Source organism: Streptococcus sp. bf_0095, assembly GCF_004166885.1.
In the GTDB taxonomy this organism is placed as follows: domain Bacteria; phylum Bacillota; class Bacilli; order Lactobacillales; family Streptococcaceae; genus Streptococcus.
This window is the reverse complement of record NZ_RCYU01000002.1, coordinates 288,358-403,700: the sequence shown is the minus strand read 5'-3', so window position 1 is coordinate 403,700 and position 115,343 is coordinate 288,358. Positions and strand designations below refer to the sequence as shown.

At 43.7% G+C, this 115,343-nt stretch carries 90 protein-coding genes and 2 tRNA genes (1 of these 92 running past the window's edge); 70 read left to right on the top strand and 22 right to left on the bottom strand.

Going from position 1 to position 115,343, the window contains the following annotated elements; translation table 11 throughout:
* Positions 1–131: 131 nt before the first annotated feature.
* The 35 genes from EAI95_RS06525 (at position 132) to rsmA (ending at position 55,937) form a co-directional block, all read left to right on the top strand.
* The gene (locus tag EAI95_RS06525; RefSeq protein ID WP_023027328.1) at positions 132–629 is read left to right on the top strand and encodes a carbonic anhydrase; all 498 of its coding nucleotides are present in this window, start codon (positions 132–134) and stop codon (positions 627–629) included.
* 169 nt (positions 630–798) lie between these two features.
* The gene (locus tag EAI95_RS06520) at positions 799–2,814 is read left to right on the top strand and encodes a DUF2079 domain-containing protein (RefSeq protein ID WP_238662895.1); all 2,016 of its coding nucleotides are present in this window, start codon (positions 799–801) and stop codon (positions 2,812–2,814) included.
* 394 nt (positions 2,815–3,208) lie between these two features.
* The gene (locus EAI95_RS06515; RefSeq protein WP_129822532.1) at positions 3,209–4,750 is read left to right on the top strand and encodes an LPXTG cell wall anchor domain-containing protein; all 1,542 of its coding nucleotides are present in this window, start codon (positions 3,209–3,211) and stop codon (positions 4,748–4,750) included.
* Positions 4,751–4,823: 73 nt separating this feature from the next.
* On the top strand, positions 4,824–5,783 hold the full coding sequence (locus EAI95_RS06510; protein WP_129822531.1) for a glycosyltransferase family 2 protein: 960 nt from the start codon (positions 4,824–4,826) through the stop codon (positions 5,781–5,783).
* Positions 5,784–5,803: 20 nt separating this feature from the next.
* Positions 5,804–8,728 carry a YfhO family protein gene (locus tag EAI95_RS06505; protein WP_129822530.1) on the top strand — a complete coding sequence of 975 codons (2,925 nt, stop codon included), beginning with the start codon at positions 5,804–5,806 and terminating at the stop codon, positions 8,726–8,728.
* Positions 8,729–9,168: 440 nt separating this feature from the next.
* The gene (locus EAI95_RS06495) at positions 9,169–18,846 is read left to right on the top strand and encodes an SspB-related isopeptide-forming adhesin (protein WP_129822529.1); all 9,678 of its coding nucleotides are present in this window, start codon (positions 9,169–9,171) and stop codon (positions 18,844–18,846) included.
* Positions 18,847–19,014: 168 nt separating this feature from the next.
* A complete protein-coding gene (locus EAI95_RS06490; protein ID WP_120701529.1) occupies positions 19,015–19,881 on the top strand; it encodes an ABC transporter permease in 867 nt (288 codons plus the stop codon).
* Entirely contained in the window at positions 19,878–20,636 is a 759-nt protein-coding gene (locus tag EAI95_RS06485) for an ABC transporter ATP-binding protein (RefSeq protein WP_129822528.1), read from the top strand. The genes EAI95_RS06490 and EAI95_RS06485 overlap by 4 nt, the downstream gene beginning before the upstream one ends.
* A gap of 567 nt (positions 20,637–21,203) precedes the next feature.
* Positions 21,204–21,692: a hypothetical protein gene (locus EAI95_RS06480; RefSeq protein ID WP_129822527.1), complete on the top strand. Its 489-nt coding sequence runs from the start codon at positions 21,204–21,206 to the stop codon at positions 21,690–21,692.
* A 217-nt stretch (positions 21,693–21,909) separates the two neighbouring features.
* Positions 21,910–23,571, top strand: a complete 1,662-nt coding sequence (locus EAI95_RS06475; RefSeq protein ID WP_117744767.1) for a ribonuclease J — start codon at positions 21,910–21,912, stop codon at positions 23,569–23,571.
* A 73-nt stretch (positions 23,572–23,644) separates the two neighbouring features.
* Positions 23,645–24,427, top strand: coding sequence for an alpha/beta hydrolase family protein (locus tag EAI95_RS06470; RefSeq protein ID WP_129822526.1), 783 nt, complete (start codon positions 23,645–23,647; stop codon positions 24,425–24,427).
* 98 nt (positions 24,428–24,525) lie between these two features.
* Positions 24,526–25,986, top strand: coding sequence for a glutamate--tRNA ligase (gene gltX / locus EAI95_RS06465; protein ID WP_129822525.1), 1,461 nt, complete (start codon positions 24,526–24,528; stop codon positions 25,984–25,986).
* Positions 25,987–26,172: 186 nt separating this feature from the next.
* Positions 26,173–30,030 (top strand): KxYKxGKxW signal peptide domain-containing protein, encoded by a 3,858-nt coding sequence (locus tag EAI95_RS10095; RefSeq protein ID WP_275112101.1) that lies wholly within the window; start codon positions 26,173–26,175, stop codon positions 30,028–30,030.
* Between the two features lie 240 nt (positions 30,031–30,270).
* Positions 30,271–36,270 carry an accessory Sec-dependent serine-rich glycoprotein adhesin gene (locus tag EAI95_RS06455; RefSeq protein WP_129822523.1) on the top strand — a complete coding sequence of 2,000 codons (6,000 nt, stop codon included), beginning with the start codon at positions 30,271–30,273 and terminating at the stop codon, positions 36,268–36,270.
* A gap of 290 nt (positions 36,271–36,560) precedes the next feature.
* On the top strand, positions 36,561–37,775 hold the full coding sequence (gene secY2 / locus EAI95_RS06450) for an accessory Sec system protein translocase subunit SecY2 (protein ID WP_129822522.1): 1,215 nt from the start codon (positions 36,561–36,563) through the stop codon (positions 37,773–37,775).
* 8 nt (positions 37,776–37,783) lie between these two features.
* The gene (gene asp1, locus EAI95_RS06445) at positions 37,784–39,361 is read left to right on the top strand and encodes an accessory Sec system protein Asp1 (RefSeq protein WP_129822521.1); all 1,578 of its coding nucleotides are present in this window, start codon (positions 37,784–37,786) and stop codon (positions 39,359–39,361) included.
* Position 39,362: 1 nt separating this feature from the next.
* Positions 39,363–40,907: an accessory Sec system protein Asp2 gene (asp2, locus tag EAI95_RS06440; RefSeq protein ID WP_129822520.1), complete on the top strand. Its 1,545-nt coding sequence runs from the start codon at positions 39,363–39,365 to the stop codon at positions 40,905–40,907.
* Entirely contained in the window at positions 40,904–41,359 is a 456-nt protein-coding gene (gene asp3 / locus EAI95_RS06435) for an accessory Sec system protein Asp3 (RefSeq protein ID WP_129822519.1), read from the top strand. Before asp2 ends, asp3 begins: the two co-directional genes overlap by 4 nt.
* Before the next feature lie 46 nt (positions 41,360–41,405).
* Complete coding sequence (secA2, locus tag EAI95_RS06430) at positions 41,406–43,781, top strand: accessory Sec system translocase SecA2 (protein WP_048715680.1); 2,376 nt, start codon at positions 41,406–41,408, stop codon at positions 43,779–43,781.
* Positions 43,782–43,791: 10 nt separating this feature from the next.
* Positions 43,792–45,306, top strand: a complete 1,515-nt coding sequence (gene gtfA / locus EAI95_RS06425; protein WP_129822518.1) for an accessory Sec system glycosyltransferase GtfA — start codon at positions 43,792–43,794, stop codon at positions 45,304–45,306.
* Complete coding sequence (gtfB, locus tag EAI95_RS06420; protein WP_129822517.1) at positions 45,290–46,645, top strand: accessory Sec system glycosylation chaperone GtfB; 1,356 nt, start codon at positions 45,290–45,292, stop codon at positions 46,643–46,645. The genes gtfA and gtfB overlap by 17 nt, the downstream gene beginning before the upstream one ends.
* Positions 46,638–46,826, top strand: a complete 189-nt coding sequence (asp4, locus tag EAI95_RS06415; RefSeq protein ID WP_129822516.1) for an accessory secretory system protein Asp4 — start codon at positions 46,638–46,640, stop codon at positions 46,824–46,826. The genes gtfB and asp4 overlap by 8 nt, the downstream gene beginning before the upstream one ends.
* A gap of 1 nt (position 46,827) precedes the next feature.
* A complete protein-coding gene (locus EAI95_RS06410; RefSeq protein WP_129269911.1) occupies positions 46,828–47,052 on the top strand; it encodes an accessory secretory protein Asp5 in 225 nt (74 codons plus the stop codon).
* 185 nt (positions 47,053–47,237) lie between these two features.
* A complete protein-coding gene (locus EAI95_RS06405; protein WP_023024535.1) occupies positions 47,238–47,786 on the top strand; it encodes a carboxymuconolactone decarboxylase family protein in 549 nt (182 codons plus the stop codon).
* Between the two features lie 142 nt (positions 47,787–47,928).
* A complete protein-coding gene (locus EAI95_RS06400) occupies positions 47,929–48,846 on the top strand; it encodes a TDT family transporter (protein WP_129822515.1) in 918 nt (305 codons plus the stop codon).
* Between the two features lie 110 nt (positions 48,847–48,956).
* A complete protein-coding gene (locus tag EAI95_RS06395; RefSeq protein WP_129822514.1) occupies positions 48,957–49,652 on the top strand; it encodes a type II CAAX endopeptidase family protein in 696 nt (231 codons plus the stop codon).
* 106 nt (positions 49,653–49,758) lie between these two features.
* Complete coding sequence (rnpA, locus tag EAI95_RS06390) at positions 49,759–50,100, top strand: ribonuclease P protein component (RefSeq protein ID WP_048690882.1); 342 nt, start codon at positions 49,759–49,761, stop codon at positions 50,098–50,100.
* 4 nt (positions 50,101–50,104) lie between these two features.
* Positions 50,105–50,920, top strand: a complete 816-nt coding sequence (locus EAI95_RS06385; protein WP_048715693.1) for a YidC/Oxa1 family membrane protein insertase — start codon at positions 50,105–50,107, stop codon at positions 50,918–50,920.
* Between the two features lie 15 nt (positions 50,921–50,935).
* Positions 50,936–51,880 (top strand): RNA-binding cell elongation regulator Jag/EloR, encoded by a 945-nt coding sequence (gene jag / locus EAI95_RS06380; RefSeq protein WP_129822513.1) that lies wholly within the window; start codon positions 50,936–50,938, stop codon positions 51,878–51,880.
* Between the two features lie 86 nt (positions 51,881–51,966).
* Positions 51,967–52,611 (top strand): hypothetical protein, encoded by a 645-nt coding sequence (locus EAI95_RS06375; protein WP_048715697.1) that lies wholly within the window; start codon positions 51,967–51,969, stop codon positions 52,609–52,611.
* A 146-nt stretch (positions 52,612–52,757) separates the two neighbouring features.
* Positions 52,758–52,892 carry a 50S ribosomal protein L34 gene (rpmH, locus tag EAI95_RS06370; RefSeq protein WP_003003086.1) on the top strand — a complete coding sequence of 45 codons (135 nt, stop codon included), beginning with the start codon at positions 52,758–52,760 and terminating at the stop codon, positions 52,890–52,892.
* 122 nt (positions 52,893–53,014) lie between these two features.
* Positions 53,015–53,785, top strand: a complete 771-nt coding sequence (locus EAI95_RS06365) for a TatD family hydrolase (protein ID WP_048715699.1) — start codon at positions 53,015–53,017, stop codon at positions 53,783–53,785.
* Positions 53,757–54,341 (top strand): ribonuclease M5, encoded by a 585-nt coding sequence (rnmV, locus tag EAI95_RS06360; protein WP_173018618.1) that lies wholly within the window; start codon positions 53,757–53,759, stop codon positions 54,339–54,341. The genes EAI95_RS06365 and rnmV overlap by 29 nt, the downstream gene beginning before the upstream one ends.
* Positions 54,342–54,361: 20 nt before the next feature.
* Positions 54,362–54,988, top strand: coding sequence for a DUF2185 domain-containing protein (locus EAI95_RS06355; protein WP_048715703.1), 627 nt, complete (start codon positions 54,362–54,364; stop codon positions 54,986–54,988).
* Positions 54,989–55,061: 73 nt separating this feature from the next.
* Positions 55,062–55,937, top strand: coding sequence for a 16S rRNA (adenine(1518)-N(6)/adenine(1519)-N(6))-dimethyltransferase RsmA (gene rsmA, locus EAI95_RS06350; RefSeq protein WP_048715706.1), 876 nt, complete (start codon positions 55,062–55,064; stop codon positions 55,935–55,937).
* 46 nt (positions 55,938–55,983) lie between these two features.
* Here rsmA and EAI95_RS06345 read toward each other — a convergent pair.
* The 3 genes from EAI95_RS06345 to EAI95_RS06335 all read right to left on the bottom strand — a co-directional run bounded on the left by EAI95_RS06345 (position 55,984) and on the right by EAI95_RS06335 (position 57,198).
* Positions 55,984–56,072, bottom strand: a tRNA-Ser gene (locus EAI95_RS06345).
* 4 nt (positions 56,073–56,076) lie between these two features.
* Positions 56,077–56,159, bottom strand: a tRNA-Leu gene (locus tag EAI95_RS06340).
* Between the two features lie 118 nt (positions 56,160–56,277).
* A complete protein-coding gene (locus EAI95_RS06335) occupies positions 56,278–57,198 on the bottom strand; it encodes a type II CAAX endopeptidase family protein (protein ID WP_129822511.1) in 921 nt (306 codons plus the stop codon).
* Between the two features lie 330 nt (positions 57,199–57,528).
* On the opposite strand from EAI95_RS06335, the gene rsgA reads away from it, so the two are divergent.
* The 12 genes from rsgA (at position 57,529) to EAI95_RS06270 (ending at position 73,279) form a co-directional block, all read left to right on the top strand.
* Entirely contained in the window at positions 57,529–58,407 is an 879-nt protein-coding gene (gene rsgA / locus EAI95_RS06330; RefSeq protein ID WP_048715710.1) for a ribosome small subunit-dependent GTPase A, read from the top strand.
* A gap of 15 nt (positions 58,408–58,422) precedes the next feature.
* Entirely contained in the window at positions 58,423–59,082 is a 660-nt protein-coding gene (rpe, locus tag EAI95_RS06325) for a ribulose-phosphate 3-epimerase (protein WP_023024510.1), read from the top strand.
* Positions 59,042–59,707: a thiamine diphosphokinase gene (locus EAI95_RS06320; RefSeq protein WP_048715712.1), complete on the top strand. Its 666-nt coding sequence runs from the start codon at positions 59,042–59,044 to the stop codon at positions 59,705–59,707. Before rpe ends, EAI95_RS06320 begins: the two co-directional genes overlap by 41 nt.
* 1 nt (position 59,708) lies before the next feature.
* Entirely contained in the window at positions 59,709–60,965 is a 1,257-nt protein-coding gene (rmuC, locus tag EAI95_RS06315) for a DNA recombination protein RmuC (protein WP_129822510.1), read from the top strand.
* Positions 60,952–61,902 carry a 3'-5' exoribonuclease YhaM family protein gene (locus EAI95_RS06310; RefSeq protein ID WP_129269931.1) on the top strand — a complete coding sequence of 317 codons (951 nt, stop codon included), beginning with the start codon at positions 60,952–60,954 and terminating at the stop codon, positions 61,900–61,902. The genes rmuC and EAI95_RS06310 overlap by 14 nt, the downstream gene beginning before the upstream one ends.
* Positions 61,903–62,032: 130 nt before the next feature.
* Complete coding sequence (gene purR, locus EAI95_RS06305; RefSeq protein WP_048715719.1) at positions 62,033–62,857, top strand: pur operon repressor; 825 nt, start codon at positions 62,033–62,035, stop codon at positions 62,855–62,857.
* 22 nt (positions 62,858–62,879) lie between these two features.
* Positions 62,880–63,416, top strand: a complete 537-nt coding sequence (locus tag EAI95_RS06300) for a hypothetical protein (protein ID WP_129822509.1) — start codon at positions 62,880–62,882, stop codon at positions 63,414–63,416.
* Between the two features lie 216 nt (positions 63,417–63,632).
* The gene (gene rpsL, locus EAI95_RS06290; protein WP_001142332.1) at positions 63,633–64,046 is read left to right on the top strand and encodes a 30S ribosomal protein S12; all 414 of its coding nucleotides are present in this window, start codon (positions 63,633–63,635) and stop codon (positions 64,044–64,046) included.
* Between the two features lie 19 nt (positions 64,047–64,065).
* A complete protein-coding gene (gene rpsG, locus EAI95_RS06285) occupies positions 64,066–64,536 on the top strand; it encodes a 30S ribosomal protein S7 (RefSeq protein WP_003003105.1) in 471 nt (156 codons plus the stop codon).
* A 373-nt stretch (positions 64,537–64,909) separates the two neighbouring features.
* Complete coding sequence (fusA, locus tag EAI95_RS06280) at positions 64,910–66,991, top strand: elongation factor G (protein ID WP_048715725.1); 2,082 nt, start codon at positions 64,910–64,912, stop codon at positions 66,989–66,991.
* Positions 66,992–67,246: 255 nt separating this feature from the next.
* Positions 67,247–68,257 carry a type I glyceraldehyde-3-phosphate dehydrogenase gene (gene gap, locus EAI95_RS06275; RefSeq protein ID WP_006595530.1) on the top strand — a complete coding sequence of 337 codons (1,011 nt, stop codon included), beginning with the start codon at positions 67,247–67,249 and terminating at the stop codon, positions 68,255–68,257.
* Positions 68,258–68,485: 228 nt separating this feature from the next.
* Positions 68,486–73,279, top strand: coding sequence for a bacterial Ig-like domain-containing protein (locus EAI95_RS06270; protein ID WP_129822508.1), 4,794 nt, complete (start codon positions 68,486–68,488; stop codon positions 73,277–73,279).
* 94 nt (positions 73,280–73,373) lie between these two features.
* On the opposite strand, the gene EAI95_RS06265 is transcribed toward EAI95_RS06270, so the two are convergent.
* Positions 73,374–74,081 (bottom strand): hypothetical protein, encoded by a 708-nt coding sequence (locus tag EAI95_RS06265; RefSeq protein ID WP_048715728.1) that lies wholly within the window; start codon positions 74,079–74,081, stop codon positions 73,374–73,376.
* A gap of 140 nt (positions 74,082–74,221) precedes the next feature.
* Here EAI95_RS06265 and EAI95_RS06260 point away from each other — a divergent pair, with 140 nt between their 5' ends.
* The 4 genes from EAI95_RS06260 (at position 74,222) to glnA (ending at position 77,924) form a co-directional block, all read left to right on the top strand.
* Positions 74,222–75,421, top strand: coding sequence for a phosphoglycerate kinase (locus EAI95_RS06260; RefSeq protein WP_048715731.1), 1,200 nt, complete (start codon positions 74,222–74,224; stop codon positions 75,419–75,421).
* Positions 75,422–75,567: 146 nt separating this feature from the next.
* Complete coding sequence (locus EAI95_RS06255) at positions 75,568–76,101, top strand: aromatic acid exporter family protein (RefSeq protein ID WP_048690848.1); 534 nt, start codon at positions 75,568–75,570, stop codon at positions 76,099–76,101.
* Positions 76,102–76,170: 69 nt separating this feature from the next.
* Complete coding sequence (locus tag EAI95_RS06250) at positions 76,171–76,536, top strand: MerR family transcriptional regulator (RefSeq protein ID WP_048715733.1); 366 nt, start codon at positions 76,171–76,173, stop codon at positions 76,534–76,536.
* Between the two features lie 41 nt (positions 76,537–76,577).
* The gene (gene glnA, locus EAI95_RS06245; protein WP_006595535.1) at positions 76,578–77,924 is read left to right on the top strand and encodes a type I glutamate--ammonia ligase; all 1,347 of its coding nucleotides are present in this window, start codon (positions 76,578–76,580) and stop codon (positions 77,922–77,924) included.
* Between the two features lie 96 nt (positions 77,925–78,020).
* Here the strand turns inward: glnA and EAI95_RS06240 are convergent, their stop codons facing one another.
* Together EAI95_RS06240 and EAI95_RS06235 are read right to left on the bottom strand one after the other, a co-directional pair.
* Complete coding sequence (locus EAI95_RS06240; protein WP_006595536.1) at positions 78,021–79,703, bottom strand: ribonuclease J; 1,683 nt, start codon at positions 79,701–79,703, stop codon at positions 78,021–78,023.
* Between the two features lie 3 nt (positions 79,704–79,706).
* Positions 79,707–79,937 (bottom strand): DNA-dependent RNA polymerase subunit epsilon, encoded by a 231-nt coding sequence (locus tag EAI95_RS06235; RefSeq protein WP_006595537.1) that lies wholly within the window; start codon positions 79,935–79,937, stop codon positions 79,707–79,709.
* Between the two features lie 283 nt (positions 79,938–80,220).
* Here EAI95_RS06235 and tsaB point away from each other — a divergent pair, with 283 nt between their 5' ends.
* The 6 genes from tsaB (at position 80,221) to EAI95_RS06205 (ending at position 84,242) form a co-directional block, all read left to right on the top strand.
* Positions 80,221–80,904 (top strand): tRNA (adenosine(37)-N6)-threonylcarbamoyltransferase complex dimerization subunit type 1 TsaB, encoded by a 684-nt coding sequence (gene tsaB, locus EAI95_RS06230; protein WP_129822507.1) that lies wholly within the window; start codon positions 80,221–80,223, stop codon positions 80,902–80,904.
* Positions 80,901–81,338 (top strand): ribosomal protein S18-alanine N-acetyltransferase, encoded by a 438-nt coding sequence (rimI, locus tag EAI95_RS06225; protein ID WP_129822506.1) that lies wholly within the window; start codon positions 80,901–80,903, stop codon positions 81,336–81,338. Before tsaB ends, rimI begins: the two co-directional genes overlap by 4 nt.
* The gene (gene tsaD, locus EAI95_RS06220) at positions 81,328–82,350 is read left to right on the top strand and encodes a tRNA (adenosine(37)-N6)-threonylcarbamoyltransferase complex transferase subunit TsaD (RefSeq protein ID WP_129269949.1); all 1,023 of its coding nucleotides are present in this window, start codon (positions 81,328–81,330) and stop codon (positions 82,348–82,350) included. The genes rimI and tsaD overlap by 11 nt, the downstream gene beginning before the upstream one ends.
* An 86-nt stretch (positions 82,351–82,436) precedes the next feature.
* Complete coding sequence (locus EAI95_RS06215; RefSeq protein WP_129822505.1) at positions 82,437–83,132, top strand: AzlC family ABC transporter permease; 696 nt, start codon at positions 82,437–82,439, stop codon at positions 83,130–83,132.
* Entirely contained in the window at positions 83,119–83,448 is a 330-nt protein-coding gene (locus tag EAI95_RS06210; RefSeq protein WP_048715743.1) for an AzlD domain-containing protein, read from the top strand. Before EAI95_RS06215 ends, EAI95_RS06210 begins: the two co-directional genes overlap by 14 nt.
* 125 nt (positions 83,449–83,573) lie before the next feature.
* A complete protein-coding gene (locus EAI95_RS06205; RefSeq protein WP_048715770.1) occupies positions 83,574–84,242 on the top strand; it encodes a hypothetical protein in 669 nt (222 codons plus the stop codon).
* Between the two features lie 40 nt (positions 84,243–84,282).
* Here the strand turns inward: EAI95_RS06205 and EAI95_RS06200 are convergent, their stop codons facing one another.
* The 3 genes from EAI95_RS06200 to EAI95_RS06190 form a co-directional block, all read right to left on the bottom strand.
* On the bottom strand, positions 84,283–85,620 hold the full coding sequence (locus EAI95_RS06200) for a sodium-dependent transporter (RefSeq protein WP_129822504.1): 1,338 nt from the start codon (positions 85,618–85,620) through the stop codon (positions 84,283–84,285).
* A 197-nt stretch (positions 85,621–85,817) separates the two neighbouring features.
* Positions 85,818–86,990, bottom strand: coding sequence for an NAD(P)/FAD-dependent oxidoreductase (locus tag EAI95_RS06195; protein WP_129822503.1), 1,173 nt, complete (start codon positions 86,988–86,990; stop codon positions 85,818–85,820).
* Positions 86,991–87,077: 87 nt separating this feature from the next.
* Positions 87,078–87,608 carry a hypothetical protein gene (locus EAI95_RS06190; protein WP_129822502.1) on the bottom strand — a complete coding sequence of 177 codons (531 nt, stop codon included), beginning with the start codon at positions 87,606–87,608 and terminating at the stop codon, positions 87,078–87,080.
* 287 nt (positions 87,609–87,895) lie between these two features.
* Here EAI95_RS06190 and EAI95_RS06185 point away from each other — a divergent pair, with 287 nt between their 5' ends.
* The gene (locus tag EAI95_RS06185) at positions 87,896–89,242 is read left to right on the top strand and encodes an Nramp family divalent metal transporter (protein WP_129822501.1); all 1,347 of its coding nucleotides are present in this window, start codon (positions 87,896–87,898) and stop codon (positions 89,240–89,242) included.
* 140 nt (positions 89,243–89,382) lie between these two features.
* Complete coding sequence (locus EAI95_RS06180) at positions 89,383–89,682, top strand: YbaB/EbfC family nucleoid-associated protein (RefSeq protein WP_048690824.1); 300 nt, start codon at positions 89,383–89,385, stop codon at positions 89,680–89,682.
* A gap of 38 nt (positions 89,683–89,720) precedes the next feature.
* Here the strand turns inward: EAI95_RS06180 and EAI95_RS06175 are convergent, their stop codons facing one another.
* From EAI95_RS06175 to EAI95_RS06165, 3 genes are all read right to left on the bottom strand, one after another.
* On the bottom strand, positions 89,721–90,314 hold the full coding sequence (locus tag EAI95_RS06175) for a 3'-5' exonuclease (RefSeq protein ID WP_129822500.1): 594 nt from the start codon (positions 90,312–90,314) through the stop codon (positions 89,721–89,723).
* Positions 90,315–90,402: 88 nt separating this feature from the next.
* Complete coding sequence (locus tag EAI95_RS06170; protein WP_048690819.1) at positions 90,403–90,918, bottom strand: DUF536 domain-containing protein; 516 nt, start codon at positions 90,916–90,918, stop codon at positions 90,403–90,405.
* 112 nt (positions 90,919–91,030) lie between these two features.
* Positions 91,031–93,310 carry a Xaa-Pro dipeptidyl-peptidase gene (locus EAI95_RS06165; protein WP_129822499.1) on the bottom strand — a complete coding sequence of 760 codons (2,280 nt, stop codon included), beginning with the start codon at positions 93,308–93,310 and terminating at the stop codon, positions 91,031–91,033.
* A gap of 98 nt (positions 93,311–93,408) precedes the next feature.
* Between EAI95_RS06165 and EAI95_RS06160 the strand changes: the two genes are divergently transcribed.
* The 7 genes from EAI95_RS06160 to fni all read left to right on the top strand — a co-directional run bounded on the left by EAI95_RS06160 (position 93,409) and on the right by fni (position 100,458).
* Positions 93,409–94,689, top strand: coding sequence for a DUF308 domain-containing protein (locus EAI95_RS06160; RefSeq protein ID WP_037599405.1), 1,281 nt, complete (start codon positions 93,409–93,411; stop codon positions 94,687–94,689).
* A 105-nt stretch (positions 94,690–94,794) separates the two neighbouring features.
* Entirely contained in the window at positions 94,795–95,529 is a 735-nt protein-coding gene (locus EAI95_RS06155) for a CppA N-terminal domain-containing protein (RefSeq protein WP_048715754.1), read from the top strand.
* A 35-nt stretch (positions 95,530–95,564) separates the two neighbouring features.
* On the top strand, positions 95,565–96,518 hold the full coding sequence (locus tag EAI95_RS06150) for a serine hydrolase domain-containing protein (protein WP_048715756.1): 954 nt from the start codon (positions 95,565–95,567) through the stop codon (positions 96,516–96,518).
* A gap of 120 nt (positions 96,519–96,638) precedes the next feature.
* Complete coding sequence (gene mvk, locus EAI95_RS06145) at positions 96,639–97,517, top strand: mevalonate kinase (protein ID WP_129822498.1); 879 nt, start codon at positions 96,639–96,641, stop codon at positions 97,515–97,517.
* The gene (gene mvaD, locus EAI95_RS06140; protein ID WP_123159582.1) at positions 97,499–98,449 is read left to right on the top strand and encodes a diphosphomevalonate decarboxylase; all 951 of its coding nucleotides are present in this window, start codon (positions 97,499–97,501) and stop codon (positions 98,447–98,449) included. The genes mvk and mvaD overlap by 19 nt, the downstream gene beginning before the upstream one ends.
* Complete coding sequence (locus EAI95_RS06135; RefSeq protein WP_023027282.1) at positions 98,439–99,464, top strand: phosphomevalonate kinase; 1,026 nt, start codon at positions 98,439–98,441, stop codon at positions 99,462–99,464. The genes mvaD and EAI95_RS06135 overlap by 11 nt, the downstream gene beginning before the upstream one ends.
* Entirely contained in the window at positions 99,442–100,458 is a 1,017-nt protein-coding gene (gene fni, locus EAI95_RS06130) for a type 2 isopentenyl-diphosphate Delta-isomerase (protein ID WP_125334966.1), read from the top strand. Before EAI95_RS06135 ends, fni begins: the two co-directional genes overlap by 23 nt.
* Positions 100,459–100,504: 46 nt before the next feature.
* On the opposite strand, the gene EAI95_RS06125 is transcribed toward fni, so the two are convergent.
* From EAI95_RS06125 to pflB, 6 genes are all read right to left on the bottom strand, one after another.
* Positions 100,505–101,773 carry a hydroxymethylglutaryl-CoA reductase, degradative gene (locus tag EAI95_RS06125; RefSeq protein ID WP_129822497.1) on the bottom strand — a complete coding sequence of 423 codons (1,269 nt, stop codon included), beginning with the start codon at positions 101,771–101,773 and terminating at the stop codon, positions 100,505–100,507.
* Entirely contained in the window at positions 101,766–102,944 is a 1,179-nt protein-coding gene (locus EAI95_RS06120; protein WP_129822496.1) for a hydroxymethylglutaryl-CoA synthase, read from the bottom strand. The genes EAI95_RS06125 and EAI95_RS06120 overlap by 8 nt, the downstream gene beginning before the upstream one ends.
* A 189-nt stretch (positions 102,945–103,133) precedes the next feature.
* Positions 103,134–103,364, bottom strand: coding sequence for a hypothetical protein (locus EAI95_RS06115; protein WP_118095561.1), 231 nt, complete (start codon positions 103,362–103,364; stop codon positions 103,134–103,136).
* A gap of 107 nt (positions 103,365–103,471) precedes the next feature.
* A complete protein-coding gene (locus tag EAI95_RS06110; protein ID WP_048688397.1) occupies positions 103,472–103,939 on the bottom strand; it encodes a threonine/serine exporter family protein in 468 nt (155 codons plus the stop codon).
* A gap of 4 nt (positions 103,940–103,943) precedes the next feature.
* Positions 103,944–104,702: a threonine/serine exporter family protein gene (locus EAI95_RS06105; protein WP_048688400.1), complete on the bottom strand. Its 759-nt coding sequence runs from the start codon at positions 104,700–104,702 to the stop codon at positions 103,944–103,946.
* A 140-nt stretch (positions 104,703–104,842) separates the two neighbouring features.
* Positions 104,843–107,158 (bottom strand): formate C-acetyltransferase, encoded by a 2,316-nt coding sequence (gene pflB, locus EAI95_RS06100; protein ID WP_048688403.1) that lies wholly within the window; start codon positions 107,156–107,158, stop codon positions 104,843–104,845.
* Positions 107,159–107,383: 225 nt separating this feature from the next.
* Between pflB and dinB the strand changes: the two genes are divergently transcribed.
* Positions 107,384–108,496, top strand: coding sequence for a DNA polymerase IV (gene dinB / locus EAI95_RS06095; RefSeq protein ID WP_129822495.1), 1,113 nt, complete (start codon positions 107,384–107,386; stop codon positions 108,494–108,496).
* Between the two features lie 28 nt (positions 108,497–108,524).
* On the opposite strand, the gene EAI95_RS06090 is transcribed toward dinB, so the two are convergent.
* The 4 genes from EAI95_RS06090 to EAI95_RS06075 all read right to left on the bottom strand — a co-directional run bounded on the left by EAI95_RS06090 (position 108,525) and on the right by EAI95_RS06075 (position 113,121).
* A complete protein-coding gene (locus EAI95_RS06090; protein ID WP_129822494.1) occupies positions 108,525–110,960 on the bottom strand; it encodes an ATP-dependent RecD-like DNA helicase in 2,436 nt (811 codons plus the stop codon).
* Positions 110,961–111,053: 93 nt separating this feature from the next.
* Entirely contained in the window at positions 111,054–111,692 is a 639-nt protein-coding gene (gene lepB / locus EAI95_RS06085) for a signal peptidase I (RefSeq protein WP_048715187.1), read from the bottom strand.
* Between the two features lie 3 nt (positions 111,693–111,695).
* Positions 111,696–112,586: a ribonuclease HIII gene (rnhC, locus tag EAI95_RS06080; protein WP_129822493.1), complete on the bottom strand. Its 891-nt coding sequence runs from the start codon at positions 112,584–112,586 to the stop codon at positions 111,696–111,698.
* A gap of 55 nt (positions 112,587–112,641) precedes the next feature.
* Complete coding sequence (locus EAI95_RS06075) at positions 112,642–113,121, bottom strand: glutathione peroxidase (protein WP_023024430.1); 480 nt, start codon at positions 113,119–113,121, stop codon at positions 112,642–112,644.
* Between the two features lie 154 nt (positions 113,122–113,275).
* Here EAI95_RS06075 and EAI95_RS06070 point away from each other — a divergent pair, with 154 nt between their 5' ends.
* From EAI95_RS06070 to EAI95_RS06060, 3 genes are all read left to right on the top strand, one after another.
* Entirely contained in the window at positions 113,276–113,566 is a 291-nt protein-coding gene (locus tag EAI95_RS06070; protein WP_023024429.1) for a hypothetical protein, read from the top strand.
* Positions 113,567–113,576: 10 nt separating this feature from the next.
* Positions 113,577–114,131: a CvpA family protein gene (locus EAI95_RS06065; RefSeq protein ID WP_023024428.1), complete on the top strand. Its 555-nt coding sequence runs from the start codon at positions 113,577–113,579 to the stop codon at positions 114,129–114,131.
* A gap of 95 nt (positions 114,132–114,226) precedes the next feature.
* Positions 114,227–115,343 carry the start of an endonuclease MutS2 gene (locus EAI95_RS06060; RefSeq protein WP_129822492.1) on the top strand. It continues 1,220 nt past the right edge of the window, so the window shows 1,117 of its 2,337 coding nt (coding positions 1–1,117); the start codon lies at positions 114,227–114,229; its stop codon lies beyond the right edge, outside the window.

Here is a 115,343-nt window from a genome sequence, read left to right as displayed (position 1 = left end):
TAGAAGTCGGTTTGCTTTTGCTCTCCTTTTTCATGTAGGCTGACAACTGACAATCTGGGAAAAAGATGGTAAGATAGAGTGTAAATAATTTGGTGTTCAAACTATTTTACCAACCAGAAAGGAAGTTCCTAATGTCCTATTTTGAGAATTTTTTAAAAGCCAATCAAGCCTATGTTGAATTGCACGGAGACCTCCATCTTCCGATCAAACCGAAAACGCAAGTGGCCATTGTGACCTGTATGGACTCTCGTCTTCACGTGGCACCAGCACTGGGGCTTGCTTTGGGAGATGCCCATATTTTGCGGAATGCAGGTGGGCGCGTGACAGAGGACATGATTCGTTCCTTGGTCATCTCACAGCAACAGATGGGGACTCGAGAAATCGTCGTCTTGCACCACACAGACTGTGGAGCGCAAACCTTTGAGAATGAAGGCTTCCGTCAGCATCTGAAGAAGGAACTGGGAGTTGATGTTGGAGACCAAGACTTCCTACCCTTTCAGGATATCTACGAGAGCGTCCGGGAGGATGTCGCTCTCTTAAAAGCATCGCCGCTGATTCCAGATGATGTCATTATCTCAGGAGCTGTCTATGATGTCGATACAGGATTGATCACTGAGGTGATAGATTAACGTAAATCGTTAGCTTTTCGGCTAACGGTTTTTGTTTGCAAAGACGAAACTGAAAATTGATAGGGGTTGAAAACATAAGGCATCAAATGGTTAGAGAGGTTACAAAAATATTAGTCCAAACTAGGTTTGAAGTATAAAATTATGATAAAATATCAGTTGGAGGGATTTTATGATGAAAAAAGTTTTTAGCGATTTGTTTGCGAAAACGGAATATGCTATCATGTGCGGTATCAGTGCCTATTTGACAATGTTATTGGTAGACTTGTTGAGTGTGGCCTCACAGGATCTGTTTTTGACACTCGCCCCCTTGTCCGTATTAAAAATGGGAATCTTTTTTATTGTGGGAGGTGCCTTAATTTGTTTACATGACAAGTTGATGAAGTCAGATATACGTAGTATCACCATCATTCTTTCTTGTGTGACTCTCCTCGTAGCTATTTATAAGAGTATGTCCTTCTTTTTATCGCTGGGCTTGATTCTTTTGGCTCTAATTTTGTTTATAGGGGGGATGTTTAACAAAGAAAAGTCATCCTATTTGTATGTATCGGTCATCTTGCTAGCCACACCGCGTTTACTAACCTTAGGAAGCTCGAATTTTCAAGATCAAGCACTTGGCTTTCATGCTATTGATCTTTCCAGCACCCGATTTCTTTCAATCATCTGGCCGGTTGCTATTGCCTCCATTATCTCAGTTGCGTTTATTATTCTTTATTTCAAATTTCCGATATATAACTACTTGGAGGGACATAAAAAAATCGTTCAAACAATCGTGTTTTCGCTTGTTCTGATCTACGTCCTTTATCTTTCTGTTGTAGTGGTTTACAAAGTGAAGACAAATGAGTTGTCATCGTTTGATATTGGGATCTTTTCTCAAATGTTTGAACGGATGAATCACGATTTGACTCCGATAACGACCTTAGAAAGAGATAGAGTACTCTCTCATTTTGCCGTCCATATTTCACCGATTTTTTATCTAATGTTGCCATTCTATAAGCTCTTCCCATATGTAGAGACCTTAGAAATTTTACAGTTGCTCGTAGTCTTTTCAGGGATTATCCCATTGAGATTAATCCTTCGTAAATTACAGTTTTCTAATCTGACGAATACTTTGGCCATCTTATGGTTTATGTTGTTGCCAGTGATGACAACGGCAGGGGGATTCCATCTGCATGAAAACTGCTTTTTAGTCCCATTAGTGTTTTGGGTATTTTATTTCATTATTTCGGAACAAAAATGGAAGATTCTACTAGCTACCATGTTACTATTGTTCGTGAAAGAAGATGCCTTTATCTATGTACTCAGTATGGGCTTATTCTTCCTTTTCCAGAAACGATTTGATCTATCTAAGCAGACAAAAAGATGGCTTCTTTTTACGGAGATTGTCTTGCCTATTGCCTATTTCGTTTTTGCCATGCATCTTCTGAGTGCCTATGGTGAGGGAGGAATGGTTTCACGGTTTGAGGCATTCTTGCTCAATGGGGAAAGCGGGATGTTAATGGTGATTAAAAATCTATTCTTCCATCCAGGATATGTCATTAGTACGTTACTGACTGCTAAAAAATTAGGGTATTTATTCTTGATGTTTGCTCCGGTATGTTTCTTAGGACTACTCCAACGGCGTTGGTCGACTTATTTTCTTGTGATTCCACTGATAGTGATTAACCTACTGCCTAATTGGCCCTATCAGTATGATATTGGTTTCCAATATAGCTATGGAAGTGGTGCTTTAGTTTTCATCATGACGCTTCTAGCATTAGAGGATCTTAAGGAAACTAACATCCTACAGGAAAAAATAGCGGTAGCTATCGTGATAGTAGGAATTATTTTTTCTGGTAGTCTTCTACACCACTTTACTAATAATTGGTCCTTTAATATCGGCTATTACCGTCAAAATAAAGACATGTTTGATGAAATCCAAAAGACTTTAGGAAGTTTGCCAAAGGATGCTTCAGTCTTAGCTGAGGGAGCCTATACACCATCACTTAGAGGTCATAAAAAACTCTATGATATTTTCTATCACAATGATAAGAAGGCGGATCCAACAATTGATTATATTGTGATCCCTCAATCTCAAAAGGATCAAAACGAAGAATACAATCAATTATTAGCGAGTTATGAAGCTTTAGGATACCGGGAGAGTCAGTATTCGTCCGCTCATGTTTATATTTTAGAGAAGGCGAAGTAAAAAAGGTGGCTACCTTGTCTATTTGATCAGAAGCAATAAACATATGCTGTGCGATATTTTTTCATAATGAACAATTATAGAGGCAGTAGTACATAGTAGCTACTGCCTTTTTATATAGGTTGCTTACTTTTATTCTCGGAGCGATGAAAGCAACATCTGAAAAAACTAGGAAAAGCTTGTGAAAATTTAATGAAAAAGATGAAGATCAAGATGGTTTTCGTTGTGAATTGAAAGGCTGTCGATGGGCTTTGTTTCGGTGTTTGAGAGGCTTTGACTCTCCTGTAAAATCGGATTGACAAAAAACTGAACAATTAGTGAAAAATAATTAAAAAATCTTGCATTTATAAACAGATATGTTACAATAATAATCAAATAATTTATAAAGGAGCATAATATGCAGACCACAAAAGCACGCGTGAAGCGAGTTTTAGCATTTATGAGTCTTTTAGTTTTATCCTTGACAGTTTTTACGACAGTCTTTGCGACTGAAGTAACCAGTTATACGATAAAAACTGAAATTAAGGTTGATAACCAACCGTTAACTGCCGACACGAAGATCACTACTGGTCAAACGATGGAGGCGACAAACGAGATTAGTTTCCCTGACTCACAGCAGATCAATGCTGGTGACACATTGGTTCTAGATCTTCCAAAAGAACTAGGCCTGGTGACCAAGCTAGAGTTTCCAATTGTACACGAAAATGGTGAAGTAATTGCCAATGCAGTGACCGATCCAAGTACGCAAAAGGTGACCATTACTTTTACAAACTATTTCTCTGAGAATTACAAAGATAAGGTAATGACCTTGAGGTACAATGTTCGTCCAAATGCAGCGAACTTGCCAAAGACGGGAACTTACTACTTTACATTTGGTAGCACTGACTTCACATTGAACTACAACAAGGACGATGGTGAAGCTGGTGACTATGAAATGAAGTATGGTTACCAAGATCCAGAAAATCCTAAGCGGATAAAATGGCGTATTGTCTTGAATGCGGTTCAAGACAAGTTGAACAACATGGTCATCAAGGATGACTTCAGCGACAGCGGACAAGTCTTGGTAGAAAGTTCCTTCCGTGCAGTTCGTTATGCGACTCAACCAGAGAAGATTCCGAATGAGGCGGCTCTTCTTAAATTGGATCCAATTGATAACTTTAGCAATAAAGCTGAATTTACACGAAATGCTGATGGTGGCATCACAGGATTCACGATTAATTTTGGGGATAACTGGAACTGGGCTATGTACATTGAGTACACAACAGAGTTGAAGTCAGAGCTTCCTGAAGGAAGCAAAGTAGCTAATGTCCTAGAATGGTCAGCTAGCAACTTTGAAAAGTCTCGCTCAGTCAACGCCTTGACACGTTTGGAAACTGCTTCAGGTAGCGGTAGTGGGGATCGAACAACCACTACAACGACAACTACCACAACAAGCACAACCACTACAACGACAACAACCGAGGAGCCTTCAACAACGTCAACTACGACAACTGAGGAGCCTTCAACTACGTCGACCACGACAACTGTGGCACCAACGACCACGTCAACCACGATGACTGAGGAGCCTTCAACAACGTCAACCACGACAACCGAGGAGCCTTCAACAACGTCGACCACAACGACAACAGAGGATTCAACAACCACCTCAACCACAACGACAACTGAGGGACCAACCACTACGTCAACCACGACAACTGAGGAACCAACCACTACGACAACTACGACTGGTGGAGGACGTCCAACAACCACTACAACAACAACTCCTGGTGGCCCAACCACTGGTGACACGACTGAGTCAACACCAGGCGGTGGTACTGGTGGAGGTCGTAAGAAACTTCTTCCAAGTACTGGTGAAGTCGTAGCAACTGGTCTTGTAATTTCAGGAGTCATTGTCCTCATCGGTGCGATCGTGTTAAAACGCAAAATTTCTAATAAATAAACAAAGAGTTTCCGTATGATGGAGAGAGCGAAAGCTCTCTCTTTTTTGGGAGAACGATAGATGGAGAAAAGGGATGAAATTATCAATACTCATTACACTACTCAATGAGGAATTAGTACTAGCTCAGACGCATGCAGCTATTTCGGCCCAGCTGGAAGACATGCTTGGGAAAGATCTTTCGGATTATGAAATCCTTTATATTGATGATGGAAGCAATGACAAGACTTTTGAGCTAATCGAAGGGATTGCCAAAGGCAATGATCGGGTCAAATATATTCGCTTTAGTCGAAACTTCGGCCGAGAGAGTGGTATCTTGGCTGGCTTTAAGTATGCGACGGGAGATGCTGTCATGGTCATGGATGGTGATTTGCAACATCCGCCCTATCTCATCCCGCTCTTTTTAGAGGCCTACAAGGAAGGCTACGATATCGTCAGTGGCCAGCGGACTCGTGACGGTGAGTCCTTTGTGGGGAGCACCTTTGCTCGTCTCTTTTACTTCCTATCTAACAAATCGATGGATGTCCATTTGACGGATGGGAAATCCGAGCTCAGACTTCTCAGTCGCAAGGCCATCAACGCCTTTGTCTCCATGCCGGAATATAACCGCTTTAATAAAGGTCTGTACGAATGGATTGGCTTCAAGGAGAAAGTCATCCCCTACAAAAATGAACTTCGCAAGGCTGGAAAGAGTAAGTTTGGCTTCAAGAAATCCATGAACTATGCCATTCAAGGGATTATTTCCTTTAATGACCGGCCTCTTCGCGTTTGTATCCAGTTTGGCTTTATCTGTCTGGGCTTGGCTATTCTGTACTTGGCTTTTGAGTTGATGAAGTATATCTTTGCTCCGGGGAATTATGTGAGTGGGTATTTCACCACCATTGCGGCCATCATCCTCTTTAGTGGAGTGCAGCTAATCTTTATCGGAATTCTTGGAGAATATATCGGGAAGATTTATTACGAAGTGAAACGTCGCCCTCATTTCATTATTGAAGACACCAATATTGAGAAGGCGAAAGAAGATAGTATCGGATAAGGAAGATAGGAGATAGAAGAATGTTTGTCTGGACCAAGCCTTGGCAAGAACTTTGGAAGAGAAAACCGAAGAGTTTGCTGTATGCTTTTAGTGCCATGCTCCCAATGGCCATCATGCTGGTCGTTTGGGCCTTTATGGGGACTTTTCCCTTTGGAGACAAAAGCTTGATGGCTGTTGACTTTGGTCAACAATACATCAGCTTCTTTGGCTTGTTAAAACATGCCGTGCTCTCCGGAGATTTATCTAGTTTGAGCTATTCCTTTACCAAGTCTCTGGGGGGAGATATGATAGGGGTGCTCGGCTACTATTTGATGAGTCCTTTTAATATCATCTATATTTTGACACCCCTCAAGTACTTTGGGTTTGCGGTTTTCTTGACCATTTGGCTTCGTTATGGGGCTATCGGGATGGCCTTTGCCTTCCTCTTGATCAAGCGGTATAAGGGCTTGGAGTCTAGGAAATGGCTGGTGCCCCTCTTTGCGACGGCTTATGCTCTGTCAGGGATGCTGGTGTCGTATCAGATGAATGTCATTTTCTACGATGCCATGATCATGCTTCCCATCGTCATCGTCTACCTAGAAGAACTATTGGATGGAGGCGCTCCCTATCGCTATGCCTTTGCCTTAGGCTTGACGGTCTTGCTCCAATTCTATATGGGCTATATGATCTCCATTTTCATCGCCTTGTATGCTTGCTATTATGTATCGCCAAGGCTGATGGTCGAAGGAGATTGGAAGAAGAAAATTAGAAACGTCAGTCTTCCCCTCTTGCAGGCAGTGATCTATTCGATTATCGGGATTGCGCTAGCTTCTGTCATCCTCTTGCCGGTCTTCTTCAACCTCATTGAAAGTAAGGGCCAGGTTGGAGGAGGGATGACCTTCTCGTTGGCCTTTCAAATTAACCCCTTAGATATTTTTGCTAAGCTAGTTGTGGGTGGCTTTGATAACACCTCAGGCTGGTCTGCGGGGCCAAACCTTCCCAATATCTATATCGGAGCTTTGGGCCTACTAGGCTTTGTATCCTATTTCTTGTCGAAAAAAGTCGTTAGAGTCAAGAAATGGGCTGCCGGTCTGGTCACCCTTGTATTCTTTATTTCCTTTGTCAATGAATTTGTCAGCAAGATTTGGCATATGGGGCAAAACCCAGCTGGTTTCTTTTTCCGCTTTTCTTGGCTATTCTCTTTCTTTATGCTTATTTTGGCCTACCAAGCGATGAAAGAAAAAATGGTGCTTTCTCGCCTGGCCAATCTAGTGATTGGTCTGGTGTTGGCGTTGGCAGTCGTCTACGTCTATTCGCAGAACTATAGCTTCATTGCCAAGCTTCAACCATCTGGTGTCTCCCGTTACATCACCCGCTTTACCGCCCTTCATTTGTTGGCGCTCCTGGTCGTTGCCTCCTATGGCTTTTATAGCTATTGGGACAAGTCCAAGAAGAGCCAGAAAGAAAAGCTCACTCGGATTGGCTGGACAGCTGGCTTCCTTGTCCTTGCCCTCATCCTTTTAAAAACAGGCTATTTGTTGTCCCAGGTTGGGATCACCGTTTTGATGTACTTGCTTGTCCTTCTGGTCTTGAACCAAAAATGGTCTCGCTTGTCCGTCGTGATCTTATCAGCCTTGACCTTCTTTGAGCTGGGCTACAATGCCTATCTCTCTCAGGTGACCTTAGGCTATGACAGTGTCCATAGGTTTGCAGATGCTGCTGTCTCGGTCAAGCGTGTGACGGACAAGGTCCAGGCTGATGCGGATGAGAAATTTTACAGGATTGCGACCGATTTTGCCTATTCTCGAACAGTCCCATCCTTGGTATCTTATCCGGGCTTGAGTACCTTCAGCTCGAGCTTAGAACGGTCGACCATGGACCACTTTGCCTATATGGGAGATCTAGGGGTCAATGCAGCCACAGAGTATACCAATGGGACGCCCCTGACGGATGCCTTGTACGGTGTTCGCTATTACATGCATGCCAAGGAGTTCGATCCAAAAGAGATGGAAGCACATCCAGAAAAGATGTATTTCTATCGCTTTACCAACCGCTTTGACATGGGGCGTTACTACACAGAGACAGTCTATGAAGACAATCGCTTTGTCGTCTATAAAAACCCTCATTCCTTCCCTTTGGCCTATGGGACCAATTCCCTCGTGAAGAACATTCAGTTTGGGGCCAACAATGCCTTTGCCAACCAGAACATTATCCTCAACTCTATGGAAGGCCATCAAAAGAATACAGGCGATTATGTAGAGTATTTCAAACCCTTGGCTTTTACTGGGATTGAAACGGAGAATTTAATAGAAGAAAAGGTCAACAAGGAGACAGGAGAGGCCATCTATCGACGGGCAGATTCTTCTAAAGAAGGCATTATCCGTTATAAGATCATTCCGCGTTCCAACAATACCTATTACTTCTTTGTGCCGGCGTCCTTGATTCCTAAGCAAGATTATTCTGTCCTGGTCAACAATAAATGGCTACCAAATAGTAAGACCTTTACCCAAAGGCAAATCTGGCAGTTGACAGACATGGCTGAAAATCAAGAGTCAGTCATTGAGTTCCGTTTTAGAACGGATACCATCGACATGAGTCAGGCGGGTGTCTATCGGGCAGAGCTGGATCAGATCCAAGAAGTACTTGAGAAGCGCAAGCAGCAAGGACTGAAGGTGACCAAGTTCAGTAATACTCATATCGAGGGCGATGTCACCATTACGGATGATAGTGATGTCATGATGACCTCCATCCCATACAGTGCCGGCTGGCAGGTGAAAGTGGATGGTCAATCCGTCCCAACCGAAAGAGCCTGGAACAGCTTCCTATCTTTCCCAATCACCAAAGGAAAACATCAGGTCGAGTTTGTCTTCAAAACCAGAGGTAGCTTGATCGGTGCCCTATTGTCTATTGTCGCAGTTGTGAGTCTCCTTATCATTAGAAAAAAATGGAAAGAGGAGCAGTCTTAAGTTTCCTCAGTGAGGAATAGATTTCTTAAAAGAGGCTAGGACAAAAGTCCTAGCCTCTCAATTGTCTTTGGATTGTCGAGCAAGACGCAGTGGTTGAGTGGGCTCTACTACGCTGATTTTATCAGCTTTTACAGCCCTACTCAACTGTGCGGAGGTGGGACGACGAAATCGAATTCTAACGAATTGCCGATTTCTGTCCCACTCTCTTTTTTCCATATTATTAAGAATAAAAAGTGTCAAAAAAACGAATGATAAAAAAATGGACTAAATGGGAAAAAAAGTAAAAAAATGTTAAAAAATAGAGGGAAACTTCATCTGAATATTCAGAAAGTTTTACGGTAAGTAACAACTTTGATATATTTAGTTGACGGTGATGAACAAGTTTGATAATATTTGTTATGTATCAAACAATAAAAATATGAAAAAGGAGATACAAATAAATGAAGGAAATGTTTAATAGACGTCAGCGCTTTTCTTTGCGAAAGTATAGCGTTGGCGTTTGTTCTGTATTACTAGGGACAGCGCTTTTTGCTGTTGGAGCTCCGACAGTAGCTGCGGCGGAAGTTGGTGCGTCTACTGACACAAGCAAGGAAGCAGTAGAGAGCGTTCAACCTGAGTCGACTCAAGCAACGCCAGATACTGTTACTACAGCTCCAGGTGGGACTTATGCTGATGGAGCAACAGCACCTAAAGTGGAGCTTCCAAACCCTGCTTTAGCAGCTGAGGCAAAAGCTGCGACTGAAACACCAGCCGCACCTGAAGCAAAACCAGCTGTAGAAGCAACTCCAAAAGCAGAAGTAGCTGCAAAACCAGAAGTAGCTACAAAACCAGAAGTTGCTGAAGGAGAAGCAAAACTAGCCGCACCTGAAGTAAAACCAGCAGCTGAAGCAAAACCAGCTTCACATGAATCAAACAAACCAAGAGTACGTAATCGTCGTGCTGTTACTAACGAAGCTGTTACTGGAGACCACAACTCTAACCCAGTAGCAGTAAGCACTTACTTAAAAGATGGGGAAAAAGTAACTCCAGAAATTAAAGATGCTAATGGGGCAACTGTAAGCTCTCAACCTGTACCAGCTGGGTACGCAAGAAAAGAAGGAGATGTGTATACTTACAGTATCATAGACCTTACTCGCTTCAATGAGAGATATAATACAAATTATTATACCCGTGCGTATAAAAGATTTGATGATTCTACAGAAACAACTGTTGAATTAATTGATAAAACTACTGGTAATGTAGTAGAAACTAGAACTCTTTCTGCGTCAAGCGGTATTCAAAAATTCACAACTACAACTGCGGCCTCTAATGGTCAATTAACTGTGAAATATGATTACGACAAAGGTTTAGGAGCAGGAGCTGGTAAAACTGACGAACCATTTATTCAATTTGGTTATGAAGTTGGTGCTAGTATTCAAGCTTTAGTAAATCCAAAAAATGAAGCTGAACAAAAATTATATCAAGATGTTTATAACGCTCGTACATCAACTGATATTATTAACGTTGTGGAACCAGCTTATAACGGTCGTACAATTACTGATTCAAACGCTAAAATTCCAAAATTTGTCGAAAAACCGACTTACTATAGAGTAGTCGATAAAAATAATGCTACATTCAATGCAAATAAAACTGATGTAACAGTTCAAGACTACGTACCAAATGGTAATGAAGTTGATTTAGCTAAATATGCAACTAAAGCTATGGAAGGACAACATTTCACAGCGTCTGGTGAGCGTCAATTTGATGGATACAAACTTTACCAAACAGCAAATCCAGATTCGACAACTGGCTTTGTAAGTCGTCCTTACGTAGTTGGTACTAAATTCATGGACGCTGAGCGTGCAGGAATTAAACGGATTAAAGAAATCGTAGGTGAAGATGGATCAGTAGTAGTTCGTGTTTATCTTCTTGATCCAAAACAACAAAGTAAACGTTCTGATGGCACATTGGAAACAGATGGCTACATGTTGTTAGCAGAAACCAAGCCGATTAAACCAGGTGATTATAACAAACAAGAATTAGCAGTTAAGAAATCACCACTTCACACCATTCCTTTCACAGATAGTAAAGGTGTAAACTATCCAGACGGGAAAGAAGTTTCATTTGACTTCCAAACAGCTGCTGGATACACACCGAAGAAGACTGTCTTCGTTCCATTCTTGGGAGATAACATTGGTCACCTTTCACCAAATAGTCAATTAACAAATGGTGCATATGTACAAATTGGTACAAACGTTGACTTATTAAACTCGTTAACACCATATAAACCGACTGTTTACTACTATGTAAAACAAGAGCCAGTTGAAGTCACTCCAGAAGTTGAAAAACAATTGGAAGGACGTGTACTAGCAAACGGTGAGTTTACATTCAAACTTAAAGAAGTACAACCAAACAAATCACTTCCTTCATATGAAGAAACTGTTACTAACAAAGCAGACGGAAAAGCTACATTTAACAAATTAACATTTAACAAAGTTGGTACTTACACTTACACAATCACTGAGACTCCAGGTTCAGATGCAAACGTTGAATACGATGCAATGACAGTTACCATGACTGTTACTGTAACTGAGAACGCTCAAGGTGATTTACAAGCTACAACGAAATACAGTGCAGAAGGTGGATTCAAGTCAAGTGCTGATGATAAAATCTTCAACAACTATGTTGTAGCACCAATTAAAACTAAATTCGACTTCACTAAGAAATTAGCTGGACGTGAGCTTAAAGACGGCGAATTCAAATTCGTTCTTAAAGATGCAAACGGACAAGAAGTTGAAACAGTAACGAACAAAGCAGACGGAACTGTTACATTCTCAGAATTAACATTTGACAACTCTAAAGTTGGAACTCACACTTACACTGTAGAAGAAGTGATCCCTGCGGCGAAAGAAGCTGGAATGGTATATGATACTATGAAAGCTACGATTACTGTAGAAGTTGCTAAAAATGGTCACACATTAACAACAGTAACTAACGTAGTTTCTGCTGGTGGGGTAGACGCTAATGGTAAAGCAACTGATGGGACAGCGGATAAAGAGTTCAATAACAAAATAACTCCTCCAGAAACACCTGAGTTCCAACCAGAAAAATTCGTCCTTAAAAAAGAAAAATTTGACCTAACAGGTACAAAATTAATGGACGATGACGATGAGCTTCAGGATGAGTACACAGAAACAAATGCAAATCCATATGCTGATCAAACCAAGAACAACGAAGCAGAAAACATCAATACCAAGACTGTTGAGCGTGGTGATAAATTAGTTTACCAAGTATGGTTGGATACTAAGAACTTCACTGACAAGAACAACATCCAATCTGTAGGTATCTCTGATACATACGATGCAGATAAATTGACTGTTAACAGTGCTGATATCAAGGCTTACGATAGCGAAACAGGAGTTGATGTAACATCTAAATTTGATATTACAGTAGCTAACGGAGTCATTACAGCTACATCTAAAGCTTCTATGAACAAATCTTTAGGTGATGCTGATAACACTCAAGTTATCGACACAACTAAATTTGCATTTGGTCGCTACTACAAATTCGATATCCCAGCTACAGTTAAAGCGGATGTTCCTGGTGGGGTAGACATCGAAAACAAAGCCAACCAAATCGTTCATGTTTATAACCCAGTAAGCAAATCTGTAGAAACTCCAGAAAAACCAACTCAAAAACGTGTGAACTCTGTACCAATCACTGCAGAATTCAACTTCACAAAACGTTTGGAAGGTCGTGAACTTAAAGCGAACGAATTCAGCTTCGTACTGAAAGATTCAACTGGTAAAGAAATTGAAACTGTTAAGAACGATGCATCTGGTAACGTTAAGTTCTCAGCCTTGAAATTCAAAAAAGGTGAAGAAGGAACTCACAAATATACTGTTGAAGAGGTTGCAGGAGCAGACACAACTGTCACTTACGATACTATGAAGGCAGAAGTAACTGTAACAGTATCTCACGACGGTACAGCTAAAGCATTGGTTGCTGACGTAACTGAACCAGCTGACAAAGAGTTCAACAATACAGTAACTCCTCCAACAGAACCTAAGTTCCAACCAGAGAAGTATGTATTGAATAAAGAGAAATACTCTATCACTGATAACAAGCTTCTTGATGATGATGCTGAGTTGGCAGACAAGTACGCAGATACTAATACGAACCCATACGCAGACCAAACTAACAACAATGAAGCAGAAAACATCAATACCAAGACTGTTAATCGCGGAGATAAGCTTTACTACCAAGTATGGTTGGATACAACTAAATTCTCAGCTAACAATAAAGAAAACGTTCAATCTGTAGGAATCACTGATGACTTTGATGAAACGAAGGTTGACGTTGATTCAACTAAGATCAAAGCCTACGATTCAGTATCTGGTAATGATGTAACAAACAAATTCGACATCAAGGTTGAAAATGGTGTGATGACTGCAACTCTTAAAGATGGCTTCACGAAGTCATTGGGTGATGCAGAAAATACTCAAATCATTGATACAACTAAATTTGCATTTGAACGTTACTACAAGTTTGATATCCCAGCAACTGTTAAAGCAGACGTTGCAGGTGGAGTAGACATCGAAAATACTGCGGCTCAAGTAGTCAACTACTACAACCCAACAACTAAGAAAGTTGAAAAACCAAACAAACCAACTGAAAAACGTGTAAACAGCGTACCAATCTCAGTTGAATTCAACTTCACTAAGAAATTGGAAGGCCGTGAGTTGAAAGCTAACGAATTCAGCTTCGTTCTTAAAGATTCAACTGGTAAAGTTGTTGAAACTGTAAGCAACGATGCGGCAGGAAACGTTAAGTTCTCAACTCTTACATTCAAGAAGGGTCAAGAAGGCGTTCATAACTACACAGTAGAAGAAGTTAAAGGAAACGACGCAACCGTTACCTACGATACTATGAAAGCAAATGTAACCATCACAGTTTCACACGATGGTACAGCTAAAGCTCTTGTGGCAAATCTTGGTGACATCGCTGATAAAGAGTTCAACAATACAGTAACTCCTCCAACAGAACCTAAGTTCCAACCAGAGAAGTATGTATTGAATACAGAGAAATACTCTATCACTGATAACAAGCTTCTTGATGATGATGCTGAGTTGGCAGACAAGTACGGAGATACAAATACTGATCCATATGTTGACAAAGCTAACAACAACGAAGCAGAAAACATCAATACGAAGACTGTTAACCGCGGAGATAAATTAGTTTACCAAGTATGGTTAGATACAACTAAATTCTCAGCTGACAACAAAGAAAATATCCAATCTGTAGGAATCTCTGATAACTACGATGAGGCTAAATTAGAACTTGATGTTACTAAGATCAAAGCTTATGATTCAGTATCTGGTAATGATGTAACAGAAAAATTTGATATCGTTGAAAACAACGGTGTGATTACTGCAACTCTTAAAGCTGGCTTCACTAAGTCACTTGGCGATGCAGAAAACACTCAAGTTATCGACACAACTAAATTCGAATTTGGACGTTACTACAAGTTTGATATCCCAACAACAGTTAAACAAACAGTTAAAGCTGGTGTAGATATCGAAAACACTGCTGCACAAGTAGTCAACTACTACAACCCAACAACTAAGAAGGTTGAAACTCCAGAAAAACCTACTCAAAAACGTGTTAACAACGTACCAGTACCAGTAGAATTCAACTTCACTAAGAAATTAGAAGGTCGTGAACTTAAAGATCAAGAATTCAGCTTCACACTTAAAGATGCCGATGGTAAAGTTCTTGAAACTGTGAAGAACGACGCTGACGGAAAAGTTAAATTCTCAGCTATCGAATTCAAGAAAGAACAAGCAGGCGTTCACAACTACACTGTTGAAGAAGTAGCTGGAACAGACGCAACCGTTACATACGACACAATGAAAGCGAATGTAACAGTAACTGTTTCTCACGACGGAACAGCTAAAGTTCTTGTAGCTACTGTTGGCGACATTGCGGATAAAGAATTTAACAACCGTGTAACTCCTCCAGAAGAGCCTAAGTTCCAACCAGAGAAATATGTTGTTTCTGAAGAGAAATACGATATCACAGGCGACAAGCTCGTTGATGACGATAAAGAGTTGGCAGATAAGTACGCAGATACAAATGCGAACCCATATGCGGACGATGCATCAAACAACGAAAAAGAAAACTTGAACACTAAGACTGTGAAACGTGGCGACAAGTTGGTTTACCAAGTATGGTTGGATACAACTAAATTTGACGCAGCTAACAAGGACAACATCCAATCAGTAGGAATCTCAGATGACTACGATGAAACTAAGTTGGATCTTGATTCTACTAAGATCAAAGCCTACGATTCAGTAACAGGTGCAGAAGTAACAGATAAGTTCGATATTACAGTTAATAACGGAGTCATTACCGCAACTCTTAAAGCTGGCTTCACGAAGTCACTTGGTGATGCGGAAAACACTCAAATCATTGACACAACTAAATTTGAATTTGGACGTTACTACAAGTTCGACATCCCAACAACAGTGAAAGCTGATGTTCCTGGTGGTGTAGATATCGAAAATACTGCGGCTCAAGTAGTCAACTACTACAACCCAACTACTAAGAAAGTTGAAAAACCAAGCAAACCAACTGAAAAACGTGTAAACAATGTTCCAGTTGAAGTGGAATTCAACTTCACTAAACGTTTGGAAGGTCGTGAGCTTCAAGCCAACGAATTCAGCTTCGTTCTTAAAGATTCAGAAGGTAACACTCTTGAAACTGTAAGCAACGATGCATCTGGTAACGTTAAGTTCTCTAAACTTGAGTTCAAGAAAGGCCAAGAAGGTGTTCACAACTACACAGTAGAAGAAGTGAAGGGTACTGACGCAACTGTTACATACGACACAATGAAGGCTGCAGTAACAGTCACAGTGAAACAAGATGGAACAACTAAAGTTCTTGTGGCTACTCTTGGCGAAATCGCTGATAAAGAGTTTAACAACCGTGTAACTCCTCCAGAAGAACCTAAGTTCCAACCAGAGAAATACGTTGTTTCTGAAGAGAAATTCGATATCACAGGTGACAAGCTCGTTGATGACGATAAAGAGTTGGCAGACAAGTACGCAGATACAAATGCGAACCCATATGCGGACGATGCATCTAACAACGAAAAACAAAACTTGAACACCAAGACTGTGAAACGTGGCGACAAGTTGGTTTACCAAGTATGGTTGGATACAACTAAATTCTCTGAAACTAACAAAGAAAACATCCAATCAGTAGGAATCTCAGATGACTACGATGAAGCGAAGTTGGATCTTGATTCTACTAAGATCAAAGCCTACGATTCAGTAACTGGCGATGATGTAACAGATAAATTCGATATCGCTGTGGACAACGGTGTGATCACTGCAACTCTTAAAGCTGGCTTCACTAAGTCACTTGGCGACGCAGAAAACACTCAAATCATTGACACAACTAAGTTTGCATTTGGACGTTACTACAAGTTCGACATCCCAACAACAGTGAAAGCTGATGTGGCAGCTGGTGTAGATATCGAAAATACTGCGGCTCAAGTAGTGAACTACTACAACCCAACAACTAAGAAAGTTGAAAAACCAAGCAAACCAACTGAAAAACGTGTAAACAACGTACCGGTTTCAATTGAGTTCAACTTTACTAAGAAGTTGGAAGGACGCGAACTTCAAGCCAACGAATTCAGCTTCGTGCTTAAAGATTCAACAGGTAAGACTCTTGAAACTGTAAGCAACGATGCAGCAGGAAACGTTAAGTTCTCAGCACTTGAATTCAAGAAAGGACAAGAAGGCGTTCACAACTACACTGTAGAAGAAGTAGCTGGAACAGACGCAACCGTTACATACGACACCATGAAAGCGAATGTAACAGTAACTGTTTCTCACGACGGAACAGCTAAAGTTCTTGTAGCGACTGTTGGCGAAATCGCTGATAAAGAGTTCAACAACCGTGTAACACCACCAGAAACTCCAGAATTCAACCCAGAGAAATACGTTCTAAACGAAAAAGAATTTGATTTAACTGGAACTTCATTATTAGATGATGATAAAGAGTTGGCAGATAAGGTCGCAGATACAAATGCGAACCCATATGCGGACGATGCATCTAACAACGAAGCTGCGAATATCAATACTAAGACTGTTAAACCAAAAGATAAATTGGTTTACCAAGTATGGCTTGACACAACTAAGTTTGATGCAAACAACAAAGACAATATCCAATCAGTAGGAATCACAGATGACTACGATGAGGCTAAAGTTGATGTTGAAGCTACAACTATTAAAGCCTACGACGGTAAGACTGGTGCTGATGTAACAGATAAATTTGATATCACAGTAGCTAACGGAGTAATCACTGCAACCCTTAAAGCTGGCTTCACTAAGTCACTTGGCGATGCAGAAAATACTCAAATCATCGACACAACTAAATTCGAATTCGGACGTTACTACAAGTTTGATATCCCAGCAACTGTTAAAGCGGACGTTAAAGGTGGAGTAGACATCGAAAATACTGCGGCTCAAGTAGTCAACTACTACAACCCAGTAAGCAAGACTGTTGAAAAACCAAACAAACCAACTGAAAAACGTGTCAACAGCGTACCAGTACAAGTAGAATTCAACTTCACTAAACGTCTAGAAGGACGTGAATTGAAAGCTAACGAATTCAGCTTCGTACTGAAAGATTCAACAGGTAAAGTTGTTGAAACTGTAAGCAACGATAAAGATGGTAACGTTAAGTTCTCTAAACTTGAATTCAAGAAAGATCAAGCGGGAGTTCACAACTTCACAGTTGAAGAAGTGAAAGGTACTGATGGAACTGTCACTTATGATGCGATGAAAGCGAATGTAACAGTCACAGTTAAACACGATGGAACAGCTAAAGTTCTTGTAGCTACTGTAGGCGATATCGCTGATAAAGAGTTCAACAACAAGGTGACTCCACCAGAAACTCCAGAATTCAACCCAGAGAAGTATATCCTGAATGAATCTAAATTCGATATTACAGGTAACAAACTTGTTGACGATGATAAAGAGTTGGCAGACAAGGTAGCGGATACTAATAAAGATCCATATGCCGATAAGGTTGATAACAACGAAGCTCAAAATATCAATACGAAGACACTTAAGAAGGGTGATAAAGTATACTACCAAGTATGGTTGGATACAACTAAGTTCACTGAAGCGCACAATATTCAATCTGTAGGTGTAACAGATAAATATGACAGCGAAAACTTAGACGTCAACGTAGCAGAAATTAAAGCATACGACTCTGTAACAGGAGAAGATGTGACAGCTAAATTTGATATCAAGGTTGAAAATGGTGTGATCACTGCAACTTCTAAGACAGACTTGACTAAGTCACTTGGCGATGCAGAAAACACTCCAGTAATCGACACTGCTAAATTGGCATTCGGACGTTACTACAAGTTTGAGATCCCTGCAACTATCAAAGCAACAGCTAAAGATGGTGTAGATATCGAAAATACTGCTTCACAAACTGTTCACCAATACGATCCAACTAAGAAATCTGTTGAGAAACCAGAAAAACCAACAGAAAAACGTGTCGTTAACATCCCAACTAAAGTTGAATTTAACTTCACTAAGAAACTTGAAGGACGTGAGCTAAAAGAAGGTGAATTTAGCTTCGTACTTAAAGATAAAGATGGAAAAGTTATTGAAACAGTTAAGAACGATGCATCAGGAAACATCAAGTTCTCTGCATTAGAGTTCAAACGTGGAGATGAAAAAACTAAAACTTACACTTACACTGTGGAAGAGGTTAAAGGTACTGAAGCAGGAGTTGAATACGATAAGATGGTAGCTACAGTAACAGTAACAGTTACTAAAGAAGGCAAAGTCTTAACAGCAACTTCTCAATTACCGGTAGATACTGAGTTCAACAACAAGGTAATTCCACCGAAACCACCAGTGACACCACCAACACCACCGGTAACACCGCCAACACCACCGGTGACACCACCAACACCACCGGTAACACCGCCAGCACCAGAACTTCCTTCTACTGGTGAAGAACAATCAGCTTCTGCTGCATTGTTAGGCGCTGCTCTTGGTTTGGTCGGACTGGCTGGCCTTGCAAGACGCAAGAAAAACGAAGACTAAACAAGTGGTAGACACTAACGATTCACACTAGGATCGGAAATGGTTTAGTTTTCCACAAGAAGGCCTCGCTCTAAGGAGTGGGGTCTTTTTGTTATTTCTTGAAAGCATTGAAATCACGTCTCGCAATATGATACAATAGAGGATATTTACAATAGTTAGGACAAAGGTATGCTTATTTCGATTATTTCACAAGGCTTGATCTGGGCTATTTTGGGGCTAGGGATCTTTATGACCTTCCGTATCTTGGATTTCCCAGATATGACCACAGAGGGCTCCTTTCCATTAGGAGGAGCCGTTGCGGTAACGCTAATCACCAAAGGGGTTCATCCTTTATTAGCCACCCTGGCGGCCGTTGGTGCGGGGTGCTTGGCTGGATTAGCAACAGGTCTTCTTTATACCAAAGGGAAGATTCCGACGTTGTTATCGGGGATTTTGGTGATGACTTCCTGTAACTCAGTCATTCTCTTTGTGATGCAACGGGCCAACCTAGGCTTGCTTGGCTACTCAAAAATCCAAGATATGATTCCTATCGCCAGTGGCGTAAACGAGATTATCATCGGGATCATCTTTGTGACCCTGGTGATTGCTGCTATGCTCTTCTTTTTAGATACTAAATTGGGGCAGGCCTATATTGCGACAGGGGACAATCCTGAGATGGCTAAAAGCTTTGGGATCCATACCAGCCGGATGGAGTTGATGGGGCTTGTGGTTTCTAATGGGATTATTGCCTTGTCAGGTGCCTTGATGGCCCAGCAAGAAGGCTATGCAGATGCTTCTCGAGGGATCGGGGTCATCGTCGTTGGGTTGGCTAGCTTGATTATCGGAGAGGTCCTTTTCTCAAAACTGACCTTAGCAGAACGTTTACTTAGTATCGTTATTGGATCGATCATTTATCAATTCTTGATTTGGGCTGTGATTGCTATTGGGGTCAATACCAGCTACATCCGTATTTTTAGTGCTATCATCTTGGCTATCTGTCTCATGATTCCAACCTTTAAAGAGAAACTGCTGAAAGGAGTCAAACTCAGCAAATGACCGCAATTGTAGAATTAAAAAATGCCACCATAGTGGTGAATAATGGATTGAATGAAGAAAAAGTCATTTTGGATAATGTCTCTTTGGAGATTCATGAGCATGACTTTATCACCATTCTTGGGGGCAATGGTGCTGGGAAGTCAACTCTCTTCAACACCTTGGCTGGGACCCTTCCGCTGACGAGTGGTCAAGTCTTGATCAAGGGAGAAGATGTGACAAACTATGGTCCAGAAAAACGGGCAAAATACCTATCCCGTGTCTTCCAAGATCCAAAGATGGGGACAGCGCCTCGTATGACAGTGGCTGAAAATCTCCTGATTGCAAAATTCCGAGGAGAAAAGCGGGGCTTGGTTCCTCGTCGTCTTGCCCAGTACAAAGACGAATTTAAAGAAGTTTTGAGCCAGATTGGCAATGGTTTAGAGAATCATGTCGATACGGCAGTAGAATTCTTGTCTGGTGGACAACGTCAGGCTTTGAGCCTATTGATGGCTACCCTGAAGCGTCCTGAACTCTTGCTCTTGGATGAGCATACAGCTGCTCTCGATCCCAAGACGAGTCAGGCCTTGATGGAGCTGACGGATCGATTTGTCAAAACGGATCAACTGACTGCCTTGATGATTACCCACCATATGGAAGATGCCCTCAAGTACGGGAATCGCTTGATTGTCATGAAGGATGGAAAGATTATCCAGGACTTGAACCAAGAGGAAAAGGCTAAGATGGACCTGTCTGATTACTACCGTTTCTTTGAATAAATTTAGAAACTAGTTTCAGTGTGTAATCGCTTGCAATACTGATATTAAAGGAGTATACTATAGGTGAAGATAAGGGAGAAGGGGTTGATACCAATGCCTTATAGATTCATACATTAGGTTACTTCGTTATAGGTTTGCCTCGCTGACACTTGATTGTGCTTTTTATAAAAAAGCCAGAACGTCGGAAATGTTAAATCGGTTGAGCCGTCAAGTAAGTCTGCTTAACTTACTAAATGACATTGAAATACGTGGAAATAGTAGTGGAAGCTTTAGATGGTTTTCGAACTTCGGTATGCTCAACTGAGTACTTTGTAACAAAACTGAAAGAGAAATTGCAAAGAAAACCACTGGTATGTGAAAACGTACCATGAAAAGAAATGAAAATCATAACTGTTGTTTTCGTTAGCCTAAATGGTTAATCGCCTCTTGTCAGTGAAGCAGACCAGACCTCTAGTCCCGTAAGACTGGAGGTCTTTTTGTCTGTCGTGGTGGAAAGTCGAGGTGAGGTCAGTGGGATTGCCATACGCACATGAATATAGCTGTCGAGATCACTTTAAAGAAAGAGCAATGGAACGGTTTGGGGTCGATGAAGAACAGTTGAGACGTTGGGTCAATCAACACGTGCCCTCGCTTCATCATTTTGACAGCAGTTTTGATCAACGACCTGATACGGAAGCTTACGTAGCAGAGGACGGTATCGTCTTTGTGTGTGATCTGAAGAATCGGGAATTTATTACTTGCTTCCAAGCTGTCAATTTGACGGTGGATGAAGAACAGAAGGAAGTCTGTCAAGACATTCATCGTGAGAATGTGCTCGCCTATAAGCATAGCCAAAGCAAGCTCCTGAATCGCTACCGGTTGAAAGAAGCCAAAGAATTGTTGGCCAATATTGATGAGCATGTTGATCGGTTTTATAGCTTGTCCCAAACCCTCAAGAAAGGGGCTCTCAGCGATCGGAATTACCAGCACCTAGAAGAACTGCTTAATGAATTTCATGTGATTAAGGCGGCGATACGGGTGATTGAGAATAAGAAAAATGACTATCATACGGACTAGGGTCTCTTTTTGACAAAGTTGACAATCTAGGCTATCGTCTTTGGTCTTAATAAAGGTTCCTCCATCAGATGATGGAGGGCTTTTTGTTTGATCTGACTTTTGAAAAAATCGTGAAAAAATAGTATAATGTTCTAGATATGCAAGAAATTTGCAAAACTGTAATTCGACTTGGTGAGCCAAGGACCGTAAGTATGAACCATCACATAAAGGAGAAAACATGAGTAACATTAAGTTGATTACTTTAGGTGGAGTCCGTGAAAACGGGAAAAACCTCTACATAGCTGAAGTAAATGACTCTATTTTTGTTTTGGATGCTGGTCTCAAGTATCCAGAAAATGAACAACTAGGGGTTGATGTCGTTATTCCCAACATGGACTACCTCTTTGAGAATAGCGATCGTATCGCAGGAGTCTTTTTAACACACGGACATGCGGATGCCATCGGAGCTCTTCCCTATCTTTTAGCGGAGGCTAAAGTTCCCGTATTTGGGTCAGAGTTGACCATCGAGTTGGCTAAGCTCTTTGTCAAGAGCAATGATAGTGTCAAGAAGTTCAATGACTTCCATGTAATCGATGCCAACTCAGAGATTGATTTTGGAGGAACCGTTGTTTCCTTCTTCCAGACAACCCACTCTATTCCAGAGAGTTTAGGAATTGTCATCAAGACTTCTGAAGGCAATATCGTCTATACCGGAGACTTCAAGTTTGACCAGACAGCGAGTGAGTTTTATGCGACAGACTTTGCTCGTTTGGCGGAGATTGGACAAGAAGGCGTCCTCGCTCTCTTGAGTGACTCAGCCAATGCCGATAGTAAGATTCAAGTGGCTAGTGAGCAAGAGGTTGGGGATGAAATCCTAGATACCATTGCTGACTGGGATGGCCGTATCATTGTAGCCGCTGTTGCAAGTAACTTATCACGGATCCAGCAAGTCTTTGACGCAGCTGCAGAGACAGGGCGTCGGGTTGTCTTGACTGGATTTGACGTAGAAAATATTGTCCGGACAGGGATTCGTTTAAATAAACTGTCTTTGGCCAACGAAAAAATATTGATCAAGCCAAAAGAAATGTCTCGTTTTGAGGATCATGAATTGATTATTCTTGAAACGGGGCGGATGGGTGAACCCATCAATGGACTTCGTAAAATGTCCATTGGCCGTCACCGCTATGTTGAAATCAAGGATGGCGACTTGGTCTATATCGTAACAACTCCATCTATCGCCAAAGAAGCGGTTATGGCACGTGTAGAAAACATGGTCTACCAAGCAGGCGGAGTCGTAAAAGCGATTACTCAAAGCTTGCGTGTGTCAGGACATGGAAATGCACGTGATCTTCAATTGATGATCAACCTCCTTCGTCCCAACTATCTGTTCCCAATCCAAGGGGAATACCGCGAATTGGATGCTCATGCACGGCTTGCGATGGAAGTGGGGATTTTGCCTGAAAATATCTTCATTCCGAAAAAAGGCACTATCATGGAATATGACAATGGTGACTTCGTTCCTGCAGGTAGCGTCTCTGCTGGAGATGTCCTCATCGATGGGAATGCTATTGGAGATGTTGGAAATGTCGTGCTCCGTGACCGGAAAGTCCTTTCAGAAGATGGTATCTTTATTGTGGCCATTACCGTTAACCGTCGTGAAAAACGCATTATCTCGAAGGCAAAAGTTCACACCCGTGGCTTTATCTATGTGAAGAAGAGTCGCGATATCTTGCGCGAAAGTGCAGAGATTGTCAACCAAAGTGTGGAGGAATACTTAGCTCAGGACAGCTTCGATTGGGGCGAGCTCAAGGGTGCTGTTCGTGATAGTTTGGCCAAGTACCTCTTTGACCAGACCAAACGTCGACCAGCTATCTTGCCAGTCGTCATGGAAGTACGCTAGGATTAAGATAAGAGGAAAAGTCGATCGTCGGCTTTTTCTTATCAAGGAATAAAGAAATAGTGAGGAAAGATAGATGGCAGTAATGCAGATTGAATACTATTCAGAAGCGCTCGCAATGGAGTGGGGTATCAACGTCCTCTACCCAGATGCGTCTCGGGTGGAAAATCCAGATGATCAAGATATCCCGGTCCTCTATCTCCTTCATGGGATGAATGGCAATCAGTACTCCTGGTTGAAACGGACCAATGTGGAACGGATCCTACGTTCGACCAATTTGATTGTCGTCTTGCCTAATACCAATAATGGTTGGTATACGGATACCCAGTATGGCTATCCCTACTACACAGCCATCGCAGAGGAATTGCCTAAGACCTTGGCACGCTTCTTCCCCAATATGACCAAGAAGCGGGAGAAGACCTTTATTGCTGGTCTATCGATGGGGGGCTATGGATCTTTCAAACTGGCCCTTCAAACCAATCGCTTCTCGCATGCTGCTAGTTTTTCTGGTGCTCTTAGCTTTGAGGGACGTCAACTAGCAGATACCGACCTTGGCAGTAAGGCTTATTGGCAAGGGGTCTTTGGAGAGTTAGAAGATTGGACGACGAGTCCTTACTCCTTGGAAAGCATTGCTGAGAAGTACTCAGATAAAAAGACGGTCTTATGGGCGTGGTGTGGCGAGCAGGATGCTCTGTATGAGGCCAACAATACAGCTGTTGATCATCTGAAGGACCTCGGTTTTGATATCACCTACAGCCATGGACCAGGAAAACATGAATGGTTTTATTGGGAGCGGGAGTTGGAGCATTTCTTAGCAACCCTGCCAATTGATTTTGAACTAGAAGAACGACTCGATTAGGAAGCTACTCATGCAGAGATGTGCTATAATAGAGTGAAAAGTGCCTGGGCCAGTTAGAAGAGAAGCCCAGAATCAATGAACAATTAGGAGAAACATACGTGACTAAAGATATTCGTGTGCGTTATGCACCAAGTCCAACCGGACTACTACACATCGGAAATGCTCGTACAGCATTGTTTAACTACTTGTATGCGCGCCACCATGGTGGAACCTTTATCATCCGTATCGAAGATACGGACCGTAAGCGCCACGTCGAAGATGGCGAACGTTCCCAGCTGGAAAACCTTCGTTGGTTGGGCATGGACTGGGATGAAAGTCCAGAGACGCATGAAAACTACCGCCAATCAGAGCGTTTGGAACTCTATCAAAAATATATCGACCAACTCTTGGCCGAAGGGAAAGCCTACAAGTCTTACGTTACAGAAGAAGAGTTGGCAGCAGAGCGTGAACGCCAAGAAGCAGCGGGTGAAACACCTCGCTACATCAACGAATACCTCGGCATGAGCGAAGAAGAAAAAGCAGCTTATATCGCAGAACGTGAAGCAACAGGTGTGATTCCAACGGTTCGTTTGGCTGTTAATGAGTCAGGTATCTACAAGTGGCACGATATGGTCAAAGGTGATATCGAATTTGAAGGTGGCAATATCGGTGGTGACTGGGTTATCCAAAAGAAAGATGGTTACCCAACTTACAACTTTGCCGTTGTGATCGATGACCATGATATGCAAATCTCTCACGTCATCCGTGGAGATGACCACATTGCCAATACACCAAAGCAGCTCATGGTTTATGAAGCGCTTGGATGGGAAGCTCCAGAGTTCGGTCACATGACCTTGATCATCAACTCTGAAACTGGTAAGAAGTTGTCTAAACGCGATACCAACACTCTTCAATTTATCGAAGATTACCGTAAGAAAGGTTACCTTCCAGAAGCAGTCTTTAACTTTATCGCCCTTCTTGGTTGGAATCCTGGTGGGGAAGACGAAATCTTCTCTCGTGAAGAACTCATCAAGCTTTTTGATGAAAACCGCCTTAGCAAGTCTCCAGCAGCCTTCGACCAGAAGAAAATGGACTGGATGAGCAATGAGTACATTAAGAATGCGGATCTTGCGACCATCTTTGAAATGGCCAAACCATTCCTCGAAGCAGCAGGACGCTTGACAGACAAGGCTGAAAAATTGGTGGAACTCTACAAACCACAAATGAAGTCAGTGGATGAAATCGTTCCATTGACAGACCTCTTCTTCTCTGACTTCCCAGAATTGACAGAAGCTGAGCGAGAAATCATGGCTGGTGAAACGGTTCCGACTGTACTTGAAGCCTTCAAAGCGAAACTCGAAGCTATGTCAGACGATGAGTTTGTGGTAGAAAATATCTTCCCACAAATCAAAGCGGTCCAAAAAGAAACTGGTATCAAAGGAAAAAATCTCTTCATGCCAATCCGTATCGCCGTTTCAGGAGAAATGCATGGTCCTGAATTGCCAGATACTATTTATTTGCTTGGACGTGAAAAATCCATCCAACATATTGAAAAAATGTTGGAAGAAATTGCAAAATAGGAATCAGCTTTTGAAAACATGCTGTTCATTTTTAAAAAGTCATCGATTCGATGGCTTTTTTGCTGAGATAGAGCATAGATTTAGCCAAAATGATTGAAAATAGGATTCAATCATGTATAATCAAGAGAGAATAATTTTTGAGGAGAGAGGGGCATCCTTACCTTGCTGAAGAAAATATGGAATAGAGTGACGAGATTTAAATTAATAAAATCGGGGAAACATTGGATTCGAGTAGCCTGTTCGAATGCTTCTTTTTTGCGAGCTAAAAAAGGAAAAGATGTTTCCAATCATTCTAGTATGGATGCTCCAAGCTCCATAGCCTTAAAAGGCTTGATTGCTGCTGGATCCATTATGGGTGCGACGTCAATTGCGCATCCAACGGATGCTGACGAGCTAGCAGGTCCAACTTTACAGTCAGAAGTGGATTCGGAAGTGGGCGTAGTAGGTAAGGATAGCTTGGTGTTGAGCAGTGTGGAACAGTCGTTAACGACCAGTCTGTCTACGAGCGAGTGGTCTCCATCAGAGTTACAGAGTGATTCGCTTTCTACTACATTATCTACGACGAGTTCAGCAGTGCCCTCTACTTCAATAGCGGAAGCTAGCGTCCTTTCAAATGGGGACCAAGAGTCTGTAGCCGTCTCAGATCCTGCTCAGGATAAACAGCTTCAACGTATAGCTCAAGACCTTTATTCTTATATAGAGCAAGCGAAAGAATTGAAGGATGGAGAGGGACTTGTGTTGGAAGCGGAAGAAGCTCTGGAGGCTATCCGCAACCAATTAGCCAATCCAGGTCAAGAAGGAGAAGCGACGCTTCTTCAGGCTAAGTCTGTTCGGAATCGCTTGGTCAATGCTGTGTTAAGAGAACAATCAGGGAAGAGAGACCCGCGTACAGGTAGTGCCTTAGAAGTGGACAGTGCTTTACGTGCTCCTTTTGTCATGAGTGGTCCAGCAAATAATCATCTGATCACAGCTTATAATTCAGATCCGATTCGGTTGCAGTACATTGTGAGAGAGCAGAATGGTGGTGTTATTCTCACCTATATGGGTTATGCTCCTAACAGTGAACGAGTTGAGGGGGTTCTCGTTCCCAATGCAACCTTGAAATCACCTTTTGCTCCTATGTTGATCGAAGGGAAAGTCGGAGGCACAGAGGTTGTCGAACCCGGGAAGACGTATACGATAACCGTTCGTTTTACCAATGCTAGAAATCAGTTTCTCGATCGTTCTTTCCGCATTAAGGTCTTGCCTCAAAATGATGGCATTCGGAACCCAATTGCTCCAGTGACTTCTAATACTCAGGTGACTGATTTGACCAATCTGACTGAGTCTGAAAAAGCGCAGGTTTGGGAAAAGTTCAAAGTGGCAAATCCACGTCTGCTAGCGTCTAAAGACTTTAAGAGCTATTCAGTCTCTGCAACTGGAGAAATTACAGTTGTCTTCAAGGATTTGACGTCTAATACTGTGAAGGTACCTTTGACAGAGGATCCTCGCACGCAGTCGCTCTCAATCAGTTATTCCCAGAGCGTATCTGAAGCGCAAAGTACTTCGCAATTGCGGTCACAATCGGCCAAGCTATCAGAGTCTCTGTCTGAGAGCTATTCAGAATCGGAGAGTGCATCAACCTCAATCGTCGCTTCTCAAAGCACCTCGCTCTCTTCAAGCCTCTCGGTATCAACAGCAGCATCTCAATCTTTGAGTGTTCTAGAATCAGAAAGCCTTTCGGAATCTGCTTCGGTATCTGTTAGTGAGTCTAAATCAGTCAGTGAGGAGGTATCGGAGAGTCAGTCTGCATCAGTCAGCGAGTCGGAGTCATTAAGAATCTCTAAATCGATCAGTCAGTCTACTTCAGAAAGTACCTCCGAGTCGGTTTCAGGATCGTTGAGTACTTCGGTTTCTGCAAGTGAGTCTGTTTCGAGGTCTCAATCCGATTCGTTTAGTCAGTCTACATCGACAAGTGTTTCAGAATCGTTAAGCACCTCTGTCTCCACAAGTGATTCCTTTTCTACCTCTGAGTCCGAGTCGCTTAGTCAGTCTGCCTCGGCGAGTGTTTCGGAGTCGGTTTCAGAATCGTTGAGTGCTTCGGTTTCTTCAAGTGAATCTGTTTTGACCTCTCAATCCGAATCTGTCAGTCAGTCTACCTCGGCAAGTGTTTCAGAGTCGGTTTCGGAATCGTTAAGTACCTCGGTTTCCGCGAGTGAGTCTGTTTTGACTTCTCAATCCGAGTCACTTAGTCAGTCTACCTCGGCAAGTGTTTCAGAGTCGGTTTCAGAATCGTTGAGCACTTCGGTTTCTGCAAGTGAATCTCTTTCGACTTCTAAGTCCGAGTCACTTAGTCAGTCTACATCGGCAAGTATCTCCGAGTCGGTTTCAGAATCGTTGAGTACTTCGGTATCCGCCAGTGAATCTCTTTCGACTTCTAAGTCCGAGTCGCTCAGTCAGTCTACCTCGGCAAGTATCTCAGAGTCGGTTTCAGAATCTTTAAGTACCTCAGTTTCGATAAGTGAATCCATTTCGACTTCTGAGTCCGACTCGTTCAGTCAGTCAGTATCGGTAAGTATCTCCGAGTCTGTTTTAGAATCGTTGAACACTTCGGTCTCCGCCAGTGAATCTCTTTCGACCTCTGAATCCGATTCGCGTAGTCAGTCTACCTCGGCAAGTGTTTCAAAGTCGGTTTCAGAATCTTTAAGTACCTCGGTTTCCACAAGTGAGTTAGTTTCGACCTCTGAGTCCGAGTCGCTTAGTCAGTCTATATCGGCAAGTGTCTCAGGATCTGTCTCAGGATTCTTGAGTACTTCGGTTTCTGCAAGTGAATCTGTTTTGACTTCTCAATCCGAGTCGTTAAGTCAGTCTGCATCTGAGAGCCTGTCAGAGAGTGTCTCAGGATCGTTAAGCACAGCGGTTTCCACAAGTGATTCCGTTTCGACCTCTGAATCCGATTCGCTTAGTCAGTCTATATCGGCAAGTGACTCAGGATCGGTTTCAGAATCGTTGAGTGCTTCGGTTTCTGCAAGTGAATCTGTTTTGACTTCTGAGTCCGAGTCGTTAAGTCAGTCTGCATCAGAGAGCCTGTCAGAGAGTGTCTCAGGATCGTTAAGCACTTCGGTATCAAAAAGTGATTCCGTTTCTACCTCTGAGTCCGAGTCGTTAAGTCAGTCTACCTCGGCAAGTGTTTCGGAATCCGTTTCAGAATTCTTGAGTACCTCAGTTTCGATAAGTGATTCCGTTTCGACCTCTGAATCAGAGTCCGCACGTCAGTCTGCATCAGAAAGTGTTTCTGAGTCAGTTTCAGCATCGTTGAGTACCTCCGTTTCCACAAGTGATTTTCTTTCGACTTCAGAGTCGGTTGTGGAAAGTCGATTAGCATCTGAGAGCCTGATAGAGAGCGTCTCAGAGTCTTTGAGTACTTCATTCTCAGCAAGTGACTCAGCCTCGACTTCTGAGTTGGAATCAGAGTCAGTCTCTTTGAGTATCTCGGATTCTACAAGAGGGTCGGTCTCAGCTTCCCAATCGCTTTCAACTAGCCAGTTGACCTCAGAATCCGAGTCCGTCTCCGAATTAATGACTACCTCAATTTCCGCAAGTGAATCTATGTCAACTTCTCAATCCGAGTCGGTAAGGAATTCAGCTTCTATCTCGAGTTCTTTGAGTCAATCTGCTCCAACAAGCGAGTCTGTCTCGAAACCGGAGTCTAGGTCTGAGAGTCAGTCTGATTCAGTCAGTCTAACCGAGTCGTCATCGGGATCCCTGAGCGGTTCAATCTCAACAAGTGAAACCCTCTCAGAATCCTCATTTGACTCGCAAAGTCACTCAGAATCAATCAGTCATTCTCAGTCTCTTTCAAGGCTGGATTCAACAAGCGAAGTTCGATCTGAGAGTGTTTCAGGATTACTCATCCAGTCCTTATCCAACAAAGAAAGCTCATCGGAAGAAGTTCTTCCGGCAACTGGGGAGAAGAAAACTACAGCATCAACCTTATTTGCTCCTCTTGCATCTTTCGTTGGGCTAGCTCTATTGGGGCGCCGTAAAAAAGAAGAGGAAGAATAATCCTGTATCGCTATGTGAAAACAGCCATCTAGTATTTTGAGTGTCTACAAAAGAATCTCTTTTTGAGGTTCTTTTTTTCTGTTTTACCCTATTAGATTTCGCTGATTTTATCAAAAAATAATGAAAATGCTTTCGAGGAGGAAATTTTTTGAAAATTGAATTGTTATTTACCTCAAATTACTTGAATATGTATAGTAATGATGTATAATATTTAATGACTATAATGTTGAGGGGATATTCATGTTTTTTAAACGTTTGAATGGAAAAGTTAGGGAGATGGATCGAACGACTCGTTTCAAGTTAATCAAGTCTGGGAAGCACTGGGTTCGTTCAGAAAATTCTACCTTAGGTTTATTTAAAATTGTTCGTGGAGAAGTAGAAACAAGAGTTGTAACGAAGTCAGATAAGGAGCGGGATGGGATCCGTTCTACAAGTCAATTTGTACTGAAAGGCTTATTGGCGACGGGAGCAGCTGCTGGTGCTACCTCCATTATCAACACGGCTTTTGCGGATGAAGCAGGAACTGATGTGGTGACAACTTCTGAATTACAGAAAGAGACCTTAGCAGAGGCCAATAGCTTAGTGATTGGATCTGTTTCTGATGCCAGATCAATGTCAGAAGAAAGTCTTGAATCGACAAGTGCTTCAGTCTCTTTAAGCGAGCACGGTTCTGAGAGCCTTACTGTGGCTCTGAGCGAATCTGCTTCAGAAGCTACGACGACATCAGAGTCAAGCGTGGAAACGACCGAAAGGGTTCTAGGTGCAACGGATAAGGTTGGTCTAGAACAGAATCTATCAGAAGCGACCTTGTTGACCCAAATGGCCGAAAACTATGCCTCAAATCTTACAAATGCGGATCAAAAAGCAGCTCTTTCAGCTGCTATCGCTAAGGTGCAAACCGACTTATCAACCAGTACTCAGTTGCTTCATGAAAATGTAGGGACGCAAGCTTATGTGGGTCAGCGTCAACGCTTAAATCAGTCTGTTGACGAGCTGATGCTTGCTCTGAAAGCATCAGGTTTTGTAGGGAATAGCAGTGTAAACGGCAAACCTGCCATTGCAGCTCAGTTGGCACCGATTTATGAAACCGTTACAGACTCTAAAGAGTTGTCCAATATTACTCCTAATTTGGATGATCGAAATGGAGCTAATATCGAAGATGCTGCTTTGAAATTTGCAGGAGTAGAAAAGGACCCGCATTTAGATAAATCTGTAACACATCTTGATCCTGAGAGTCTCAAATCTCTTTCTGAAAATCATGATGTGACGCGCTATACCTTTGCTATTTGGGATTTCGTTAATCGAGTGAAGCCGGATCCTCTGGATTATTATGCAACCTTGTCCGTCGATCGTAGCTCGATTGGTTCAACTACTCCTAAAGGTGTTGACGTATACTTCCGCTTGGTTAAAAAGTCTAGTGGTACGGAGGTTTATGCTCAAACAGTTAAAGCAAATAGTGTAGTTGAATTTGATTTACCAAAGGAATTAGTTGGTTCAGATACAAACCGCCAATACAGGGTCTTTTACTCAATTTATGATGATGGGAAACCTGGAGTTATACGGATGCAAAGTGTAAGTTACCAGACTCCTAAATTTATGATTCAACAGCTTTATGATGTGCTAGAACCTAAAAATGTAGGTCTTTATGCACCATCGACAGTAGCATCCATTGTTCCATCACGAAGTGCTGAACATGTCACCTATTATAAGCTCATTGACGACAAAGGACAATTCTCGCGAGGAGCTTATGTTCCAACTGGCAGGGAAACTGTTTTGGCCTCTTATGCCCAGGTTGGTATTGAAGGTCAGGAGTACACAGCTTCAGCTGCTCGACAATTGGATGGTTTTGTTCAAGTTCCACTAGTAGACTATCATCAGAATAAAATGTCTGGCGTCTTTGATCTTAGGAAGGTTGGAGAACAGAATGTAGATACTTATTGGGGAGGGGCAAGAGACCATTATATTAAACTTGTCCGTGAAGTGACGAGTCCAAATGGCGATTTCACCTTAAAATACTATGTCTTGGATCCTTCCAAACAGAGAAATTACCGGAAAGGTGATAACGGTACAGTATTTGACCTTGCAAATTATACCTTAGTCTACGAAAAGGCCTTTAGAAATGATCATTGGAATGAAACCTTTGAAAATCTTGAGACGCGAGAGGTAAAAAGCAAGAAAGAGGATTATTCTCTTACAGTCACTCCCGATTTTTCAGATGGAAAAAACTTTAAGTTAAAAATCTCAGGTTGGTTCTCCTTGACAGAGAAGGAGAGCTATACGGATGAAAAAACGGGTAAGGAATATTCTTTCCGTAAACCATATACTTCCGCCCCAGAAAATCAAGCACAGCTTAGTGGTGGCCATATTGTGGGTGACGATGCATCCCTTCAAGGTGCTGACGGATTTTCTAAGTTTTATCATACGGTTTCGACCAGGGTTAGCTACTGGCCATTGAAGAGTGTGAATTACTATTACCGAAGAATGACTCCTTCTGAATTGAGTTCTCAATCATTCATTTATTCAGCTTCTCATTCGATGTCAACACAGGATAGTCTTTCATACTCAGAAAGCAACTCACAGGTAGTTGCTTCAGAGTCTCAATCTCTGTCTGTAGCTGTTTCTCTGTGGGATAGTCAATCAACGTCCTTATCTGAGTCAATCTCAAGTAGTGACTCGGTATCAGATAGTTTTTCTATTTCACAGGAACTCGAATCTCAATCGTTATCTTCTTCTCAGTCTAATTTGCAGAATGATTCAGAGGTCTCAGCCTCAGCGTCGGTAAGCAGCTCTCTATCTGCTTCAGAGAAGTTAGCATCTGAGTCAGTGAGTGGCTCCTTGTCTGTATCAGAGTCGATTTCTTCCGCTTCGACAAGTGTATCGTTATCAGCATCAGAAGTATCCGTTTCAGAATCAGCAAGCGCATCGTTATCAGCCTCAGAGGTATCCGTTTCAGCATCAACAAGTAGCTCGTTGTCAGTCTCAGAGAAGTTAGCATCTGAGTCATTGAGTGGCTCCTTGTCTGTATCAGAGTCGATTTCTTCCGCTTCGACAAGTGTATCGTTATCAGCATCAGAAGTATCCGTTTCAGAATCAGCAAGCGCATCGCTATCAGCCTCAGAGGTATCCGTTTCGGCCTCAGCAAGCAGTTCATTGTCAGTCTCAGAGAAGTTAGCATCTGAGTCATTGAGTGGCTCCTTGTCTGTATCAGAGTCGATTTCTTCCGCTTCGACAAGTGTATCGTTATCAGCATCAGAAGTATCCGTTTCAGAATCAGCAAGTAGCTCGTTGTCAGTCTCAGAGGTGTCTGCTTCAGCATCAACAAGTAGTTCTTTATCTATTTCAGAGAAGTCAGCATCCGAATCATTAAGTGGTTCCTTGTCTGCATCGGAATCTGCAAGTGCATCGGTATCAGCTTCAGAAGTATCCGTTTCAGAATCAGCAAGTACTTCAGAATCTGTAGCTCGTATGAAATCTTCTGAACTTCAATCCGCTTCAGTATCTGAGTTGATTTCGGAATCAACTAGCGTGTCAACTTCATCATCGATAAGTGCTTCAGAAGCAAGTACGTCGATTTCGGCAAGTGTATCAGAATCAGTCTTAACTTCTGAATCCGTTTCAAGTAGCGCATCAGAATCTGTCTTGAGTTCCGAGTCCGTTTCAGTAAGTAGATCTGAATCAATCTCAAGTAAACAAGCATCTAAGTTGGCGTCCGCTTCAGCATCTGAGTCAGTTTCAACAAGTGCATCTGAGTCAACCTCAAGCAAGCTAGCATCTGAGTTGGCATCGGCTTCAACCTCAGCCTCAGCCTCTGATTCAGTCTCAACTAGTACTTCAGAATCTGTAGCTCGTATGGAATCTTCTGAACTTCAATCTGTCTCAGTGTCTGAGTTGACTTCGAAATCAACAAGCGTTTCAGCTTCGGCTTTGACAAGTGTGTCAGAATCAAGTGCATCAGTTTCAGCCAGCGCATCCGAATCGGAATTGAAGTCTAAGTCTATTTCAATCAGTACATCTAATTCTATCTTGAGTTCAGCATCCGTTTCAACAAGTGCATCTGAGTCAACCTCAAGCCAGCTAGCATCTGAGTTGGAGTCTGTTTCCATCTCGGTAAGTAGTTCGTTATCAGCATCGGAAGTATCCGTTTCGGCTTCAGCAAGCACATCCGAATCTACTTCAAACAAACAAGCTTCTGAGCTTCAGTCTGCCTCAGTGTCTGAGTTGACTTCTGAATCAATCAGCGTTTCCGTTTCAACATCGACAAGTGCGTCAGCCAGCGTATCTGAATTGGTCTTGAATTCAGCGTCTGTTTCAGAAAGTGCATCCGAATCTGCTTCTCGCAAGCAAGCCTCTGAGTTAGAGTCAACATCAACATCTGATTCAGTTTCAACCAGCACATCAGAATCTGAAGCTCAAATGGAATTTTCTGAGCTTCAGTCTACATCTGTATCTGAGTTGAGTTCGGAATCCGCTAGCGTGTCAACTTCAGCATCTACAAGTGCGTCAGCCAGCGTATCTGAATTGGTCTTGAATTCAGCGTCTGTTTCAGAAAGTGCATCCGAATCTGCTTCTCGCAAGCAAGCCTCTGAGTTAGAGTCAACATCAACATCTGATTCAGTTTCAACCAGCACATCAGAATCTGAAGCTCAAATGGAATCTTCTGAGCTTCAGTCTACATCTGTATCTGAGTTGAGTTCGGAATCCGCTAGCGTGTCAACTTCAGCATCTACAAGAGTGTCAGAATTAAGTGCATCGATTTCAGCAAGTGCCTCTGAATCTGCTTCTCGCAAGCAAGCCTCTGAGTTAGAGTCGACATCAACATCAGAGTCAGTTTCAACCAGCACATCAGAATCTGTAGCTCGTATGAAATCTTCTGAACTTCAATCCGCTTCAGTATCTGAGTTGATTTCGGAATCAACTAGCGTGTCAACTTCATCATCGATAAGTGCTTCAGAAGCAAGTACGTCGATTTCGGCAAGCGTGTCAGAATCAGTCCTGAATTCAACATCCGTTTCAATTAGTACATCCGAATCTGCTTCTCTCAAGCAAGCCTCTGAGTTAGAGTCAACATCAACATCTGATTCAGTTTCAACCAGCACATCAGAATCTGTAGCTCGTATGGAATCTTCTGAACTTCAATCTGCCTCAGTGTCTGAGTTGACTTCTGAATCAATCAGCATTTCCGTTTCAACATCAACATCTGATTCAGTGTCAACTAGTGAGTCTGTATCAGTAAGTAGTTCAGAGTCTGTTTTGAATTCTGCATCAGTTTCAGCGTCAGCAAGCGTATCAGAATCAGTCTTGAATTCAGCGTCTGTTTCAGAAAGTGCATCAGAATCTGCTTCTCGCAAGCAAGCCTCTGAGTTAGAGTCGACATCAACATCTGAGTCAGTTTCAACCAGCACATCCGAATCTGTAGCTCGTATGGAATCTTCTGAACTTCAATCTGCCTCAGTGTCTGAGTTGACTTCAGCATCCGTTTCCGCGTCAGCAAGAGCTTCAGAATCTATCTTGAGTTTTGAGTCTGTTTCAATCAGTGCCTCTGAATCTGCTTCAAACAAACAAGCCTCTGAATTGGCATCCGCTTCAATCTCAGAGTCAGTTTCAACCAGCATATCAGAATCTGTAGCTCAAATGGAATCTTCTGAGCTTCAGTCTGCATCAGTGTCTGAGTTGACTTCAGCATCCGTTTCCGCGTCAGCAAGCGCATCAAAATCAGTCTTGAATTCAGCGTCTGTTTTAGCAAGCCCATCCGAATCTGCTTCAAACAAACAAACCTCTGAATTGGCTTCAGCATCGCATCAAACGAGTGCTTCTGATCAGTCTTCGACTTCTACAAATAGATCGACTTCGTCTACTCATTCTATGTCACAGGCATCAAATTGGTCATCCGCTTCTGCCTTGGCTTCAAATGCAGTAAACGAATCTACAGTGGTGTACGGGTCTGCTTCGGCGAGTCTTCAGGAGCCAGCGAGCACACTTGTTTCATTAAAAGCAAGCCAGCTCTCCTCAGAATCGACTTCTCTTTCAACGAGTCGTTCTACCTCTAGCTCGGCAAGCCAATCCCATTCACAAAGTCAAGCGACTCCTCAGATGAGCTCCTCTGGCGAGAAATCGGCTGCTTCTGTCTCTGAAGCCAAATCGACGTCGGACTCTCTAGGAGTGACGTCACGTGAGCTGTTCATCACGCTTGTAGTAGCTTTCTTTGCAGGCTTGGCCTCATTTTTCCATCGTAAAAAGTAAATACAATCATCTTTCTTAAATTGAAAATTTGCTTCTTTCGATTCTTCTGATATACCGGCAGATCCATGAGTGGATTTGTCGGTTTTCTTTGAGAATGTCGGGTGAAAAGCCTAGTGAAATATGGTATAATGAATGGAGAAAAGCTAGATGAATAGTGGTTCTTCAGATCATCTTCTGAAGAACTTTTTTTCTCTTATAGATCAGAGATCGTTTAGGTGAAATGGTCAAATTTGATGAGAGGACTTAGTTAGGATAAGCATTCGAAAGAAGGGGGAGTAGAAGAGCAGGATATGATGAAACAATCTGGAGTTAGGAAACGATTATTTTGGACAATCCTATTCGTTTTTGTTTATGTTTTAGGAAGTAAAATCACCTTGCCCTTTGTAGACCTAGCAAAGGTTCTAAATGTGAATGAAGGTGCTGCAAGGGGTCTGGAGTTGACGAGTGCTATCATGGGTGGAAATCTTCGTGGCATGTCCATCTTCGCTCTTGGACTTTCTCCCTGGATGTCTTCCATGATTTTGTGGCGGTTGTTTACAGTATCTAAACGGTATAACCTGGAGAGGACCAGTTCGGAGCTTGTGGAACGACGGAAGATGTACCTGACACTTGCTCTTGCTCTTGTTCAATCTCTGGCCATCTCTCTTTATCTCCCCTTACAAACAGATCTGAGCCCCCTTCTAGTTGTCTCGCTCAATGCCTTGATAATGATTGCAGGAACCTTTTTCTTGGTCTGGTTAGCTGATTTAAATACGGCCCTAGGCTTGGGGAATTCTATTGTCATCATGATGGCGGGGATGCTCCTGTACTTGCCAGAGGATGTCTTTGGAACCTTGTCAAAGAGTGGGGGTTCAGCATACAGCCTCCTGTTTCTAATGCCTCTCTTGTTAGGATTTATTTTCATGGTCGTATGCATCGAGTATGCTCGCTATCGGATCCCTGTGAATAAGCTGGGGATTCATAATAGTTTGAAACCTCACACCTTTTTAGAGGTCAAGCTCAATCCAGCTGGGGGGATGCCCTTTATGTATGCCATGACCTTGGTTTCTATCCCGCAGTATATCTTTTTGCTGGTCCAAGCTATCAATCCCCGTGCGTCATGGGCTGCCAGTATCGCAAAGGAGTTGGTAATAGGAGCGCCAGCTTGGATCCTGCTCTACGGTCTGATGATAGCAATTTTGTCCTTTGCTTTTGCCTTTGTGACGGTCAATGGGGAAGAAATTGCGGACAAGATGATGAAAAACTCAGAGTATATTGATTTCGTTTATCCTAGCGAAGAGACACGTCGGTACATCAATCGAATTGTCTTTCGCTTAACGGTCTTTGGGACACTTTATTTAATTCTGTTTACAGCATTGCCTTTCCTTCTTCTGCTCTGGGATAGAGGACTTCTGCGTTTGGCTATGATTCCAGGGAGTTTTCTCATGTTTGTGGGGATGATGTCGACCATCCGAGAGGAAGTTCGAGCCCTTCGCGTGAACCAAGGCTATACAAGATTGTTTTAGGAGTTGTTATGTATTACTTTATACCAGCCTGGTATGGCAGTGAGCGGATTTGGCACAGTAGGGTGACGCCTTGGTATTGGACGCAAGCTACGATTGAATTTGATGAGACTATTCACCAGCTTCGGGTCTTCCAGGAAGCGGGAGTGGAGCGGAAATTAGTGATTCCGCACTATTGCCCGCAATTGCGTTACGACCTCCATCGGCAAGATTTGTTAGAAACAGATTATCTGTCGATTTTTGATCACATTCAGGGGATTTCCCCTCATCAAGAGATGCTTCCGATTCAGGTCGAGGATTTGGAATGGCCTGCTCACACAAGCTTTACTTATACGCCTTTTCAAATAGTGGCGTTCTGTCGCGGCCAGGAGATTGCTAGTATCGATCTGGGGGTAGACGGGAATATCCTCTCAGTGAGACGGGTAAAGGATAAGGAAACGGTTTATGTGCAGTATCTGGATGACCGAGGCTTTATTTCCAGTCTTATATACTACAAAGAGGGACGTCCCTATTTTCAAGACTATCTAACCCCCGAAGGTGACTGGGTCTTGAGAGAGTTGTTAACAGATGCTAGCCACATGGTCTTTGTCAATGAAGCCTTTCAGAAGCAGTTCAATCGAGAAACCTATCCGGACATGGGAGAAGTGGTTGCTGAAAAAATGAAAGCCAACCTAGGAGACCTGGTTCCGGGTCAAGATCGTCTGGTGATTGCAGCCCATCCGGTCAATCTACCCTTTGTCCAACAAGTGGGACTAGGTGTTTCAAAGGTTCTTTCTTTTTATGGGCAACGCCAGCCCTTATCTCAAGAAGATTCGTCGCTTCATTTTTCTTTAAAAGAGGTTGACTTGGTGATAACGGATAGTGAAAAAACGAAACAGGACTTGCTTGGTCTTGCTCCAAGTCTTGCTTCTAAGATCCATCGCCTGACGTCCTTTGATTCACGGCTGAGATTGGGAAGCAGTCAGGAGAGGAAGGAGTCGAAAATCTTTTTCCACCTGGATGAAAAGGATCTCCCCTCTCAATCCGTTTTACAGAAAATGTTTGAAATCTTAGCGAAAAATCCCTTGTTTGAGGTCATTTTCGCGATTTACAATGCTTCTGATGAAACCGTAGCGGCACTGGATCATCACTTAGAAGACTTGGCTAGCAAGATGGGGATAGCTTCTCTAGGTGTTCAGGTTGATTCTCGAGAACTGGGAGAAAACCACCTCCTCGAAGATGCCTCTCTCTTTGAAAAGAAGCAAGATCGTTATAAGGTTCGAAATTTCTTTAACGAGAATGATATCATCAAAGAATTAGAACAGACTCGCTTAATAGTAGACGTAAGTGAGGAACCCAATCTGTATACACAAATTGCAGGCATTTCGGCAGGAATCCCTCAGATCAATCGTACCCATACGGAGTATGTAGACCATTTAAAAAATGGATATGTCTTGGGTGAGATGGAGGAAGAGCTAGAAAAAGCGATAGACTATTTCCTTAGAGATCTGAAACCGTGGAATGAAGCGCTGATTTATTCTGTCGAAAAGATCCAAGAATACACAGGCCAGCGCTTGATCGCCAAATGGGAAGGATGGATGAAAAACTAGGATGGACAGGAAGTTGGAAACAGGCCATATTCTTCAAATTGGACCTACAAATTGGCAGGAAGAAGTGACAATTCCAGAAGGTCTGAACTGGCATTATTTTTCTATCCAAACCCCTCTACAGATAGAGGACTACATGGCGGAGCAAGGCATCAAGGAGTTCCAGGCCTTGGTGCTGGATCATCCTGAGAGGTTATTGAGCTTCAAAGAAGAGCTGGGTTTCTTTCAGCCCTACACTGTATTTTATGATCAAGTATATGATCAAGAGTCATTTACAGAAGAATTGGATCATTTGATGCAACTGGTTCAGGCTAAGGCTTGGGATTTTTCCGATAAGGCTCCCTTTCTCTATCAACTCCATCGTTTCCTTTATGACGGCCAGTATGGGGATGCCTTTAGTGTCAGAGAGTTACGAGTTAGAGCTGACTTTGCAGGCAGTCAAACGGTCAGAGGGAAACACTTTTTGGAGTTAGAGGGTTCATATGGAGAAGAATATACCCCCATCGCCCAGTGGATCAACACCTATTCGTATGATGGGGTCATTCCTACGGATCTATGGCTAGAGTACGAGAAAACGCCGGACTGCCAGATCCAGTTGCGGGTCCAATTTTTCCAGAGTGGGACCTTGGGATCTTTAGTGAAGGAGCTTGTTTATTCAGAAGCAGATTTGGAAAGGCCGGTTCTGATTGACGAGCCAGATCGTTATTACCTATCCTTTTCACTAGAAGCGAAGGGCCAGGGGCGACTCATAATCGGTGCTTTGCACAAGCGCTTCTCCCATGGTCCTTTTGGAGAAATTGCTCTTGGTTCGCAGACTCTCAGAGACAGCAAGCGTCAGGAAATTTTTGCTTATTTCCATCCAGGAGACCTGAAGCCACCTCTGAATGTCTATTTCTCCGGTTATCGTCCTGCAGAGGGCTTTGAAGGCTTTGCCATGATGAAAAATATGGGAGCGCCCTTTATTCTCTTTTCGGATCCACGTCTAGAGGGGGGATGCTTCTATCTAGGCTCTCCGGAGTTGGAAAAGAAGATTCAGGATTTTATCGATCACCATCTTCAATCCTTAGGATTTGGTCCCAAAGAATTGAACTTTTCAGGTCTATCGATGGGCACTTATGGAGCTCTCTACTATGGATCCTCTTACTCACCTCATGCGATCTTGGTTGGGAAACCGATTGTCAACCTTGGGGATGTAGCTGCCAATCTGAAGTTTAAACGGCCAGATGAATTTGGAACCTCGCTCGATATGATGCAATTGCTTCTTGGTCGAGTGTCAAGTGAAGGGATAGAGGCCTTGAACAAGCGTTTTTGGGATCGATTCCATCAGGCAGAGTTAAAGGATACCCTCTTAGCCTTGGCTTATATGAGGGACGATGACTACGACCAGAAGGCTTATTCGGATATTTTAGAAGCTCTTTATCACCAGCCTATTCGGATCATTAGTTCAAGTCGCCCGGGTCGCCACAATGATGCAACGGAGTCTATCATCGAGTGGTTCTTGACCCAATACAAAGAAATCATGGAAAGAGATTTTGGAAGAAGTGGATGATTAGGATGAGAAAGCAAAAAGATCGTCACCTTTATTGGGGGCCGATCTCTTCAGTTGATTATTTATGGGGGTCTGTGATAGAAAGATTAGCAGAAGATCAGATTCGATTTACGAATCCTTTGATGCCTTCTGGTCAAGTCTTAAAAAGTTGGAAATCCCTCACAAGCTATGGGGAGGATCGGATGCCACCCAGTCTGCCACTTTTACAGAGAGGCCGGACCTATGTAGTTGAAGTTCAGATGACTTCTAGGCCTGCTCATACGGTTATGCTAGAAGTTGTTTGCCAGGATCGTTTTGGCAAGATAGTGGACCGGCAGGTCAGTACAGAAGGGCAAGTTAAGTTGGTATATCCAGAGCAAGCTTATTCTTACCAAGTGCGTCTCCTCAGTGCAGGGATGCAAGAGTTTACCTTTCGCTATTTCACAATTTCACCGATTTCGTCTGAACAATGAGTTATTCTGATATAGATCAAGCAGATGGATAGTAAATGAGGACCCAGTGGATTCTATAAAATTGAAAAAAATAAAAAAGATCTTAAATGAGGTGAATAGCTGGAAAGATCGGATGTCCCAGTTGACAGACCAGCAGTTACAAGAAAAGACAGAGGAATTCCGCCGTCGTTTCCGACAAGGAGAGTCACTAGACGATTTGCTAGCAGAAGCTTATGCAGTCGTGAGAGAAGTCTCTCAGAGAGTCTTGGGGATGTTTCCTTACGATGTTCAAGTCATGGGAGCGATCGTCCTCCACCAAGGAAATATTGCAGAGATGGAAACCGGGGAAGGAAAGACCCTAACGGCAACCATGCCCGCCTACCTGAATGCAATAGAAGGGAAGGGGGTTATGGTGATTACCCCCAATACTTACCTGGCAACTCGTGATGCGGAAGAAATGGGTAAGATTTATCGTTTTCTAGGTTTGACAGTCGGAGTTCCACTTCAAGATACTGAGGGCGAACTCTCCCCAGCTAAGAAGCGGTCGCTCTATCAATCTGACATTGTTTATACCACCAATAGCAGCTTGGGCTTTGATTATCTTTCAGAAAATTTAACCGCCTCACTTGATGGCCAATTCCTGGCAAATTTGAACTATGCGATTGTAGATGAAATCGATTCTATCTTATTGGATAGTGCTCAGACACCCTTAGTGATTTCGGGCTCTCCTCGTGTGCAGTCCAATCTATATGGGATTGTAGACACCTTGATCCGAACCTTCAAAGAAGGAGAAGAATACAAGGCTGATGGGGACAAGAAACAGGTGTGGTTGACCCCAAAAGGTGTAAAAGCAGCCGAGGCTTTTCTATCCCTGCAGCATTTGTATGATCCTGAGCACCGTGATCTTGTCCGCCATATTAGTCTGGCTTTACAAGCACATCAACACTATAAAAGGGACAAGGACTATGTCGTCCGTTCGAATAAAAAAGGAGAACAGGAGCTTGTCCTTTTGGATCAAGCAACGGGGCGTCTTATGGAATTGACTCGTCTTCAAGGGGGACTTCATCAGGCTCTTGAAGCTAAGGAAGGACTTTCCTTGACACCAGAGACACGGGCCATGGCTTCGATTACTTACCAAAATTTATTCAAGATGTTTCAAAAACTTGGCGGTATGACGGGAACCGGAAAGGTTGCAGAAGCTGAATTTTTGGAGACCTATGCCATGTCAGTGATTCAGATCCCAACCAATCGAAAACGGATTAGGCAGGATCTTCCAGATGAGATATACCAGACCTTGCCAGAAAAAGTCTATGCTTCTATGGCCTACATCAAAGAAGTATATGCAAAGGGAAACCCGATTTTGATCTTTGCCGGTTCAGTTGAGATGTCTGTCTTGTATTCAAACCTTCTCCTTCGTGAAGGAATTCCCCATAATCTGTTGAATGCCAATAAGGCTTCTCGTGAAGCGCAGATTATTGCTGAATCTGGTCAAAAAGGTGCAGTGACCGTTGCGACCTCGATGGCAGGTCGGGGGACAGATATCAAATTAGGGCAGGGTGTAGCTGCCTTAGGTGGCTTGCTTGTCGTCGGGACGGAGCGGATGATGAATCGCCGGATAGATCTCCAGATTCGAGGACGATCAGGACGTCAAGGAGATCCTGGAAAAACCAAGTTTTTTGTCTCTCTGGAGGATGATTTAATCAAACACTGGGGACCAAACTGGATCCAAGATAGGTATCAAGATTACGACGTAGAGGATCGACTTCGAAAAGCCAAACCTCTAACCCGGAGGAAATACCAACGCATCGTCGCTCAAGCTCAGGATGCGAGTGAAAGTGCTGCGCAAGCTAGTCGTCGCTTGACCTTGGAGTTCGCAGAGAGTATGAACATTCAACGCGATTTGGTTTATAAGGAACGGGATCGGTTGATCAGGCTGGACAGACGTTTGGATGGACTAATCGAGAAAATTGCTCGGGAAGTGTTTGCCCAAGTGGCTAAAAATAAAAAGTATCAAGACCCGATTGCCTTCTATCACTATATTTTAGATCATATCAGCTATCAGGTTAATCCTGCTCAGATCCATCAAGCCTTTCCTTCCAAGCAGGCAAAAGAGGATTTCCTCTGGGAGCTAGCCCGCTCGGAGTTGCTTGCTAAATATCAAAGGCTGGAATCCGATGAGGTAATTGCTCAGTTTCAACGGATGGTGCTCTTAAAAGCTATTGACGAAAATTGGGTGGAACAAGTGGATTATTTGCAACAATTACGTGTGGCCTTGTCTGGTCAGTACGCCAGTCAAAAGAATCCACTGGTCGAATTTTACCAAGAAGCCTCTTTATCTTTTGATCGGATGAAGGCATTGGCAAAAGAGCAGATGGTTCGCAATCTCTTACTCAGTCGAGTAGAAATCAATACAAAAGGGGAAATTGTCCTGTATTTCCCATAAAAGAGGATTTATGACAGTATACAATATCAATCTTGGGATTGGATGGGCCAGTAGTGGCGTCGAGTATGCACAAGCCTATCGGGCCAAGTTGCTAAGACAGATCCAAGAACCTGCAAAATTTATTTTTATGGATATGATATTAGCAGACAATATTCAACACTTAACAGAGAATATTGGATTTAAAGACCATGAAATCATATGGCTCTACACTCATTTTACGGATATCAAAATTGCGCCAACCACTTATACGGTGGATCAAGTCCTGGCTGGGTTCGCTGGGAAGCCAACGCGAGAAGAGACCACAGGGAAGGTGAAGCGCTATTTCTATGAAGACCAAGACAGTTTTTTGACCTGCTATCTTCGGGACGAAAAGAGTCCCTATGTAGAGCGCTGTGAGTATGTTTCCAGAGGAATTCTAGTCAGAAAAGACTATTTTTCCTATACCCGCTACTGTACAGAGTACTTCATCCCTAAAAATAATCAAGCCAACTTGATTGAACGACGTTTCTACAATGAAGATGGAAGTGTGGCCTATCGGATGCAGTTGGCAGATGGTCAGGAGATTTACCGTTTTCCAGATTGTTATCTCCTGGGCCGGCAGGAATTGATTCGCTACTTTATGCAAAGTCTCAACTTGACCAAACAAGATCTAGTGATTTTGGATCGGGAGACTGACATCGGCCAACCTATTTTTGAAGAGGCCCAAAAAGCTCGTCTAGGAGTCGTGGTCCATGCGGAGCACTATAGTGTCAATCATACCGATGATCAATATATTTTGTGGAACAATTATTACGATTACCAATTTACTAATGCGGACAAGGTGGACTTCTTTATTGTCGCAACCGATCGCCAAAAGGAAGTTTTAGCAGCGCAATTTGCAAAATATACCCCTCATACTCCTGCTATCTACACTATTCCGGTAGGAAGTCTCGCCAGTCTACCGCAAAACGACTCTCGGAAACCTTTTTCTCTGATGACTGCTTCGCGTCTGGCGACAGAAAAACACATCGACTGGTTAGTTCGAGCAGTTGTCGAAGCAAAAAAAGAGCTACCGTCCCTTTCTTTTGATATTTATGGAAAAGGCGGAGAGGAAGGTAAGTTGCAATCACTGATTGAAGAGTTAGGAGCGACGGACTATATCCAGCTCAAAGGCCATATGGACTTGACCGATATTTACAAAGATTATGAAGTCTACCTTTCGGCTTCTACCAGTGAAGGCTTTGGTCTGACCTTGATGGAGGCCATTGGTTCTGGTCTTCCGATCATTGGCTTTGATGTGCCTTATGGCAATCAGAACTTTGTTAGAGATGGGGGAAATGGCTACCTGCTTCCGACTGAACCAGACCAGGTTGTGGACAGGATAGCGAGGTCCTTTGCTGAAATGATCTGCTTGCTATACCAGAGCCAAAAGATGCCATCCATGCGTCAAGCATCTTATGCGCGTGCAGAAGATTTTCTAACCAGTAAGGTTGAAAAAGCTTGGTCTCAATTGATTGAGGAGGTGACCCATGCTGAACGTATTTGATCGGTTTTCGCGTGAAAGCCAAGATCTGCTCTATTCTTTACAAAGAGCAGGTTACACGCATCCAACGATCGTCTTGGAACCGAATGGCTTTTTACCTGATGGAGTAGAGTCGCCCTTTCTTTACTTTTTAGGTCAACCGACAGGTGAAAAACGGGGGCGTTTCTTTAACGAAATTTTAGTCCCTGATTTTTGGGAAATCACTGGTGATGCATCTGGTGGACGGATTTCCTACTACGGCCAAGAAAAAGCACGCATCTATTACCAAGATGCTACTCATAAACGAATCGTCGAACGGGTAGAGTGGTTCCATCAAGAGGGACAAGTAAGCACAGTGGATCACTATGACCAATACGGTCGAAAAATAGCGGTGACCACTTGTGATGGCCAGGGCAATCCCTTGTTAACCACCTACTTTGAAGAAGAGATGGAACGCCTAACAGAAAATCATCAAACAGGTGATCTGATTTTGACGCTGGATCATGAGCCCATGCGGATTTTCAAAAATCGACTAGCTTTCTACGTCTTTTATGTCCAATACCGAGGATTTGCTCTGGATCAAGTGCTCTTTAATACGCTGGCTCAGTCTTTTGCTTTGAGTTTGCAACTTGGCAAAATGGGACTGGTAGGCCGGGATGTCTTGGTTTGGCAAGAGCCATTACAGGATAGTCTGCCAGGCAATATGCAACTGATCCTCAATAGCCCAGAGATACGGACGAAGAAGATTTTCATCCCTCAAAGGGAGACCTATCGCCGTGCCCTAGAGTTGGTATCACCAGAGCAAAAGGATTGTTTTGCCCCTCTTGGTTATATCTATGATTTTGCTGTCAAAGACGATATTCGCAAGGATGCTTTTGTATTAACAAATTCAGATCAGATTGAAGCCTTGCCTTATTTGTTAGAGCACTTACCGGATGTGACCTTCCGAGTTGCTGCTGTGACAGAAATGTCACCAGAACTCATGTCTCTGGTCCGCTACCCCAATTTGGTCTTGTATCAGAATATTAGCCAGAAACGGATCAAGGAGCTCCTTCACCAATCCAGTATCTATCTAGATATCAATCATTTTGGGGAGGTACAGGGAATTGTTCGTAAGGCCTTTGAGCACCAACAGCTGATCCTAGGCTTTGAACAGACCTTACATGACCCGCCTTATCTTGCTCAAGAAAATGTCTTTAGGCAAGGAGAAAAAGACGAACTCGTGGCACGCATCAAAGAAGTTTATCAATCAATAGAGAACTACCGACACGCAGTTTCAAATCAAATTGCACAGTCTAACGCGATCGAACAGGAAGAGTTTCGTTCGAGATTCCAAGAAGGGATAGGTGATAGAGATGTCTGATCAGAAGAAGGACTTGTTCTATAAAGAAGTAGAAGGACGGATGAATGCGCTGAAGCGACGATCCGCAGAAAAAGAGAAAGCAACGCGCTCAGAAAACGTCAACCTGACTTTAAATGTCGTCATCGGCCTCGTTATCTTGTTGGGGGTGTTGCTCAGCCTTTTCCGAGTATTTGGAGGCTAAAATGGAAATGCTATTTGTGGTACTGATTTTTCTTCTATCGATCAGTCTAATCTTGTTGGTGATGTTTCAACCTCGGCAACAACAATCGCTGTCAACAGATGCGACCAGTAACTTAGGGAAGCCAAGCTATTGGCTAGCCCGTCGAGGGATCAAACTAGCGACGCTGATCGTTAGTGTTCTCTTCTTCTTAACCTTGTTTATCTATCTGCTCCTTGCACGGGTTTAGAAGGATAGGAAGGACCTTTTTCTTGAAGGAGAGGCTTTGAATGGGAGCAGAAGTGGGATCGGCATGTCTCAATCTTTTCTTCCTGGTGATAACTATTTTTTATGGAAGGTATATGAAATATATATTTTTCAAGCTTCCATTTCTATGATAGACTAAGTGTCACCAAGAGAAAAAGAGGTACATTTATGACAACATTCCAGATTCATACAGTTGAGACAGCACCAGAAGAGGTAAAAGAGGTTCTTGAAACCGTCCAAAAAGATAATAACGGCTACATTCCGAATCTCATCGGTCTTTTAGCAAATGCACCGACAGCTTTGGAAGCTTATCGTACAGTCGGTGCGATTAACCGCCGCAACAGTTTGACACCAGTTGAACGTGAAGTGGTCCAAATCACTGCAGCGGTGACCAATGGTTGTGCCTTCTGTGTGGCAGGTCATACAGCCTTTTCGATCAAGCAAATCCAAATGAACGATGACCTTCTTCAAGCCCTTCGCAATCGTACTCCAATCGAAACTGATCCGAAGTTGGACACCTTGGCTAAATTCACCTTGGCTGTGATCAATACCAAGGGGCGCGTTGGGGATGAAGCTTTAGCTGAATTTTTGGAAGCAGGTTATAGTCACCAAAATGCTTTGGATGTGGTGCTAGGTGTGAGTCTAGCTAGCCTCTGTAACTATGCCAATAACCTAGCCAACACACCCATCAACCCAGAATTGCAACCCTACGCGTAACCAAAAAAGCTTGTGCGTGACATGATGGAGTTGAGCTTAACAATAAGGAAATGAGAAGTAGCTTTTATACCTACTTCTTTTTTTGATATGCTTCCTTCTCTTTTATGGTATACTGAAAGCGATAAAATGATTGGAGATCAAGATGAAAAAGATTCCTTTAGCATTTTCAGGCTGCCTGTTAGGTTTAGCAGGGGCTGGAAACCTTCTGTCTGATACCTTCCCAGTTCTGGCTCATTTCTTCAGTTTGACGGGTTTGATCCTATGGGTTTTCTTTTTATGTCACCATCTGATTTACTGGTCAGAAACCAAGATCGAACTACAAGAGCCGGCCCTTCTATCTGGGATGGCGACCTTCCCCATGGCTGGGATGATTCTATCGACTTATCTCTTACGACTCTTTCCGACATTTGGAGGACTCGCCCAGGCAGTTTGGTGGACTGCTTTCCTCTTAGATTGTGGCTTGATCTTCTACTTTACCAAGACCCATATATTGGCAAAACCGAGAGCCAATGCCACCCCTAGTTGGACCGTTCTTTATGTGGGGATTGCTGTTGCTGCCTTGACCTACCCAGTGGTAGGGGTGGTTGAGCTAGCCTATCTGACTCTCGGATTTGGCTTTGTCTTAACCTTGATTCTTTACCCACTAATCTATCAGGGGTTGAAAACCAGCCCTTTACCGAGCCACTTATTAGGGCAAGAAGGCATCTATTGTGCCCCCTTTTCTCTTCTGTTAGCGGCCCTGGTTCGTGTGGGTGGAGCCAGTCTACCTGTTTGGCTGTTATCCATCATGGTCGGACTCTCGCAAGCTTTTTATTTCTTCGTTTTAACGCGTCTGCCTAAGATGTTAAAAGAGGGCTTTCAACCAGCCTTTTCAGCCTTAACCTTCCCAACGGTCATCACAGCTACTTCCCTGAAAATGGCCCAAGGCCTATTGCACAGTTCTCTGTTAAGGCCCCTTGTCTGGTTAGAAACCATTCTGTGTCTAGCCATTCTTGTGTCTGTGCTTGTAGGCTTTGTGACTTACAGAAAAGGGGAGAACGAGTATTCCAATAGAAACTAGAGGTCAGAGACGGTTGTCTCGACCTTTTTTGGTTTACTTTCTAATTGAATCCTAGGAATGATTATGGTAAGATGCAATAAATCATTTTTAATCTCCTTCGAAAGGAATGTATGAAATTTATAAAGACAAAGGCCAAGCTCTTTTATCCACTTTTACTACTGGTTTTCTATATCTTGGTTCGGCCACAATTTCGCGAGTTGGCCCAACTAGTCAGCAACCAAGTCGGCCAAGCCCTTAGCTATTTTTGGACCCTTCTCTTTTTAGAGGCAGGTTATTTGATGCTTGTTTTTTCATTGGTAAAGAAGTATAGTCCACGTACGGTCTTTCAGTGGGCGAAGAAGAAACAATTCCTTCCCGCTATCTACGCAACTATATTCTCCAGCTGTGCCATCTACTGGCTGGACTATTTTCTCAGTGGGTTCACCAAAGGACGTCAAGCTATTTATCACTCTTTTCCGGTAACCTTGGAAGCCTTAGGCTCTCTCATCCTTTTTGTCCTAGTGGTCATCATCCGACCGATGACCGTGGAATTGATCTTTCGTGGAGCACTCGTCCAAGCCTATTTTAAAAAATGGCCCTTCTATGCAAGTGTATGGGCGCCAGCTCTTATCTATAGTGGACTTCAATTACTTCACCATCCTTTTACTGTTTTGAGTTTTTTGATCTATACCATCCCCGCCCTGATGTTTGGATTATTGAATGAAAAGACGGGCTCCTTGTATTATCCTATCCTTGCTCATATCGGGCTGAACTTCATTTATAGCTTACCCATCATCTTATCAACCATCCAGCATCTCTTCTCCTAGTCGTTGTGACGGCACTGGTGGAGGCTTCAAACCAAGGGCCAGAAGGTCGTTGGTTTTTTTTGAAATTATGGTATAATAGAATAAATTTAAAAGAGGGAGTGGGAGTTTGAGAAAAAGCTATCGTGTCAAGCGAGAAAAAGATTTCAATGCCATTTTTAAAAGCGGCAAGAATTGTGCAAATAGAAAATTTGTCATCTACCGTTTGCCACAAGAGCAGCCCCATTTCCGTGTCGGCTTATCCGTGAGTAAAAAACTAGGAAATGCTGTGACACGCAACCGAATCAAGCGCTTGATTCGTCATGTTTTAATGAAGCACCAGGATCATCTTGTGGCAGATGATTTTGTTGTGATTGCTCGAAAGGGAGTTGAAGAACTGGATTTTGATCAGGTCGAAAAAAATCTAGTCCATGTATTAAAATTAGCGCAAGTCTATCGTCAGGAAAGGTAATTACGTGAAAAAGAAACTAAAAGTAGCTAGCTTACTCGGAGGGGCCCTCCTTTTATTAACAGCCTGTGGAACGTCTGAAGTGACTTCCCAATCATCAGGAGTTTGGGAAAAATTCGTTTACTTCTTTGCAGAAGTCATTCGTTTCCTTTCTATTGGGGGAAACATCGGAGTCGGGATTATCCTCTTCACTCTCTTGATTCGGACCATTCTCTTGCCAGTTTTCCAATACCAAATGACCTCCTCGCGCAAAATGCAGGAGATTCAGCCACTTGTAAAAGAAATCCAGGCCAAGTATCCTGGGAAGGATTTGGAAAGCCGCACTCGCATGTCAGAAGAAATGCGGGCCCTCTACAAAGAAAAAGGTGTCAAGACTTCCTCTGCCTTCTTGCCATTGCTTGTACAAATGCCAGTCTTGATGGCCTTGTTCCAAGCCTTGAGTCGGGTAGAATTCCTAAAAGTCGGTCATTTTCTTTGGTTGGATATGAGCGCAACAGACCCAACCTTTATTTTGCCAGTTTTGGCAGCCGTCTTCACCTTCTTTAGCACCTGGTTGAGCAACAAAGCCATGCCAGAAAAAAATGGTGGAATGACAGCCATGATGTATGCGATGCCCGTGATGATTTTCTTCTTCGCTATGTACTCAGCCAGCGGGGTTGCTCTCTACTGGGTAGTTTCCAATGCTTACCAAGTTGGGCAAACTTACCTATTGAACAATCCATTTAAGATTATTGCGGCGCGTGAAGCAGAGCAACAGGCAATCAAAGATCTAGAAAAACAAAAACGACGTGCATTTAACAAAGCACAGAAAAAGAAAAACTAAGAAGGAGTTTGACAGATGGTCCAATATAAAGGAGTCAATGTTGAAGAAGCCATTCAAAATGGTTTGAAAGAATTAGATATCCCGCGCATGAAAGCACATATTACTGTCGTTTCTCGTGAAAAGAAAGGGTTCCTCGGTCTCTTTGGTAAGAAGCCAGCTGTGGTAGACATCGAACCAATTGCAGAAACTACAGTGACAAAAGCCAATCAACAAGCTGTTAAGGGAGTTCCTGAGGAAATTAATGCTCAAAACGAACCTGTCAAGAGTGTCAGTGAAGAGACTGTTGATTTGGGGCGCGTGGTAGCAGCGATTAAGAAAGTTGAAGAAGAAGGCCAAGAAGTTTCTGAAGAAGTGAAGGCTGAGATTCTCAAACATGAGAAGGCTCCTGAAACCATTCTTGAAGAACAAGGTCATGGAGAGATTCTCGATTCAAGTCTTAACGAAGCTGAGTCACGCCAAACGTCTGATTTTGCTGGCTTGGGCATTGAAGTAGAAGAAAGCTATGACATTGAAAAGGTTGTCTCTGATGTCACTTCGTATGTTCAAACTGTTATTGATGAAATGGATGTCGAAGCTAGCATCTCAAGCAGCTACAACCGTCGCACTATCAATATGCAGATTGATACCAATGAGCCAGGTCGTGTCATTGGCTACCACGGGAAAGTTCTCAAGGCCCTTCAATTGTTGGCACAGAACTACCTTTACAATCAGTATTCTAAGAATTTCTACATTGCGATCAACGTTAATGATTATGTTGAACACCGTGCAGAAGTCCTTCAAAGCTATGCGCAAAAATTGGCAAGTCGTGCTCTAGAAGAAGGTCGAGCGCAACATACAGACCCAATGTCTAATAGCGAACGCAAGATTATCCACCGCATCGTATCGAAAATGGATGGAGTCACCAGCTATTCTGAAGGAGAAGAACCAAATCGTTACGTTGTCGTCGATATTGAAGGTTAATCTGCCGTCTAAAAAGGAAAATTTCAAAAGGGAGAGAGGGGTGTAAGCTTGCTCTCTCCTTTTCTATTTGGGAAAGGAAGACAAAAATGTATAGTAAGATGAGAGACTTTTTGAATTGTCAGGGGATCAAGTACCTAGCCCCTGCTAAAGCTGGTGAGGATGCAGAGCGAATGGTAGAGTATCGCGAGTTAGGGCAAGAAGCTCGGCAGGAATTCACCCACTTGGTCAGCGATTTTCAGAAGCTCTTTCCGCATTTAAAACAAGATCGGACCAGTCAGTGGATGAATCAAGCTCAAATTCTTCGCCCTCATTTTTGGGCTTATCTCCAAGGAGAGGGAGAGATAGCGGATCCGATGTTTGCCTTGCGACTTTATGGAGATGCGAAGGACTTTGGTGTGTCCCTGGAAGTAAGTTTTATCGAACGCAAGAAGGATGAGGAGAGTCTACAAAAGCAGAACCGCGTTTTAACTCTTCCGGTTTTTTCGCCAGTCTATTACTTCGCCCAAATAGAAGGTGTCAGTCAACGATTCCAAGGGACAGAAGCCAATCGCCAGAGACTTCTCAAAGGTGTGGAAACTGGCCAGGTCCGAAAGGTCTTGGTAAAAGTCGATGTCAATCTATCGCAAGCGACGAGTCGAGATGCCATTCTTGAGGAATTAAAAAAAGGAATGGCTAGCTTGCTTCCCTACTATGAAGCGACTCGTCAAAGGATAGAAGGAGATGCCCAATAAAAGCGGTATCATTGAACCTGCCCCAACAAATTTTTCATAGCTATTGACAAACAGACGTGAATCAGATAGAATAGTAAAGTATGTTTAGTAACTGATCACATTATAGCCGGCTAAACGAATACAAAATCTATGAGGAGGTATTCATCGTGAAACGTACTTATCAACCAAGTAAACTTCGTCGTGCGCGCAAACATGGTTTCCGTCACCGTATGGCAACTAAAAACGGTCGTCGCGTATTGGCAGCTCGTCGTCGTAAAGGACGCAAAGTTTTGGCTGCGTAATTCAGATAAAAAACTAAAAACCAGTAGAAACTCGAGACTACTGGTTTTTGTTTTGCCAAAAGTGTATTCAGCTAGGCTTTCTGTTATAATAGAGTGAGAAAAAATCGAAGAAAAGGATCCATATGCAAATTTTTGATACCCATACTCACCTCAACGTTGAAGAGTTTGCAGGGAGAGAAAAAGAGGAATTAGAACTAGCTAAAGAGCTGGGAGTCTTTGCCCACAATGTTGTTGGCTTTGACAAACCAACCATCGAACGAGCAATAGCCTTGGCCGACCAGTACCCGGAAGTTTATCTCACACTTGGTTGGCATCCTACCGAGGCAGGAGACTATAGTCCTAAGGTAGAGGCTTACCTACTGGAACAGTTGAAACATCCTAAAGTCGTCGCCTTAGGAGAAATCGGTCTGGACTATCACTGGATGACAGCACCAAAAGACGTTCAAGAAAAGGTTTTTCGTCGTCAGATCCAACTGTCCAAGGACTTGGACTTGCCTTTTGTAGTGCATACGCGTGATGCTCTTGAAGATACCTATGCCATTATCAAGAGTGAAGGAGTGGGTCCGCGCGGTGGGATCATGCATTCTTTCTCAGGAAGCTTAGAGGAAGCTAAGCGCTTCATGGATCTGGGAATGATGATCTCTTTTTCTGGAGTGGTCACGTTTAAGAAAGCAACAGATGTCCAAGAAGCGGCAACTGGCCTTCCGCTCGATAAGATCTTGGTTGAGACAGATGCCCCTTATCTGGCACCAGTTCCTAAGCGAGGCCGGGAAAATAAAACAGCCTACACCCGATATGTAGTGGATCATATTGCAACACTACGTGGTTTGACGACAGAGGAAGTAGCTCAAGCCACCTATGACAATGCGAGAAAGGTATTTGGCCTTGACTGAGAAAAGAAAAATACCAGAAGTGATTGTTGTTGAAGGCAAGGACGATACGGCCAATCTGAAACGCTATTATGAGGTGGATACCTATGAGACACGTGGATCCGCCATTAATCAGGATGACCTAGAACGAATTGCCACCTTGCAGGAGTTGCGTGGAGTCATAGTTTTTACGGATCCGGATTACAATGGGGAGCGCATTCGTAAGATCATCATGCAAGAAATTCCGCAGGCCAAGCATGCCTTTTTAAATCGTGGCGAAGCAGTGCCCAAATCAAAAACCAAGGGCTGTTCCTTGGGAGTCGAGCATGCCAGCTTTGAAGACTTAGAAAAAGCCCTTGCTGGACTGGTGGGCTCCTATGAAGATGAGCATTTCTTTGATATTACCAAGTCAGATCTGATGCGACTCGGCCTGCTGATGGGCAGTGACAGTCGCAAACGACGGGAATATTTAGGAGAAGCCTTGCGCATCGGCTACTGCAATGGCAAACAACTGCTCAAACGCTTGGAATTGTTTGGGATTTGTTTGGCACAAGTTGAAGAAACGATGGCTAGTTATTAAAAAAGAGATAGAGGTAGAAGATGGGATTGTTCGACCTGTTTACAGATAAGAAAAAAGTGATCGGCTTTTCTTTGGAGAATGTTCACGCAGAACATCAAAAGAATCCACGGCATTTTTTGATTCCAAGTCAAGAAGAAATCAACCAATTGAAGCTTGGGGACCAGGTTCGCCTCATCTTTGTGCTGGATACAGTCTTGGAGAATGGGTGTCGAGCAGAGCGTATGTGGGTCGAACTCACTGAAATCCGCGATGGGAAGTTCAAAGGACGTTTAACCAATCAACCCGCTTATATTACCTCCATCCAGCTTGGAGATGAGCTGGATTTTGCGCAGGAACATATCGCAAGCCTGATGGTTCCTCCTCTGAATCTTGATACGCAAAAAGGGGCCATGATTACCAAGGATTGCTTCCTACGACGTGAGATTAATTGGGCGATTCACGATGTCCCTCATCATCCACAAGATAGTGGTTGGCAATTCTTTACAGGCTTTGAGTCTCAGGAAGATTTGGACGATCCATCTAAGATCACCATTATCAGTCTTGAAGAGGCCTTGGAAATAGAGCCCTTGTTGGAAACCGTCTTAGATAAGAACGGGGAAGCTTATGTCTACCAAGCGGAGCAGAATGCCTTTGTGGAAGACTGTTAGGCTAGCTTGTAGAGAAACACAAGAGAGATAGAGTGATTATTTCTTACACTAAAAGGATTAGAAAAGAGAAAAAATGAGAATTGCAGATTATAGCGTGACAAAGGCAGTGCTAGAGCGTCACGGTTTTACCTTTAAAAAATCCTTCGGTCAGAACTTCTTGACTGATACCAACATCCTTCAAAAGATTGTGGATACTGCTGAGATTGATAAGCAGGTCAATGTCATCGAAATCGGTCCTGGAATTGGAGCTCTCACTGAGTTTTTGGCAGAAAATGCCGCAGAAGTGATGGCCTTTGAGATTGATGACCGCTTGGTTCCTATCTTAGCGGATACCTTGCGGGATTTTGACAATGTCACGGTTGTCAACCAAGACATCCTCAAGGTAGACCTCAACCAGTACATCGCAGAGTTCAAAAATCCAGAGCTTCCGATCAAGGTAGTGGCCAACCTTCCTTATTACATCACGACTCCCATCCTCATGCACTTGATCGAGTCTAAAATTCCTTTCCAAGAATTTGTGGTCATGATGCAAAAAGAGGTGGCAGATCGCATTTCAGCCGAACCTAATACCAAGGCTTACGGGTCTTTGTCCATTGCAGTCCAATACTATATGACCGCTAAGGTAGCCTTTATCGTGCCTCGCACCGTCTTTGTGCCAGCGCCAAACGTCGATTCTGCCATCCTCAAGATGGTGCGTCGCCCAGAGCCAGCAGTGGCAGTTAAGGATGAAGATTTCTTCTTCTCTGTTAGCAAGGCTAGCTTTGTCCACCGTCGCAAGACGCTTTGGAACAACTTGACCAGCCGCTTTGGCAAGACCGAAGAAATCAAAGCCAAATTGGAAGCAGGGATCCAAGCTGCAGGCCTGCAACCTTCTGTACGAGGAGAAGCCCTTAGCTTAGAAGACTTCGCCCGCTTGGCAGACGGTCTTCTAGAAGCCGGGATCAAATAATAGAAAAGACATGAGATATGAAGCTCATGTCTTTTCCAGTTGTAGAAGGAAAGGACGGGATTTGAACCCGCGCGTGAAGAAAATCCACTTGCCGGATTTCGAGTCCGGTGCCGTACCGAGCTGGGCCACCTTTCCAAGATGCGGAGAAAGGGATTTGAACCCTCACGCCCGAAGGGGCACATGCGCCTGAAGCATGCGTGTCTGCCGTTCCACCACCTCCGCATAGTTCTATTATACTCTTTTTAAAAGAAATGCCAAGAAAAAATAGCATGTTTCTTTTTATCGAACCTATTGAGGAAAAAGAAAGAGGCTGGGAAAATCCAGCCTTTTCTTTTTTTATTTATTCATAACTCAGTTGAGGGTAGAGTTCTTCTTGTTCTGCAGAGGTATCTTTGAGAAGGAAAATGGCCCATAAGAGAGCAAGGATAAAGACGACTAAGCCAGGGATCCCGCCTTCAGGTCCAAACTCACCACCTGTGATAAAGGTCCGGTTTGAAGTCGTGAAGTACATCAGAGAGGATTCACTATCAAAGCCGCTGACATGGAAGCCGTAGACATTTCCCATGATGAAGTTCCAAGCGAAGTGGAAGCCACAAGGTCCCCAGATATTTCCTCTCTTCAAGGCATAGACAGCTGTGAAGAGACCGAAAACGAAGAGGTGAACTGTTGAGAGCCAGGAAGCTCCGTTGTTGTTCAAGTGGAAGTAGGAGAACATGGTAGAAGAAATGAGGATGGCTAAGTAAGCATTCTTATGGTAAGAAATAATCGGAATCAACCAACCACGGATATAAATTTCTTCGGCTACCGTTTGAAAAATATAGCCAATCAGAACCAAGATCCAAGATACGAGGAAAGGAAGACTAAATTGAATACGATCGAAACGGACATCGCCAGTGATGAAGAAGACGATTAAGACCGTAGTAATCATAATGGCACCGACCAAGACACCCTTAGCGAATTCGGAGAGACCATTTCCTTTGGAAAAGCCCATGGTTCGAATCGGTCGTTTTTCAATGAGTTTCACCCAGAGGAAGAAGACAATGATGGTGTAGAGGAAGGACAAAAGATCCAGAATATTCCACCAGTCGGGAATCCAACTTTGTTTGTTCAAAAAGAAGTTTGTGGAAGCAGTACTGATCGGAGACATGTACTGGGTGATGTAATAGAGAATAAAGGGAGCTAAAAACCAAGGGGTTAAAAACTTCCCTTTCTTTACATTAGAAACGAGAGGGTTACTCTTGGAAAGAAATGAAAAACTCATAAAGGACCTCCTTATAACTGGCAGGGATTAGTAAGAAAGTCAGAAATTAGGCACCAAAAAAAGGCTTCTTTCATTACTAATCAGGTAGCTTCGTCAAGAAATGTATCAGTCTCCGTCACTTCCTTTCTATAAAATAGTTTGGACTTCCCACGATAGGCATATATATTATGTCCTTCTCCTCTATTATAAACCTATCTGAAAACGTTTACAACCCCTTGTCTGCATCTTGCTCAAAAAAACTGGATGAACTTCTTTTTTCCTACCCAAGTCAGTAAGCGCTATCGTATATTTTTTGATATAATGGTAGTATTAACTTTAAAGGAGTGCTAGTTGCAAGGAACGATTGTTAAAGCCTTGGCCGGTTTTTATTATGTGGAGTGCGAGGGAGAAATTTACCAAACACGCGCCCGAGGAAATTTCCGGAAAAAGGGACAAACTCCCTATGTTGGAGATAAGGTAGAATTTTCAGCTGAAGAAAATTCGGAAGGCTATATTTTAAAAATATTCCCAAGAAAGAATAGCTTAGTCCGTCCACCCATTGTGAATATAGATCAGGCTGTCGTCATCATGTCTGCCAAAGAGCCAGATTTTAATGTTAATTTATTGGACCGCTTTTTAGTCCTCTTGGAACAAAAAGTGATTCATCCGATTGTCTATATTTCAAAAATGGACTTACTAGAAGATCCAGCTCAGATGCTTCCTTTCCAGGAAGTCTATCGCAAAATGGGCTATGACTTTGTCACGGACAAGGAAGAGCTCTTGCCTCTCTTGAAGGATCAGGTGACGGTCTTTATGGGCCAAACAGGAGTGGGGAAATCCACCCTCTTGAATACCTTGGCTCCGGAGTTGGAACTAGAGACAGGAGAAATCTCCGACAGTCTTGGACGCGGCCGCCATACGACGCGAGCTGTCAGTTTTTATGATCTCAATGGGGGCAAAATTGCGGACACTCCTGGCTTCTCCTCTCTAGATTATGAAGTCGATAATGCGGAAGATCTGAATCATGCTTTTCCAGACATTGCCAAGGTGAGCCAGGATTGCAAATTCCGTACTTGTACCCACACACATGAACCATCCTGTGCCGTCAAGCCTGCTGTTGAGGAAGGGATCATAGCTTCCTTCCGCTTTGAGAATTACTTACAGTTCTTGAGCGAGATCGAAAATAGGCGAGAAACCTATAAAAAAGTATCGAAAAAATTACCCAAATAAGGAGACCTGAAGAATATGAAAACAAACAAATTAGCCCCTTCTATTTTGAGTGCAGATTATGCAAATTTTGAAAGTGAATTGAAGAAATTGGAAGCATCTGGTGCGGAGTACGCCCACATCGATGTGATGGACGGCCACTTTGTGCCTAATATCAGCTTTGGTGCTGGTGTAGTTGCTAGTATGCGTCCTCACAGCAAGCTAGTGTTTGACTGCCACTTGATGGTTACCAATCCTGAGCAACATATCGAAGAGTTTGCGCGTGCCGGAGCAGATATCATTAGCATTCACGTCGAAGCGACGCCACACATCCATGGCGCCCTTCAAAAAATTCGTTTGGCAGGGGTAAAACCAAGTGTGGTCATCAATCCAGGAACCCCTGTTGAAAGTATCCAACACATCTTGAACTTGGTAGACCAAGTACTTGTCATGACTGTCAACCCAGGATTTGGTGGGCAAGCCTTCCTGCCAGAAACTATGGATAAGATTCGTCAATTGGTTCAATTACGTGAAGAAAAAGGCTTGGATTTCGATATTGAAGTCGATGGGGGAATTGATGATAAGACGATTCACGCTGCGAAAGAAGCAGGGGCAAACGTCTTTGTAGCAGGTTCCTATGTGTTTAATGGAGATGTGAATGAACGAGTTCAAACCCTTCGAGCAGCCATCCAAGACTAAGGTTGCGATTGTAGCTGGTGGCCGAGTGGAAACCATTCCGCTAGACTTGGATGTTTATGTCGGGGTGGATGCAGGCTGCCTTTTCCTATTAGAGCAAGGATTGGAACTTACTTTAGCAGTTGGAGATTTTGACTCGGTCGAGCCAGAAGAATTCCAGAGTATTCAATCTGCGGCTCACGAAATACGGACTTCGGTAGCAGAAAAAAATGATACGGATTTAGAATTGGCGATTAAGGAAGTGTTAGAAGGTTGGCCTCAAGCGGACATTCTGATTTTTGGAGCCTTTGGTGGTCGCCTGGATCACCACTTGGCCAGTGTTTTTTTGCCCAGCGATCCAGAGATTGCACCCTTTATGTCGCAACTTTACTTGATGGACCAACAAAATTATCTCTGCTACCGTCCAGCAGGTCGCCATACCATTCTGCCTATAGCAGGCTATACCTATGTAGCTTTTATGCCAGTTGAGGGAGCTTCCATCCAGATTGAAGGAGCTAAGTATCCCTTAAATCAGACCAATTATTTTAAAAAGGCTATTTATGGTTCCAACGAGTTTATCAATCAGCCGATTACCTTAACCATTGATCGAGGCTACGCCCTTATCATTTATAGCAAGGATGGGAAATAAGATGGAAATAATCCTTTTTGTATTAGGAGTGGGAAATCTTGTCTTGCTCTTCTTGCTCTACCAGCAACGGGCAGCTGATAACAAACAGGTCCGTGACTTACTGGAGGACCAAGAAGATCATCTTTCGGATCAGCTGGATTACCGATTTGAGAGAGAGCGACAAGCTCAGCAAATCACTGGCCAGCAGATAGAGATGGCGATTAGTGACCGTCTTATGGAATTACGGACAGAAATGCATCAGCAAACGACTGCTTTACGAGCAGAACTTGCTGAGAATTTCACTAAAAACCGAGACAAAACGGACGAGCGGATGCAACAGATTCAAGCTTCCAATGATTTGCGGTTGGAGCAGATGCGTCAAACGGTCGAAGAAAAGTTGGAAAAAACCTTGCACAGTCGTCTTCAAACCTCTTTTGAGACAGTCTCCAAACAATTGGAGTCGGTCAATAAAGGTCTTGGGGAAATGCAGACGGTCGCTAGAGATGTAGGAAGTCTCAATAAGGTTCTTTCTAATACGAAAACCCGTGGGATTATGGGAGAACTCCAACTCGGCCAGATCATTGAAGATATCCTAACTCCCGCCCAATATGAAAGAGAGTTTGTAACAGTTCCCCATTCCAGCGAACGCGTCGAGTACGCTATCAAGATGCCTGGTCAGGTCAGAGGGGAATACGTCTATCTGCCAATCGACTCTAAGTTTCCTCTGGAGGGGTATTACCGACTGGAAGAAGCCTATGAAAGTGGGGAGAAAGAGGAGATTGAACGGTGTCGCAAACTCCTATTGGCTAGTATCAAACAATTTGCCAAGGACATTCATCAAAAATACCTCTATCCACCTGCCACTACTAATTTTGGGATTCTCTTTTTACCGACGGAAGGGCTCTATTCAGAAGTGGTCCGCGACCCAGCCTTCTTTGATCGCCTCCGAAGAGAGGAGCAGATTGTCGTCGCGGGGCCAAGTACGCTTTCAGCCTTGTTGAATTCCCTATCGGTTGGATTTAAGACCCTGAATATTCAACGAAGTGCAGATGATATTAGCAAGGTCCTTGCATCCGTCAAGACGGAGTTCCAAAAATTTGGAGGCGTTTTAGAAAAGACCCAACGGCAGTTGAAGCATGCCTCTGGTAATATTGATGACCTCTTAAACCGAAGAACAAATGCTATCGAGCGCACACTCCGAAACATTGAAACGTCAGAGAATCTAGATATATCAAGCCTATTGAATTTAGAAGATGGAGAAGATGATGGTCAAAATTAATCAAATGAAAAAAGACGAATTGTTTGAAGGCTTCTACCTCATTAAGTCAGCAGATGTTCGTCAGACACGTGCTGGAAAGAATTATCTTGCCTTTGTCTTCCAAGATGAGACAGGCACGATCGAAGGAAAATTGTGGGATGCTCAGCCACATAATGTGGAGCAATTTCAGGCTGGGCGCGTGGTTCATATGAGTGGCCGTCGGGAAGTCTACAACAATACGCCTCAGGTCAATCAGTTGACCTTGCGGTTGCCTCAAAGTGGGGAGCCATCGAATCCAGCAGACTTTAAGGAAAAACCTCCGGTAAATCCAGTCGATTTGAAAGATTACCTATCGGGGATGATTTTCAAAATAGAAAATCCAGTTTGGCAACGTGTGGTGCGGGCGCTATACAGCAAGTACGACAAAGAGTTCTACTCTTATCCTGCGGCCAAAACCAACCACCATGCTTTTGAGACTGGCTTAGCCTATCACACAGCCACCATGGTTCGTTTGGCTGAGAGCATCTCTCAGGTTTATCCTCAATTAAACCAGAGTCTCCTCTATGCCGGCATCATGCTCCATGATCTTGCCAAGGTACTGGAACTCTCAGGCCCTGAAAATACGGAATATACGGTTCGAGGAAACCTCATCGGGCACATTGCTCTAATCGATGAAGAAATTACCAAGGTCTTACAAGAGTTAAAGATTGATGATCAAAAAGAAGATGTGATTGTGTTGCGCCATGTGATTTTGAGTCACCATGGTCTACTAGAATATGGTAGCCCGGTTCGTCCAAAAATCATGGAAGCCGAGATCATCCATATGATTGATAACTTAGATGCAGAAATGATGATGATGACTTCTGCCTTAGCTTTAGTGGGCCCTGGTGAGATGACCAATAAGATTTTTGCCTTGGACAATCGCTCCTTCTATAAGCCAAATTTAAAAGATTCCTAATAAATAGGAGCCAAAAAGGTCACTCTTAGTTTGTTAGTAAAAAAACCAAAAACGAATGTTGTGAGACTAACAATGTTCGTTTTTTGGTATAATATGGTATAATACAATAAAAAAACTATGTGGAGAGAAAATGAAGCTAAGAAGAAGTGAGCGGATGGTTGTGATCTCGAATTACTTGATTAATCATCCCTACGAATTGACGAGTTTAAATACATTTGCCGAAAAATACGAATCTGCCAAATCATCTATTTCTGAGGACATTGTCATTATTAAACGGGCCTTTGAAGAAATGGAAATTGGAAGCATTGAAACTCTTACCGGTGCAGGTGGAGGGGTCATCTTTACACCATCGATTTCGGATGCAGATTCAAAAGAAATCGTCCAAAATTTGTGCGATCAACTGTCAGAAAGCAACCGGATTTTACCAGGTGGGTATATCTACCTTTCGGATTTGCTAAGTGATCCAAAAATCTTAAATAATATTGGGCGCATTATTGCCAAGGCCTTCCGAGATCAAAAAATCGATGCTGTCATGACGGTGGCCACTAAGGGTGTCCCATTAGCAAACGCGGTAGCCAATGTCTTAAATGTTCCTTTTGTCATTGTACGACGCGATTTGAAAATTACAGAAGGCTCAACGGTCAGTGTCAACTACGTATCTGGTTCCAGTGGCGATCGGATTGAGAAAATGTTCCTATCCAAACGTAGTTTGAAAGCTGGAAGCCGTGTCCTGATTGTCGATGACTTCCTTAAAGGAGGGGGAACGATCAGTGGGATGGTTAGCCTCTTAGCTGAGTTCGATTCAGAGTTGGCAGGAGTCGCTATTTTTGCGGACAATGCTTCGGCTAGAAGTAAAGATTTATTCGATCACAAGTCACTTCTACGTGTGACCAACATTGATGTAGCAGAAAATAAAATTGATGTAGAAATCGGAAATATTTTCGATAAGAACTAAGGCTGGAGAGGGAGAAAGGAAAATGAAAACAATTTTAGACCGTTTTGATCGTAGTCCCCTATGGCTTCGATTGGCAACGATATTCATCTTGACAGGAGTTCTTGTCGGTGGACTTTATACGGTTCGTAAAAATTCTGCAGACCAAGTTACAGTAGTGAAGCAAGAAACCAAAAAAACAGGTTCTCTTCCTATTAAGAAGAAAGACCCTAAAAAAGCCAAAGAAGAAGAGGAAGCGAAAATCGCTGAAGCGGCTGAAAAAGCAGTTGTTCATTTTGAAACCACAGCAACTCAAGAAACCTTAACCGCTGCGCAAGAGGCTGTAGAAAAAGTGAAGGACGAAACCAAAAAACAGGCCTTTCAAGCTCGTATTCAGTACATTGTAGACTATTACGGAATGCAAACCAATCAGAATACTCAATCAACTGATACGAATCAACCTAGCCAAACGGTTCAACCTCAACAAGTCGTCCCCGCAGAAGTCCCTCAGTATCAGTCCAATGAGGTTCCTCAGGTTTCGAATGCTACCACACCAGCTGTAACGCAACAAACTGAACAATAATCTAGCGCGATTTTAAGAAGAAGCAATCGTGCAAAAAAGAGAAAAAAATCTTGACAGTGAAAGTACCGCTATGTTACAATAATAGACGGTACTTTTTACTTTTGGTCTCTCAAGAGTGTACAGGGACGTGCTGACAAATGTTGCAAAAGTACACACAGATGATAGCTGTCACCAAGTGTATCATCACCAAAAATAAAAAAATACAGGAGAATGTAGATGCCTACAATTAACCAATTGGTTCGCAAACCGCGTAAATCAAAAGTAGAAAAATCTAAATCACCAGCTTTGAACGTTGGTTACAACAGTCATAAAAAAGTTCAAACAAACGTTTCTTCACCACAAAAACGTGGTGTTGCAACTCGTGTTGGAACAATGACACCTAAAAAACCTAACTCTGCCCTTCGTAAATTCGCTCGTGTACGTTTGAGCAACTTGATCGAAGTTACTGCCTACATCCCAGGTATCGGACACAACTTGCAAGAGCACAGCGTGGTGCTTCTTCGCGGTGGACGTGTAAAAGACCTTCCAGGGGTACGTTACCATATCGTCCGTGGTGCACTTGATACTGCAGGTGTTAACGATCGTAAACAAGGCCGTTCTAAATACGGTACGAAACGTCCAAAAGCATAAGGAAAGGGGATAAAGAGAAATGAGTCGTAAAAATAGAGCTCCAAAGCGCGATGTATTGCCAGATCCGCTTTACAATTCACAACTAGTTACTCGTCTTATCAACCGCGTTATGCTTGATGGTAAACGTGGTACAGCAGCTTCAATCGTTTACGGTGCTTTTGAGCAAATCAAAGAAGCTACTGGAAATGACGCGCTTGAAGTATTTGAAACAGCAATGGAAAACATCATGCCTGTACTTGAAGTACGTGCACGTCGTGTTGGTGGATCTAACTACCAAGTCCCAGTTGAAGTTCGTCCAGAACGTCGTACAACACTTGGACTTCGTTGGTTGGTAACCATCGCTCGTCAACGTGGTGAGCACACAATGGTTGACCGCCTTGCTAAAGAAATCTTGGATGCTGCAAACAACACTGGTGCAGCAGTTAAGAAACGTGAAGACACTCACCGTATGGCTGAAGCTAACCGTGCCTTCGCACACTTCCGCTGGTAAGATTAAGATACTAAGGGCGTTAAAAAAGCGACTGAAAATTAGGAAGCTTGACGAAGAATCAAAGATTCTAGGAAAGCTTATCTATTTTCCGAGCTTTTAGCCCGGGTTCAATTAAGATACCAAGAGCGCAAAAGGCCCAAGGCAAAATAGGAAACTGATACAGTGTTCCATGAACACAAGGCAGTTTATCTTTTTTGCGCCGGGCCTCGCTCGGGTTCAAATCGGCTAACTAACTTTAGCCCGAGTTCAATTGAGCTCAAATCAGCTAAATCAAACAGGATAAACAATGAGAACGGGTAGGTCCTGCCTATCCGTTTTTGTTAAATCATGTTATAATAGTATAGAAATAAAAAATATAGGAGAACAAAACCTCATGGCACGCGAATTTTCACTTGAAAAAACTCGTAATATCGGTATCATGGCCCACGTCGATGCTGGTAAAACAACTACAACTGAGCGTATCCTTTACTACACTGGTAAGATTCACAAAATCGGTGAAACTCACGAAGGTGCGTCACAAATGGACTGGATGGAGCAAGAGCAAGAACGTGGTATCACCATCACATCTGCTGCGACAACCGCTCAATGGAAAGACACTCGTGTTAACATCATCGACACACCAGGACACGTGGACTTCACTATCGAAGTACAACGTTCACTCCGCGTTTTGGACGGTGCTGTAACGGTTCTTGACTCACAATCAGGTGTTGAGCCTCAAACAGAAACAGTTTGGCGTCAAGCAACTGAATACCGTGTTCCTCGTATCGTATTTGCGAACAAGATGGATAAAATCGGTGCTGACTTCCTTTACTCAGTAAGCACACTTCATGATCGTCTTCAAGCAAACGCACACCCAATTCAATTGCCAATCGGTTCAGAAGATGACTTCCGTGGAATCATCGACTTGATCAAGATGAAAGCTGAAATCTACACCAACGACCTTGGTACAGACATTCTTGAAGAAGATATCCCAGCTGAATACCTTGACCAAGCTCAAGAATACCGTGAAAAATTAGTTGAAGCAGTTGCTGAAACTGATGAAGACTTGATGATGAAATACCTTGAAGGTGAAGAAATCACTAACGAAGAATTGAAGGCTGCTATCCGTAAAGCAACTATCAATGTTGAATTCTTCCCAGTATTGTGTGGTTCTGCCTTCAAGAACAAAGGGGTTCAATTGATGTTGGATGCAGTCCTTGACTACCTTCCAAGCCCACTTGATATCCCTGCAATCAAGGGTGTAAACCCTGATACAGACGAACAAGAAGAACGTCCAGCATCTGATGAAGAGCCATTTGCAGCTCTTGCCTTCAAGATCATGACTGACCCATTCGTAGGTCGTTTGACATTCTTCCGTGTTTACTCAGGTGTCTTGAACTCAGGTTCTTACGTATTGAACACATCTAAAGGTAAACGTGAACGTATCGGACGTATCCTTCAAATGCACGCCAACACTCGTATGGAAATCGAAACAGTTTATTCTGGAGATATCGCTGCTGCCGTTGGTTTGAAAGATACTACAACTGGTGACTCATTGACAGATGAAAAAGCGAAAATTATCCTTGAGTCAATCGAAGTTCCAGAACCAGTTATCCAATTGATGGTTGAGCCTAAATCTAAAGCAGACCAAGATAAGATGGGTATCGCCCTTCAAAAATTGGCTGAAGAAGATCCAACATTCCGCGTTGAAACAAACCCTGAAACTGGTGAAACAGTTATCTCTGGTATGGGTGAGTTGCACTTGGATGTCCTTGTTGACCGTATGAAACGTGAATTCAAGGTTGAAGCAAACGTTGGTGCTCCTCAAGTATCTTACCGTGAAACATTCCGCGCTTCTACACAAGCACGTGGATTCTTCAAACGTCAATCTGGTGGTAAAGGTCAGTTTGGTGATGTTTGGATCGAATTTACTCCAAACGAAGAAGGTAAAGGATTCGAGTTCGAAAATGCGATCGTCGGTGGTGTGGTTCCACGTGAATTCATCCCTGCAGTAGAAAAAGGACTTCAAGAATCTATGGCTAACGGTGTGCTTGCTGGCTACCCAATGGTTGACGTGAAAGCGAAGCTTTACGATGGATCATACCACGATGTCGACTCATCTGAAACTGCCTTCAAGATCGCTGCATCTCTTGCTCTTAAAGAAGCAGCTAAATCAGCACAACCAGCTATCCTTGAACCAATGATGCTTGTAACCATCACAGTTCCTGAAGAAAACCTTGGGGATGTTATGGGTCACGTAACTGCTCGTCGTGGACGTGTAGACGGTATGGAAGCACACGGTGCAAGCCAAATCGTTCGTGCTTATGTACCACTTGCTGAAATGTTCGGTTACGCTACTGTCCTTCGTTCTGCAACTCAAGGACGTGGTACTTTCATGATGGTATTTGACCACTACGAAGATGTACCGAAATCAGTACAAGAAGAAATCATTAAAAAAGCTAAAGGTGAAGCATAATTTTACCGTCTAGCTAAAAGCTTTCCTCATAGGAGGAAAGCTTTTTTTGATTCGAAAAGAACTTAAGGCCACTTCCTCATAAGAGATAGTGAAAATGAATATGAAAGTTTGTGTAATATTTCTAATCCTAATGAAATCAGTTGCATTTTAGGGGAAGAAAGTATATAATAATATTGTTGAAAGATGATTTGTAACCTATCAAGTTACTCTTTTCACATAAAAAATTTTTTGATTTTCATAAGGAGGAAATCACGAATGGTAGTTAAAGTTGGTATTAACGGTTTCGGTCGTATCGGTCGTCTTGCTTTCCGTCGTATCCAAAACGTAGAAGGTGTTGAAGTTACTCGCATCAACGACCTTACAGATCCAGTTATGCTTGCACACTTGTTGAAATATGACACAACTCAAGGTCGTTTCGACGGTACTGTGGAAGTTAAAGAAGGTGGATTCGAAGTTAACGGTAAATTCGTTAAAGTTTCTGCTGAACGTGATCCAGAACAAATCGACTGGGCTAACGACGGTGTAGAAATCGTTCTTGAAGCAACTGGTTTCTTTGCTAAGAAAGAAGCTGCTGAAAAACACTTGCACCCAGGTGGAGCTAAGAAAGTTGTTATCACTGCTCCTGGTGGAAACGACGTTAAAACAGTTGTATTTAACACTAACCACGACATTCTTGATGGTACTGAAACAGTTATCTCTGGTGCTTCATGTACTACAAACTGCTTGGCTCCAATGGCTAAAGCTCTTCAAGATAACTTCGGTGTTGTAGAAGGATTGATGACTACTATCCACGCTTACACTGGTGACCAAATGATCCTTGACGGACCACACCGTGGTGGTGACCTTCGTCGTGCTCGCGCTGGTGCAGCTAACATCGTTCCTAACTCAACTGGTGCTGCTAAAGCTATCGGTCTTGTAATCCCAGAATTGAACGGTAAATTGGACGGATCTGCACAACGCGTTCCAACTCCAACTGGATCAGTTACTGAATTGGTTGCAGTTCTTGAAAAGAACGTTACTGTTGATGAAGTAAATGCAGCTATGAAAGCAGCAGCTAACGAATCATATGGTTACACAGAAGATCCAATCGTATCTTCAGATATCGTAGGTATGGCTTACGGTTCATTGTTTGACGCAACTCAAACTAAAGTTCTTGACGTTGACGGTAAACAATTGGTTAAAGTTGTTTCATGGTATGACAACGAAATGTCTTACACTGCACAACTTGTTCGTACTCTTGAATACTTCGCAAAAATTGCTAAATAATTCATGCGTATGATGAGAGGAGGGTGACCTCCTCTTTTTTTGTACTTTTTTTAGTTCCTCCTCACCTTATTATAGGATTTGCTAAAATGAATTGACAGACCTCTCTTTAAAGGGGTAAACTAAATCTGAGTGAAGATTTCCAATCAAGAAAAATGTAAGCGATTGCAGGATAGTGAAGGAGGAGTGTTTTAGGAGATTGGAAATCAGTAAAATAAGATGGAGGTCAAGATGAAAGGTCATCAATTTGAAAAACAACAACGTTTTAGTATCCGAAAATTCAGTGTAGGAGTTTGTTCTGCATTGATTGGATTGGCATTTTTAGGAACGGGGGCAGTCTCAGCAGATGAGACGCATGCGACTAAAGAACAACCCTTAGAAGCTTCCACAGCAAATACGGAAGATGTCAATCGTTTGATCAGAGAAGCGGGAGTCTACACTGCAGATGCTGCTTTGCCAACTGGAGAAACAGCAAAACCAGTTGAGGAGGCAACTCCAGCTACGACAGAGGCTAGTCCTGCAACTCCAGAAGCTAGCCCGACGGCAGATACTCCAGCCGTTTCAGCGACGGAACAACCAAAAGTAGCTGCAGAAAAAGTGGAAGATTTACCAACCAATGAAGAAAAACAATTAAGACCAAAAGAGGTCAAATTTGATACTTGGGATGATTTGTTGAAATGGGAACCTGGTAAACGAGTAGATGATGATTTGAACCGAGCAAGTGTTCCCCTAGCTAGCCGTTTTCAAGGGAAGCAAATCAACGAGCAAGCCAACCCAGATGCAAAGATCCAAGCCCTTTCTAACATGAACTCAAAGGCTAAGGATCATGCTTCCGTCGGTGGGGAAGAGTTTAAGGCTTATGCTTTTGACTACTGGCAATATTTGGATTCTATGGTCTTTTGGGAAGGACTTGTCCCTTCAGCAGACGTGATTGATGCGGCTCACCGAAATGGGGTTCCTATTTATGGAACACTCTTTTACAACTGGTCTAGTAGCATTAAGGATCAAGAACGCTTTGCAGAAACCTTGAAAGAAGATAGTGAAGGCTCAAAAACCTTCCCGATTGCTCGGAAATTGGTGGATTTAGCGAAGTACTATGGTTTTGATGGCTACTTTATCAACCAAGAAACAACAGGGAACTTAGTAGAGCCTTTGGGGCCAAAATTAAGAGATTTCCTTCTTTATACTAAGGAGTATGCGAAGAGCATCAACTATCCGATTAAGTATTCCTGGTATGATGCTATGACCTATGAATATGGTCGCTACCATGAAAATGCACTGGGTGAGTACAACTACAATTTCATGCAGCCTGAAAATGGGGAAAATCCAGTTGATACCTTCTTTGCCAACTTTAACTGGGGCAAATCAGAAGTTGATTATTCCATCAGTACAGCCAAATGGATTAACCGCAATCCTTATGATGTTCTAGCTGGACTCGAGCTCCAAAAAGGAGGCTCTTATAAGACCAATGTGGACTGGAATGCGATTTTAGATGATCATGGCAAGTTGCGTCTATCTCTTGGGCTTTATGCACCTGATACCATTACAGGTCTAGGAAAGACAGGAGAAGGTTACCATACCCATGAAGATCTATTCTGGACTGGTTTCCAAGGGGATCCAACCAAAGGAAAACCAGCAGACCAATCTTGGTACGGGATGTCCAATCTAGTAGTGGATAAAACTCCAATTACAAGTGCTGATTTCAATACGTCCTTTAATACAGGCCACGGCAAACATTGGTTTGTGGATGGCAAGATTTCTAAAGAAGGGGAGTGGAACTACCGTTCTGTTTCTGGCTACCTTCCAACATGGCGCTGGTGGGTAGAGCATAGTGAAGATAGTACGCCATTAAAAGGTCGCTATGATTTTGATCAAGCCTACAATGGAGGGAACTCTTTAACCTTTGAAGGGGATTTGAAAGCTAATAGCAGTCAAAATGTTATGCTCTATTCTACTAAGATTCCTGTGACAGAAACGACAAAATTAAGTGTGTCTCACAAGGGTGGGGTCGGGGCTGCTGCTTGGGTAGCTGTTGCCACAAAAGAAGACTACTCTGAATACGAATGGAAGGAATTGACACCGAGTGCGGATTGGTCTACTCAAACCTTTGATTTGGGAGGCTTGGCGGGTAAGACTATTTATGCCGTTAAGATGTTCTTTGATCATGATGCAGATGTCAAAGATTACAAGTTCAACCTCGGTCAATTGTCGATAACGTCCAACCAAGAAAAACCAGTAGCCCCATCTGAAGTGACTGTTCGGGCAAAACGCCTGCAAAATGCCCAGGAAGCGGAGGCTGTCCTTAATTTTAAAGGGGTTGCGGACGCAGATTATTATGAAGTCTATGAAAAAGACGGCGACAACTGGCGTCTCTTAACAGGGTCTTCTGCGACAACCGTCTATCTACCAAAAGTTAGCCGTTCAGCAAGTGCTGAAGGAACGACTCAGGACCTCAAGGTTGTGGCAGTTGGGAAGAACGGCCAACGTTCAGATGCAGGAACTGTGGCCTTTGATTGGGGTATGACCGTGTCAGATACCAGTCTTCCAAAAGCCCTTGCACCAAACGTGGTGATTGGAGCCAAAGTCATTGGTTCGAGCTTCCCAGATGCGGATGGTAGTGAAGGCATCGAAGGTATGTTAAATGGTACCATTACCAGTCTTTCAGATAAATGGTCTTCTGCTCAATTGAGTGGAACCGTCGATATTCGCTTGACACAACCACGGACCATTGTTCGTTGGGTCATGGACCATGCCGGTGCGGGTGGAGAATCTGTCGACGATGGAAAGATGAATACCCGTGACTTCGACCTTTACTACAAGGATGAAGCGGGTGAATGGAAGCTCGCTAAGGAAGTTCGTGGCAATAAAGCCCATGTGTCCGACATTACACTCGACCGTCCAATCAAGGCTCAAGAATGGCGTCTCCATGTCATTACGGCAGATAACGGAACCCCATGGCAAGCCATCCGGATTTACAACTGGAAGATGTATGAAAGTCTGGATACGGAAACGGTCAACATCCCAATGAAACATGCTGCGGCGCAAAACTTAGGCAATCATTTTGTCCAAGTCGGCTTCAAAGATGTTCCGGCCAATACCACATTGACTCTTTATGCCGATAAAGAAGCGACTAGCCCAATTGCGACCATGACAGCCAATCAAGCTGGAAATCTGATCTTTAAACCACTGGCTTTTGAATCAACCCCATCTCTTCTCTACTATCGTGCGCAAGAACCTGGCAAAGATATCAGTAATGTTCTAGCGATCGAAGTTCCAAAAAATGATAAAGAAATTGCGGGACTTCAATTTGAAGATGGTTTGACCAAGAAGGTTTACCGGGAAGGGGATGCTCTTTCCTTGAAAGGGGCGACTCTCCGTGTTCATTATAAAGATGGCCAAGCAGATCAACTGGTCAACCTCACCAACTCAGGTGTAGAGATTCATGGATTTGACAGTAGCAAGCTTGGAGAACAACACCTAGAAGTTTCTTACCTTGGTCAGAAATTGGATAAGACTCTCACTGTTTTTGTGGTCAGTGCAGAGGAAGCAGGTGAAAAAGCAGTTGCTGGTCTAGAATTGACCGACAAACCAAAAGTAGAATATATCGTCGGAGAAGCATTTGAAAAAGAAGGCGGACGCTTTACAGTTGTCTTTGATGATGAAACAACCGAAACGCACGCCTTGACCGATGAAGGTGTGGAAGTAACTGGCTTTGATGCAACCAAGGAAGGCCGTCAAACCATCACCGTCCATTACAAAGGAGCTAGCACAAGCTTTGATGTCCTCGTCAATCCAAAACCAGCTCTCAATGATGAATACCTTAAGCAAAAATTAGCTGAAGCTGAAGCTGCAAAAGCCAAAGTAGACTTTACATTTGCCAGTCCTGAAGTCAAAGAAGCCTTGTTGGCTGGAATGGCTGCTTCTGAAAAAGTCTTGAAAGAGCATGATACCAGCACACAAGATCAAGTCAATGAGCAGTTGAATCAATTGACCGCTCTCTTGAAAGCCTTGGATGGACAAGCTAATCTAGTCAAAGAGAAAGACGCTCTTTCTGCTCTGACAGAGGAAGCGACTGCTCTATTAGCAAGCAAGCCAAATCACCCTTCTGGTGACGCTTTACAGGCACTGGTTGAGAAAAATAAAGAACTCCTAGACTCTTCAGAACTCACTCCTGAAGCGCTCGCAACCGCAAAAACAGGTTTAGAAACCTTGATTGCGCTCCTGAAAGAAGATAAGCCGGCTGTCTTTGTAGACCCTGCGACTGGAGTCGAAGTTCAATTCTCTAACTTGGAGCCTACTGCTATTAAGGGACTAAAAGTCGCGAAAGTTGAAGCCAATCAGGCAGAAAAAGAAGAGCTGAAGGGACGAGAAGCGACTATCTTTGATATCGAAGGAGTCGATGCAAGTGGTCAGGATGTCGATACCCAGCATCCATCACTTGTGAAAATCCCTGTGGATAAGGATAAAGAAGTGGAGCAAGTCCTCTTCTTCCCAGAAGGTCAAGCACCTCAATCCTTGGCCTTTGAGAGAGTTGGAGATGTAGTTATCTTTACAGCTCCTCATTTTACCCACTATGCGATTGTCTATAAGCCAGCCAAAACGGAAGGACCAGATCAACCGATCCAACCAGAGGAGCCGGCTAAACCTGATCAGCCTGTTCAACCGGCTCAACCAAATCAGCCAGTCCAACCAAGTACCCCAGTGACTCCGGATCCAGCTAATCCACTGAAGCCTACAAATTCATCTCAAGTGGATCAGTTGGCCCCAACGACTTCTACTCAACCGGGTCATCAAGAGGAAGATCACAAGGATATGGTCGATCAAGAGATCCATCAGTTGTTAAGTGCCCACCAAGGAGCGAACTCACAGCCAACGGTTCAGCAAGGAACAAAAGATGCAAGCAAAGAAAGTCAATCGGAACACTTGCCAAATACGGCAAGCCTAGAAGCTTCCTTTGCAGCAGAAGCTGTTCTCTTAGCAGCCTTAGGCGGCTTCCTCTTGGCTGGTAAGAGGAAAGAAGAGTAAGTCTTTTACAGGATTCTTTCGTTCTTTTAAAAAGTCACTCTCAAAAAAACCTCTCTGGTAAAAACCAGAGAGGTTTGATCTTGTTTAGAGGATATTAAAAGGCATTCCAAAGGAGGACAAAAATAAGAATACAGCCCCAAGCGTTTCCTGTACGTCTCTGAACTAGAAGCATTCCATAAATAAGAATGAAAACAGTTCCTTCTTGTAAGAGTGACAATGAGTCAAAACCAATCATCCCGTGGATGAGCAAGCAGATTAAAGCACACACAAATGCTCCTAGATTCCATACTCCTTTTACGTACTGAGGATAGCGGAGGTTGATTTTTTGGACAATCACAACATAATTAAAACCCTCCCAGAATCCCCAAATAAGAGAAATGAGAAGATAGCCCAAGAAATTGGTTGGGAAGGGACTGGATAAGACTTCTTTTGTTAGGAGGATGGATTGAAAAGGAAGATAGGAATGCATCTGACCTGAAGCTATGAGGAAAATGAGAAGAGGTAAGGCAATAAGAACTGTTTGAAGGATAGTTGGAAAGAATTTTTTCTTAACCAGTCCATATTTCTGTATGCTTTCTTTTCTACGAATAAGGACAGCACTAGTTCCCAAGCCAGCTACAGAAAATTGACAAAGTGCGAGAACGATTAAGCGAATCCAGAGAGAATGGTCTGGGCTTCTAGTGAAGTTGATGATTGGCTCCTGAAAAGCTAGAAAGCCCATCAGTGGAAGCAAGGTGAAAAGTGCCAAGATATTTAAATCTTTGTCGGCTTCTTTTTGTTGAGTAGATAATCCTTCTTTCATTTATATCTCCTTTTTATCCCTATTATAGGGTCTCTTGGTTAGACTGTCAATAAGAGGGGAAAAGCATTGGATTTTTCTACCTCTTTTACAGCTTTTGTGATATAATTATCATGTATTAAAAAAAGAAGGAGTCATATCCAATGGCAAAATTGACTGTTAAAGACGTTGACTTGAAAGGGAAAAAAGTTCTCGTTCGTGTTGACTTCAATGTTCCTGTAAAAGATGGCGTGATCACTAACGATAACCGTATCACTGCAGCTCTTCCAACAATCAAGTACATCCTTGAACAAGGTGGACGTGCAATCCTCTTCTCTCACCTTGGACGTGTGAAAGAAGAAGCAGACAAAGAAGGTAAATCACTTGCTCCTGTAGCGGCTGACTTGGCTGCTAAATTGGGTCAAGACGTTGCTTTCCTTCCAGGTGTTACTCGTGGTGCTGAATTGGAAGCAGCGATTAACGCTCTTGAAGATGGACAAGTTCTTTTGGTTGAAAACACTCGTTTCGAAGATGTTGACGGCAAGAAAGAATCTAAAAACGATCCTGAACTTGGTAAATACTGGGCATCACTTGGAGATGGTATCTTCGTAAACGATGCATTCGGTACAGCTCACCGTGCACACGCATCTAACGTTGGTATCTCAGCAAACGTTGAAAAAGCAGTTGCTGGATTCCTTCTTGAAAACGAAATTGCTTACATCCAAGAAGCAGTTGAAGCTCCAGAACGTCCATTCGTGGCTATCCTTGGTGGTTCAAAAGTTTCAGACAAGATCGGTGTGATCGAAAACTTGCTTGAAAAAGCTGATAAAGTTCTTATCGGTGGTGGGATGACTTACACATTCTACAAAGCACAAGGTATCGAAATCGGTAACTCACTTGTAGAAGAAGACAAATTGGATGTCGCTAAAGCTCTTCTTGAAAAAGCAAACGGCAAATTGATCTTGCCAGTTGACTCAAAAGAAGCAAACGCATTTGCTGACTACACTGAAGTGAAAGACACTGAAGGTGAAGCAGTAGACCCAGGTTTCCTTGGTTTGGATATCGGTCCTAAATCTATCGCTAAATTTGACGAAGCTTTGACTGGTGCGAAAACAGTTGTATGGAACGGACCTATGGGTGTATTTGAAAACCCTGACTTCCAAGCTGGTACAATCGGTGTAATGGACGCTATCGTTAAACAACCAGGCGTTAAATCAATCATCGGTGGTGGTGACTCAGCTGCCGCAGCGATCAACCTTGGACGTGCAGACAAGTTCTCATGGATCTCTACTGGTGGTGGAGCTTCAATGGAACTTCTTGAAGGTAAAGTTCTTCCAGGACTTGCAGCATTGACTGAAAAATAAGACGGTTCCTCATGAACCATAGAAGAAGCACCGAAAGGTGCTTTTTCTATTGGATGTGAGTAGAAGGAAGCTAGTCGATCTTCATTTCCCCGCTTGAACCTTTCTAGAAATATGTTAGAATAAAAGAGATAGAAAGATAGGGGACAATGGATTACTTTAAACGACATAAATTTGACCGTTCCAAATTTCGATTAGGAATGCGAACCTTCAAAACAGGGATAGCCGTTTTTCTGGTTCTATTGATTTTTGGTATCTTTGGCTGGCGGGGCTTGCAGATTGGGGCGCTGACAGCTGTCTTTAGTTTGAGAGAAGATTTTGATAAGAGTGTTCACTTCGGAGCTTCGCGCGTGATGGGTAACAGCATCGGTGGTTTTTATGCCCTGCTGTTCTTTATGATCAAGATTCTCTTCCACAATGCTTTTTGGGTGACCCTGATTTTTGTGCCCATTGCGACCATGTTAACCATAATGACAAACGTCGCTATGAACAACAAAGCTGGAATCATCGGTGGAGTTTCAGCCATGTTGATCATCACCCTCTCCATTCCGACAGGAGAAACGTTCCTATATGTTTTTGCCCGCATCTTTGAAACCTTTATCGGAGTCTTCGTTGCGATTTTAGTCAATTCAGATGTGGATCGGATTCGGGACTTTATAAAAGAAAGAAAAAAAACCATGTGAGATTATGTGACATTTTAATCTTGACATCGGTTTTTTTTGCGTTATAATAGAATAGAAAGGGGGTCTTGTATGAAAGAAAAGGAATTAAGACGAACGTTAGCGGTCTTTCCGATTGGTAGTGTTATGAAATTGACAGATTTAACAGCTCGTCAAATTCGCTACTACGAAGATCAACAACTCATTACTCCAGATCGTACAGAGGGCAATCGTCGGATGTTTTCTCTCAACGATATGGATCGCCTGTTGGAAATTAAGGATTATTTATCTGAAGGCCTTAATATTGCAGGAATTAAAAAACGGATTGCTGAGAAAGAAGCTCAACGTCAAGCTGCCAAGATTGTCAGTGAAAAGGATGTCCGTAAGGCCCTTCACCGTGACATTCTCCAGCAAAGTCGCTTTCATACAACCTCATCGCCATATGGTCAGTTACGCTGATCATTCTTTTTGCTAAATGCTATACTCATAAGGAGACACACATGTCAATTACTGTTGAAGATATTCGTCGCGAAGTCAAAGAAAAAAATGTAACCTTTATTCGGTTGATGTTCTCAGATATCTTAGGGACCATGAAAAACGTTGAAATTCCAGCGACAGATGAACAGTTGGAAAAGGTTCTTTCAAACAAGGCCATGTTTGATGGATCTTCTATCGAAGGGTTTGTTCGGATTAATGAGTCTGATATGTATCTCTATCCAGACTTGGACTCTTGGACTGTTTTCCCTTGGGGAGATGAGAACGGCAGTGTCGCAGGCTTGATTTGTGATGTCTATACAACAGAAGGGGAACCATTTGCAGGAGACCCACGTGGGAACCTCAAACGTGCCCTTCGTCACATGGAAGAAGTTGGCTTCAAATCTTTCAACCTTGGACCAGAGCCAGAGTTCTTCCTCTTTAAGCTTGATGAAAATGGAGATCCAACTCTTGAGGTAAATGACAAGGGTGGCTATTTTGACTTGGCGCCTACAGACCTTGCGGATAACACTCGCCGTGAGATCGTCAATGTCTTGACTCAAATGGGATTTGAAGTAGAAGCCAGTCACCACGAAGTGGCCGTAGGTCAGCATGAAATTGACTTTAAGTACGATGAAGTGCTTCGTGCTTGTGACAAGATTCAAATCTTTAAACTCGTTGTCAAAACCATTGCTCGCAAACATGGTTTGTATGCAACCTTTATGGCTAAACCAAAATTTGGGATTGCTGGTTCCGGGATGCACTGCAATATGTCCTTGTTCGATGCTGAAGGAAACAATGCCTTCTTTGATCCAAATGATCCAAAAGGAATGCAGTTGTCAGAAACAGCTTATCACTTCCTTGGCGGTTTGATCAAGCACGCCTACAACTACACAGCCATCATGAACCCAACCGTTAACTCCTACAAACGTTTGGTTCCAGGTTATGAAGCACCTGTTTACATCGCTTGGGCTGGCCGCAACCGTTCACCATTGGTCCGTGTACCAGCTTCACGCGGTATGGGAACACGCCTTGAGTTGCGCTCAGTAGACCCAATGGCCAACCCATATATTGCTATGGCTGTTCTTTTGGAAGTTGGTTTGCACGGTATTGAAAACAAAATCGAAGCACCAGCTCCTATCGAAGAAAACATCTACATCATGACTGCAGAAGAGCGTAAAGAAGCTGGAATCACTGACCTCCCATCTACTCTTCATAATGCTTTGAAAGCTTTGACCGAAGATGAAGTTGTTAAGGATGCTCTTGGTGAACATATCTATACCAGCTTCTTGGAAGCCAAACGCATCGAGTGGGCAAGCTACGCAACCTTTGTTTCACAATGGGAAATTGATAACTACTTAGATCTTTACTAAGCTGAGAAATATAAAATGAGCTAGGTTTGATGACCTGGCTCATTTTTCATACAAAGAAAATGGATGGGGCCGATAGGTCTCATCCATTATTTTTACTTAATTTTCTTCATCTGGTGTCAAAATCATCGGGATGATGATAGGTTCACGTTCCGTGCTTTCATAAAGGAAAGGACGAAGGGCGTTGACAATGGCACCGTGTACGGTTTGAATATTGGCATCTTTATTCTTCAAGGCGATTCGAATAGCATTGAAGAGGATGCGTTGACTTTCACGGATCAGGTCACCGGACTCTCTCATATAGATGAAGCCACGGCTGAGGATATCTGGTCCAGCTAAAATCATCTTCGACTTGAAGTCAACTGTCGCAACAGCTAGGACAACCCCATCTTCTGATAAATCTTTGCGGTCACGAAGGACAGCCGCTCCGATTTCTCCGATGCGATTTCCGTCGACATAGATATCTTGAGCATTGAAGCTTCCTGCGATACGAGCTGAGTTAGCCGTCAGAGCAAGAACATCTCCGTTGCTCATGATGAAGATGTTATCTTTTTCTACTCCACAATCACGCGCAAGTCCAGCGTGAATCTTCTGCATGCGGTACTCACCGTGGACAGGCATGAAGTATTTGGGTTTGATCAAGCGCAACATGAGCTTTTGTTCTTGTTGGCCACCGTGTCCAGAGGTATGGATGTTGTTAATCTTACCGTGGATGACATCGACTCCTGCTTCCGAGATGATATTGATCAATTTATTCACACTAGTTGTATTCCCAGGAATTGGACTAGATGAGAAGATAACGGTATCACCCGGTTGCAATTGCACCTGGCGGTGGGTTCCATTAGCGATACGAGACAGTGCCGCCATAGGCTCCCCTTGGCTACCTGTACACATAATGAGGATTTCGTTTGCCGGGTAGTCTTTGATTTCACTTGGTTCAATAATGGTGCCAGGTGGTACCTTGATATAGCCAAGCTCAATTCCGTTAACAATGGCTTTTTCCATCGAGCGTCCAAAGACAACAATCTTGCGGCCAGTTTTAACAGCGGCATCTGCAGCCTGTTGGAGACGGAAGATGTTGGATGCAAAGGAAGCAAAGATGATGCGTCCATGAATGCCTTCAATAATCTTCATAATGGATTGACCAACGACTTTTTCAGAGTTGGTAAAGGTTGGGACTTCCGCGTTGGTTGAGTCAGAAAGCAGACAGAGGACGCCTTCCTCTCCTAGTGCAGCCATCCGGTGAAGGTCGGCCGGCTCGCCTACAGGTGTGAAGTCAAATTTAAAGTCTCCCGTGCAGACGATTTTTCCTTGAGGCGTATGAAGAACAATCCCCAAAGGTTCTGGAATGGAGTGGGTTGTCCGGAAGAAGGTCGCTTTAATATGCTTAAAAGTCAACTCCGTATTTTGGTTGATTTCATAGAGTTTGGCACCACGAAGGAGGCCATGTTCTTCTAATTTTCCACGAATAAGGGCTAGGGCCAAAGGTCCAGCATAGATTGGCACATTGGCTTGCTTCAAGAGGAAGGGAATTCCTCCGATATGGTCTTCATGCCCGTGGGTAATCAAGACACCTTTGACACGGTCGATATTTTCAACGATATAGGAATAGTCAGGAATCACGTAATCAATCCCTAACAAATCATCTTCAGGGAACTTGATCCCAGCATCCACAATGATGATTTCGTCTTGGTATTCAATCCCATAGGTATTTTTACCAATTTCCCCGAGACCTCCAATGGCGAAAACACCAACTTCTTCAGGTTTTAAGGTATATGCCATGGATTAGAACTCCGTAATTTCAAATGCGCCAGACTCTTTTTCATATTCTAGGTGTTGGTCTGACAAGAGAGTGATAAATTCGATGTTGTAAGATGTATTTTCTTCAACAAGGCGACGAGCTTCAATGCGTCCTTCTAACTCATTCTTCGCATCAATATCGAGATAGAGGGCATGAGTCGTTTCACGACGAGGGTTGCGTTCTTTTGTTTCTTGGTAGAAAACTTTGTAAATCATTTCGTTTCGGTTCCTTTCACTTGTTCGGACTGTAGCAGAAAAGAAACAGCTAGTAGCTAGCTGAGACACCTATTCTTGCTTTCTTTTGTCCTGATTCGATACAATTATTATCCATTATACCATAAATAGGCTCTAAGGAAAAGATGCAAGCAGGGTCTGAGAGCAGAAGGAAGCGCTTTTTTAGAAGGGATAGAGAGCAGGTGATTTCACAGTCTGGGGGTGCTTCCTCTACCGTTTGGCGTCTATTTGTAGTATAATATGAAGCAGACAACGAGGAGAAAACATGAAAGTATTAGCATTTGACACTTCCAGTAAGGCCCTATCCGTTGCCCTTTTGGAGGAAGAAAACCGATTAGCAGAGTTGACACTGACGATCAAGAAAAACCACAGCATTACCTTGATGCCGACCATTGAATTTTTGATGGTCAGCATTGATTGGAAACCGACGGATTTAGACCGTATCGTAGTAGCAGAAGGGCCTGGATCCTATACTGGCTTGCGGATTGCGGTAGCAACGGCTAAAACCCTAGCTCAAACGCTAAAGATTGACTTAGTAGGGGTGTCGAGCTTACTAGCCTTGGTACCAGAAGAGATAGAAGGTCTAGCCATTCCAGTAATGGATGCGCGGCGCAACCATGTCTATGCGGGCTTTTACCAAGAGGATCAGCTAGTCTACCCGGAGGCTCACCTTTCTTTTGAAGCCGTATTAGAAAGAGCAAAGGGAGCTGAGAAGGTGACCTTCCTTGGGGAAGTGGAAGCCTTTCGTGAGCAGATACAAGAAGCCTTGCCAAATGCTCAGATGGTAGAAACCCTACCGGATGCGGTGCGGATTGGCCGGCTAGGACTTACAAAAGAAGCTGTCTCCGTCCATGGCTTTGTGCCCAACTACCTCAAGCGGGTAGAAGCTGAGGAAAACTGGCTCAAGGACCATCAAGAGTCCGGTCAGTCCTACATCAAACGCCTATGATCCGAATCGAGAAGGATGCGGGGCGATTCGATTTAGCCCCTCAGTTGGTAGAAATCTTAGACGATGTCTATGGACAAAGCCCATGGACCTTGGAGCAAGTCCTAGCGGATCTCGGTCAAGCTCAAAATTGGTATGCCTTGGCCTACAGTGGGGAAGAATTAGTGGGCTTCTTGGCTATACAAGAAAACCTCTATGAGTTAGAAGTCGTCCAAATTGCTGTTCGAAAAGAGTGGCAAGGGCTCGGGATTGCTCGTCAGCTACTAGAAACGGTTCCTCAGGAGAAAGAGGTCTTTTTAGAGGTGAGAGAAGGAAACACTCCGGCTCGGACTCTCTATCAGAAACAAGGATTTAAAGAAATTGGTTGCCGGAAAGGGTATTATCATGCACCTACCGAAGACGCCATTATGATGAAAAGGGAAGCAAATGAAGGATAGATATATTTTGGCATTTGAAACATCTTGTGATGAGACCAGTGTTGCCGTTTTAAAGAATGACACAGAACTCTTGTCCAATGTTATTGCCAGCCAAATTGAAAGCCATAAACGCTTCGGGGGAGTGGTTCCAGAAGTCGCCAGTCGGCATCATGTCGAAGTCATTACGGCCTGTATTGAGGAAGCGCTAGAAGAAGCGGGAATTACAGAAGAAGAAGTCACAGCGGTTGCGGTAACTTACGGACCAGGTCTGGTTGGAGCTCTTTTGGTCGGTCTTGCTGCAGCCAAGGCCTTTGCTTGGGCCCATGGGATTCCTTTGATTCCTGTCAATCATATGGCAGGGCACTTGATGGCCGCTCAAAGCGTTGAGGTTTTAGAATTTCCGCTCTTGGCCTTGCTGGTCAGCGGAGGACACACTGAGTTGGTCTATGTCTCGGAGGCGGGTGATTATAAGATCGTTGGGGAAACACGTGATGATGCAGTGGGTGAGGCCTATGATAAGGTCGGCCGCGTAATGGGCTTGACCTATCCAGCCGGTCGTGAGATTGACGAGTTGGCACATAAGGGTCAGGATATCTACGATTTCCCACGTGCCATGATCAAGGAAGACAATCTGGAGTTCTCATTCTCAGGGCTCAAATCAGCCTTTATCAATCTCCACCACAATGCCGAGCAAAAAGGCGAGAGCCTGTCCAAGGAAGACCTATCGGCTTCCTTCCAAGCAGCGGTGATGGATATCTTGATGGCCAAGACTAAAAAAGCCCTAGAAAGATACCCTGTTAAGACCCTGGTGGTGGCGGGAGGAGTCGCGGCCAACCAAGGATTACGTGAACGCCTGGCTTCTGAGATCACAGATGTTAAGGTCATCATTCCTCCTCTACGCCTCTGCGGGGACAATGCGGGGATGATTGCCTATGCCAGTGTCAGCGAATGGAATAAGGGAAATTTTGCTAGATTAGACCTCAATGCTAAGCCTAGCCTTGCTTTTGATCCGATAGAAGAGAACTTAGATTAGTTAAAAAACGAACATAAACGACGGGAGGACGATTCCCGTCCCTTTTTTGTTATAATAGAGAGCATCAAAAAAGAAAGGAAGAAAGAGTGGAAAAGAATTTTCAGCAGGGGGGCAGGGATGCCCTTCCGACAGCCTTGGGTTATATCAGTATTGGCTTGGCCTGTGGTGTGGTGGCGTCTCCCTATCTCTCCCCTTTAGAAATGGGCTTGATGAGTCTCTTGGTTTACGCGGGGGCTTCTCAGTTTGCTATGATATCTTTGATTGCCGTTCATTCGTCCCTTATGAATATTGCCTTAACCGTCTTTTTCATCAATTTGCGCAATATGCTTATGAGTCTGCATACCTCCCCTGATTTCAAGGAGGCTAGCCTGGTCCATAATATTGGAATTGGTAGTTTGTTGACAGATGAGAGTTACGGGGTTTATTTGAGTGAAAAATTGAAAAGTGACCGGATCACTGTTCCCTGGATGCATGGCAATAATGTGGTCGGTTATCTAGCTTGGGGCTCCTCAACTATTTTGGGGACAGCGCTGGGTTCCCTCTTGCCCAATCCTAGTGCCTTCGGCCTGGACTTCGCCTTAGTTGCTATGTTTATTGGGATTTTTGCAGGTCAGTTTCAAGGCATGCGTTTGACTGAGAAGATGGCTACCATGCTCCTTGTTTTAGGTGCAGTGGCCCTTAGCTTTTTCCTCTTGACCTTCTTTTTGACCCAATCCTTGGCCGTTTTAGTGGCTACTTTAACAGGCTGTTTCGTGGGGGTGATGTGCGATGCGCGTGAATAGTTGGATTTTCTTGGTTATTTTGACGTCCGCAGTGGTCACCTGGATTCCACGCATTCTGCCCTTCGTTCTGGTCAAATACCGGGGTCTGCCAGATCCAGTTCTGCGTTTTCTAAAGTACCTTCCCATTGCCATCATTTTTGCCCTAATCCTTTCCAGTCTGATAGAGGGGAAAGTAGGCCAGCTTCCTCAAGTTCGGTGGGTGGATCTGGTCGCAACCATTCCGACCATGATAGTAGCCTTTCGCTACAAAAACCTAATGGGTACGGTTCTATTTGGGATTGTCTTGGTTGCCCTCTTACGTTTGCTTGTCACCTGAATCTCCTGAATTTTTAGATAGATTACTGTTTATTACGAATATTACAAAAATATTTCAAAAATACTTGACATTGAGTAATATTGTAATATAATAGTTTTTATCAAATGAAGTGAGGGATCATCATGATGAAAAAATGGACAAGTTTAGCACTTTTAGGATTAACTTCTGCAAGCCTACTCGTAGCTTGTGGTTCAAAAAAAGAAGAGAACAAATCTTCTGCCAAAGAAGCACAAACGACGGTGAAGTCTAGTCAGAAAAAAGCAAAGGCTGCTTCTGGTAAGAAAGAGACAAAAGCTACTGAAACGGATGCGCAAGAAGGGGCACAAGCTGCTTCTCAAGATGCAGGAAACTCAGGTCAAACCAATGCAGGATCTGGTGCAGCAAGCACTAACAAGGCCACAGATTCGTCTCAAATGGTGCCAGAAGAGCTGGTAGGGACTTGGACAGGAACAACTGAAATTGCCAAAGATGTTCAAATGACCGTGGCTGCAGACGGTACGGTCACTACAACAGCGAACTTTTATCAAGCTGATTTGAATCCTGTTCGTACTGCAACAACGAAAGCCAAGGCAGTTCAAGCATCTGGTAATGTCTATTACTGGGAAACAGACGAACCTGGCGCTTTTGATGCCCTTCTTCCAGGGATTGCTGGACTTGGGGGAGCCAATATGAAGGTAAAACCCGGCTTCATCTTAGAAGAGGGCCATTATACACCGATTGTATTTGTAACAGGGCTTAATGAAGACTTTGATTATAACAAATACAATGATTTCCGTGTTTCCCTTACAAAATAAAGAAAAATCCACGAATCCCTAAGGAGTCGTGGATTTTATTTTAGATAAATTGTGTAATAAAGACAATGAGGATGACGATTGGGATCACAAAGCGAAGCAAGAAAACCCAGAGCTTGAAGAAGAAGCGCTTGGTTTTCTCTTCTCCCACCTTTAGTTCTTCTTGGGCTAGGACTTGATCAAAGATATAGCCTGTAAATAGGGAGAGGCAGAGAGCTCCAAAAGGCATGAGGAGGTTGGAAACCAAAAAGTCCATGCAATCAAAGAAGGATTTTCCAAAGAGGGTCCACTTGGATAGTACTCCATAGGAAAGGGCAGATGGGATCCCAAATACAAAGGTCAGAAGACCAATGATTTGGCTCCATTTAGCCCGCTTTTTGTTGTTTTGGTTGGTGACGTTCCCGACATTAATCTCTAACATGACGACGGATGAGGTAATAGTCGCAAAGAGGAAGAGAAGAAGGAAAAGCAGGTAGAAGAGAGTTCCAAAAGGCATCTTATCAAAGACTTGTGGAAGGACTACAAAGAGGAGTCCCGGTCCACTAGTAGAAGGGATTTGAAAGGCTGACATAGCTGGGAAGATCGCCAAGCCCGCCATGATGGAAACGGCGATATTCATGAAGACGACGGAAATCCCGGATTGGACCAGGTCAGTGTCCTTGTCCAAATAGGAAGCATAGGTCAACATGGCCGTCACCCCTAGGGAGAGGGCGAAAAACGATTGGCCCAAAGCATAGAGCAGACCTTGGCTAGTCATCTTGGAGAAGTCTGGCTTGAGGAAATAGCTGACTCCCTCCCAAGCGCCAGGTAAGGTCAAGGAACGACCAATCATGACTAAGAAGATAATGAAGAGAAGTGGCATCATGAATTTTGAGGCCTTTTCAATCCCTTGCTCCACCCCCTTGGAAACAATCAAGACATTGAGGAGGATGAAGATGGCCTGGGCTCCTAGAGCTAACCAGGGATTTGAAATAATCTCTCCAAAGAGCTGGGTATAGTCACTAACTGAGAGGAGTTGGAATAACTCTCCCAAGGCGACTCCCAAATAAATCAGGATCCAACCACCGATGACACTGTAGAAGGAGAGGAGGATGAACAGGGCAAAGGCACCGATCCAACCAATCCCATCATAAAGGCGACGGCTACCGAGCTTTCCAAAGGTCTTAATGGCAGAGACACCAGCTGCACGTCCTAGAGTAAATTCAGCCAGTAAGAGAGGGAAGCCGATAAGTAGAGTTGCTATCAAAAAAACAAGAAGGAAACTTCCGCCCCCGTTAGCGGCGGTCATATAAGGGAACTTCCAAACAGCCCCAAGACCAATTGCAGAACCTGCAGAGGCTAGGATAAAGCCAATTTTGGAACCCCATTGAGATTTTTCCATATGGATTCTCCATTTCTAATTCAAATATAGGAAGAAGGCAAAGGCCAGCAAAGGCTCTTTCATAGACAAAAGAAAAAGGCTATTTAGTACGAACTAAATAGCCATAAAAACGCAAAGTGACATCTCTTAGAAGATGACTCTTATGTTTGTTGCTGGATTTGTTCTAAAAATAATCCTAACATCTTTTGAAAAAGCTGTCAATAGTGGAGACTTCCGGCCACCCAACCGGTACAGAGGGCAGCAGTAATGTTAAATCCTCCTGTATGGGCATTGATATCCAGGACCTCCCCAGCAAAATGAAGACCGGGGACCAACTTACTTTCTAAGGTCTTGGGATTGATTTCATTGAGGCTGACACCACCTTTGGTCACAAAGGATTTGGCCAAGGACATCTTCCCTGTTACAGGGATTGGGAGTTCCTTTACCTTTGCTAGTACGGCATCGATTTCTTTAGGAGAGAGTTGCTTCACCTTTTCCGGAAGATCCTGGGCAAAGAATTCCGCCAGGCGTTCTGGCAGATAGGCCTTCAGAACATTCTTTAGAGATTTTTCCCGGTTTTCCTCTAGGATTGCTGTGAGTTCTTCCTTAGAATAGTGAGGGAGACTGTCTAGTGTCAGGATCTCTCCTCCCTTGACAAAGCTTGACATGCGAAGGGCGGCTGGGCCAGACAGTCCAAAGTGGGTAAAGAGGAGGTCATGGGTAATGTGGTGTTTGCCATAGTGGAGGGTCACATCGTCTAAGGAAATCCCTTGAAGAGCCTTGTGGGGGAAATCTGTCAGGAGGGGGCTTTCAGCAGCTTCTAGTTCTGTAATAGTGTGCTGGAAGTGACGGGCGATATCGTGGCCAAAGCCGGTAGAGCCCGTCGAAGGGTAGGACTTTCCACCAGTTGTCACAATCAAGCGGTCCGCAGTCCAGGTCTCGTCTTTTGATTTGATGACGAATTGTCCATCGATTTTCTTCACAGAGGTTACCTCTACCTGGCAGCGGACTTGACCGCCAAGCTCAGCAATCTTATCAGTCAGCGCTTGAATGATCGTCTGGGAACGATCTGAAGCTGGAAAGACACGACCATGGTCTTCGACCTTGAGCTTGACCCCGTTTTCTGTGAAGAAGCGGATGATATCATGATTGTCAAATTGAGAAAAGACACTGTAAAGGAAGCGTCCGTTTCCTGGAATGCCTGCTAGGAGATCGTCCAGGCTTCCATTGTTGGTCACATTGCACCGACCTCCACCAGTCCCAGCTAACTTTTTCCCTAGTTTGCGGTTTTTTTCCAACAGGAGGGTTGCTTGCCCGTAGAAGGCACTGGAGATGGTGGCCATCATACCAGCAGGTCCTCCTCCAATGACAATGGTATCGTAGTGGTTCATAAGATCTCCTTTTTCTCGTCTCATTTCATTTCCAGTTCATTGTAACATAAAAAATGGACCCTGTCCCCAGGCTCCACTTTTGATGAGTTAATCGTCTTCGTTTGGATTTTGACGGAGATGGATGGAATAACGCTTAGGTGGGTAAATTCCGATTTCAGGACCCCAGCGTGGGAAGAGCTGATTGGTTTTCTTCCCAGCAGCGTACTTGGCTTCAGCAGCCATTTCCCAGAGTTCTTCGTAGAGATCGCCTAGCAAAAAGTCAAGCTCTTGATAATAGAGGTCTGGCTTTCCGTAGTCACTAAGGCTTAGTTCCATCAAGCCATAGACTTGTAGTTTATGGTCCATGAGTCTGCGTCCATCCACCTTGTTAGAGTGAACGATAATGCGTCCAAAAGGATCATTTCTCCGGATGCGTTCGAGCTCTTTGTAGGCGTTGATTCCAGAATTTCCTTGACAGGAGAAGAAGTAGATGTTTTTCAAGTCATAGTCAATATAGGAGATATTTCCATTATAGACCAGCTTGACTGGTAGATTACGAACCCGTTTTTTCTCTAGATAGCTGTTAATATGTTCGACCAACATCTTAGAGGGATAATTGTATTCAATGACATAGATCATAGTTTCTTTCCTTTGCTGTTCAATAAATAACTGAGCTATATTTCAGTTACGATTAGTATACAAACTTTTGAAGCCGGATAGGGGGAAAAATCTATTTGGTTCATTTTTGAAGCTATTCGGTTCAATTTGGAGGAGCAAAGAAGAAAAAATCGCTAAAGGAATACGAAGAAAATGGTGAAGTGGGAGTTGGGAAGGGAATCTTTTTTGAAAATACAGAGAAAATTTACCGAAAAATCGTCATTTGTGCTATAATCAAGGGGAAGTAACGTCGTGGAAAGAAGGGTATCATGAGTTTAGAACAGTTAGAGCGGAAATCACTCCAAGAAATCAATCAATCCGTCAGGGTTCCCAAGGGAACTTCTTTTTGGAAGACCTTATTATTGTTTTCAGGTCCGGGGAGTCTAGTAGCAGTGGGCTATATGGATCCTGGGAACTGGATTACCAGCGTTGTTGGCGGGGCTCACTATCGTTACTTGCTCTTGTCGGTGGTTCTCTTATCCTCCTTGATTGCTATGCAATTGCAACAGATGGCTGGAAAACTAGGTATTGTCCATCGGAAAGATTTGGCCCAGACAACGGCGACTCATTTACCTAAGTGGCTCCGCTATATTCTCTGGATGGTGATTGAATTGGCTTTGATGGCGACAGATTTAGCAGAAGTCATTGGTTCGGGGATTGCGCTCCATTTGCTCTTCGGATGGCCCTTGCTTTTTTCTATTTTGGTCACCATCCTGGATGTCTTCCTCCTCCTTGGGCTCATGCACTTGGGTTTTCGCAAGATTGAGGCCATTGTCTCCACCTTGATTTTGACCATTCTGGGGATTTTTATCTATCTTGTGGTCTTATCAAAACCAGATATAGGTGGAATTTTTGCTGGGTTTATTCCCCAAAAGGAAATCGTAGGCATTGGGCTTCCCAAGGGATCACAAGCCTTGACGCTAGCATTGGGAATTATTGGTGCAACTGTCATGCCTCATAACCTTTATTTACATTCTTCCATTTCACAAACACGGAAGGTCGATTATGAGGATCCTGCGGATATTCGTCGGGCTGTGCGCTTCATGACCTGGGACTCCAATATTGAATTGACCCTGGCTTTTGTTGTCAACTCTCTCTTACTGATTCTCGGAGCGGCCCTCTTTTTTGGACACGCAGAAGAAATTGGAGCCTTCTCCAGTATGTATGATGCCTTGCAAAACAATGCCATTGCAGGAGCTATTGCGAGTCCTTTTCTGTCCACTCTGTTTGCCGTTGCTTTGTTAGCAAGTGGTCAGAATTCAACCATTACAGGCACTCTGACGGGACAAATTGTCATGGAAGGTTTTCTTAAATTCCGGCTTCCTCAATGGCTTGTCCGCCTCTTTACTAGGATGTTGGCCCTCACTCCTGTCCTGATTGTCGCCTTTCTATTTGGGGATCAGGAAAGTGTTCTAGATAATTTGTTGGTCTATTCTCAAGTCTTCTTGTCTCTGGCTTTACCATTTTCAATTTTCCCCTTGGTTTACTTTACCTCCAATAAAAAAATCATGGGAGAATTTGTCAATGCAAAATGGAATACCTACTTAGCTTACGGAGTAGCTACTCTTCTGACTCTGTTAAACGTCCAACTCATTGTGACGACGCTGTTTAAATAAAAAATCAGCTTTGTCGGACGGGGAAAACATGCTATAATAGGAGGGAAGTTCCCATCTAGCTAGAAAATGGGCAGAAGTGGGAAGTAAAAACTTAACAAGAGGTCCTAACCCCTTGATACGAAAGGAATCTAGAAAATCTTATGATGAATATGCAAAATATGATGAAGCAAGCACAAAAGCTTCAGAAGCAAATGGAACAAAGCCAGGCAGAATTGGCTGCTTCTCAATTTGTTGGTAAGTCTGCTCAGGACTTGGTCGTCGCTACCTTGACAGGTGATAAAAAGGTGGTATCCATCGAATTTAACCCGGCAGTCGTGGACCCAGAAGATACAGAAACTCTTTCTGATATGACCGTTCAAGCTATCAATGCGGCCATCGAAGAAATTGATGCGGCAACCAAGAAAAAATTGGGAGCTTTTGCAGGTAAATTACCATTCTAAGCATACAGAGAAAACCTCTATCGATGATAGAGGTTTTTTTAGTCGTTAAAAAAATTGGAGAGGTCCAATCCACCAAAAGGAGAGGTAGAAAAGGATTCTTGTTCGGTTAGGAGTTGCCGGGCCCGGTCTGATTCGAGAAAGGCTTCATAGACAAGGGCAGTCATCCGGGCATCTTCTAAACTATCATGCGATTTTCCAGCTACCCCTAAAAACTGAGCAACTGTATGGAGCTGCAAGTTTTTGATCCCATGGAGGTCAGAAGGGCGGCGTTTAGAAGCTTCTTCAAAGACATCAACAGCATATTGGTCTGTGAACTCTAGCCCATTTTCCGCTAGGATAGGGAGGTCACTCTTGATGGCATTGTATCCAATGAGGGGACTATCTGCAACAAAATCTTGGAACTCCGCTAGGACTTGCTCGAGTGGGGGAGCTTGGAGGATTTTATCAGATGTTATCCCGGTGAGGCCATTGATAAAGCTCTTCAGTGGTTTATCCGTATAGGCATAGGAATCATAGTGGGCAACTTCTTGGCCATCTGCAAAGCGGACAGCAGAAACTTGGATAATGTGGTACTTTCCTTCAAATTGATTAAATTCTAAATCAAAGGAGACATAGTGGCTTAATTCTTTCAAGGGAACTCCTTCATCTAATGGGTGTTTTTGGATTTTCTAATTATTGAGGGGAGGCAAAGGCATAGAAAAAACTGACCGAAGTCAGTTTTTAGCGACCAAAGACGCGTCTCCAGAAGCCTTTACTCTCTTGTTCTTGAACCTTTTCATTGGCTTGATCTAATTCCAATTTCAATGTTTCGCGGTCATTCATAGCCTGAAGGGTTAGCTGTTGTTGTTGGTCGAGCTGTTTATCTTTTTCAGCGATCTGAACATCTTTGACACGCAACTGCTCATCCTTTTTAGCTAATTGCTCATCTTTGGATTTTAGCTGGTCGTCTTTTGCTTTTAGTTGTTCGTAGAGACGGACGATTTCGGCATTTTTTTCATCTACCAAAATTTCCATCAATTCACGCTGTTTCACATCATCGCTGACGGGCTCGTCTTCAAAGATGGTCTTTTTGTAGATTTCTTCTAGCTTAATCAAGCCACTACGGGTTACGACGGTAACTCCCTTATCATTTTTTTCTGTATCTTCAGGATCTAGGGCCTTGACACGGTTATTGACCGCTTGGCGACTAACTCCTAGAATTTCAGCAATTTCGCTGACTGTTTTTTCGATAGCCATAATATCCTCTAAACTCTTTTTCTATGAAATACTCTCTTAGATATTATCATAAGTAGGCAAGGCTGTCAAATCAAGCAAGGGAAGGGACGACAAGGAAAAAGCATGAAATTCCTTAATCCATCTCAGGAAGGGTTAAGCTGGAGTTGGCCAGATCAATGGTGAGTTGGTAGTCTGTTTGGTCGCGGACAGTGATCTCGAAGTCGGTTGTATAAAGGACGAGACGAAGAGTGGTCCCTTTCTCCAGTTTGTAGATGGTTGGTTGGAGTTCAAAGTCGAATTCCATCCATTCTCCAGGGGTCACAGGTTCGACTTGTAAGAGATCATGACGGTTTTGGAGGTTAAGATACCCCTTTGTAATCACTCGTTGGCCGGCTTCCTTAAATGGCAATTCAGTCAAGTTGTCCAGCATATGGTAACGACCGTTATCCAGTGTACGGACGGATAGGACAGCTGGATAGGGTTGGAGGTATTTCTTGCTTCCTAGCTCCATGAGTTGGACTGAGAGCAAGCCCTTGTCAGTGCTAGATTGGAGCCGCAGGTGAAGGTGAGCTTTTCCGTTGAGGTGTAGGTCTTCTGCAATCGGAAGATCGATGGTCACTTGTTGCGCCTTATCCTGGTAGAGGTCCGTTAGGAAAGTTGGATAGGCCTTGCCATAGCGCTCATAGTCTTCTGATGCGTAGCGGTTTTGGATGACTTTTTCACCATCTCCCAGTGAGAAGGTCCGCTGGGCTGTTTGATTGCCAAAGTCTTCCAAGGAAGTCCAACTTTGTTCCCCTGTATTGTCCTGCCAGATGACGGTTGGCAATTCATAGCTTGAATCATAGCCCAGTAATTTTTTAGAGAGGAGGGCATTCATACTCTCACGGAAGTCAATGGACTGCCAGTTGTTGAGATAGACATGGGCCCCATTGTGATAGAAGAGGTGTTTCTTGATGTTGGCTGGAAGGGCTTGGAACATTTGGTAAACATGGAGGGGCTTCACGTTCCAGTCTTGGGAACCATGGGTGAAGACAACCTCTGCCCTGACTTTGTCTGCCTGAAGGAGGTAGTTGCGGTCGTGCCAGAATTGGTTGTAGTCCCCTGTTTTGCGATCCAATTGCTTCTTAACCTCTTCCAAATCAGCGACATGGGCTGCATGGTGGCGGAGATAGTCTCCAGCCCGAAGGGCACGTGAATAAGTCAACTCAGCAAGCGAATCAAAATCCTCTCCAGGATAGCCGCCAGGACTCGTCACGAGTCCGTTTTCTCGATAGTAGTTGTACCAAGAAGAGATACCGGCTTCTGCGATGATCACTTCTAGGCCATCGACACCGGTGGTAGCCAGTCCATTGGACATGGTCCCTAGGTAGGACAAGCCCGTCGTAGCAACCTTGCCATTAGACCAATCGGCCTTGATTTGGCGTTGGCGACTGTGGTCTGTGAAGGCACGACAGCGTCCGTTGAGCCAGTCGATGACATTTTTATAGGCCTCGATTTGGCGGTAATCCCCGTTGGTCATCAAACCTTGAGAGTCCTTGGTTCCAAGACCAGAGACGTAGAGATTGGCAAAACCACGGGCGAGAAGGTAGTCATTGAGAGTATAACTGCTATTGATATGAGTGAGGGTTTCTTCAGCCTCAGAGACCAGTTGAGATGAACCGACAGGATCCACCAATTCTAATTGAGGTTCTTCTACTTGAATGGTATGAGGTTCTTTGACCTCCAGGTCCACATTCATATTATAGAGCGCTTTGTCGCTAGCCTTGTCATTGGTTCCTTGGTGATAAGGGCTGGCAGTCATGACGGCTGGAATTTTTCCTTCATAGCGAGGGCGAATAATATTGACCTTGACCAAATCTGGAAGACCATCCTGATCGCTATCAATCCGACTTTCTACATAGACCACTTCACGGATCACATCATGGCAGTTAAAGGTAGCTAGACTTTTTCCGTTGAAAAAGTGGTAGCGATTGTCTTCGGGAATCAAGCCATCGCTGACCAACTGCTCAATTAGTAAATTCCCTTTGACTGTTCGAGTATTGAGGAGGTGGTAGAGGTTTTCTACCAAGTTTCCATACTCAATCGGAAATTGGACTTCTTTCAAGAAGCTATCCGTATCTTCAAAATCAATAAAATAGCGGAAACCGAGTAATTGGAGGGCTACTGTGTAAAAAATGTTCGGAGACCATTCGCAGTCAGATTGGATATACGTTAAAAAGTCTGTTTTAGAATCCACCACTAGGTTAGAGAGGGGATAATCTGTATCTTTATAGGTGAAGTAAACCTTGCGGACAAACCATTCAAACAGTTCTTTTTCTGGGAGGTGGGTGGGAAGGTCAAACCCAATTTCTTTTAGTTCCTTAAGAATGTCTTTTTGGTCAACAGATAGATAGCTATATTGATTGTATTTCATAGACTGCTCCTTTTATCAGTTTCTTTGTTCTTTACTTTTTATATTATACTTGATAAAATAGTATTTGTCTAAAGACCTTTCGTCTATAAGGAGAAGGAATATTGAAAAAAATATCTTTTGAACAAGTTGCAAGAAGACGGACCTTATTGTTTGGGGTTCTTGCCGTCATTTTTGGGATTCTCATTTTTCGAAACGGCGTTGGTTTCACCAAATTTTCCTTGGATCTATTAGCCATTTACTTTTTAGTTGATGGACTAGGAAGCTTTCTTCTTCGCTTTTTGTTACGTAGCAAGTCTATTTCCTATAGCCACTCTATTTGGTTTATTTTTCTTTCACTTGCGTTGATCTGGTTGAATCGACTGAGTAGTCTGCCCGTAAACTTAGTTGTGATTTGTTTAGGGGCATATCAGTTGGGGAGTGCCATTGTCTATGGGATCACATTTTGGCTTTATAAGGCCAATCGGGTAAAAGGAGGCTGGCTCTATTTATGGGATGCGCTTTTAAACGGTGGGCTTGGTCTAGCAACTGTCTTGGAACCTGGTTCAGATGGGCACTTCCAATTTATCCTCTTGGGGGCTTATCTGGTCTTGTTGGGGATTTCTAATATTCGAGATGGTATTTTATTTGACAAAGACCAACAAGGCCAAGAGTTAAAACGTCGCTTTCGTATTAGCCTACCGGTTATCTTTGCAGCCTTTATCCCTGCTAAGGAGTTAAAACGGTTTAACCAGTTTCTTCAAAAAGGGAGCTCGGCGGGACACACAGGCCCTTATCGATTGGTGAAAAAAGAAGAAGAGGCAAGGGAATTAGAAATTTTGGTTCATACTTCTGACAGCAACTTATTTGGAGCGATTGGGCATGTAGATATTTGTTATCAGGGGAAGGTCATTTCTTACGGAAGTTACGATCCCTTTTCAGAGCGTCTATTTGGGACGATTGGGGATGGCGTACTGTTTAAAGTGGATAAGGAACCATACATCGAACTATGTAAAAAAGAGAGTCAAAAGACGCTGTTTGGCTACAGCCTATCCCTTACCGAAGAAGAGAATCAGGCAGTAGAGAAGCGTCTAGCTGAAATTGATCAGTTGTTAGAACCTTGGGATCCACCTAGGAGGTTACTGGAAGACGGTCAGCCGACCTACGCTTACAAATTGAAATATGATTTAGGGGCTGAGCTATATAAATTTACTTCTTCGCGTTTTAAATCTTACTTTGTTCTGTCTACTAATTGCTGCCTGTTAGCAGATTCCATTGTGGGACAGGCAGGAACGGCTGTATTAGATGTGCGTGGAGTGATTGCACCAGGGACCTATCAGGATTACTTAGAATACGAATTTGAAGCTCCAAACGGGCGGGTCCATACACGAACAGTATACTAAAAAAAGAAAGACAGATTTTTATTTTTGAAAAATCTGTCTTTTTTGCACAAGATTTCTTGTAAAAAAAAAGAAAATCTTTTAAAATATAAAAGACTTGGAGGAATTATGTGCATAAATAAGATTAGTAGTATTTCACCTGTATTAAAAACAAACAATCGAAATGTCAATCAAGAATTTTTTGAAAAGGTCTTAGGAATGAAAACCCTGTTGGAAGATGGGGCTTTATTATCCCTTGGAGATCAATCGAAGACAGATCGCCTCTATTTAGAGGAATCCCCTAGTATGAGAACCCGCAAGGTGGAGGGCCCAAAACGCCTGGCTTGCTTAAAGATTCGCGTGACCAACCCACAAGAAATTGAGTGGCTTCTGGCTCGTGGACATCAAGTTGATCGCCTCTTTAAAGGAAAAAATGGCTATGCCTTTGAAGCCCTTTCGCCAGAAGGAGATCGTATCTTGCTCCATGCGGAAGAGCAAGTGGGCAGTTTAACTGAAATTGAGGAAGTTCCAGATTTTCAAGCGAATGAAGAGTTTACAACCTTGACGGAGTTTTTCGTAGAAAAGATGGTGCTTCGAGTACCTAATGTAGAGACTTCTACAGCTTTCTATCAACAACTACCTGGCTTAGAAGATTATTTAGAGTTAGAAGCATCAGATGGTCCGGACCTTACACTAGCAAATGGACAGACTTGGGACCTTTGTCAGGTCAAGGTCATTTTAGAGCCATTTGTAGCAAGTGAACTAGCCTCCTGCTTTGGAGATCAGGTAACTTTTGTACCAAAAAGGCAACAATTTGTCTTGGTTGAGGATCCAAGCAAGATTGAATGGTGGTTCGAAGCCTAAGCAAGTCTTTGGCTGATTGAAATGAGTGAAGAAAAATGGAAAAAATCATCCAAAAAATTCAAGAGCAAATAGGAGCAGGCATCTACCCAGGTGCCTCTCTTGCTCTCTATCAGAAGGGAAGCTGGCAGGAGTATTACTTGGGACTGGCTGATCCAGCCAAGCAAGAGCCAGTTATTGCCGGCTTGACCTATGATTTGGCCAGTGTGAGTAAGGTCGTCGGAGTTGGAACGGTTCTTGCTTTTCTGGTCCAACAAGGGAAAATCGATATCGATCGTCCCTTAGCTTCCTACTATCCGGATATGGAGCAGGCAGAGGTGACCATCCGTCAGCTCTTGACCCATACTTCTGGTTTGGATCCTTTCATCCCCGGACGAGATGACTTGGATGCTGAGGGCTTAAAAGAAGCCCTGCACCGTTTGAAGCTCAAGGACAATCGCCAGTTCCACTATACAGATGTCAATTTTCTTTTATTGGGCTTTCTTCTGGAGAAGTGGTTTGGTCAGGATTTGGCCCAGATTTTTCAGGAGCAAGTTTTTACACCTTGGCAAATGAAGGAGACTACTTTTGGTCCGGTTTCTCAAGCGGTGCCAACCCTTCGTGGCGTTCCAGCTGGCGTCGTCCATGATCCGAAAGCGCGTGTACTGGGAGTCCATGCCGGAAGTGCAGGTCTGTTTTCGACCATTAGAGATATGGAAATTTTCCTGGAGCATTATTTACAGGATCCTTTTGCAGAAATCCTTTCCCAGAACTATGCTTTAGAAGAAGGAAAGACGCGCTCTCTGGCCTGGAATCTGGAAGGAGACTGGTTGGACCATACAGGTTATACAGGAACCTTCCTTCTCTATAATCGTAAGCTCCAGTTGGCAGCTGTTTTCTTATCCAATCGGACCTATGAAAAAGATGAGCGGGCCCAATGGATCCTAGATCGGAATCAACTCATGGAGCTCATCAAAACAGAAATGGAAGGGACCAGTAAAAATCCTTCCTAAGACGGAGAAAGAAGCGTGGTTTAGCCATCGCTTTTTTTCTTTATTTATATTAAAATGGAAGGAGAGAAGATTGTATCTAGCAATCTATAGCAGAAAAGAATGAAGATAACTGAGAGACGTATGACGAAATCGATAGGTGTCGGCCAGGCACATAGCAAGATTATTTTAATAGGTGAGCATGCGGTTGTTTATGGCTATCCAGCTATTGCCCTGCCCCTCCTTCACATTCAGGTCACTTGTCAGATTGTACCTGCGGAGCGTCCGTGGGTCCTTTTTGAGAATGACAGCTTATCGATGGCCGTCTACGCTTCCTTAGAGTATTTGGGGATTGAGAAGGCAGCCATCGCTTGCCGGATTGACTCCATGATTCCAGCTCAGCGGGGGATGGGCTCCTCGGCTGCTGTCAGTATCGCGGCAATTCGGGCAGTCTTTGATTATTTCAAGCGGGATTTGAGTCAAGAAACCTTGGAAATCTTGGTTAATCGAGCAGAAATGATTGCCCATATGAATCCAAGTGGGCTGGATGCCAAGACTTGCCTAAGTGATCAGCCGATTAAATTCATTCGCAACGTCGGTTTTAGTGAGTTAGAAGTTGATTTAGGTGCCAAGCTGGTCATTGCAGATACAGGTATCCATGGCCATACCAAAGAAGCCATTCAAAAAGTCAAGGACTTGGGAACAGTGGCCCTTGCTAGTTTCCATGAAATCGGCCTCCTCACCGAGCAGGCAGAAAAAGCCCTTGCTCAAAAAGATGCTCCCACCTTGGGACGTATCTTAACAGACTGCCATCATCATTTGCAGGCAGTGGGAGTGAGTTGTCCAGAAGCGGATCAACTGGTGGAACTAGCATTAGCGAGTGGAGCCTTGGGAGCCAAGATGAGTGGTGGTGGGCTCGGTGGCTGTATCATTGCCCTTGCTGCAGACCAGGAACAAGCAGAGATGATCGCAAAAGAACTAAGAAATAAAGGAGTGGAGGAGTTATGGATCGAAAACCTGTAAGCGTGAAATCGTATGCCAATATCGCCATTATTAAGTATTGGGGCAAGGAAAACAGTGAAGCAATGGTGCCATCAACTAGTTCCATTTCCTTGACCTTGGAAAATATGTATACGGAGACTCGACTTAGTCCTTTGGGGCCTGAAGCCAAGTCCCATGCCTTCTTTATTGATGGGGTCTTCCAGAATGAAGCGGAGCAGGCCAAGATTGGAGCAGTCATCGACCGTTTTAAACCAGAAGGGGAGACAGGCTTTGTGCGGGTTGATACCAGCAACAATATGCCGACAGCTGCAGGACTTTCTTCTAGTTCCAGTGGCTTATCTGCCTTGGTAAAAGCCTGCAATCGCTATTACCAACTGGGAATGACGCAGGCAGAACAAGCTCAAGCGGCTAAGTTTGCCTCCGGTTCGTCTTCTCGTTCCTTCTTTGGCCCCTTAGCTGCTTGGGACAAGGATACTGGGGAAATTTACCAGGTGGAAACGGACCTCAAACTGGCTATGATCATGCTAGTGTTAAACGACCAACAAAAAATTCTTTCTAGTCGGGAAGGGATGAAACGGTGCACGGAAACCTCTACCAATTTCCAAGAATGGATCCGCCAGTCAGCCCGGGATTACCAAGATATGCTGGGTTACCTGAAGGACAATGATTTTGAAAAAGTAGGGGAATTGACCGAACGGAATGCTCTTCTCATGCATTCTACAACCAAGACTGCAAGTCCAGCCTTTTCCTATTTGACGGATAAGAGCTACGAGGCCATGGAGTTCGTGCGCTCTCTTCGTGAAGAAGGGAAACGTTGCTACTTCACCATGGATGCAGGTCCGAATGTGAAGGTTCTCTGTCTAGAAGAGGATCTGGACCAATTGGTTCCACTTTTTGAACAAGACTACCGTATCATTGTCTCCAAGACCAAGGATTTATCCCATGAAGATTAAGAAAGAAGTTCGTGCAGGTGGGAAGCTGTATGTCGCTGGGGAATATTCTATCTTAACTCCTGGACAAACAGCCATCATTCAGTTTATCCCTATTTACATGCAGGCAGAAATCCAACCAGCATCTACTTATCGGATTCAGTCGGACATGTTTCCTTTTGCGGTTGATTTGACTCCGAATACGGACTATGCATTGATCCAAGAAACCGTGCATCTGATGAACGCCTACCTCCAGTCACAAGGAGTAGCGATTTCTCCCTTTGATTTACGTATTGGGGGGAAATTTGAGCGAGAGGGTAAGAAATTCGGAATTGGCTCTAGTGGCAGTGTGGTCTTGTTGACCCTCAAAGCCATGGCAGCTCTTTATGATTTCCCCCTGCCTGCAGACTTGCTCTTTCGTTTGGCCTGTTTGGTCTTGATTCAGCGTGGTGACAATGGGTCAATGGGAGACCTAGCTTGTATTGCCTATGAAGGCTTGGTTAGCTACCGCTCTTTTGACAGACGGGCGCTGGCTGATCAATTACAAGATCAGGATCTGGACCAGGTCTTAGCCCTTGATTGGGGCTATGAAATCCGGCCTCTTTCCCCTCAGTTGTCCTATACTTTTTTAGTGGGTTGGACCCAAGAACCTGCTATTTCAAGGGACTTGATTAACCAGGTTCGTTCAGCTATTGATCCTGTCTTCTTAGAGGGGACGGAGCAGGCTGTACAAGACCTCTTAGTGGCCTTTCAAGAAGCAGACAGAGACTTAGCCTGGTCCTCTATCGGTCGGGCTAGTGACTTACTTCTATCTCTTAATGAGGTAATTTATACCAAAAAACTAGCCCAATTAAAGAGGGCAGAAGAGGGGTTAAAGGTCATTGCAAAATCCAGTGGCGCTGGAGGAGGAGATTGTGGAATCGCCCTCGCATTTGAGGAGGCTGCTGCCCAAGAAATCGTCAGACGCTGGCAAGAAGCAGGGATTGATTTATTATATTCAGAAAGGATGGGAGAGTATGACGACCAACCGAAAGGATGAACATATTCGTTTGGCCTTGGAACAAACTCCGGGTTACAATAGCTTTGATGAGGTTGAGTTGATTCATTCCTCTTTACCAACTATCGATTTAGATGAGGTGGACTTGACAACTCATTTTGCGGGTCGTGATTGGGACTACCCTTTTTATATCAATGCCATGACAGGTGGCAGTGCCAAGGGGGGAGAAATCAATCGGAAGTTGGCCCAGGTGGCAGAAGCCTGTGGTATTCTCTTTGTGACAGGTTCTTATAGTGCAGCTTTGAAGGATCCTCAGGATAGCTCCTATCGAGTCAAGGACCTTCATCCGGACCTACTCTTTGCGACCAATATCGGGATTGACAAACCGCTTGAATTGGGCATACAGACGATTGAAGAGACCCAGCCCCTCTTTCTCCAACTCCATGTCAACCTCATGCAGGAGCTTCTCATGCCCGAAGGGGAACGAAGCTTTAGAAACTGGCAAGGCCATTTAGCAGGTTATGCAAAGCAACTTCCAGTGCCCTTGGTGCTAAAAGAGGTCGGTTTTGGTATGGATGCCGGAACTATCCAAAGAGCTATCGAACTAGGTGTCAGGACAGTTGATATTTCTGGTAGAGGTGGGACCAGTTTTGCCTATATCGAAAACCGTCGGGGAGGCAATCGCTCCTATCTCAATGACTGGGGACAAACAACGGTCCAAGCCCTACTTGGGGCTCAACCACTGATGGATCAGGTCGAGGTTCTCGCCTCTGGTGGCGTTCGTCATCCCTTGGATATGATCAAGGCACTGGTTCTAGGAGCCAAGGGGGTCGGTCTTTCTCGGACCATTTTAGAATTGGTAGAGACAAAGCCGATTGACGAGGCCATCGCCCAAGTCAATGCTTGGAAAGAGGATTTACGCCTGATTATGTGTGCCCTTTCTTGTCAGACAATTGCCGATTTAAGAAAGGTTCCCTATATTCTTTACGGACGAGTAAAAGAAGGACACGAACAAATCTCTTCCATCCATGATTAACTTGAAGAAACTAGCAAAAATCCCTCCGTTTACACGGAAGGATTTTTTACTTACTTTGACGAATTTCCTCTAAAACAGCTTGGGCTTTTTCCAGGTTAAAGGGTTTGTCCTCTAGCAATGCTTGCACCACCGGAGCCACCTCTGACGGAGTAGCTCCAGCAAGTAGGGCGAGTGACTTAGCCTGGAGTTTCATATGCCCATGTTGAATACCGGTGCTGACCAAGGCCTTAAGCGCTGCAAAGTTTTGAGCTAGGCCAACGGATACAATAATCCGTGCAAGAGTCTGGGCGTCAGGATTTCCAAGTAGTTCATGAGCCACTTGAACACTTGGATTGAGTCCGATGGAGCCTCCCTTGGTAGCGATAGGCATGGGAAGGGTCAGCTGACCTTCTAGGACTTGCTGTTCTGGATGATCCATCCAGTTAGATAGTCCTAGAGCTTGTCCGGATCGACTGGCATAGGTATGGCCACCTGCTTCAATCGCCCGCCAGTCATTTCCAGTTGCTAAGACGACAGCATCGATGCCATTGAAAATTCCCTTGTTGTGAGTCGCTGCTCGATAAGGATCAACAGCCGCTAATTGACTGGCCAGAGCTATTTTCTGAGCAATTTCGGCAGCTTCCTTGGGATCACGACTGAGAAAGCGGTAGTCTATGTGACACCTTGCAGTGACGAGGGCATCTGTTGCTAGGTTGGACAAAATAGCCATTAAGCCTTGGCCCCCGGATAACTCTTCTAAAGGGTCGACCAGAGCTTCCAACATGGTGTTGAGCATGTTAGCCCCCATGGCTTCTTTTGGATCAACGGATAGGTAGCAAATGAGAAAGTCACCTTTCACCTCTGTCCAGAGATCTCGTGCCCCACCTCCCCGTTTAACGATGGAAGGATAGGCTTGATTGGCCAGTTGGAGCAGTTCTTCTTTAGCTTCTGTAATCGCCTGACTGGCCTTTTCTTTATTGCTGACATCATAGAGAGCCACTTGCCCAATCATTTGACGCTTGTGAACCTGGGTCTGAAACCCACCTGAACGCTTGATCAACCCTGCAGCATAAGAAGCAGCAGCAATGACAGAGGGTTCTTCCGTCACCATTGGGACCTGAATTTCCTGATCATCTATCTGGAAGCCAGGAGCTATACCAAAGGGCAAGGCTAAGGTGCCGAGGACATTTTCGACCATTTCATTGGCAAGAGAAAGGGGCAATGTGTCATTGTCCCTTACTGTTTGTAGTCTTTCTTCTGAAAGGAGTCCGGCCTGAGCCAGTTTCTCGATACGCTCTGCTGGACTTGCTTTTGAAAAACCAGTTAATTTAACCATGGTGTTCTACCTTTACATAGGTTCGTTGGTGTTCGTTGATTTCTGATAAGGCAAAGGTTTGATCTTGGTAACCTTGGAAGGTTTGATTGCCTTCAGCATCTAATTGTGCCTCTTCGAAGAAGATCTTCTCATATTCGGCAATCGTAAGAGCTTTTCGCTGATCCAATTCTGCCATACGATTTGGATGGAGCATTTGCTCATATCCTTCGACTAAGTGAGCACTAAAAATCTCAGCGACTGCGCCACTTCCATATCCATAGAGGGCGATCCGGTCGCCAGCCACTAGTTGAGGCTGATTCTCTAAGAGAGAAAGCAAACCTAGGAAGAGGGAACCCGTATAGATATTCCCAACCTTTTGGCTGTAGAGAATGGACTGTTCAAAATTGTATTGCAATTGGGCTTGTTTCTCAGGAGAAAGACCCTTGTCAAGAATCTTTTTTAAGCCCTTGAGGGCGAGCTTGGGATAAGGCAGGTGGAAGCAGACCGCCGCAAAGTCATCCAAGGTTAAGCCAGTCCGTTTTTGATACTCTGTCCAAGTTGTTTTCAAGCAATCCAAGTACTGTTGGGTCGAATAAATCCCATTGACAAAGGGTGTGCTGGAATAGTTGGGACGCCAGAAATCCATGACGTCACGGGTCTGAGCAACATTATCATCATTAAAGGCTAGGATACGTGGATTCTGCGTCACCAGCATAGCGACAGATCCAGCTCCTTGAGTCGGCTCTCCAGGGGTGTCGATCCCATATTTTGCAATATCGCTGGCAATGACCAAGACCTTGCTCTGTGGGAATTTTTCAACATGAAGTTTAGCATAGTCCAAAGCGGCAGTGGCAGCATAGCAGGCTTCCTTCATTTCAAAGCTCCGAGCAAAGGGTTGGATTCCTAGGAGACCGTGAACGAAAACAGCAGCAGCCTTACTCTGATCAATTCCTGACTCGGTCGCTAAGATGACCATATCGATTTCTTCTTTTTCTTCTTCGGTTAAAATACTATGGCTGGCACTTGCTCCAAGTGTGACGATATCCTCTGTAATAGGGGCAATACTCAGTTCTTTCAATAAGAGCCCTTTACTGAGTTTTTCTGGATCAGTATTTCGAGCAGCCGCTAGCTCACTTAAGCGCAAGACATACTGGCTGGTCGCAAATCCAATCTTATCAATACCGATTGTCATAAATAACCTCTTTTAATTTGATATCTACTAGTATATTTCGTTACTATTTTACCATATTTGAGAGCAAAACTCCCTTGAAAAAGCCAGAACAGAATGGAAATCATTCTTAGGACCGAGTTGGGCAAGGGGATTTTTTGAAAAAGAGAGGACGAAAATCAAAAAAGCCATCCTTAGATGGCTTTTCAACTCTTATGCTTGCTTATCTTTCTTAGGGTTACTCATAACCCGTATGAAGAGTTCTTTGCATTTGTCTCTTAGAACTTTTTCGTAGAAGACGAGTATAGCGATGTCCGCAATCAGAAAGATCAAGGTCAGATAGAACAAGTCAAATGAATTACGGGCATAGTAAGTCGCTGATAGATAGGAGGAGAAGGCTCCTAGAATCACCCAAGGAAGATACTTGATATACTTGTTTACCATCATTCAGCACCTCGCATACTTTAAAGGATTTGTTTTTTTCACTATCATTGTACTCCTTTTAATCAAAAATACAAGCGATTACATAGATAAGTTTTGAAAAACCAATGCTAGTTGGCATTGGTCATTTTTCTTTTTTGATGGCGTTGGTAAGAATGGTAGAGTTTCAAGACGACAGACCCGCTAGCCATCCCGATAGAGATGACCAAGGCCAGAATAACAACTAGGGTCACACTGGTCACGGCTTGCTGATATTGGCCACTAACAAAGAAGGAGGTGGTCCGATAGGAAATATATCCAGGAACCAAAGGAGCGAGAATAGCTAGCATAAAGACAACGACAGGCGTCTTGTAGATGATACTTAAAATTTGACTGATACAAGAACCGACAATGGCGGCGATAAAAGTCGCAATGATAACATTGGTAGGTCCTTTCAAGATATAGTAGAGCAACCAAATAGCCATCCCTAAAATTCCTCCAGGGAGTAGCATGGAACGTTGCACGTTGAGGACGATTAAAAAGGTAATGATGGCAATCAAACTCGCCACGGCTTGGATTAAAAATTCGATTAGATTCATGATTCTATTTCATAAGGACAAGAGCGACGGTCGTTCCGGCACCAAGGGCAAGAGTAATGAGCAGGGTCTCAAAGAGTTTACTCATCCCAGAGTTGAGGTGGTTGTTCATCAGATCCCTGACGGCATTGGTCATGGCAATCCCAGGAACGAAAGGCATGACACAACCAGCAATTATGAGATCGGTATTGGAAGGAAAACCACTATAGCGGGCCCAAATATGGGCTAAAAATCCAAAGACAAAGGCTGCCGCAAAAGCAGTGGCAAAAGGGATGCGCACGTATTTCTCAACTACTAGAGAGAAAGCATAGGCAAAGACAGTCGCAATACCTGCTCCTATCGCATCATAAAAATTCCCGCCAAACATAATGGAGAAAAAAGGAGCACTTAGAGTAGCCGCAATGGTTAACTGTAGATTGGTATAAGGGACTGCCTTCTGCTTCAATTGGATCAAGGCTTGGTAGGCTTCTTCGAGATTGATGTGCCCAGAGACTAATTGGCGAGAAATCTGATTGACATCACAGACTTTCTCGATATTGTAATTGGTCCGCAGGATCCGCTTCATCCGCGTGATATTGGCATTTTCGATTGAAAAGAAAATAGCGACTGGCATCGCTAAGGCATTGCAATCATCGATTCCTTGAGAATGAGCAATCCGGATCATGGTATCCTCCACCCGATGGATTTCAGAACCACTCTCTAAAAGGAGGGTTCCTGCCAACATGAGGACATCAATCACGCGGTCCATATCTTTAGACGCTTCCATTGTTCTTCCTGTTCTGTTAATAGATTGCTTCCATTATATCAAAATTTCACTGATTTGTACTAGTGTTACCACGGATTTAGTCAAGACAGGACAAGAAAAAACCAGCCGTTTCCGACTGGTTTGAAAAATCTATTTGAATCTTAGCTCAATGCATCATCCATAGAAAGAACTTCGTGGAAGACACGTTGTGTCAATTCAGTTTTTTGTTCTGGAGTGAGGTATTTAGTGTTTACACAGTATCCAGAGATACGAACGATAACGTCTTCACCGCTCATGATCTTTTCATAAACGTCTGACAAGTCCATAACGTTCAAGTTAACGTGTTGTCCACCGTTTTCGAAGTATCCATCAAGGATAGTTACCAAGTTGTCTACTTGTTCGTCACGAGTTTTACCAAGAGCACGAGGTGACACTTGAGTAGTGAGTGAGATACCGTCAGCTGCGTAACCAAAGTCAAGGCTAGCAAGTGAGTTCAAGTTTTGCAACCATCCACCTTTAGCTTTGTTAGATGGGTTAGCACCTGGTGAGAAGAATTCCAATTTGCTTGTGTTCACAGAACCATCTTCGTTGAGGTATACCCCTTTGTGGACTGGTGAGTTACCAGTTTGTTTAGAGTAAGCAACGTTAGAAGTGATAGTCAAAAGTGAAACTGTAGCTTCTGCATTCTTGTAAAGTTTGTGGCTGCGAAGACGAGTAGTGTAAGCTTCGATCAACCATTCTGCCAATTCGTTAGAACGTGGGTCATCTTCACCCCAACGTGGGTATTCACCGATTGTTTCGTAATCGTAGATGTAGCCATCTTCGTCACGGATTGGTTTAACAGTAGCGTATTTGATTGCTGACAAAGTATCAACAGTGTTAGCGAATCCACAGATACCGAATCCCATGTTAGCGCGTTGGTGAGTTGGCAAGAAGGCCATTTGAACAGCTTCGTAGTTGTACTTATCAGTCATGTAGTGGATGATGTTCAAAGCATCTACGTAAGTGTCAGTCAACCAGTCAAGTGATTTTTCGAAGTTTGCTTTAACAGATTCGAATTCAAGAACTTCATCACGGATAGGATCGATGTCAAATACTTTATAGTCTTTATGAACGTCGTCGTAACCACCGTTCAAACCAGTAAGAAGAGCTTTAAGCACGTTTACACGAGCACCGAAGTACTGGATGTTATGGCGTTGTTCTTCGTTTTCTGGGTCAAGTGGAGATACACAACATGAGATACAGCTCATTTCACCGTATCCGTCTTTCGCCATTGTTGTTACACCTTCGTATTGGATAGAAGAGTGTTTGTGGCTCATGTGCATACAGTAGCGACGGAAGCTGTATGGCAATTTATCAGTCCAAAGAACTGTCAAGTTTGGTTCTGGAGAGTTACCGATGTTGTCCAAAGTATTCAAGAAACGGAAGTCCATCTTAGTAACACGGTGACGTCCGTCGTTACCCATACCAGCCATAGAAGTTGTGATGAAGGTTGGGTCACCTGAGTACAATTGGTCGTAAGCTTTTGTACGAGCAAATTTAACAGTACGCAATTTCATAACGAAATCATCAACGAATTCTTGGATTTCAGACTCAGTGTAAGTACCACGAGCCAAGTCACGTTCAGCGTAGATATCCAAAACGATTGGCACACGTCCAAGAGAAGTAGCAGCACCGTTGATCACACGGCAGACAGCCATGAAGGCGATGTTTGTCCATTGGATTGCTTCTTTTGTATCGAAGGCAGGACGACGTACGTCTACGCCATAAAGGTCACCCAATTTAACAACTTCTTGAAGTGCTTGGTATTGAAGGTTTACTTCTTCACGAAGACGGATTGATTCTTCATCGATTTCAGTAATCGCGTTCCAGTCGTTTGCTTTTTCAGCCATCAAGTAGTCAGCTCCGTAAAGGGCCAAACGAGCATAAACCCCGATGATACGTCCACGTGAGTATGCATCTGGAAGACCAGTTACTGTGTGAGCGTGACGTGCACGACGGATGTTTGTAGTATAAGCACGGAAGATACCGTCGTTAACTGTTGTTACATATTTAGTGAAGATTTCATGCACAGCTGGATCTGGCTCATATCCATTTTCTTTCAAAGTAGTTTCCGCCATACGGATACCACCACGAGGCATGAAGTTCAATTTGAACAATTCATCGTTTTGGATACCGAAGATCACTTCGTTTTCTTTGTCGATGTATCCAGCTGCGATATCAGCGATAGAAGTTGGACGAGTATCGTATGGGAAACGAGTTTCTTCGTAGTGTGCTTTTGTTTCTTCAACAATCTTCTTGATGTGAAGTGAACGTTCTGTTGGGCCAGCTAGGAAGCTTTCGTCTCCATCATATGGAGTGTAGTTAGCTTGTACAAAGCGTGAGACACTGGCTCTTTCTTTCCAGTCTTCCCCTTGGAAGCCTTCCCAGGCTTTGTCAAAAATGTCTTGTGCTTCAACAACTGTTTTAACAACCATGTTTAAATCCTCTTTTGTCTTTCTAGCAACAAATCTGTTGCACTTACAATAGTAGTATACCATATGGAAATCGGTTTCACAAAGGGAATAGCAAAAAGATTTTGGATTCTTTTATAATACAGAAGGGTAAATACGAATAAACTGTATTATATTTTTGTCTTAGAAGAGGTAGGAATTAGTAGGAAAAAATCGTTGATAGGGATATAATGAAAGAGGAGGTTGCCCATGCTCATATTTCCTTTAGTAAATGATACGAGCCGTAAAATCATTCATATCGATATGGATGCCTTTTTTGCGTCCGTTGAAGAGCGTGACCATCCTGAATTGAAGGGAAAGCCTGTCATTATTGGCCATGATCCCCGTTTGTCTGGCGGAAGAGGAGTAGTATCAACCTGCAATTACGAAGCCAGAAAATATGGGGTCCATTCGGCTATGAGTTCCAAAGAGGCCTATGAACGGTGTCCTCAGGCAGTTTTCATCTCTGGCGACTACGAGAAGTACCAGGCTGTCGGTCTCCAAGTCAGAGAAATATTTAAACGCTATACCGATTTGATTGAGCCCATGAGCATTGATGAAGCCTATCTGGATGTGACCAACAATAAGCTTGGTCTTCAGTCTGCTGTCAAGGTAGCTCGCTTGATTCAGCATGATATTTGGAATGAATTGCACCTAACTGCTTCTGCTGGAGTTTCCTACAATAAGTTTCTTGCAAAAATTGCCAGTGATTACCAGAAGCCTCGAGGACTAACCGTTATTTTACCCGAGCAAGCTCAAGATTTTTTAAGTCAGCTAGATGTAGCTAAGTTTCATGGTGTGGGAAAACGGACAGTGGAGCGGCTTCATGATTTGGGAATTTATACAGGTGCAGATCTCTTAGAAGTGCCGGAAATGACTCTCATCGATCACTTCGGTCGCTTTGGTTTTGACCTTTATCGAAAGGCTCGGGGGATCCATAACAGTCCTGTCAAGAGCAATCGTATTCGCAAGTCCATTGGGAAGGAACGCACCTACCGAAAATTACTGGTGGCCGAGGATGATGCGCTAAAAGAATTAGCCAACCTATCTGAAAAGGTAGCGAACAGTTTGGCCAAGCATCAGAAAATTGGTAAGACCTTGGTGCTCAAGATTCGTTATGCCGATTTTACGACCTTGACCAAGAGACGAAGTTTAGAGGAAGCAACTAGAGACCCTGAAGCCATTCAGAGACTGGCCCAGGAGCTCTACCAGAGCCTAGAGAGTAATCCCACAGGTATTCGCCTTTTAGGGGTGACCCTCACTAATTTTTCTTCCGTGTCTCGGGAAACCCATGAAGGATCTCTAATAGAAGAAACCCCGTAGGTATACTTGACCTACGGGGAATTTTTAGCTAGTTTTTGAAGAACTGTTGAATCTCTTCCTCGGTGAGGCCAATCATGGGATCAATGCTTAAGTAATTGTCCTCTGTTAATCGATAGCCTTGTTGAGAAGCTTGGGAAGCAGATGAGTCAGAGTGGTTTTCAACTGAGACGAGCTCCTTTTGGGGCTCTATTTTTTTTATGGGCTCTTCCAGGTGGACAGGGCTCTGTGAGTCAGAGTCTCTACGTTGAGGAACCCCATCCGAAAAACGCTCAATCAGATAGGTTTTTCGAGCGGTTCCGGTATTCTTTGTCGCAAAGTCAAATGCAGTGTATTCTCCCAGGAGGATGAGCTTGCTTTTGGAACGGGTAATGGCTGTGTAGATCAGATTGCGTTGGAGCATGCGGCGGCTCTGATTGGTCAGAGGAAGGATGACCACAGGAAATTCGCTTCCCTGTGACTTGTGGATGCTCATGGCATAAGCCAGGCGAATTTTGTACCATTCATTGCGGGGGTAGACCAATTCATTGCCATCAAATTGGATGGTGAGTTCATCTTGCTTGGATTCGGTATACTTAGCTGGCAAGAGGTCGGTGATGTAGCCAATATCACCGTTAAAGACATTGCTTTCGGCATCATTGACCAGGTGGATGACCTTGTCACCATTTCGATACTGGCAATCCAGTGTTTGAAAGAATAGAGCACCCGTTTCTAATGGATTGAGGAGCTCTTGCATGAGACTGTTAATCTGGTCAATGCCTGCAGAACCTCGATACATCGGAGCGAGGACCTGGATGTCTCGAGCCGGAATGCCGTTGCGAAGGGCAGCGCTGGTGATTTTTTCAATCATGGGAGCGATGAGCTCACTCGGCGCTTCAAAGTAGGAACGATCAGGTTTTTTCTCTGTGAAATCAGGAGGCAGTTGGCCTTTGCGAATCTGACTGGCCAAAGTGACGATAGTCGAATCTTCACTTTGACGGAAGATGTGTTCCAGTTTGACTTGAGGGATGCTGGGGATCTGTAGGAGATCGGACAAGACTTGTCCAGGACTCACAGAAGGAAGCTGATCGGCATCTCCAACGATTAAGAGTTTGGCATTGGAGGAGATGTTGCTGAGAAGCTGATTGGCCAGCCAAGTATCCACCATAGAGAATTCATCGACAATGATAAAATCCGCATCGAGATAATCGTCCAAGTGACTCGTGTCGTCGTCTCCCGTCATTCCTAAGTGACGATGAATGGTGGCGCTCGGAAGACCCGTCAGTTCACTCATTCGACGGGCTGCTCGACCGGTTGGAGCAGCTAAGAGGATTGGTAATTGAGATTTTTTCCGAAGATCCAATTGGTGCAGACGGGCATAGGTTCCGATAATTCCATTGATAACGGTTGTTTTCCCTGTTCCTGGTCCACCTGTTAGCACGAAGACCTTTTGCTGGATGGCTTCCTGGATAGCCTTCCGTTGGATGGGATCGTAGTGGATATGGAGATCTTCTTCAATGTCATCGATCGTTTGTTCGATTTTTTCTGCTTCGAAAGATTCTTGCTTTCCTTTTTCTAGCAGGCGACCGATATGGCTTCGGATCCCTTCTTCTGCAAAGAAGAGGCTGTTGTTGAAAATCTTAGTGTCAATGTTTTGCACCTTGTCTTCTTCAATGAGACTGGCCAATTCTTGGGCAACGCTGGCTGGATCGAGCTCGACTGGACGAGATGCTTCTAAGAGTTGGATGGTGGCTTGGAGCAATTCTTTGGCTTCAACGTAGGTGTCCCCTGTTTCTAAGGAGAGGGTTAAAAGACTATGAACCAGTCCTGCTCGGAAGCGTTCAGGTGCATCACTGGCAATCCCTAATTCTTCTGCTAATTGGTCGGCAATTTTAAAGCCCATTCCTTGAATATCTTCGACCAGTTGATAAGGAGCTGATTCGACGATTTGCAAGGTTTCTTCCTTGTAGAAATCCTGGATTTGGAAGGCTAGTTTATTAGGGATGCCATAGTTAGCAAGTTGGGCGAGGACCCGTTCCGTACCATAGTTGAGCTGTAGTTTTTCGACAAAGGCCTCGCGATTCTTTTTAGAAAGTCCGGAGATAGAGGTCAGTTTTTCAGGTGCTTGCAGAATTTTATCAATGGTATCCTCGCCATAGAGATCCACGATTTTTTGGGCCGTTTTGAGTCCGATCCCTTTAAAATGGTCGCTAGAAAAGTATTTCACCAAGCCTTTGCTAGTGGGTTTGGCTCGTTCATAGCGATTCATTTGCAACTGTTGGCCATATTTCGGATGATGGACCAGTTCTCCCCAGAAGGTATAATCTTCTCCTTCGACGATATCTGCCATCGTTCCAGTGACGATAATTTCAAAGTTATCATAGTCCTCTGCATCTGTATCATTGATATCCAACAATAAGATACGGAAAAAACTACTTTGATTTTCAAAAATGACCCGCTCAATGGTTCCTGAGAAATAGTATTCCATGCAGAGTTTCCTTTTAAGTAATGGTCTGAGAGAGCTTATCTCTCATGAAGATATTGAAAGAGATTGGAACAAGAGTCCCAACCTCATCATGGGTTAATAAGTCTGGAATGGAAGGAGTGGCCAGAGGCGAAGGACGGCTTCCCCTTTGATTTGTTCCTTCTTGAAAGCCCCCACCTGGCGGCTATCTTTTGAAACGATTCGATCATCACCAAGGAGTAGATACTCATCATCCAAGAGCTTTTTCGTGAAGGTCGCACTTCCATCTTTATCAACAGTGAAAGCCTCGGCTATCTGTGCCATTTGGCGGAAGAGCTCTCCATTTTCTTCGAACCCTTTTCCAGAATAGGTTGATTGCAATTTATCTTCTTTAAATTTTTGAATGTAGTCTTTCAAGTAAGGCTCGTCAGTTTCTTTGCCGTTGATATAGAGGACATCGTTTTTGTACTCGATGGTTTCACCAGGGAGTCCAATGACCCGTTTAACGATTTCTTTGGTTTTTCCATTTTCTGTTTCACTAGCGACCACGATATCAAAACGGTCGATAGGCAGTTTATTGATAACGAGAAGGTATTCACTATCTGCCAAGGTCGGATCCATAGAATGGCCATCGACACGGACAGGCGTCCACAGATAAATACGAGAGAGAATAATGCCTCCAATAATGAGGCCGAAGAGCGCCCATTCTTTCAGGAAAGAACGGACTGGATTAGTTGATTTTTTTGAACGTTTCATGTTTTATCTTTCTATCAATTTTTTTGCTTTTTCTGTATTTTTAAAATGAAGTTTGGCACTGTAGTCAAGGGCTTGAATGCCATAGGCCTTCAAAAGTTGAGCAGCTACCTTGTCTGAGGGCGCACCAGCCCCACTAGGAAGGGTGTAGCCGAGTTCTTGACTCAAATCTTCCAGATTTTGGAGGAAGAGGTCACGAGCAATAATGGAACTCACAGCGACCGCCAGGTATTTTCCTTCGGCCTTCTCTTCTAGGGTGACGACTTGTGGGACCTGATTCGCTTCTGCCTGAACATAGCGATCATAGTTTTTCTTGGTCGTAAAGGCATCGACCACAATTTTTTGAGCTTTTGCCCCTTGTTGCAAGAGCAAAAAAATAGCCTGATTGTGGAGGGCGACCTTGACAGAAACCGCATTGTAGCCAGAGGCGATGACCTGATTGTATTTTTTAGGTGTCAGCAGTAAGGCCTGATGTGGGATTTCTTTTTTGAGAATCGGTGCGAGAGCTCGAATTTTTCGATCATCCAGGGTCTTAGAATCCCCAACTCCTAGACTTTTTAAGCGGGCATGTTGGTCCGGGCTGACCAGTGAAGCCACTACAGCAAGCCCTCCAAAGTAAGAGCCGTTTCCGACTTCGTCTGTTCCGATTAAGGGAAAGTCTTGTCCGGCCTGTGCTTGGTCTATCGGATCTTGTTGGTAACCGAAGAACTCTGCATAGCGCGTCGCCTGACTACCTTGTAGGACAACTTTTCCTGATGTGTAAATCGAAATTGTTGCACCAGGTGCCTTAAAAAAATAACGGATATATGGATTTTTTGAAGGTGCCAGATGGTCTTGGTACTGACCAACAAATGCTTGGATATCCTCATTTTGAGGGGACAATGTAATTGTTTCCATAGTCCTTATTGTATCATAAAAGCTAGATGAAAGGCCAGAAAAAGACCAGCTGAGTTTAGTCTGAAAGAACTTCTTTTAGGCTTGCTTCAATTGCTTGAGGATCGGTTTTTGAAGAGAAGCGGTGGACGACCTGGCCTTGGCGATTAATCAAGAATTTGGCGAAATTCCATTCAATGCGGGAGCCCAAAGGACCGCTAGCCTGTTCTTTTAACCATTGGTAGAGGGGGCTGGCTTCTTTCCCATTGACTTTTATTTTGGCGAAGCGAGGGAAGCTGGTTTGATAATGGAGGCTACAAAATTGATTAATTTCTTCTGCGCTCCCCGGCGCTTGGCCCATAAACTGATTGCATGGAAAGTCCAGGATTTCAAATCCTTGGTCATGGTAGCGCTCATAGAGCTCTTGCAATCCCTGGTATTGAGGGGTCAGGCCACAACCTGTTGCTGTATTGACGATGAGGAGTACTTGGCCTCGATAAGCTTCTAGGGAGAAGGGGCTCCCATCTTGGGCGATTACAGTGAAATCATAGATAGTCATTTTATACGTCCTTTCCTACTTTCTCTATTGTATCACGCTTGGGTCGAAAAAAGTTAAACCGTGGCCCTAGTACCTCCAGTATTTCCTATGGGAAGGGGATTTTCCTACTGACAAGCGGGCTAGATTTTGATATAATATCGTGAGGTGATTTTTTATGTCCAGCTTAAATAGATACAAATTTACTTTCGGTAATAAATCGCTGACTCTCACAACCAATCATGATAATCTCTTCATGGAAGAAGTTGAACGGGTCGCGAAGGAAAAATATGAAGCGATTAAAGAACAAATGCCAGCTGCTGATGATGAGACCCTGGCTATTTTACTAGCAATCAATAGTTTATCAACACAATTGAGTCGTGAGATTGAGTTTGACGATAAGGAAAAAGAATTGGAAGATTTTCGTCGCAAGGCCCTAGATGGCCTGGTCGGTAGATCATCTAATTAAGGGGAGTTGCATGTTTTCAATCCTGATTTTATTCATCCTAGCTTGGAGTTTTTATATTGGGTATTCACGAGGATTTTTGCTTCAAGGATATTATTTTTTAACCATGATTGTGGCCATGTTGGTCGCAGGCTCAGGCTATCAGTCCTTGGCAAAAACCATTAGTCTATGGATTCCATTTTCGAGTGCAACACAAGCTTCAAAATCCTATTTTTATGGTGCAGACCAACTCTTTCACTTAGACAAAGTTTTTTACGCTGGTTTAGCTTATTTCATCTTGTTTGTTTTGGTCTATGCGATTGGTCGAGTGATTGGACTCTTTATTCCCTTGATTCCAACGCCTGAAAAATGGGAGGAGTTTCCGTTTCAGATCGCCAGTGGTGTATTAGCTGTCCTGGTGAGCTACTTTGTTCTGCAAATGGGATTCACGATTTTATCAACAATCCCTATGGCAGCCATTCAAGATCGACTCCATGGAAGTTTCCTCATTCGTTTTATGGTGCAGTATAGCCCCCTTACAGCAGGCCTCTTGAAACAACTTTGGGTTGTAAAAATCTTAGGTGCGTAATCGCTTCTCATCATGTGTAAAGTTCATGAGAGATATTATAGAAAGGAAGGGGAGGCTCAGACCAAAATCAGCCTCCTTTTCTGTTGTGGAGAAACATGAATCAAAAAATTCTCGAAACCTTAGAGTTTCAAAAAGTCAAAAACTTAGTAGAGCCCTATTTGCAAACGGAGCAGGGTGAAGTGGAGTTGCAGGAATTATCTCCACTTGCAAAAAAAGAAGCAATTGAAACCGCCTTTCTTGAAATGGCAGATATGGCTCAGATCTTTGTGGAGCATCCGCACTTTAGCGTGCCCACCATCCAAGAAATTCGTCCAGTGACCAAGCGTTTAGAACTAGAAACATCGCTCAATATCGATGAATTGTTAGCGGTGAAGAAAGTCCTGCGCGTGACCCATGAATTGCGAAATTTTTATGATGAATTAGAAAATGTCCGCTTAGAAAAACTGGATCGGATATTTGAAAATCTAGTCGACCTTCCACAGTTGCAGGGAAGTCTCCATGCCATTAATGAGGCAGGATTTATTGAAAACTTTGCCAGTGAAACCTTGGCCAAAATCCGTCGACGGATTCAAGAGAATGAACACCAAGTGCGAGACATTCTACAAGAATTGTTGAAGACCAAGTCCGAAATGCTGGCTGATCAGGTCGTAGCGAGTCGGAATGGACGAAATGTCTTGCCAGTCAAAAACACCTACCGCAATCGGATTGCCGGTGTGGTGCACGATATTTCAGCTAGTGGAAATACCGTCTATATCGAACCTCGGGCGGTCGTCAATCTTAATGAAGAAATTGCGAACCATCGTGCAGATGAACGCTTCGAGATGCTCCGGATCTTGGAAGAAATTTCAAACCTCCTTCGTCCTCATGCGGGGGAAATCCGAAACAATGCTTGGCTGATCGGTCATATTGACCTCGTTCGGGCCAAACATCGCTTTTTACAGGACCGAAAAGGGACTATTCCAACCTTGTCAGATCAAGGGGAGATTCAGCTCTTGCAGGTGCGCCATCCCTTGATTGAGAAGGCTGTTCCCAATGATATCCACTTTGGCAAAGACCTCACAGAGATTGTGATTACCGGACCGAATACGGGTGGGAAGACCATCATGCTCAAGACCCTGGGACTAGCCCAATTAATGGCCCAGTCGGGCTTGCCAGTCCTAGCAGATGCTGGGAGTAAGGTGGCTGTCTTCACGCAAATCTTCTCTGATATCG

Coding starts and splice junctions, on each gene's coding strand:
- EAI95_RS06125 (WP_129822497.1), bottom strand. CDS start 101,773: ATGGTTAAATTAACTGGTTTTTCAAAAGCAAGTCCAGCAGAGCGTATC.
- EAI95_RS06320 (WP_048715712.1), top strand. CDS start 59,042: ATGAACGAGTTCAAACCCTTCGAGCAGCCATCCAAGACTAAGGTTGCG.
- EAI95_RS06205 (WP_048715770.1), top strand. CDS start 83,574: ATGAAAAAATGGACAAGTTTAGCACTTTTAGGATTAACTTCTGCAAGC.
- EAI95_RS06505 (WP_129822530.1), top strand. CDS start 5,804: ATGTTTGTCTGGACCAAGCCTTGGCAAGAACTTTGGAAGAGAAAACCG.
- EAI95_RS06155 (WP_048715754.1), top strand. CDS start 94,795: ATGTGCATAAATAAGATTAGTAGTATTTCACCTGTATTAAAAACAAAC.
- EAI95_RS06265 (WP_048715728.1), bottom strand. CDS start 74,081: ATGAAAGAAGGATTATCTACTCAACAAAAAGAAGCCGACAAAGATTTA.
- EAI95_RS06110 (WP_048688397.1), bottom strand. CDS start 103,939: ATGAATCTAATCGAATTTTTAATCCAAGCCGTGGCGAGTTTGATTGCC.
- rpsG (WP_003003105.1), top strand. CDS start 64,066: ATGAGTCGTAAAAATAGAGCTCCAAAGCGCGATGTATTGCCAGATCCG.
- EAI95_RS06480 (WP_129822527.1), top strand. CDS start 21,204: ATGGAACGGTTTGGGGTCGATGAAGAACAGTTGAGACGTTGGGTCAAT.
- EAI95_RS06510 (WP_129822531.1), top strand. CDS start 4,824: ATGAAATTATCAATACTCATTACACTACTCAATGAGGAATTAGTACTA.
- rsmA (WP_048715706.1), top strand. CDS start 55,062: ATGAGAATTGCAGATTATAGCGTGACAAAGGCAGTGCTAGAGCGTCAC.
- EAI95_RS06200 (WP_129822504.1), bottom strand. CDS start 85,620: ATGGAAAAATCTCAATGGGGTTCCAAAATTGGCTTTATCCTAGCCTCT.
- EAI95_RS06135 (WP_023027282.1), top strand. CDS start 98,439: ATGAAGATTAAGAAAGAAGTTCGTGCAGGTGGGAAGCTGTATGTCGCT.
- asp2 (WP_129822520.1), top strand. CDS start 39,363: ATGGACAGGAAGTTGGAAACAGGCCATATTCTTCAAATTGGACCTACA.
- EAI95_RS06405 (WP_023024535.1), top strand. CDS start 47,238: ATGACAACATTCCAGATTCATACAGTTGAGACAGCACCAGAAGAGGTA.
- rnhC (WP_129822493.1), bottom strand. CDS start 112,586: ATGGAAACAATTACATTGTCCCCTCAAAATGAGGATATCCAAGCATTT.
- asp1 (WP_129822521.1), top strand. CDS start 37,784: ATGTATTACTTTATACCAGCCTGGTATGGCAGTGAGCGGATTTGGCAC.
- EAI95_RS06185 (WP_129822501.1), top strand. CDS start 87,896: ATGAGTTTAGAACAGTTAGAGCGGAAATCACTCCAAGAAATCAATCAA.
- asp3 (WP_129822519.1), top strand. CDS start 40,904: ATGATTAGGATGAGAAAGCAAAAAGATCGTCACCTTTATTGGGGGCCG.
- jag (WP_129822513.1), top strand. CDS start 50,936: ATGGTCCAATATAAAGGAGTCAATGTTGAAGAAGCCATTCAAAATGGT.
- EAI95_RS06485 (WP_129822528.1), top strand. CDS start 19,878: ATGACCGCAATTGTAGAATTAAAAAATGCCACCATAGTGGTGAATAAT.
- EAI95_RS06115 (WP_118095561.1), bottom strand. CDS start 103,364: ATGGTAAACAAGTATATCAAGTATCTTCCTTGGGTGATTCTAGGAGCC.
- EAI95_RS06070 (WP_023024429.1), top strand. CDS start 113,276: ATGTCCAGCTTAAATAGATACAAATTTACTTTCGGTAATAAATCGCTG.
- fni (WP_125334966.1), top strand. CDS start 99,442: ATGACGACCAACCGAAAGGATGAACATATTCGTTTGGCCTTGGAACAA.
- EAI95_RS06375 (WP_048715697.1), top strand. CDS start 51,967: ATGTATAGTAAGATGAGAGACTTTTTGAATTGTCAGGGGATCAAGTAC.
- rpe (WP_023024510.1), top strand. CDS start 58,423: ATGAAAACAAACAAATTAGCCCCTTCTATTTTGAGTGCAGATTATGCA.
- gap (WP_006595530.1), top strand. CDS start 67,247: ATGGTAGTTAAAGTTGGTATTAACGGTTTCGGTCGTATCGGTCGTCTT.
- gtfA (WP_129822518.1), top strand. CDS start 43,792: ATGACAGTATACAATATCAATCTTGGGATTGGATGGGCCAGTAGTGGC.
- EAI95_RS06065 (WP_023024428.1), top strand. CDS start 113,577: ATGTTTTCAATCCTGATTTTATTCATCCTAGCTTGGAGTTTTTATATT.
- EAI95_RS06495 (WP_129822529.1), top strand. CDS start 9,169: ATGAAGGAAATGTTTAATAGACGTCAGCGCTTTTCTTTGCGAAAGTAT.
- EAI95_RS06400 (WP_129822515.1), top strand. CDS start 47,929: ATGAAAAAGATTCCTTTAGCATTTTCAGGCTGCCTGTTAGGTTTAGCA.
- EAI95_RS06300 (WP_129822509.1), top strand. CDS start 62,880: ATGAAAACAATTTTAGACCGTTTTGATCGTAGTCCCCTATGGCTTCGA.
- EAI95_RS06210 (WP_048715743.1), top strand. CDS start 83,119: ATGCGCGTGAATAGTTGGATTTTCTTGGTTATTTTGACGTCCGCAGTG.
- EAI95_RS06150 (WP_048715756.1), top strand. CDS start 95,565: ATGGAAAAAATCATCCAAAAAATTCAAGAGCAAATAGGAGCAGGCATC.
- tsaB (WP_129822507.1), top strand. CDS start 80,221: ATGAAAGTATTAGCATTTGACACTTCCAGTAAGGCCCTATCCGTTGCC.
- rpsL (WP_001142332.1), top strand. CDS start 63,633: ATGCCTACAATTAACCAATTGGTTCGCAAACCGCGTAAATCAAAAGTA.
- EAI95_RS06165 (WP_129822499.1), bottom strand. CDS start 93,310: ATGAAATACAATCAATATAGCTATCTATCTGTTGACCAAAAAGACATT.
- EAI95_RS06395 (WP_129822514.1), top strand. CDS start 48,957: ATGAAATTTATAAAGACAAAGGCCAAGCTCTTTTATCCACTTTTACTA.
- glnA (WP_006595535.1), top strand. CDS start 76,578: ATGTCAATTACTGTTGAAGATATTCGTCGCGAAGTCAAAGAAAAAAAT.
- EAI95_RS06270 (WP_129822508.1), top strand. CDS start 68,486: ATGAAAGGTCATCAATTTGAAAAACAACAACGTTTTAGTATCCGAAAA.
- EAI95_RS06365 (WP_048715699.1), top strand. CDS start 53,015: ATGCAAATTTTTGATACCCATACTCACCTCAACGTTGAAGAGTTTGCA.
- purR (WP_048715719.1), top strand. CDS start 62,033: ATGAAGCTAAGAAGAAGTGAGCGGATGGTTGTGATCTCGAATTACTTG.
- EAI95_RS06490 (WP_120701529.1), top strand. CDS start 19,015: ATGCTTATTTCGATTATTTCACAAGGCTTGATCTGGGCTATTTTGGGG.
- EAI95_RS06310 (WP_129269931.1), top strand. CDS start 60,952: ATGGTCAAAATTAATCAAATGAAAAAAGACGAATTGTTTGAAGGCTTC.
- EAI95_RS06260 (WP_048715731.1), top strand. CDS start 74,222: ATGGCAAAATTGACTGTTAAAGACGTTGACTTGAAAGGGAAAAAAGTT.
- mvaD (WP_123159582.1), top strand. CDS start 97,499: ATGGATCGAAAACCTGTAAGCGTGAAATCGTATGCCAATATCGCCATT.
- dinB (WP_129822495.1), top strand. CDS start 107,384: ATGCTCATATTTCCTTTAGTAAATGATACGAGCCGTAAAATCATTCAT.
- EAI95_RS06525 (WP_023027328.1), top strand. CDS start 132: ATGTCCTATTTTGAGAATTTTTTAAAAGCCAATCAAGCCTATGTTGAA.
- EAI95_RS06170 (WP_048690819.1), bottom strand. CDS start 90,918: ATGGCTATCGAAAAAACAGTCAGCGAAATTGCTGAAATTCTAGGAGTT.
- EAI95_RS06075 (WP_023024430.1), bottom strand. CDS start 113,121: ATGACTATCTATGATTTCACTGTAATCGCCCAAGATGGGAGCCCCTTC.
- lepB (WP_048715187.1), bottom strand. CDS start 111,692: ATGAAACGTTCAAAAAAATCAACTAATCCAGTCCGTTCTTTCCTGAAA.
- EAI95_RS06190 (WP_129822502.1), bottom strand. CDS start 87,608: ATGATCTATGTCATTGAATACAATTATCCCTCTAAGATGTTGGTCGAA.
- EAI95_RS06475 (WP_117744767.1), top strand. CDS start 21,910: ATGAGTAACATTAAGTTGATTACTTTAGGTGGAGTCCGTGAAAACGGG.
- EAI95_RS06520 (WP_238662895.1), top strand. CDS start 799: ATGATGAAAAAAGTTTTTAGCGATTTGTTTGCGAAAACGGAATATGCT.
- EAI95_RS06235 (WP_006595537.1), bottom strand. CDS start 79,937: ATGATTTACAAAGTTTTCTACCAAGAAACAAAAGAACGCAACCCTCGT.
- EAI95_RS06250 (WP_048715733.1), top strand. CDS start 76,171: ATGAAAGAAAAGGAATTAAGACGAACGTTAGCGGTCTTTCCGATTGGT.
- EAI95_RS06240 (WP_006595536.1), bottom strand. CDS start 79,703: ATGGCATATACCTTAAAACCTGAAGAAGTTGGTGTTTTCGCCATTGGA.
- rnmV (WP_173018618.1), top strand. CDS start 53,757: ATGCGAGAAAGGTATTTGGCCTTGACTGAGAAAAGAAAAATACCAGAA.
- EAI95_RS06410 (WP_129269911.1), top strand. CDS start 46,828: ATGGAAATGCTATTTGTGGTACTGATTTTTCTTCTATCGATCAGTCTA.
- EAI95_RS06120 (WP_129822496.1), bottom strand. CDS start 102,944: ATGACAATCGGTATTGATAAGATTGGATTTGCGACCAGCCAGTATGTC.
- rimI (WP_129822506.1), top strand. CDS start 80,901: ATGATCCGAATCGAGAAGGATGCGGGGCGATTCGATTTAGCCCCTCAG.
- EAI95_RS06195 (WP_129822503.1), bottom strand. CDS start 86,990: ATGAACCACTACGATACCATTGTCATTGGAGGAGGACCTGCTGGTATG.
- EAI95_RS06355 (WP_048715703.1), top strand. CDS start 54,362: ATGGGATTGTTCGACCTGTTTACAGATAAGAAAAAAGTGATCGGCTTT.
- EAI95_RS06180 (WP_048690824.1), top strand. CDS start 89,383: ATGATGAATATGCAAAATATGATGAAGCAAGCACAAAAGCTTCAGAAG.
- EAI95_RS06515 (WP_129822532.1), top strand. CDS start 3,209: ATGCAGACCACAAAAGCACGCGTGAAGCGAGTTTTAGCATTTATGAGT.
- EAI95_RS06455 (WP_129822523.1), top strand. CDS start 30,271: ATGTTTTTTAAACGTTTGAATGGAAAAGTTAGGGAGATGGATCGAACG.
- fusA (WP_048715725.1), top strand. CDS start 64,910: ATGGCACGCGAATTTTCACTTGAAAAAACTCGTAATATCGGTATCATG.
- EAI95_RS06255 (WP_048690848.1), top strand. CDS start 75,568: ATGGATTACTTTAAACGACATAAATTTGACCGTTCCAAATTTCGATTA.
- tsaD (WP_129269949.1), top strand. CDS start 81,328: ATGAAGGATAGATATATTTTGGCATTTGAAACATCTTGTGATGAGACC.
- pflB (WP_048688403.1), bottom strand. CDS start 107,158: ATGGTTGTTAAAACAGTTGTTGAAGCACAAGACATTTTTGACAAAGCC.
- EAI95_RS06105 (WP_048688400.1), bottom strand. CDS start 104,702: ATGGAAGCGTCTAAAGATATGGACCGCGTGATTGATGTCCTCATGTTG.
- asp4 (WP_129822516.1), top strand. CDS start 46,638: ATGTCTGATCAGAAGAAGGACTTGTTCTATAAAGAAGTAGAAGGACGG.
- secY2 (WP_129822522.1), top strand. CDS start 36,561: ATGATGAAACAATCTGGAGTTAGGAAACGATTATTTTGGACAATCCTA.
- mvk (WP_129822498.1), top strand. CDS start 96,639: ATGACGAAATCGATAGGTGTCGGCCAGGCACATAGCAAGATTATTTTA.
- EAI95_RS06335 (WP_129822511.1), bottom strand. CDS start 57,198: ATGAGTTTTTCATTTCTTTCCAAGAGTAACCCTCTCGTTTCTAATGTA.
- rmuC (WP_129822510.1), top strand. CDS start 59,709: ATGGAAATAATCCTTTTTGTATTAGGAGTGGGAAATCTTGTCTTGCTC.
- gtfB (WP_129822517.1), top strand. CDS start 45,290: ATGCTGAACGTATTTGATCGGTTTTCGCGTGAAAGCCAAGATCTGCTC.
- EAI95_RS06090 (WP_129822494.1), bottom strand. CDS start 110,960: ATGGAATACTATTTCTCAGGAACCATTGAGCGGGTCATTTTTGAAAAT.
- EAI95_RS06470 (WP_129822526.1), top strand. CDS start 23,645: ATGGCAGTAATGCAGATTGAATACTATTCAGAAGCGCTCGCAATGGAG.